The organism is Terrimonas sp., assembly GCF_003075435.1.
Taxonomy (GTDB): Bacteria; Bacteroidota; Bacteroidia; order Chitinophagales; family Chitinophagaceae; genus Agriterribacter.
Window position 1 is genome coordinate 1 of the sequence record NZ_QCZJ01000015.1, and the last position, 115343, is coordinate 115343.

Below are 115343 nucleotides of genomic sequence, written 5' to 3' on the forward strand. Positions count from 1 at the left end.
GAAAAAAATCTCTCAACTCTTAATACTCATCCGTATTTTTATCACCTCATTTAGCTCTTACTCATAGTATCGCAACCGGAGTGGGTCAACATGCAAGAACAATGGGTCAACATCTCAGGAATTTACATCAGAGTATCTGATCGTGACAGTTGTAAAAGAACTAAGCTACTTAATAATTTGAAAGCAATTCACAACTCGAATGCGGTAACTAATATACGACCAGATGTTGTAAAAGAACTAAGCTACTTAATAATTTGAAAGCAATTCACAACCCGCACATTAGATCTTACTGAACGGCAGGAGTTGTAAAAGAACTAAGCTACTTAATAATTTGAAAGCAATTCACAACAAAAAGGTGGATGAAAAACAATGCAGACAGGTTGTAAAAGAACTAAGCTACTTAATAATTTGAAAGCAATTCACAACAACCGTAAATGATGGGATACGTGCTTTTGGGTTGTAAAAGAACTAAGCTACTTAATAATTTGAAAGCAATTCACAACCGTTGCGGAAGGAGGTGAAACGTCTGTAAGTTGTAAAAGAACTAAGCTACTTAATAATTTGAAAGCAATTCACAACCACTTACCGCTACAGGAACATAAAAATACCGTTGTAAAAGAACTAAGCTACTTAATAATTTGAAAGCAATTCACAACTGTAACGGGGCTGGAAATAATCCCTATAATGTTGTAAAAGAACTAAGCTACTTAATAATTTGAAAGCAATTCACAACTCCGTAACTTAGATTATGAACCAGGAAGAAGTTGTAAAAGAACTAAGCTACTTAATAATTTGAAAGCAATTCACAACTACGCGCCTGATGCTATTTACCACCCTTCAGTTGTAAAAGAACTAAGCTACTTAATAATTTGAAAGCAATTCACAACCAGGCGGATATGAACAAGTTTTGACAATTCGTTGTAAAAGAACTAAGCTACTTAATAATTTGAAAGCAATTCACAACACGTTAGGATGTATGATGGCGCAGGAGGTCGTTGTAAAAGAACTAAGCTACTTAATAATTTGAAAGCAATTCACAACCTGACAAGTACGGATTTAAAGCTTTTAAAAGTTGTAAAAGAACTAAGCTACTTAATAATTTGAAAGCAATTCACAACTCCGGCGATGATATATTCTTTAAAGGCGTCGTTGTAAAAGAACTAAGCTACTTAATAATTTGAAAGCAATTCACAACGCATCGGCGCACGTTTTAAGGTCGAGTATCGTTGTAAAAGAACTAAGCTACTTAATAATTTGAAAGCAATTCACAACTTTCAGTTGGAGTGTAAACTATTCCGGGGCGTTGTAAAAGAACTAAGCTACTTAATAATTTGAAAGCAATTCACAACAGGAAGCAATCAGAAGATCCTTGACATGGGTTGTAAAAGAACTAAGCTACTTAATAATTTGAAAGCAATTCACAACTATTGGAGGTGTGACTACGTTAGCGGGAACGTTGTAAAAGAACTAAGCTACTTAATAATTTGAAAGCAATTCACAACATACGGAATAGTAACATCTAAAGTACTCAAGTTGTAAAAGAACTAAGCTACTTAATAATTTGAAAGCAATTCACAACTACGGCTAATCAGGTTAAAGCTATTGAGGGTTGTAAAAGAACTAAGCTACTTAATAATTTGAAAGCAATTCACAACGGTTGGATTGGGCGCCTTTAGTTGGAGCGTGTTGTAAAAGAACTAAGCTACTTAATAATTTGAAAGCAATTCACAACCACACACTTACTTATACCGCAGGATACACAGTTGTAAAAGAACTAAGCTACTTAATAATTTGAAAGCAATTCACAACGTTGTGAAGTTGTTCTGCTGAATTAGCACAGTTGTAAAAGAACTAAGCTACTTAATAATTTGAAAGCAATTCACAACATACCGCCACTGATTCAAGCAACACAAAATGTTGTAAAAGAACTAAGCTACTTAATAATTTGAAAGCAATTCACAACTTTCAATGCGTAAACCTTCCGACTTAGGTTGTTGTAAAAGAACTAAGCTACTTAATAATTTGAAAGCAATTCACAACCAGCACAAACGATAACAACTGTTACCGTGTGTTGTAAAAGAACTAAGCTACTTAATAATTTGAAAGCAATTCACAACTTAAAAGCCAAAACATAGTTATATGCTGTAGTTGTAAAAGAACTAAGCTACTTAATAATTTGAAAGCAATTCACAACCATAAACCTGCAATGCTTTTTCAGTCAGACGTTGTAAAAGAACTAAGCTACTTAATAATTTGAAAGCAATTCACAACATAGCTGCCGGCAGGCTTAGGGATTCACAAGTTGTAAAAGAACTAAGCTACTTAATAATTTGAAAGCAATTCACAACACCTCACCTTGTACAATTACTGATCCGCTGGTTGTAAAAGAACTAAGCTACTTAATAATTTGAAAGCAATTCACAACGGCATTTGAGAACACCCGCTAAATGGGGGAGTTGTAAAAGAACTAAGCTACTTAATAATTTGAAAGCAATTCACAACGCTGTTGTGAAGTCAATGGTTAACTGCATGTTGTAAAAGAACTAAGCTACTTAATAATTTGAAAGCAATTCACAACTGGTTGGCGTTGGGTTGTAGTAGCTAAGCAGTTGTAAAAGAACTAAGCTACTTAATAATTTGAAAGCAATTCACAACAGAAAACAAATTGCGAACTACGGGTAAAAGTTGTAAAAGAACTAAGCTACTTAATAATTTGAAAGCAATTCACAACTCTTCTGTGCCGTGCATGTAATAGCCTATCGTTGTAAAAGAACTAAGCTACTTAATAATTTGAAAGCAATTCACAACTAAATGTAGCGGCTTCATACAAATGACAACGTTGTAAAAGAACTAAGCTACTTAATAATTTGAAAGCAATTCACAACAGTGGTAGCTCGGAGGGCAACATTGACTAAGTTGTAAAAGAACTAAGCTACTTAATAATTTGAAAGCAATTCACAACTGTGGGATTTTGTGCAGTATTGTAGGGATGGTTGTAAAAGAACTAAGCTACTTAATAATTTGAAAGCAATTCACAAAACTACTTGAATTACTGTCGGCTATTTCCCAGTTGTAAGAAAAACATAAAGGCTGATCTTTCGGAATCAGCCTTTATTCAATTCAATTCAATATACTGCTTGGCATAATTATGCTTCCTGGGCGCTCATTTGTTTGGATTGTTTTTTGCGCTCTTCCTCATTCAGTATCAGTTTACGCATACGAATAAAATTAGGTGTTACCTCAATACATTCGTCAAACTGAATATATTCCATGCACTCTTCAAGCGTCATCAATGTTTTTGGTGCAATGCGTGTTGCATCATCGCTACCACTGGCGCGGTGGTTGGTTAATTTTTTCCCTTCCGTAGCATTTACTACCAGGTCGCCTGGTTTAATATGCTCTGCAATAATTTGACCGGCATATACTTCTTCTCCCGGATCTACAAAAAAGGTTCCGCGATCCTGCAATTTATCTATGGAGTAACCTGTAGTTTTTTCCTGGTTCTTTGAAAGCAATACCCCATTATTTCTGCCGGGAATCGGGCCTTTCCATGGCTTATACTCATTAAAGCGGTGAGCCATTACAGCTTCGCCGGTTGTTGCAGTAAGCATTTGTGTACGCAACCCGATCAACCCACGGGAAGGAATATCAAATTCCAGGTGCTGCATACTACCCTTGGTTTCCATCACCAGCATTTCACCTTTACGGCGCGATACCAGGTCGATAACCTTACTTGCAAATTCTTCAGGCACATCAACAACCAGTGTTTCGTAGGGTTCGCACTTTTTACCATCTATCGTTTTTACAATTACCTGCGGCTGGCCTACAGTTAACTCATATCCTTCCCTGCGCATGGTTTCAATCAATATACCCAGGTGTAAAATACCGCGGCCATACACCATAAAGCTATCCCCGTTATCAGTATCAAATACCCTCAATGCCAGGTTTTTTTCTGTTTCCTTCATCAACCTGTCGCGCAGGTGACGGCTGGTAACAAATTTTCCGTCTCTGCCATAAAAAGGAGAATTGTTGATGCTGAACAACATATTCATTGTAGGCTCATCCACGCTTATTACAGGCAATGCCTCCGGAACCTCTGCATCAGCAATAGTATCGCCGATATTAAAATCTTCCAATCCCACTACCGCGCAAATATCACCGGCTATAACCTCCGTAACTTTTTTCTTGCCCAGCGATTCAAAAATATATAATTCTTTTACCCTTGATTTTTTTATAGTACCGTCTGCCTGAACCAAAGCAATTGGTTGGTTTTCTTTGATGCTGCCACGGGTTACTTTACCCACGGCTATACGCCCAAGAAAGGAAGAGTAATCCAGTGAAGTGATCTGCATTTGCAGCGGGCCCTCATTTACTTTTGGCTCGGGTACATATTTAAGAATACCATCAAGTAATGGTGTAATATCTTCACTGGGCGTAAGCGAATCATTGAACCAGCCGTTTTTACCAGAACCGTAGAACGTTGGAAAATCGAGCTGCTCTTCTGTAGCATCCAGGTTAAAAAACAGTTCAAACACGGCGTCATGCACTTCATCCGGGCGGCAGTTAGGCTTATCAACCTTATTAATAATTACAATAGGTTTCAGGTTCAGTTGCAAAGCTTTCTGCAACACAAAACGGGTTTGCGGCATCGGACCTTCAAAAGCATCTACCAGCAATAGCACTCCATCGGCCATTTTCAATACCCTTTCTACCTCTCCGCCAAAATCGGCGTGCCCCGGTGTATCAATCACATTAATTTTCACATCCTTAAATACAACAGATGCGTTTTTACTGAAGATTGTTATCCCCCTTTCCCGCTCAAGGTCATTGCTGTCCATGATCAGTTCACCGCTTTCCTGATTGGCGCGGAATACATTGGTTTGATGTAAGATCTTGTCAACCAATGTGGTTTTACCGTGGTCAACGTGTGCAATAATGGCGATATTTCTAATCTGCATTGTTATTTCTTTAACTTCAATTTTAGTGCGGCAGCAATGCTTTTGGATGAATATGGGCAATTTGCCCAAATTTAAGCGTGCAAAGGTAATACAAATATGCCAGCGAAGCAACCGTTTGAGAAACTTAATTATTTTATGATATTGATGGAAGTTTCCGCATCATATAGCAGCATTTAAACCCTATGAGCCTTTACCCTGAAAACTTAGCCGCTCATAAGTTAAATGTGTTGTTATTTTTAACATTAGTAGCCAAACAATGCTTAATTTTAGCTTGTTATGTGTAACCTGAAACGAACTACTATAGTTATCGCAATATTATTCTCCGCTTTATACCTGGAAGCGCAAACGTATGTGCCTGCAGGTATCGGTTACCGCAGTCCGTACGCTGTTGCCAACAATGTGCTCAATGCTGAGGTGAATCCCTCCAAAAAATGGTTTGTGAGCAGGTATAGCATGGTATCGGCAGGATATAGTTTTTTCAGGGGCGGCAGCTTTAATTATATATCTGCTCCTATTGGTTTACAACTTAACAGGAAACTGAATAATAATGTATATGCTTTTGCAGGTATATCGGTTAATCCTACATACATAAATTTTAATCAACCCTTGCCACTTACCGGAACCAGCAATGGCCTTTACGGCAACAGTACGTATGGCTCAAATAGCTTTGGTATATACCCAAGGGCTGAATTGGGACTTATGTATGTGAATGATGAAAAAACATTTTCTATATCAGGCAGCATAAGCGTTCAAAGAGGAGGCTACACGGTTTTTCCTCATCAGCAGTTTAATACACAACAACACAATACTGTTATCAGACCTAATAATTAATCCCGGTCACCATTTATTTCAACCGGTTTTTCATGGCACTCCATATTTTTTATAAAGCCGGACCCATATCCCTGGTTGGGTATTCCCTGTTCACTCCGGGTTGTATTGTGCATCGCACTTTTCATCCGCACCGCCCATGCAGTATTTCAAACAAATACTGTATTTTGAAAATAAACCACAAACGTTATACTATGGATCTCTTTAAAAAAAACGACAGGAGTACAATGCTTACTTACCTGTAATACTATTCTCCATGCCCGGCATAAATACAAGCTAGTTTGGAGTGATGAATTCAATAAGGATAGCGTACAGGATGCTTCCAAATGGAATTATGAGAAAAGTTTTGTGCGTAATGAAGAGCACCAATGGTATCAACCAGAAAATGCTTTTGTAAAAAAGGGTTATTGCAAGAAGGGAACAAAATATATAATGTATCTTGTTTTCATTAAGAATTAATAATGAATTCCGGCAAAAAAATACTCATCGGCTTTTGTATAATTATTTTGCTTTTATGGATAGCCGGACGACTAACTAATGCCATCCAGTTCTTTGCTTTATCTGCTTCATCCAATGAACCAACTTTAAAAAGAGGGAGCTATATTTTTTCTTCAAATCTCGCGAAGCCAAAACTCCTGGATTTTATCTGTTTTCATTATAATACTCAGGAGTTGGGAAATCAAATATGGATATTCCGTTTATGTGGAACAGAAGGAGACAACATTGAAATTAAAAATGGTGTGTTATTTTTAAATGGAAAAAATGTAGATGCAGGTCTAACTTTGAATCACACTTTTATTATGAGTAATAAAGATTTTAATGTTTTACAAGATAAATTCAATCCTGACCCTGAGCAATATTATCAAATAGCTGCAGATAGCTTCTACTTTTTTACAAATGAAAAGTTTTTAAAGGAACTTAATATAACCGGAAGAAAACTCATTGATAAAAAAGGGACTGAAAATGCTGATGTAGAAAATATCTGGCAAAAAAAATGGAATAAAGACAATTTTGGTCCTGTTACTGTTCCTCCCGGCAAATATTTTGTACTTGGAGATAATAGAGATAATGCCCAGGATTCACGTTATATTGGATTCATTAACAAAGATGATTTTGCAGGCACGGTATTAGGGAAGAAATAACTGCTTGCTTTTTCTAATATTTTCATCTTCTTTACACTTCTGTCACTTATCTTTAAAGTTCCCTATTTTTATTTTCAATCTACAAATTATGATGAAAATTCTTTGCTCAACGATTTGCTTCAGCGTTATCATTTTTATATTCGGCTTTTCAGGTAAAAAACAAATGGCTGATATTGAAAGTACTCCTGCGATCGCTAAAGCAGATTCAGCAACATCTGTTAATGAAGATATTGATAAATATCGTGTTGTATACAAAGGAACATCCGGCGTTGGGCTGGGGAAAAATATTGTATTCATCGCCAGCGATCATGAATATCGCTCGGAAGAATCGCTGCCTGCCCTGGCAAGAATTCTTGCCAAACGTTATGGGTTTACCTGTACGGTAATATGGGCATTGGATGATAAGGGGTATATATTGCCGGGCAGTTCTAACCTGCGTGGGCTTGATGTGCTGGATAAAGCAGACCTGATGGTGATCTTTACCCGCTTTTCCGATTTCACAGATGAAGAAATGCAGCATATTGATAACTACCTGAAACGTGGCGGACCGGTAGTAGGATTCAGAACTGCTACACATGCTTTCCATATTAAAAATCATCCCAATTGGGCACACTATGATTTTGCATATAACGGACCTGTGAAAGAATGGAACAAAGGCTTTGGCAAAATTGTATTGGGAGAAACCTGGGTTGACCATTATGGAACCAATCACAAACAGGCAACCAAATTAGTGATTGATGATGCGCAGAAAGAACACCCTGTAATGCGTGGTGTAAAAAATCCCTGGGCTCAGAGCGGCGCCTATCTGGTTCATCCTGAAAAGATGAATGCAACAGTACTTGCCCGTTGTGAAGTATTAAATGGCATGACACCTGATTCTCCTGTTGATACTACTAAAAAGCCATTGGCTGCAGCGTGGGTGCGTACCTACCAGCTACCTGGAGGGAAAAGCGGGCGTGCATTTGCCACTGTACATGGCGCATCAGAAGATTTGTTGAGCAAGGATTTTCGCCGTATGACAATCAACGCTATTTTTTGGGCAGCAGGGATGGAAGACAAAATAAAAGCGAATAGTAATATTGATTTTGTTGGTCCATATAAACCAACCACTTTTAATTTTGACGGCTACAAAGCCAATGTAAAACCATCAGACCTTGCAGGCTGGAACTCGTTGATTATGCCTGGAGAAATGGTGAAAATAAAGAAAGATAAATAGTGAATGATTGAGTTGTATAACGGTCATATACAGATGTCCGCATCAGGAAAATTATTTTCATTTATACCTTTGCCACTCTATATCTTATCCGGGAATACTATTAGCTCTTATAATTAACCATTAAGACATTAAGAAAATTAAGTAAAAAGCCTTAATGACCCTTAACTTCTTAATGGTTTTCAAAACACATATTGGTTTCTGCTAATAAATACCTTTCATGTCTTTATTAAGATCTATCCATCACATCGCAATCATCTGCTCGGATTATGAGCGTTCCAAACATTTTTATACAAAAATACTTGAACTGAAAATTGTAAGAGAAGTATTTCGGGAAGAAAGACGATCCTATAAACTTGATCTTGCCTTGAATGATCAATATATTGTTGAACTTTTTTCTTTTCCAGAACCACCACCGCGTCCATCAAAACCGGAAAGCTGCGGATTGAGACACCTTGCATTCCAGGTAGGAAGTGTGGAAGACACAAAAAAGATACTGGAACAAAAGGGCATAACCGTAGAACCTATACGAATTGATGCATTCACCGGCAAAAAGTTCACTTTTTTCGCCGATCCTGATGGATTGCCATTGGAAATATATGAAGCGGAAGTTATCGGCTAACAGGTATCAGCAGCCAGCCAATACCTGACCGCTGATACCTGATGGCTAACGGCTGACCGTTCTACACCTTTTTAAACACAGATGTTGCCGTATGCCCGCCGAAACCGAATGTATTGTTTACAACATAGTTTACCGGCTTTTGCACAGATTCATCAATAACAATATTCATACCCTCAGGTATTTTTTCATCAAGCTCGGTTGTGTTAATTGTTGCAGGAATAATATTGTTTTTAATAGATAAAACGCTGATGATACTTTCAATGGCACCTGCGCCACCCAGTAAATGCCCTGTCATTGATTTGGTAGCACTAACGGCAACGGGTAGTTGTCCGAAAACTTTTTTTATGCCCTGGAGCTCACCGATATCTCCGAGGCCTGTTGAAGTAGCATGCGCATTGATATAATCAATTTTATCAGGAGTAATTTTTGCATCTGCCAGGGCTTTGCTTATGCCCAATGAAGCGCCAAGTCCATCCGGAGGGGTGCCGGTTAAATGATAGGCATCTGCCGCCATGCCGCCGCCAATCAATTCCGCGTAAATATTTGCACCTCTTTTTACGGCATGTTCCCATTCTTCCAGTATAAGCGCAGCGCCACCCTCACCAATAACAAAACCATCGCGGGTTTTATCAAAAGGACGTGAGGCCGTAAGATAATGTTCATTGTTTTTTGATAATGCCTGTGCTGCTCCGAAACCACCTACTGAAGCAGGCGTAATACCGGCCTCGGAACCACCTGCAACCATAATGGTTGCCTTACCCAAACGTATAGTATCAAATGCACTGATGATGCCGGTATTGGAAGATGCGCAGGCAGATACAGTACAATAATTCGGGCCGTGCAGCTTATGCCGTATTGATATCACTCCTGCCGCTATATCCACAATCATTTTTGGAATGAAAAAAGGATTGAATCTCGGCGTGCCATCACCCATATAATATTCTTTTACCTGCTCTTCAAAAGTAGCCATACCCCCATTGCCAGACGCCCAGATAACCCCAACCTCGTAACGTTCACTTTCAGGCATATTTACAAAATCCAATCCTGAATCTTTTATTGCCTGGTCGCTTGCAGCAATGGCGTATTGCGTAAACAAGTCATATTTCTTAAGCTCTTTTTTATCTATATATGCTTCTGCATTAAAATCTTTTACCTCGCAGGCAAAACGTGTTTTAAATTTTGAAGCATCAAACTTTGTGATGGGACCGGCGCCGCTTTTTCCTGAAATTATATTTTGCCAGAAACTATTTACTGAATTTCCCAGCGGGCTTATAACTCCAAGTCCTGTAATAGCTACTCTTTTCATTGATATGTTTTTATACGGCTGCAATAATATTCCTAAATAATGTATCCACCAATTTATGCTGGCCGCCGGTATCAAAAAAAATTCTATCTTGACCTCTTCATTGAAATATAATTGTTATGGAACAAACGGTATTAGGTATAGGAACAAGACTGCAGCACACGCAATTTGGCCCCGGCGTAATAGTGGGAGTTAAATATGCAACCTATATAATTTCGTTTATACACCACGGTATAAAAGAGATTGATAAAACAGACCAGCAGCTTGATGAAATAATTGCCGAAAATGTAAGCGCCGAGATAGAAACGGTTTCGGATACGGAAAAATCTTTGCTGAAAATTTTGCGTTTATGGGGAGGCATTACGGAAAATGTTCCTTTAGGCGACAGGTGGATAGGCGGCGCAATGGTATTGCAGCCTTCTGATCCCTCATTAAAACCCAAAGAAGTGCCGATTGATGTTTTCTTTCACAAAATAGTAATGCTGCGCGACAGGATAAGGGTGCTTGAACAACAAATTAATGCCCACAAAAAATTGACTGATGAAGACAAGGTGAACCTGCAGCAGTATATTACAAGGATATATGGTTCGCTTACTACATTTAATGTGTTGTTCAAAAATAAGGAGCAATGGTTTATTGGTGAGAAAGGAAGTAAAGAAGATTAATAATATAATCGTGAGAGGTAAAACGAGAAAGGTGAAATGAGCTTTCACATTTCACGACTGTCCTCTCTCTTCTCACATAACCCCTATTGATTAAAATAATGCTGTAATTATGAGACTGTATATCTGTATCGCTGTTTGTTGTATTACACTATTTGCAAAGGCACAAAACTATAAAACTGTGCATAAGCAGGCCATAGTGGTAGATACACATAACGATATCCTTTCTACTTCAGTTGAAAAAAAGCTGAAGATTGATGGAAACCTGCTTGGAAGAACGCATTCGGATATAGAGAGGTTTAAAAAAGGAGGGATTGATGTTCAGGTATTTTCCATTTTCTGTGATGAAACTTTTGGCAAAGGCACGGCTTTTAGGTTTGCCAACCGGGAAATAGATTCATTATATACTATTGCAGCAAGAAATCCCGGCAGAGTGATGATGGTTTCTACACCTGCAGAATTGGAGCAGGCTGTTGAACAAGAAAAACTGGCTTGCATGATTGGCGTGGAAGGCGGGCATATGATAGAAGACCGGCTGGATTATCTTGACAGCTTATTTAAAAGGGGAGCAAGATATCTTACACTCACCTGGAATAATTCTACTGACTGGGCAACTTCTGCAAAAGATGAAAGCGCAGCACAGAAAGCAGGCAAACCATTGCCGCATGCAGGACTGAATGATTTTGGCAAAACTGTTGTGAAAAAAATGAATGATTTAGGAATGATGGTTGATCTCTCCCATGTAGGCGTTCAAACATTTTGGGATGCTATACAAACCACCTCAAAGCCGGTTATTCTTTCTCACAGTAGTGTATACAAATTATGCCCCGTACCAAGAAATGTAACAGATGAACAAATAAAAGCTGTTGCTAAAAACGGCGGTGTAATACAGGTGAATTTTTATTCAGGATTTTTAGACAGTAATTATCTTAACAGGCGAAAAGCGCTTTTTGCGAGTCACCGTGCTGAAATGGATTCTTTAAAGAACCTGAATAAAGGAGAGTATGAAATAGGCGACTGGCTTGCGCAGAAGTACAGAAAAGATATGGAAAAGATCCGTCCTCCGTTTTCTTCCATTATTGATCATATAGATTATATAGTAAAGCTGGTTGGGGTTGATTATGTAGGCATTGGTGCAGATATGGATGGCGTTGAATCATTACCCAAAGACATAAATGGCATTCAGGATTTTCCGAAGATCACGAAGGCATTGCTTGCAAAAGGATATTCGGTAGATGACGTTAATAAGATTATGGGAGGAAATTTCATCCGGGTGTTTAAGGCGAACAGTAAATAGCTGATAGCTTTCAGTCGTCAGCAATGGGCAGCAAGGGCATACTTATCACTTGCTACTTTCATCTTCCCATTCTCCCAATCCTTTTCTGGTAAGTATTGGCTCATCCCCGGTACAATCAATGATGGTTGAAGGAGTCATTCCGCCTATACCGCCATCAATAACAATATCTACCAGCTTATTAAAATTCGCTTCCATCAATTCGGGGTCAGTATATTCCTCAACCATTTCACCTGGTAAAGTTGTACTTAATATCGGGTGTCCTAATTCTTTCACAATTGTTCTTGCAATAGTGTTATCAGGCACTCTTATACCAACTGTATTTTTTTTGCTTTTTAAAATTTTAGGAACTTCTTTGCTGGAAGGCAGGATAAAAGTATAAGGGCCTGGCAAATGATTTTTCAATAACCGATATAAAGAGGTTGATATACTTTTTGTGTATGTACTTAAATCACTGAGGTCGTAGCACACAAAAGAAAAGTTAGCCTTATCCGGATTGATATTTTTTATTCGTGCAATACGTTCAATGGCTTTGTGCTGGAAGATATCACAACCCAAACCATATAGGGTATCGGTAGGATAAATGATTATGCCACCCGATTGCAAACATTCAACAATCGTTTTTATTTGCCTGGGTTGCGGATCAACAGGATGTAGGTGTAAAAGCATGCATTGTTTTTGTGAATGAGTGAACAGGCAATAATCATTAGTGAATTGGTTTTCCGCCAAGCTTGATCTTTAGTCATTCCACACCTTTGTGCCTTCACTGCAATTGGCGCAGATATCGATGTTTTTTCTGCTTTCCATTAGCTCACGGCGGAATTGTTTATAATTATCGTTATGCCATATTTCTTTAAAAGATTGCATTTTCAGGTTACCGAGCCTGTGCATCGCATCTTTATCAAAGCAACAGGGCACTACCATCCCATCCCATGTAATTACATTTGCGTGCCAAAGTTTCCAGCAATGATTATTTAATTTATTTTTTACAGCATATTCACCCGTACTGTTTTTCCGGTAGCGGCTGTATTTATCAATAGTAGGAATAAGATTATTCGGGTCATTCTCATAATCATACACCTGCGCGGTTTTAAACCATACATCATCCACACCTATTTCCTTTGCCAGTTGCTTTACTTCTTCCACCTGGTGCTCATTAGGTTTTACCACTAAAAACTGAAATATGATAAACGGTGTTTTACTCCTAAGCGCTTTTTTCCATTTTACAATTTTCGTTGCCCCTTCCAGCACTTTGTCGAGCCTCCCACCTCTCCTGTATTGCTGGTACACCTCCTGTGTTGTGCCGTCAATAGAAATGATCAGCCTGTCGAGCCCGCTTTCCACTGTTTTTTTTGCATTAATATCATTCAGGTAATGTGCGTTGGTTGATGTAGCCGTATATATTTTTTTATCCGCGGCATAGCGTACCATATCTAAAAAATCCGGGTTCAGGTATGGCTCCCCCTGGAAATAGAAAATAAGATATAGCAACTCTTTATGTATATCATCAATAGTTTGCCGGAAAAAATCTTTCTTCAGCATACCGGTAGGCCGTGAAAAGCTCCTTAACCCACTCGGGCATTCGGGGCAGCGCAGGTTACAGGATGTTGTTGGCTCAAATGAAATAGAAACAGGATAACCCCATTGCACCGGTTTATTTCGCCAACGGCTGATATGGTAGCTGCCAAAAACTTTTGCCGCATTCCACGCACGACGCACAGTAAACTTGGATAATAAATTCAGACTATCAGTATAATTGAACCGGGGCATACTGTAAAGATAGCCCTAATCTGAAAAGATGATAAGGAAATATAAACACAGAGAGAAACAGCACTTTCAAAATTACAGTTTGGGAAAGCAAAGGCAATCAATAAATTTAGTATCCGGATATCTGCAAGAACAGGCAGTTAAAAGGAAGCATGCAGGTTAACTCCTACACCTGAGAAGGATATAGAGGGAATAATACTATACTCAATCCTGGGTTTCTTTTTGGAACTCAACCGTTGTATTTTTTCTGACCGCCTTTTTTCCAGGCGTCTTGTGCCCATTACCACACCATGCCCGATAACCGTACCCAGTAATCCACCGGCCACCATGTCGCTTACCCAATGCTGGTGAGCTCTGAGGCTCGAAAGAAAAACAATGGTTACAGCACTATAAGGTATCCAGTAATTATTAAACTCCATTGCTAACACCTTCGCAACAGCATAATAAGCAGTAGCATGAAAAGAAGGGAAAGATGTTGCATATCCTCCACCTTCGAAACGTATCGGTCGAAAATTAAAAAAATCATATGGATTTCTGCTGAATTCTTCTCCAAGGGGGTCATTGGGATTACTCAAAGTCAGATCAGGTCTTTGCCGGGCAAATATTGATTTTGCAACTATTTGGGTAATGATGTAAGAATAGGCCATCGCCTTAAAGGAATTAAGTGAAGCACGTTGACCTGTTTTATAATTAGCTGCCAGAGAACCGGCATATAATGCACCCAAAGGATATGCCAAATACAAGTCAATGCCATATAACAAATTAACTCCTTTGATAAGTTTTACACTCGGCAGACTTGGAAGTTTATAGTCAATATACTTCTCTACAACATCCTGATGAAAGCGGGTAACCGGCTTGTCTGCCAGAATTAAAAGCCCTACACCAGCAGTATAGGCGACAGATCTTTTCCAATGAACTGATACTTCTTTACCCATTTCCGAAAAATCGCCTGGCACACTTAACGCCAAATCTCTGAATACCTTTCCGGCTGTTTTAAAATGATTATCTTTTACAGTTACATTATCCGGCACCGGTTTAACAATGCCTGAATCGGATATAGCTGCAGAAACTGTATCCGTAATTTGAGCAAACCCAACCTGATATACACATAAAAAACAACCGGTCAACGCCATAGCTTTGAAAATTCTCAAAATCATAATAAACATTTTAATAAAAACCTTTTTTGAGCAAGGGAATGGGATATAGCTTTACAGCAACCGGATATTCATACAACAAATTAGAGGCAACAATCTGAATTTTAGTATGTTCTGTTTTACTAAGATACAATAAAAACCACTGAAAAAACTTTCTTCATAATCAAAGATTAAGCAATCCTTCAATTGTAACCAATGCGTATTTTTTTCTTTTAAGATAACTGATCAGTTCCGGCAGCCTGTAATACATCTTATCCGTTCTTTTACTATCTGTGCCTATATGAAGTAATAATATAAATCCATTCAACCCTGAGACATGTGTTTGTTCGTACCGGAGAATAGACTGAAAAATGGTGTCTGATGAGCGATAGTTTTTCATCTCAGGTGTTGTATAATCCGCGTTGCTTAATGTACCGGTCGTAAAGTTGATGAGCTGACTGCCAAAGTGATTTGTCCACACGGCTATACTGTCGTTATACCATTCATACGGGGGCATAAAATAATATGCATCTGTTGGTTTAATACCAAAAGAAGACATCGCTTCATAATTCTGCCCCAGGTCATTTGCAAAAATTTCTTGGGTCACCAGCAGGCTGTCTCTCTTTGTCCAGTCGCAATACAGTATATGTTTATCTGAATGAGGTCCTAAATAATGCCCGTTGGATTTTAATGTACGGATCATATTTTTAAATGCAGGGTTACGGTAAAAATTCCCTGTTAAGAAAAATGACGCGCTGACATTTTCCTGCTTCAATACATCTGCAATGTAAAAGCCGCCATCTGCAAACTCGTCGCCTGTAAAAACCAACGCTATTTTCTTTTGAGTGCTGTCGCCTTTTATCACCGCGCCATGATCATAAGTAAATGCATTGGCAACAACCGGGGGTTTGGCATTTACTGGTTTAGTGGCGACTTTTTTTTTACTTCCTTCTGCCTCCTTTGCCGCCAGCAGGTATATTAATGTTGCCGTGCCGTCCATGGTTGGTTCGTTGGTACTGAAATCGCCGGCATCATCATGATATACTGCAAGGTCGCTTTGAAATTCCGCGTATTCATCGGCATCATACAAAGTAATACCTATTAAATTATTGAAGATGCTTCCTTTTACAGGACCATCCACCAATCCACCATCTGTTGGGTACTTACCAATTTTCAACAAAGAAGCATGAGGGTCAACAGGCGTATCGCCCCGGGATGGTAACCCATATACCATGCTTGTGCCCCAGGGATTACAACCAAACAGCCAATCAAAGTTTGCCTGTTCAAGAGACGCATAGGTATCATCGCCACTCATTTGCCTGTACCAGTAACATTGTATAGCAAATGCTGTAGTAAAATTATTGCTGCACCATATAAAAGGGATTCCCCGGTAAAAAGCATTTTGTTCTGCTCTTTTCCAAATGATCTCAATACCTTGTTTGTAGAAGTTTATCAATGCCTGTTTCTCTTTGCCACTTATTTTTTTTGAAAGCTCATAATGCCCCGCATTAATAAAAGGATACCATTGGTAATGTGCCGCTGTATCATCAATAAACCATTGTGTAACAGGTTCCTTTTGTGCCAGTTCAAAGGCATAATTGAGTTTGCTGTTGTCTTTAAGCATTGCCCCTGCCAGCTCCATATCATCCATCCAGTTTTCTTCACCATATATATAAGGCGCTTTTACAGAAGCGGTTTGTGTGTAGCCCGGCTTTTTTAAACCATAGGCAAATGCCGTAATGGCTTTTTGTGAAAGTAAAGAGGCAAATGACGCATCCTGCCGCCCATAGATTTCAGCGCCGAGTGAAAATGCACTGCTGAATTTTCCGGCAGTAGAAGATGTGCCTTTGGTAGTATTCATATATTTTCCCCTGATCTGCGGTTCGCCGCTTACAAAATATACAGGCCGTTCATAACCGCGGCCATATAATCGTTCATTTTGCGGCAAACGGAACCCAACATGATCCCTGTCGTCGCCAACCTGGTTAAACATCCAGTCGTCTTTGGGATGCATTTTCAACAGCCAGTCCAGGCCCCAGCGTACTTCATCCAATATATCAGGAATTTTATTTGCACCTTCGAGTCCGTTAGCAGCATACCCATCATTAAAAACACCGGGAAAATCGCGGTAAGCTGCCAGCATTTGATAAGTAGCATTAGCGGATGTGGTAACATATTGCAGGTAATCAGTTGCATCGTGCCAGCCACCTGCAACATTAATAAAGCTGCTGTCGGGCATTGGCCCGTACAGCGTGTAGCCATCACTGGTATGACAACTGTCTTTAATCGTTGGATTATACTTGCTGCGCTGCTGTCGCATATAGCGCAAACAAAAATCCGCGGAGCCTTTATAAACATCTTCGCCAATTTCAAACACAGGAGATTTTGCCTTACCTGCTTTTAAATAATATTTGCCGGGCTTTATGAAAGAAGAAAAATTTAACCGCACAGTTTCTGAAAACGGACCGTAAGTGCCGGATGATTTGCCTGTGGTTGCACTATATACCGCTTTACCGGATTGATCATCAATAAGCTGCCATTTTTTATTATCCAGCTTTTCACTTTTGGTGCACCATACCGCCACTTTAATGCCATTGGGTTTATAGCCAAGTTGATTGATGCGTATCCAGCTATCCTGGGCAAAGGCTGTATTCAATAGCAAAAGAAATATAAAGAACAGGTAAGATTGTTTATGCATTAATTGATTTGTTTAACTGGATATCTGAATTATTTATACCTCATTACAAATGCATCGGGCTTTGGCTTGTATTTTCTCTCCCTTTTCAATTCATAATCGTATATAATATTTCCCACTTCTTTAAAAAAGGGATAACCGGTTTCTTCATACTCATATTTATCATCATTCAGCACTCCATCGCTGTTTACATAAATATTCCCGGTGAGCATAAATTCTATATTGTTTTTAAAATCTACTATATAAGCTATATCCGTCAAAAAGCCATAGCTCCAACCTGTTTTATTAAATACTCTTATATATTCCGGTATTTTTTGTTTGCCTGCCCTGAACCAGAAAAACTTTGTATAGCTGTCAAAAAATTCTGTGGTATCATACTTAGGATACGCACTCTCAAAAGGCAGTTCAGACATATACTGAAACAAAAAAGCATAATCATCTTCGGTTAGCCCAAACCGTTGTTTTGCCGGTGTGTATTGATGAAACAAAACGGATTGCATGATCTGCTGCAGATCTTCCAACGGCGCATTATTGTGCGTGGTAAAATCCATAGGTGCGGCAATAAAATTTTCATCCCTGTCGTAATGCGCATTGCCAACCAATACTTTTTTACTGAAGTCAAAGTTCACATCACTGTATGCACCAGGCTGCCGGTAAATCAAATTGCCTTTATCATCCAGGAAGCGTACAGGATTGGTATGCCTGTTTTCTTCAGGTGTGGCTCTCACAAAGCGGCGTGTAAGCCTGAAGTCCTTATAGCCCATTTGCCATAGTCTTTCATTAACAGTTTTTTGTCCCACAAATTCATACAGCCTGTTATAAGCATCATTATCACTTACCAAAAATATTTTCCGGATGTATTGCGCTACTGAAGGCATTCCATTTTCCGAGCTGCTGTCGGCAGTAACGGTAGTCTGCCCGTTATACGCACTGTCGGCAAGCATGGTAGTGAATTTATTTATACCGGCTTTGTTCATGGTATTCAGCTTTTCGAGCGCTAGAAAAGCAACCGGCATTTTAACCGTGGATGCCGGGTTGAAATATTGATCCCTGTTCACATTCAGGTAATAATGTTTAAAAGAGGGCTTATTGTTTTTATCCCGGTTTATTTGTGTATATATCAGCTGGTAATGAAAGGTATCCGGGTTATTTAAGATATCATCGAGCAGTGGAGACGCTTTTTCACGCAGAAGCCTTTCGAGCCATATATCATTTTTAACCTGTGCATTCATCATGGAACTGTATAATAATACCGAAATAAGAAATAACGATTTAACCATGATGAAAAGATACGAAGCATTTTATAATTTACTCAAAGCCGCTCCTCCCCCACTGCTGTTATGCCTGGTATGAAAAGATGACTATTTCACCGTTTTAAGAAAAGCTAAACTTTGTGGCACCTGTTCCATTGAACGGGATGATTCATCTTCAATAAAATAATGTTTTACTCCAAGCTTTTTTGCAACTCTCATTATTTCAGCAATACCAACATCACCCGCGCCGAGCACAACGTTTGTTTCTACATCCGCATGCCCTTTCTGATTGCCTTCTGTTCCCGGCAATCTGTCTTTTAAATGCATAAGTGGAAACCGGTTCGGATATTTTTTTAGCAAGGCCACAGGATCATACCCGGGATGTTTTACCCAAAACACATCCATTTCAAAATTGGCGTATGCAGGGTTCATATGCTTTGCCATATAATCAAAAATAGTCCCGTTTTCATAGGGAAGGAATTCATAACCATGTGCATGATAACAAAGACTGATGCCATTCTCTTTTAAAATTCTGCCTGCCTTGTTAAATACTTCCACCGCGTTTTTAGCATCCTCAATCGTAAAACTTTCACCATGAGGTATCCACGCAACCATTACATATTTTGCACCATATGTTTTAGCTGTTTCAACTGCTTTATCCGGATTTTCACTCAACTGCCTAAAATCCGCGCCAACGCTTACAACTTTAAGATCATGCTTTTTTAATAACGCTTTAAAATCAGCCACGGGCATACCATAGCTGTCTCCTCCTTCTACTTCTTTAATACCCATAGCCGCTATCTTTTCCAGTGTTCCGGGTACATCTGTTTTAAACTGGTTTCTGAAACTATATAGCTGAACGCCGATGGTTTGCGCAAGTGCAGGAATGGTCAATACAATTAATGAGAGGAATAATATGGCGCGTTTTTTAAAGATATTATATGACATATCGTGCGTATTGTGGTGGTGAGTTAATAATATTGAAGATAAAATATTTTGCGGAACAAATGGTTTAAAGGTGTTTGCAGGCAACCAAAGAACGTAACAACCACAGAAGAAAAATCAATTATTTACTACGTGCGCCAGGTATACGATTCCATAGCTGAAAATGCAAACAAAACTCCTTGCTGTATAAGGTTGTAAGATATTTTGCCTTATCTGTACATGCTTTACCCGGTATTTCGCAATTGACCAGAACAAAAAAGAAACGCCTATATCCCAAAAATCGAATCTTCCATTTGTAAAATGGAAAAGCTGCATAAATTCCAAACCAATACAATATATCAGTGGGATAAACACTAAATCTATCTCCCGTTTACCAAGCCTGATAAATAAAAATTTTGATGTAAGTGTAATACAGAAAACCCAAAGGCCTTCAGGCAAAGAATAAATAATGTATTTGTTTAATGGTATAGCGCCGGATATCTTTTCTTTTAATGCGTGGTATTTACCGGCAGATAACAGTGATATAAATATCTCGTTAACCACAGTTCTTTGGGTTCTGTAAAACAGGTATATAAACAGGCTGATCAACAGGGACAAAAGAATAAAAGCATAATTCCTTTTCATGCCTTCCGATAGATTAAAAGCTTAAAATATGATAAAGCGCTAACGCGAGTCTCACTCAGGAGTATAAACTTTTTCAACGTTTCCAGCCTGTGTAAATAAAACAATGACCTGAAGCGGAAAGCTTTTGATACCGGTTGAAAAGAGTAATCTAAATATTTTAACCAATTATCAGGCGTAAAATGGTTTAATATGAAAATCCTTCCCCCGGGTTTGAGAACCCTGTAAGCTTCTTCCAGTATACTTTCCGGGTTTCCGGCAACAGCTAATACATGGGATAGAACAACATAGTCGAAAGAATGATCTTGAAAACCAAGCAATTCACCGTTCATCAGCAAAAGAACTGCTTTTTCGCCTGCAATTTTTTTTGCGGCATCAAGCATCTTTTGAGAAGTATCTATTCCCGTAATATCATGTTTCTTATAATAACTCAAATTACTCCCGTTGCCCACACCTATCTCCAATACATTTCCGTAAGGAAGCTTGTTTATTTCATTAAATAATATCCGCTTTTGGGGCCTTAGAAATACGTCAATAAGCGGATAGAAGAATGAAAATTTGTTATAGAAGGATGTGGTATGCTTATTAGCTTTTGAATAATCAGACATTTTTAAGGACTTACATTAAATAAGCCGAACAATAAATATACATCAATCAATTCTCCTGCTATATAAATATATTTGCCCAACAATCAAATGCTATGTTGGAACTAACTCCTGAACAACGATTAAAAGAATTGGGGCTGGTACTCCCTCCAGCACCCAAGCCAATGGGCGTATATAAACCCTGCCTTATTGATGGAACACATTTATACCTTTCCGGTCATGGGCCGGTTCTGGAAGATAAATCTTTAATGAAAGGACGTATAGGAAAAGATATTGACCAGGAGCAGGGAAAACTTGCCGCCCGGCAGGTAGGTTTAACCATGCTGGCAACCATCCGTTCCAATATTGGCAGCCTCGATAATATTAAAAGAGTGATCAAAGTGCTGGGCATGGTAAACTCAACGCTGGAATTTGAAAATCATCCTTATGTAATTAATGGCTGCAGCGAATTATTTGCAGCTATATGGGGTGAAGAAAACGGCATTGGCGTGCGCAGCGCTGTGGGCTTTGGTTCCCTGCCCGGCAATATACCAGTGGAAATTGAAGCATTGTTTGAACTGGTGTAATTGATAATTGATGGAGATTTGCTGATTAACTGAAGTGTGAGATTTTCTTATTACACAAAGCGCTTTGGTACCTCAGTTCTCATGTTTCACTATAACACTGTTTATACTTTAAATATCAAGCATCATGTCTAACAATCAGCCGGTCAGCTGGTACATAGTAAGCAATATAAATAGCATCGACTCTCCTGCTTTGGTAGTATACGAAGAGCGGGTAAAACAAAATATCCGCTTCCTGCAAAATATAGTAACAGATAATGCAAGACTTCGCCCTCATGTAAAAACCAACAAAATGGCTGAAGTATGCCAACTCCTGATGGATGCCGGTATCAGCAAATTTAAATGTGCTACTATTGCCGAAGCAGAGATGCTGGCAATGCTGAATGCGAAAGATGTATTGCTGGCTTATCAGCCTGTTGGACCAAAGGTTTCAAGATTAATCAATCTTATAAAAGCTTATCCAGCCACACAGTTTGCCTGCCTTACAGATAATGAACAATCTGCCGGCTTTTTAAATGAAATGGCAGCCGCTCATCAAATTGTATTACCGGTTTTTATTGATCTGAATATTGGCATGAACAGAACAGGCATTAAGCCCGGCGATGCAAAAGCATTGGCAGATCATATACTTTCTCTCTCCAATCTTAAGCTGGCAGGGTTACATGCATACGATGGTCATATACGCGATGCGGATATTAATACAAGAAAACAAAATGTCGATAAATCATTTGCGGGAGTAGCTGAGCTGTATACCTATCTCACCGGCAAAACCGGTAAAGATTATACGATTGTTGCCGGGGGCACACCAACATTTCCTGTACATGCAGCAAGGAAAAATGTAGAATGCAGCCCGGGCACATTTGTTTTTACAGACTGGGGGTATAAACACGGGCTGCCTGATGAACCGTTTGAATACGCAGCGCTTGTTATTACAAGGGTTATCTCCATTGTAGACAATCAAACCATTTGCACCGATCTCGGGCATAAATCAGTTGCCGCGGAAAATCCATTACCAAGGGTACACTTTTTAAATGCACCCGAGGCACAACCGGTTGGTCAAAGCGAAGAACACCTGGTATTAAAAGTAGCGGATACGGCACAATACAAGGTTGGCGATATTTTATATGGTATTCCGGTGCATATATGCCCTACCGTTGCGCTATATGAAAAAGCGTTTATAGTGAACAAGGGTATTGTTGATAAAGAATGGAAAGTGGTCGCCAGAAACAGGTATGTAAATTTTTAAAAGCTTCTCCCAAATCTATACTCTTAACTCCGATAGCTGCAGCGCAGCGGTATCTTTAGTAATATACAGGTTTAGTATTTGCACCGCGATAGTAAATACAAAACAAATGAGGCAGATTAATCTTGCGTCGCGCTGCGGCTTGTTCGCTGTAATTTTTCAATACTATACTGCAGCGTTCTACACCACACTTATTACCGGCTTCTTCCATTGCAATTTTATATTGGACCGGTATGGTACTATCTCCGGGTGCAGGAAAATAATAGCAATGATCACAAACATGATCGTGCTATAAATCGTTGCATCAAGCCATAAGCTCATAAACCCGTTTATACTTGCATTGTGCGGATCGGATGGCTGATATAATACAGGAACAACTGCATTCTCTTCCCATATTTCACCATCTGCGCTATTAAAAAAAACAGTATCGTTGCCGGTACTGGAAAACATCACAACAGAATAAGAACGCGGTAGCTGTGCTGATATATCCTTTCCTATAAAAGCGATCTTACCTTTAGTTTCTTTCGCGGATAAAATCCAGCATAATCGCGTTGCGATGTAAGGAGCAATAACAAGCAGTAAAAGCAATATAAAAAACACATACCGTTTTACAATCATAAATACGAGGCTTAAAGATGGTAATAGAAAAGAAGACGAATACAAAATAATCAAGCTTTATATCTGTTGCAAGACATGCGGCTTTTGATATAGTTAATATTATTACAAAAAGCAAAAAAGCATATTACATTCGCTGTTATGGAAAAAGCAATTGCGATTATTGGCGCCGGCATTGGAGGATTAACAACAGCCATGTTGCTGAAACAAAAAGGATTTGAACCAACTGTTTATGAGAGTGCGCCTTCTATACAGCCGGTTGGAGCCGGAATTGTAATGGCAAATAACGCCATGCAGGTTTATAAAAAAGCTGGCATTCAACATACAATTGAACAGGCAGGCAATAAAATTACCGTAATGAAAATTACAGATGAACGATTGAAACCAATTTCTGTAATGGAATTATCTAAATATGAATCAGTATATGGTGTATATAATGTAGCCATTCACCGTGCCGCATTGCAGCGCATCCTGGCCGAAGAAACAGGCTTTGAAAATATTATATTATCAAAGCGGTTATTACGAATTGAGCAAAACGAAAACTATCAACTCAGTTTTGAAGACGGGACAGTTGCGCATACTGATGTAGTGATTGGAGCAGACGGCATTAAATCGGTTGTAAGAAAGCAATTGTTTAATACAGGTGAAATAAGAGATGCCCAACAGGTATGCTGGAGAGGTATTTGTGAAATGAATCTGTCAGAAAAATATCAACACGAAGCCAATGAACTATGGGGAAAGGGCAAAAGATTTGGTTTTGTAAAGATCAGCGACAGTAAAGTATACTGGTATGCTGTTGCCAGTAAATGGCTGGTAAAGGAGAACAGTCAATCCCTTACTGAATTGCTGAATGAATTTCATCCGGAAGTTTTAGCTATGATTAATGCAACACCACAGGAAAATATTTTTATCAGCGATATTACAGACCTGGAGCCTATTTCAACATGGGCGAAAGATAAAGCCTGCCTGCTAGGTGATGCGGCACATGCTACTACTCCTAATATGGGACAGGGCGCCTGCCAGGCTGTTGAAGATGCATATACAATCGCTCAGTTACTGGGCGCAGGAAAAGAGATTAAGGATGCATTCGCATCCTATGAAAAACGAAGAATAAAAAAAGCGCATGATATTGTAAAAAGAAGCTGGTCTGTCGGTAAAATTTCTCATATAGAAAATGGGGCGCTCATCTGGCTGAGAAATATCGCAATGAAATCATTACCAGGTTCTGCAAACAATAAATTGTTAGACAAAATTTTTGATATCAGCAATCTCGGCTGAAAAATCTTATTTAAAAATTACTGCTCCTTAAAAGAAACAGTTTTGTATAAATTATTACCCGGGTCTATTACCGGTATCGTTTTGCTGGTAATTTTAAATGGCTTTTCTATATCAGTTGTAAGCATACGGGTAATGCCAGCGTCTGTTTGTATATCTACCGGCAAGCCAAAAGGATTGTTGCTGAGGTAAACAGTATAGCTATCTTCTGAAGTTTTATTTATTTTAAAGTCAAGTTTATTGGTGGTATACAGGTAAAAGTGGAAGAGCGGCTTTAAATCTCTGCCGGATTCTTTACTAAAAAAACGTTCAATATCCTCTGTTGTAAAAAACCGCGAGTAGGGATGTTTTACGTCGGAAATAAATTTTTTCAATGCAGGAAAAAATACGGTATCTCCCAATGTATACCGCAATGTGTGCATAAAAAAAGCGCCCTTAAAATATACATTATTATCGAAATCATTAAAAGCCTGGCGCATGGTTAATCCTTCGCCCTGCACAACCGGCACATGGTCGGTAATTGACTCACGTATATACTGGATTATGGAATCGTATCCTTTCTCGCCTTCTACTTCCCTGAAAAACAGCGCTTCACCATAAGTGGCAATACCTTCCTGTATCCAGACATGCGCCCAGTCTTTATTGCTTATTTTATTAGCCCACCATTCATGTATGTACTCATGCAAAAAAACCTGGTTGTGATACACATCTTGAAGTGGCGTCATTTCTTCCAGGGGTTCGCCATGCGTAATCATGGTTTGATGCTCCATACCTGTGGCAGGTGTTTGCGCTATACCTATCTTTTCTTTTATCCACGGATATTCACCAAAATATTTTTCAAGTACACGAGTCTGAAATTTCCGGGTTTTAATCACGCGATCTGCATACATACTATCATAGGGTGATACATAAAATTCTATCGGCGCCTTATTGCCGTTCACCGTTATATATTCATCTCTTACAACAGTATATTTTCCAACATTAAAAACTATGCAGTAATTGCTTATGGTATAATTGGTTTTCCAGTGCCAGGTAGCCTTACCATTGTTATGCTTTTTTACCTGCTGTAATAATCCCGGTCCTGCCACGCTTAATGAATCCGGTATAGTAATAAACATATCTACGCCTTCATCAGCCTCGTCGCTCGGGTGATCTTTGCAGGGGAAATAAATTTTGCCGCCTTCTTCCTGGCAATTTATAATTGCCCAGTTATCCCATTTACCGCCTTTATACCAACTGAAGCCTCCTATCCACGGGGGCAATGCAGCTACCGGAGGATGACCACTGTATTCGATTTTCACTTCGTACATTCCTTTTATAGCCTTTCCGGCGATAAATATTTTATCATCTTTCTGCTCAAATGCAACCGGCTTATTGTTCAATGTAACCTTGCTGACTTTCATCAGCCGTACAAGATCAAGCATTACGGTATCTGCATTTTCAAGGAAATTTATCTTTACAATAGCATTTCCTGCAATGCGTTTACCAGGTATATCTACGTCAAGAGATAAAGTATAATGACGGATATCCATTTTTTCCTGGAGTGGGTTAAGCTTTCCGCCGGATGTTAAGCCTGGCAGTATATGATGCCTGCTTTCATATACTGATATAACAGGCTCAGTAAGCGCGTTGGTTGCCTTCCCTGTTTTTTCATTTATATAATACAACAGCAATTTCAGCGCTCCATCAACGGTGAGGCTGTCTGAATTTTCAACGGGCATTTTAGGCGATGTAATTTGCCTGATAACGCGTACAGCCATTTGAGCCTGCTCCGGGAGGTCTTCATATATCTTCTTTAACATCTTTGTATAGGAAACATCAAATGTTTCAACCGGCGCGTGAAGCAATTTTGTTTTGGCATAAGCCTCTAACTGAATATTATAAGCTTTGAATAAAATTTCATAATAAGGAGGAACAGCTTTACGATAAATATTAAGCGCCTGAATGGTGGTTTGATAATCGCCTTTTATAAAACCGTTTGCCATTTGAAAAGGAGTATACATCCAGGGATTGGCCGTATCAACCAGCGGTTTGACCTGTTCAAGTAATACCGGAATATTTTTTTCGAAGTCCGCACTGTCTTTATAAAAGGAAAGAGGAAAATAAATTTTTCTGTTTGTTTGACTGACGGCGTTAAAACAAATAAAGCAAAAGATCGCAGTTAATATTTTTCCTCTTATAATCATAATAAATAGTTTAATTTCTTTTGTACATATTGAGAGACAAGCGCTTTAATATATCTTTTACTCAACCCAGGCTTTGGAATCAGGCATACTGAAAGGCCTTAAAAAATCATTCATGATAGAAAGAAACCGTTCCTGTTGCTCCCATGCTCCGCCATGTCTTGCACCGGGCAAAATACATAATTGTGAATTTGGAAGATGCTGAAACAATTTTACCAGGTGCTCAAGCCTGATCATATCCGTGTCGCCTTCCATAATAAGACAGGGCGTTTGTATTTTTTCAAGATCTGCAATTGGTACGTCAGGATAATCCCGCATCATTTCATTCAGCTTTTTTTCCTGCAAACTTTTTGCTGCTTGTATATCACGGTTAATCCAGTTTACAACCCAGCCATGCAGGGCGGCCCTATCCTCAACAATATCAGCCTGGAGCTTAAATTTTTTGCCATGCAGATTTGTTGCATCTATTGATGTAAAAAAAGAGCCCCATTGTTCCTGGGCGTTTACACTTATACAACTGAAAAAAGCAAATACATAAAAAACCTGAACCAGAATTCTTGAAAAGATCATATCCCTGGTATTTAAATGAATAATTACAGGAGGTATTCAGGCAGGCAGGCACAATGCTAAATGGAAATTAAGCAAATTTGATTGAATAATCAGCTACTATGAGTTAATCCATGATTCCCGGGATAATCAAAAAACCAGAACTCTTTTTCAGCTTTTTCAAAGTCTTTCCAGCTAATGGCATTGCTTTTAATGCCGAATATACCGCAGGTAGGTATATTATCTACCCTTACCTGGCTGGTAAGTGAGTTTACAAAATGGGTAATACCCGGGTTGTGAGAGAATATAGCAAGATGGGCATACTTATCTGAAGCCGTCTCAATTGCATGAGAAAACGCTACTTCATCCGGCAGGTAGAGTTGAGATTTCAGCTGTATTGCATTTTCATCAATACCAAATGCTTTTGCAAATAATGCAGCGGTTTTTCTCGCACGTTTTGCAGGGCTGGAAATAAAGGAGTCTATTTGTATCTTTTTCTCCAAAAGATACTTCGCCATCTGTGGGGCATCTTTTTTGCCCCTGTCATTTAAAGGCCGGTCAAAGTCATTCATTAATGGGTCATCCCAACTACTTTTAGCATGACGAATGAACAAGACAGACCTCATTAGGATTTAGTTAGAGTATATAACTCCTACTTTTTAATATTGTGGTGCCGGAAGCATCGTAAATGAGATTCTATAGGATAGTGATTATCATTTACTTAATAATAACACATAGGAAACGCAGGATCTAAAAACGGGTGCAATACGAATTGTCAACAAAAATCAAGCCAATAAGCTTAGTAGCCCCGGATATTTTTGCCTTCCATGTAATTTATAAAAGCCTTATTCACAACCTTATTACCTCCCGGTGTAGGATAATTACCCGTAAAATACCAATCTCCCGTGTTGGTAGGACATGAAGCATGCAGGTTTTCTATAGTCTGGTATATCACATCAATAGGAATAGTAATATCAGGAGGAGTGATCAGCTCAGCTATTTTTTTTGAAACTTCCTCTGCTGTAAAGGGTTTATATAAGTTTCTAACTACGTTTTCTGTATGAAGCTGACCATTTCTTTCCAATTCCCTGCATGTATCATATATATCCTGCAGGACATTTTCCATTTTCCGCTCCTTGATCAATGCTATTGCAGCCTGAAAAGCAATAAAATCCCCCATTTTACTCATGTCTATACCATAGCAATCCGGGTAGCGGATCTGCGGAGCAGAGGAAACAATAATAATTCTCCTGGGTTGCAGCCTTGAGATCATCCGCACGATACTTTCCCGCAGGGTTGTTCCCCTTACTATAGAATCATCTATTACTACCACCGTATCCTCATGCCGCTTTATGGAGCCATATGTAATATCATATACGTGCTGCACCAGTTCATTCCTGCTTACATCCTCAGTAATAAAGGTGCGCATCTTCACGTCTTTGTTCGCAATCTTCTCTACCCTTATGGTACGCCCTATCATTTCGGAGAGTTTTTCCTCATCAAAATCTTTTCCCCAGGATAAAATACGCTGCACTTTTATTTTATTCAGGTAATCCTCCATTCCCTTTAATAACCCGTAAAATGCTACTTCAGCAGTGTTGGGAATAAACGAAAAAACCGTATTCTTCAGATCATAATTGATAGCCTTCAGTACAGGATCACTTAAATGAAATCCAAGCGCATTTCTTTCCTTATATATCTTTTCATCATTTCCTCTCGAGAAATAGATACGCTCAAAACTGCATGCTTTCCTTTCTTTAGGCTCCAGTATCTGTTCAATCTGGTACGATCCGTCTGCCCGAACGATTAATGCCTGGCCAGGCAACAGCTCATGCACTTCTTTTTCGCTCACGTTAAATGTAGTTCTTATAGCTGCCCTTTCAGAAGCCGCCACAATAATCTCATCATTAATATAATAGTAAGATGGGCGTATGCCATGTGCGTCACGCATTACAAAACTGTCGCCATTGCCGATAAGCCCGCCTACATGATAGCCCCCGTCAAATAACCGGGAAGATTTCTTCAGTACATTCACAATATCCAGGCAATCAGGGTGCAGTTCATCTTCTTTAACCAAAAAATGATGGACTACTTCCATCATTGCTGCCAGGTCACTCTGCTTTTGGAAAACGCCAGGCTCAATATTTACCAGAGAAAATAATTCTTCAGTATTTACAAGATTAAAGTTACCTGCCAAAGCAAGGTTCAGGGCAGGAATGGTATGACATTTAATAAACGGATGGCAAAACTCCACATTATTCCTTCCCTGTGTGCCATACCTTAAATGTCCCAGCAAAAGCTCTCCCAAAAAGCGCACATTACCCTTCATCAAACCGGGATGTTTTTTTATATCCGGCTGATACTTTTCCAGTTCAGCTATTTCATCACCAATCTGCTTAAACAGGTCGGCTATCGCCATGGTTTGAATGCTGCGGATACGATGAAGGAAAGGATACCCGGGCTCGGTATTTAATTTTACAGCAGCGATGCCTGCGCCATCCTGTCCGCGGTTATGCTGCTTTTCCATTAAAAGGTACAGCTTGTTAAGCCCATACATTACCGTACCATATTCCTTCAAATAGTGTGTAAATGGTTTTCTCAACCGTATAAATGCGAGTCCGCATTCATGTTTTATGGGGTCGCTCATGTAGAGTTTTAAAAAGAAGCGGCAAAGTTACGATGTTTAATGGTAGAAATTGCAAGTAAATAAAAGCGATACTGTTAAAGCTTAAAAACAAACGATTACTTCCAGGCAAATAAGCATAAGAAAGGCTGCCCGGAGACAGCCTTCTTCAAGAATTTTTCATAGATCAGTGCGCAAATGAATTAGCTGTTGCGCTTTGCTTTCAATTCTGTTAAAACTTTTCGTTGATTCTCAACATCCTGGGTTTGCGTTTGTTGCTTTTGCTTATTTTGCTCAAGCTCATCCTGCAGATTTTTTATCTTCTTTTCAAGAGAAGCCTGATCTTTTATAAGGTCATCGTATTTTTTTTCAGATTTTTTTACCGCTTCTTCCTGCGCTTTTATATCCCTTTCCAGTTTTTCAGCGTTGGCCTGAGATGTAATATGCCCATGGAACCCTTCCGCAACAAGCATTCCGCCCGCTAAGGCAGTAGGTGTAGCATGATCGTTGGGTTTACTTGCAAAAAAATAAACAATGCTGCTTTCCTTTTCTTTCCTGCTTTTTCTTTCAACTTTTACGTGAAGGTCACATACCTCATCGCTAAACTCAGGATCATTTACGTTTTTAAATATCAGCCAGCCCTTGCTTTCCGTAGGCTTGTATCCATGCTTCAGCATTTTGGCTTTCACTGCCTGTTCAACTATGTCTGGCTCCTGGCCTACTTCTATAGTCTTAACGGTGCGCTTTATTTTATTGAATTCTATTTCTCCTTCTGATACCTGGGCGGTAACATATATTGTAAAAAATGATTGAAGAAGAACGAGTAAAAATAACCTTCTCATAGCGATATATATTTTATACAGATTGTAATTTATTAAAGAATGGTTGCATGTGCTATAAAAAAAATTGATTTATACTGTTAACAGACATTCTTTTATGAACCCTTACATTTGTTGTTTAAACTCCCGTTTTTGGCAGGTATTAAACAATTAGCAGGACAAACCATCTGGTATGGAGGAAGTACAATAGTATCCAGGCTTCTCAACTATTTATTAACGCCATACCTTACCCTCAAACTCACCGGTGACGACTATGGGGATAACACACTGGTATATTCACTCATTCCTTTCCTGAATATTATTTTTACCTACGGCCTGGAAACAGGCTTTTTCAGGTTTAGCCAGAAAAAGGAACAGGCTGATGACTTAAATAATGTGGCCAGCATAAGTATCATTGCAAGCACACTTACATTTACTGTTGTATTATTTTTGCTGGCCGGGCCAATAGCGTCACTTATCAGTATCGGCAAACATCCGGAATATATAAAGCTCGCCGCAATTATTATTGCTTTTGACAGCCTGTCAACCATCCCTTTTGCCAAGCTCCGGCAGGAAGGCCGACCAATAAAATTCGCCATTATCAGGGTGAGTGCTGTGTTGGTGAACCTGTTTGTTCTGTACTTTCTGTTATCCTTATCGCCCCAATTGGCCAAACAGAACCCCAATAGTGTATTTACTATTTTAAGTAACAAAAGCATGAGTGTTACTTATGTGCTGATCGCCAATGTGATAATGTCGGGTTTTACATTTATGATGCTATGGAAGGAATTTAAAAGTTTTGAATGGAAGTTTAACGTTGCACTTTGGAAAGAGGTTATGGCTTATTCCATGCCAATGCTGATAGTAGGCTTGGGTGGCATGGTAAATGAAACACTCGACCGGCTGATGCTGGGCTGGTTCAGGATTCCCAAATTTGATATAGGTACCTATGGAGCATGTTATAAGTTATCCATACTTATTACCATTTTCATTCAGGCATTCCGGTTAGGAGCTGAGCCTTTCTTTTTTAAGCAGGCAGCTGGCGAAAACCCGCAACGCACATACGCAAGGGTAATGAAATTCTTTGTGATTGTACTCTGCACAATGTTTTTGTTTGTGGCATTATATATAGATATATGGAAGCATTTTATTCAAAATCCGGCTATGTGGGCAGGACTGAAAATAGTACCTGTATTGCTTTTAGCAAATATGTTCCTGGGTATTTATTATAACCTTGCCGTTTGGTACAAGGTAACCAACAACACAAAAAGCGGGGCTATTATAACTATCGGCGGAGCCATTATAACTATTGCCGTAAACTTTATTTTTATACCGAAATACAGCTATACAGCCAGCGCGTGGGCAACATTTATATGCTATGGCAGCATGATGGTAGCCTGTTATATCTGGGGACAGAAAGTGTACCCCGTGCCCTATGCATGGAAAAAGCTGGTTGCTTATATTATTATTGCAGTATTACTATTCTTTATTCATACATGGCTAACCTATATTTGGAATAATAATATTTTTGGTCTTATAGTGGCTACAATTATCTTAATTGGCTATTTGCTGTTTATTATAAAAATTGAGAAAAGAGAATTTCAGAAGCTTCCGGTAATCGGTAAATATATCAGGTAATGTTATATCTGTATTTAAAGGCATTGCATATCATTTTTGTTGTAACCTGGTTTGCCGGGTTATTTTATATGCCCCGTTTGTTTATTTATAACACAGAAGCAAACAAAAAGCCTGAAATTGTAAGAAATGCACTGCAGGAGCAATTTACAATAATGATGAAGCGGTTATGGTTTGGCATTACCTGGCCTTCCGCTTTACTTACCCTGGTACTTGGATTAACAGTGATGGTGCTGAGCGGGTATCATAAATTATTACTGCAGCCTGAAGGCAGCTGGCTTTTAATAAAACTTATTTTTGTCTTATTTTTGTACATCTACTTTTTAATTGAACACAGGATTTTTCTTCAGCAGTCAAAAGGTATTTTCCGCTATACTTCCCAGCAATTACGTATATGGAATGAAATTGCCACTATATTTCTTGTAGCCATAGTAATGCTTGTGGTGGTTAAACAAAACATGAGCGCAGTATGGGGATTGGTTGGACTAATACTTTTTATAATTGTATTAATGAGCGCTATTAAAATTTATAAACTGCTCAGGAAATCCTGAGAATTTTTTTGATCATTAAGAAGTTAAGGGTAGTTAAGTTTTTCTTAAGATTCAGTATTCATACCATTTAAATTAAAAACATGCAGCAGGACACCACATATATAAACGATCTTATCCGCAACAGGCGCTCTGTTTTTCCTGATCAGTTTGAGCAGGGAAAACATATACCTGACGAAATAATAAAAGAGATAATAATAAACGCAACATGGGCGCCGAACCATGGACATAATGAACCCTGGCTTTTTACGGTTTTTACCGGGGAAGGTCTTAAAACACTGGCCGATTTCCAAAGCAGCCTTTACAGGTCTGAAGCCGGAGACAGCTTTAGCGAAGCAACCTACAAGAAACTACAGCAGCAACCACTCAAGGCATCTCATATCATTGCAATTGGCATGAAGCGTGGCGCAAATAAACGTATACCGGAACTTGAAGATATTGAAGCGGTGGCATGCGCCGTACAAAATATTTATCTCACTGTTTCAGCATATGGATTGGGCGGCTACTGGACAACAGGCGGCATAACTTATAAAGAATCCGCAAAAGCATTTTTTGGCTTGGAGGAAGAAGATAAACTGCTTGGCTTTTTTTTCATTGGATATGTGGCTGTTCCCTCAGCAAAAAGCACAAGGGCAGGCGTTGAAGAAAAAGTAAAATGGGTAACACAGTAATTGATCTCTTTAAAATATATACCATGAAAAAAATATTTGTATTAGCGATGCTGGTTATAGCATCAAAATTTTCGTTAGCACAACCACCGGAAGGAAAAGCTTTACCCGGCGATAGCTACGGCGCCGGTGCTGATGCAACAAAAGCAACAGATATTGCAACAGTACCTGCTGAACTAAAAAAAGAAAAACCCATACCCGTAATTATAAAAGCTAAAGTATTGGATGTTTGTCCTAAAAAAGGTTGCTGGTTAAAATTACAGGTAAACGACAGCACTACTGCTTTTGTAAAAATGAAGGATTATGGTTTTTTTCTTCCGTCTGCAATTAAAGGAAAAACAATAGCGCTGGATGGCGAAGCTGAGTTGAAAATTACATCTGTAGATGAATTGCGCCACTACGCAAAAGATGCAAAAAAATCTAAAGAAGAAATTGAAGCAATAACACAACCCACAGAAGAAATCAGGTTTACCGCAAAAGGAATTGCGGTAATAAAGTAATGATACTATTACTTTATTATTGCCGCGAATGCAGGGATTGAATTCATTGCTTTCGTGGCAATGTTTTTTAAAAAGAAGAAGGAGGTATGAATACCTCCCTCGATCCCTAATCCCTAAACCCTGGAAAATTTTTATAGTAAGTGCTTACTGTTTAATTAAGTGTTTTTGTATATCCGTAAAAAGTAAAAATCACTTTGCTACTTTTTACAAAGCACTTATTTTCAGAAACTGTGCCAAAAATCAATTTGTGGATAACTGATATTTTTTTACTGCAATCTTCATCAGCAATTAATTAGATAGCACAGCTTGTTTAATTTCTATTAACATTGTTAAGTAAGCAATCGAATCACAATGCATTACCGTTGCAACACTGTTTATTGTGCTATTGTTGTTTTCTTTTTTCAGTTTTGTTTAAACACCACCGTAAATTTACGGTGAACCGTTTTTATATTTCAATGCACTATAAACGCCATTATACAGTTTAATTTTTTTGTTGGACATAATACGTTAAGGTAAAACCAGCAACTAATATACCCTAAAACGGGTACATAATTATCGCAGCTCTGATGAGCAGCAGTAAAGACTGGCTTAACACTGATACAAAAGATATGATTTGCAAATTTACTGCCGAAGCAAAATACACCTTGTGTAGCCGGATCAACCCACATTTCGCTTTTGCACAGTTCATCTCTCCTCCCTAAACACAACAGTACATAACGACGCGATATTGCGTGAAAATATTTTCATAACTATTTTGTCTGCATAGGCATACCATGTTACCTTTTTCTGCATATTACAGGCTTGAGTCAATGCAAAATCCGGAATATGCTCATGTGGTATTAGTTGCGCCTAATTCCCCTATATTTCTGTAACTTCGCCAACATTTTTTTCGACAATATGGCATTGAAGTATAAAGAATATACCGGGTTGAACTTACCTGCGGTTGAACAGGAAATATTAAAAAAGTGGGCTGACGAAAACGCATTTGAAAAAAGCGTGGATATAAGAGAAGGCTCTACGCCTTTTGTATTTTATGAAGGCCCCCCGAGCGCTAATGGCATGCCGGGTATTCACCACGTTATTTCGCGTACACTTAAGGACCTGGTGTGCAGGTATAAAACCATGCAGGGCTTCCAGGTTAAACGGAAGGCCGGTTGGGATACTCACGGTTTACCGGTGGAACTGGGTGTGGAAAAAATGCTGGGGATCACCAAAGAAGATATCGGGAAAAAAATATCTATTGAAGAATATAACGCCACCTGCCGCAAAGAGGTATTGAAATATAAAGACAAGTGGGATGAGCTTACCAATAAAATGGGTTATTGGGTTGATCTTTCAGATCCTTATATCACTTTCGAAAACAATTATATAGAAACGCTTTGGTGGTGTTTGAGTGAATTATACAAGAAAGGTTTATTGTATGAAAGCGTTAGCATTCAGCCATATTCTCCTGCAGCCGGTACAGGTTTAAGTTCTCACGAACTGAACCAGCCGGGTACATATAAAATGGTAAAGGATACGAGTGCCGTGGCTATGTTTAAAGCGGTAAAAAATGAAAAAAGCGCTTTTTTATTTGATGCCGCCAAAAGCGATGAGGTATTTTTTCTTGCTTGGACCACCACACCGTGGACACTTCCTTCAAATCTTGGATTAACGGTTGGCGCCAACATAGACTATGTGCTGGTACAAACATTTAACCCTTATACCCACCTGCCGGTAAATGTTGTGCTGGCAAAAGCATTACTTGGCAAGTACTTTAAAGCAGAAGAAGAAAATGGTGATTTTGAAGGATACTCAGCCGCAACCAAAACGCTTCCCTGGAAAATATTAGCCTCATTTAAAGGAAAAGAACTGGAAGGTTTACAATACGAGCAGTTATTGGCGTTTGAAGCCAACTCACCTGCAGTTGTGGAATCTTTAACCCCTGGCGCAAAGCCATTCCGTATAATATTGGGTGATTTTGTAACCACAGAAGATGGTACAGGTATAGTGCATACTGCCCCTGCTTTTGGCGCTGATGACTTCAGGGTAGGTAAAAAATACAATATCGGTATACTTACTATGGTTGATAAAACCGGTAAGTTCCTTGATGGGCTGGGTGAATTCAGCAACCGCTATGTAAAAAACTATAAGGACGAAAAAGATTATGTGGATGTGAATGTTGACATCTGCGTAAAGCTGAAAAAAGAAAACCGAGCCTTTAAGATTGAAAAATACGAGCATAATTATCCGCACTGCTGGCGCACAGATAAGCCGGTACTGTATTATCCGCTGGATGCCTGGTTTATTAAAACCACCGCATTAAAAGACAGGATGATCGAGCTTAACAAGACCATCAACTGGAAACCAAAATCAACCGGCGAAGGCCGCTTTGGTAACTGGCTGGAAAATATGGTTGACTGGAACCTGAGCCGCAGCCGCTATTGGGGAACACCTTTGCCCGTTTGGAGAACAGAAGATGGCGATGAGGAAACCTGCATTGGTTCAATAGCTGAGCTTAATGCTGAAATCAAAAAAGCCGGCGAGGTATTGGGAGGAGATGTAAATAAAAACTACCTGCATGAAGGTATTCTTGATCTTCATAAACCTTATGTAGATGAAGTGATATTGGTGAGCAAAACCGGCAAACCCATGAAACGCGTCCCGGATTTGGTGGATGTTTGGTTTGATAGTGGCGCCATGCCTTACGCGCAATGGCATTTCCCTTTTGAAAACAAGGAAATATTTGCCCAAAACTACCCGGCAGATTTTATAGCCGAGGGCGTTGACCAAACCCGTGGCTGGTTTTATACTTTACACGCTTTAGGCAGCCTGCTCAAAGAATCGGTGCAGGAAGAGCTGAAAAAGTCAGGTTTTGATGTGAACGACGAAAAATATCCCGGCTTAGCCTATAAAACCTGCGTTTCAAATGGGTTGGTGCTGGATAAGAATGGCAACAAAATGAGTAAACGCCTCGGTAACGTGGTTGACCCGTTTGCCACCATTGAAAAATTTGGCGCTGATGCCACCCGCTGGTATTTAATCACCAATGCGTCTCCCTGGGATAGCTTAAAGTTTGATATTGAGGGCATTAAAGAAGTTCAGCGCAAGTTCTTCGGTACATTGTATAACACCTACCAGTTTTTTGCACTATATGCTAATGTGGATGGCTTTGCTTTTAAAGAAGCCTATATTCCATTGACGGAAAGACCTGAAATTGACCGCTGGATACTTTCTTCATTAAACAGTTTAAAGAAAAGGGTTGCCGGGTATATGGACGATTATGAACCTACTCACGCCGGCAGGGCCATAGAAGATTTTGTGGATGAGCACCTCAGTAACTGGTATGTGCGTTTATGCCGCCGCCGTTTCTGGAAAGGTGAGTATGAACATGACAAAATTTGTGCATACCAAACTTTATTTGAGTGTCTTGAAACGGTTTTACAGCTCATGTCGCCTATTTCACCTTTTTTTGCAGATGCTGTATTTTCTAACCTAAATGCGGTTTCCGGGCGTCAAAAAGTAGCATCCGTTCATCATACACGCTTTCCCAAAGCAGATCTTGCTGCTATTGATGAATCACTGGAAGAAAGAATGCAACTGGCGCAGGATATCTCTTCCCTGATCCTTTCCTTAAGAAAAAAAGTTAATATAAAGGTTCGCCAGCCGCTCCAAAAAGTACTCATCCCGGTTACAAATACTAATATTATAGCACAAATTGATAAAGTAAGCGACCTGATAAAAAGCGAAGTAAATATTAAAGAGATTGAATATTTAACCGAAGGAAATGGCTTTATCAACAAAAAGATCAAGCCCAACTTTGTAGCGCTTGGTAAAAAGCTTGGCGCCAAAATGAAACCGGTAAGTGCTGCTTTAGCTGCTTTTACACAGGATGATATAGCCACTATTGAAAAGGAAGGCGTTTATATATTTACTATTGATGGAGAACAGATACCTGTACAACTGTCTGAAGTTGAGATACAAAGCGAAGATGTGCCGGGATGGATTGTTGCCAACAAGGGACAGCTAACCGTAGCCCTTGATGTAACGCTTACCCCTGCACTTGAAAACGAGGGAAATGCCCGTGAGATCGTAAACCGCATACAAAAGATAAGGAAAGACAGCGGCTATGAACTTACCGACCGCATTTTAGTGAAACTATCTGAAAATAGTACGCTTAAACCATCTATCACTGAATTTAATACATATATTTGCGCCGAAATTTTGGCAGATAAATTAGAATGGCTACCAGATATTACGGATGGAGTTGAAATTGAAGTAAATGACATACCTTTAAAAATCTTAGTTACCAAAAAAGCATAAATGCATGCCAACCAACAAAAAGCCAGCAAAAAAAGCGGCTCCACAAAAAGCTAAGGCTGTAAAAGCTGCCCCTAAAAAAGCGGCTAAGCCTGCAAAGGTAGCTCCGAAAAAGGCGGCTAAGCCTGCTGCAAAACAGGTAAAACCTGCTAAGCCGCAAGCTAAAAAAGCGATTGCAAAGCCTGTTAAGAAAGCTGCTCCGGCAAAAAAAGCCCCGGTAAAACCTGTTGTTTCTGCAAAAAAGGCAGAACCAAAAGTTAAACCTGAAGCAGTTAAAAAAGCTGTAAATACAGCTCAGCCACAGGCTCAGGTAAAAACAACCCAGGTTGCAGAAATCAAGAAGCCTGCTGTTAAGGAGAAAGCGAAAGCGGAAGATGTAAAACCTTCAAAACCAGTTGTAATACCTAAGTTAAGCACCAATAACGCAAGGAAATACGAACCAGAATTTACACAATCCGTGCTTGATAGACCGGCAGCACAACAAAATGGACCAGTAATGAGATACAGTGATGCAGAGTTGACAGAATTTAAAGAATTGATACAGCGTAAATTAGATGCAGCTAAGAAAGAGCTTTCCTACCTGCAGGGTTTAATTACCCGCAAAGACGATATGGGTGGCGATGAAAGCGAAAACCGCTACATGACGATGGAAGATGGCAGCATAAGCATGGAAAGAGAGCAATTGAGCCAGATGGCAAGCAGGCAGATACAATATATTGATCACCTGGAAAAAGCCATGATGCGCATAGAAAATAAAACTTATGGCATCTGCCGCGTAACAGGCAAGCTTATAGACAAAGCCCGCCTCCGCGCTGTTCCTCATGCTACATTAAGCATTGAAGCTAAAATGGGATACGCAAAGAATCCCAATATTCAGTAAGAATACGTTATACTGAGCTGTTATCCCCCGGGAAAAACAGCGAATAAATATTTATTATGCGAAGCATCTGCTTCGCATTTTTTACTGTATTACCCCCTTAAGCAAAGCATGGAATCTATAGATTCCATGCTTTGCCATTATATGAAACATAAGTACGTATTACCAGCCTTGTTTTGCAGTGCCTGCCTGTATAGCAGCCAGTGCTTTTGCTTCACCCAAAAGAGTAGTTAATTTGTTTCCTTTACCGTCATGCCCCTGTGCCATATAAGCACCTTTAGCGGTTTTGGTTATTACGGCATCCTGAATAGGAACATTCTTTTCTTTTGTTTTTACGTTGTATGCTGTTAATGTTGTGTCTGACATTTTAATGAGTTTTTATTGTGAATAATCGTTTTATTAAATCTTTTGCGAATATGTATTCAGGTTCGAAGATAATAAAATATCATTTCCGTAAATGCTAAAATTATTTATACGTCAAGGTTGGCGTATTTGGCGTGCGATTCAATGAACTCTCTTCTTGGTGCAACTTCATCCCCCATCAGCATACTGAAAACACGATCTGCTTCTGCTGCGCTTTCAATCGTTACTCTTTTTAAAGTTCTTGTTTCAGCATTCATGGTGGTTTGCCAAAGTTGTTCGGCGTTCATTTCACCCAAACCTTTATAACGCTGCACGTTTACGCTGTCTTCTTTACCGCCGGCCAGCTTCTCCACCAATGCTTTTCGTTGTTCTTCGCTCCATGCATAGCCTGATTCCTTTCCCTTTTTTACAAGATATAATGGTGGTTGAGCGAGATAAACATACCCCTGTTCAACCAGTTCTTTCATATAACGGAATATAAAAGTAAGGATCAACGTGGCAATATGGCTTCCATCCACATCGGCATCGGTCATAATGATCAACTTATGGTAACGCAGCCTGGAAAGATCCAATGCTTTAGGATCGTCAGCTGTTCCTCTTTTTACACCAAGCGCTGTGAACATATTTCTGATTTCCTCATTATCATAAATCTTATGTTCCATTGCCTTCTCAACGTTCAGTATCTTACCACGCAATGGCAATATCGCCTGGAAGTTCCTGTCGCGTCCCTGCTTTGCCGTACCGCCTGCCGAATCACCCTCTACAAGAAATAGCTCACATTTGTCGGGATTGCGGTCTGAGCAGTCAGCAAGTTTACCGGGAAGACCGCCGCCGGTTAAAACGCTTTTGCGTTGAACAAGATCTCTTGCTTTTCTTGCAGCGGCTCTTGCCTGCGCAGCTAATATCACTTTATTGATGATCTGCTTAGCTTCTTTGGGATTTTCTTCCAGGTAATCCTGTAACACCCTGCTTAACGCAGAATCAACCACACCTATCACTTCATTATTGCCCAGTTTGGTTTTTGTTTGCCCTTCAAACTGCGGTTCAGGAACTTTTACAGAAATAATAGCGCTTAGTCCTTCCCGGAAGTCATCACCTTCAATTTCCACTTTAGCTTTTTCAAACATGCCCTCTTTTTCACCATAAGCCTTAAAAACCCTGGTAATGGAACGCCTGAAACCGGCAACATGCGTACCGCCTTCAATGGTATTGATATTATTTACATAACTGAAGATATGCTCCTGGAAGCTGGTATTGTACACCATTGCTACTTCAACCGCCACATTGGTTGCAGGATCATGTGCTTCGCCATAAATTACTTTTGGCAATAAAGGCTGGCGGTTACCATTCTGGTCAAGCATTTCAACAAATTCAGAAATACCGCCTTCACTGTAAAAAGTTTTGGAATATGTATTGCCGTTTTCATCCTTTTCACGAAGATCATTCAACGTTATACTGATGCCTTTATTAAGATAGGCCAGCTCACGCAGGCGGCCTTCCAGCACTTCTTTATTGTAAACGGTAACCGTAAAAATTGAACTATCAGGCCAAAAATGAGTTCGGGTACCTGTTTTATCAGTGGTGCCAATTTCACGGACAGGATATTGCGGAATACCGGTACGATACTCTTGCTCAAAAATCTTCCCCTCGCGTTGCACGGTTACATGCAATACGGTACTCAATGCGTTAACGCAGCTTACACCCACACCATGTAAACCACCGGATACTTTATAGGTGTTTTTATCAAACTTACCGCCGGCATGCAATACCGTCATCACCACTTCCAGGGCGCTGCGTTTTTCCTTGCTCATTATGCCTGTGGGAATACCACGACCATCATCCTGAACGCTTATGGAGTTATCTTCATGAATAGTAACGGTTATGTTTTTACAATATCCGGCCAATGCCTCATCAATGGAGTTATCTACCACTTCGTATACCAGGTGATGCAATCCTTTTGCACTGATATCACCAATATACATGGCAGGACGCTTACGCACCGCTTCTAAACCTTCAAGAATTTGTATACTATCTGCACCATAACCGGAAGCAACCGGGGGAGTGTCTAAAGCCTGTGTTTCGTTACTCATAAATCTTCTGAAAAATCAACTGTTTTCTTACTAAAAAAATATCATGCAAAGGTACAAAAATTAAGCCGGGGAGAGGTGATTTGGAAGGCTTTTTTTAGGGTATTTACACGCATTGTTTCCACATGTATTTGCGTAGAAATTACAGTAAAATCACAGCTCGCTTACTTTACCATGTATTTTAGCAACATATTCTTTATTGTGTCTCCTGGTTGTATTTGCAATCTGCCCTGTTAAATGAAAAAGTTGTCAAATTTGCCAGCTTTTCCTGCCGTGGCCAGGTGGCGTCTTTTGTGATTCATAAGACACACACTACGGCGACAATCGCCTAAGTTTTTGCGGTATAAACAATCTTATTCTTTATCCCCTATAGCCCTGTTCAAAAATTCAATCAGCGGTTGTAATGCTACAAATGCTTCCACACTCTTTTTCACCAGGTCTTTTGATGCGAGCTCCGCATCTGTAAAAGGCTGCATGGCAATCCAGCTCTTGTATTTCAGGTAATCTGCCGCAGGATTATCTTTTGTATATCCTTTAGGGACATTGGCTAAGCGAAGCGCTGCATCCTGGTCGAGCGTTTTATATACAGCCGTAAACTTTTTCGCCGTGATGATCTTTTTAAACTCATCAAAGCAATAATCAATCTCCTGCCGTATTTTTTGTGTTTCTGCGGGCATTGGCATCCAGATACCGCCGCCGATAAAACTATTACCAGGTTCAAGGTGAAAATAATAACCCGCGAAGATGGATTTTTTGCCACCCCTGTTAATGCTCGCTGCAAAATTCTTTTTATAGGGTGTTTTATCTTTACTGAAGCGTATATCGCGATTGATGCGGAACATACATTCCTTTGCCGCAAGAGATGCAACAGAAGCATCTTTTTTTCCATAGGCATCAATCAGCTCCTGTATAAAGTTTTCAAAATCTTTTTTTGCTGTTTCGTATTTCGGACGATTTGTATCAAACCAGGGCTTGTTATTATTTTTTGTGAGTGATTTTAAAAATTGAATAGTGGATTGCTGCAGCATAACAAATATAATTTTGCTTAGGCAGGCAATTTACAGGTTGTTGTGAAAAAGCAGGTTGTTTTTTTGAGAAGTAAAAGGATATGAGGAGTTAGCGGTTAGCTATCAGCGTTCAGCTGTGGGCTGTGGGCAGTCAGTACGCATCAGCCATCAACCATTAACCCTAAACTATAAACCACAAACCTCCAGCTTTCAGGAATTTCAATCATTCTCCTTCCTACGCCTTTCTCCTCTCTATTTCACCCTGGCCCAGTTCTCTCCACTTTTAATTCTGTATAAAGTCATTTCACTTACCTTGTATTTTTCAGCAAGCTGTTTATAGGTAAGTTTACGCTTTGGATCAGTGATCGCTTTTTTGATGATGCTTACCTGCGAGGCTTTGAGTTTTAAGCCAGAAGAACGGTTAGCCTGTACTTTTTTATACGCAATCTTAGCCGGGCTTTTCTGCTGGTGGCTGCTTACTTCGCCCAGTGTTGCCCATTTAAGATTGGAGGCCTTATTATCCGTTTTATTGTAGTTGATATGAATAACGTACTGATGTTTGGGAGAAGGTTTTTTACAAAAAATACGGGCTATCTCTCTGTGAATATATATAGTGCCTTTATTGTTGGGGCGATGAAGATTAAGACTGCGATATCCTGTGGTTAAGGAACCGCTAAGGAGTTGACCGTCTTCGTAAATATCATTGGTAAAACTTGCAACTCTTCCCTGGTTAGAAACGGTGTATTTCTTTCTTAATGCTGCCCAGCCAGGGAACTGTAGAGGTTTCCAGGTTTCGCCTGCAACTTTCTTAATCATATATGATGTTTTTAGGTTGTATAAATGTAATACAATCTCATGGTATAGCTTATTTTTTGTTTATCCTTCTTTTCGTAAATAGCTTGAGGTTGCATTAATGACCGGATGAAGATATTAGTATGTATACAACCTGCTAAAAGCACAAAAGCCCCGATGTAGAAACATCGGGACTTTTGGTTAAGGCTCTGATTAGTAGCTATTTTAAAAATTTGCTTATGCCGGCATTTCGGTATCAACAAATTCCATTAATTCTTTTATGTATGCTGGTGAAAAATTAAACTGCAAACCTGCTGTCTTATATAATTCCGGCAATGTTCTCGTTCCCCCCAAACTTAAAGCATTCATATAATTATCCAAAGCTTTTTCTTTATTTTCTTTGAATTGTTTCCACATGCCGATAGCACCAAGCTGCGCTATACCATACTCAATGTAGTAAAAAGGAACCTCATACAGGTGTAACTGGCGCTGCCAAGCGTTTTCACGATAATCGTCTAACCCTGTGAAATCTATTTCGTTAGATGAAAATTCATTTAAAATCTCCATCCATCTTGTTTTTCTTTCTTCAACAGTATGAAACGGGTGTTCGTATATCCAATGCTGGAGTTTATCGATAGTAGCTATCCATGGCATTACGGTAATTACTCTTTCCAGCTGATGTTCTTTCGCTCTTGCAAGATCATCAGCAGCGTTAAAGAACGTATCCCAGTAATCCATCGTAAATAATTCCATCGACATACTGGCTACTTCTGCCATTTCAATGGGGTATTCTTTAAATGCGCTCAGCTCCAGCGGATGCGATAAAAAAGAATGAATAGCATGGCCGCCTTCATGTACCATTGTAGTTACATCGTGCATTTGCCCGGCAGCGTTCATAAAAATAAAGGGCGCACCGCTTTCAGCCAACGGCATATTATATCCGCCGGGAGCCTTGCCTTTCCTGCTGTCAAGATCAAGATGTTTTAGTTCATCCATTTTACGAAGACAGTCGGCAAAAAATGGACGCAACCTGTTAAAGCATTGAATAGATTTCTCCAAAAGCTCTTTCCCGTTTTTAAACGGACGTAAAGGCGCTGTGCCCTCAGCTTCTGCTTCAGTATCCCAGGGGCGGAGTATACCAAGCCCTAATTTCTTTTTTTTCTTCTTGTTGATCTTATCTACCAATGGCATTACATATTGCTTCACGCCTTTGTGAAAATCAAAGCAGTCTTGTTTGGTATAATCAAACCTTCCTTTTTCAACAAAAATATAATCGCGGTAATTGCTGAATCCTGCATTTAATGCCACCTGGTGGCGCTTATGAATAAGCACAGTGAAAAGATCATTCAACACATCTTTATCCTGCAGTCTTCGCTCATTGATTTTTCGATAAACCAATTCACGACGTGCCCTGTCGTGACTTTCTAAAAATTTGGAAGCCTGTTGCAGTGTGTATTCTTTTCCTTCCACTTCAACAGTCATTTTTCCAACAACTGCACCGTACTGTTGTTGCTCTACACTCAATTCAGAAAGTAGCGGAATATTCTCTTCACGAAAAAGATCAATATTCTTTTTAACTGAACGCAGGTAAGTAAAATACTTATCGTGGTCAAGCGCTTCGGTATAAGGATTATCCATCAGCTTTTTATTGATGGCATCACTATACGGCTGAATATGAGGAGAAATATTTGTATAAAAGAAATTGAATGCATCTCTTAATGCGGCATTCTCCGTATCGCAGGTCATGCGAACCTGCCGCCAGCAGGCATCTTCAGATACCACTGCCTCCAGTTCACTTACATCTTCAAGCCATTGCTCCAGTTCTTTTTTGGAATTTATTTTACGATCAACCAACGCTTTGAAATAAGGCTCCAGCGCTTCCCAGGTTGTAACCTCAAAATCTCCGGGTAAAAAGTGTCTTTCTTTCTTGTGTATATCAGCGGTTGCCTTAATCATAATCGTAATCAGGAAAAGAGATAAGCAAAAAGAGCCGTTATATTATTTCTTTTTAGGAGCAGCTTTCTTCTTTGGCTTTTCTTCTGTGTCAGTCTTCTCCTCATTTTTAGCTGCAGCCTTCTTTTTGGGCGCTGCTTCCTTTTTCTTTGCTGTTTCTTTTGCAGCTTCTTCTTCGGCTGGTGATTCTTTTTTCTTTGCTGCTTTTTTAGGTTTCTCCTCAGGTTCTACTGCTGCTTCCTCTTTCTTCTTAGCCGTTTTCTTTTCTTCTTTCACTTCGGGTTCAGCTGCTACTTCTTCTTCCTCTTCAACCACTTCCGGCACTTTTATATCAATATTATTTGCAGTGAGAATTTCAAGCCATTTTACAATCTTCTTCATATCGCTTGTATACACCCGCTCAAAATCCATATCAGGGTATACTGCTTCAAAATATTTTTTTACTGCTGCGTTGTCTTTAGCATCCGGCAGATCTGCATTGTTTTCCTTCATTACAAGAAAAACTTCCGCGAGATTTACATTTTCACGAACAGTAAATATTTCAATGCTCTCCAGGTGAGAGAAATTGTGACTGCGGGAAGAAACGAAACGGCTGCTTTTATCATCCAGCGAACGAACAATAGCTCCATCACCTTTAGAGCTTAACAGCTCATACAAACCTGGTAAACCTGTAACAGATATAATTTTACTGTATTCCATAATCGGTCAAATCATTTTAAGGAGGTGCAATATAATGGGAAATTAGATAAGTTAGTCAGGGAAAAGTGTTTTATCAATATCAGGGATAATACGTAAAGCGTTTTTATAGTATATTTTCTTCAAAATAGTGTCTGGCAGGGCCATGCCATACATGCGCCAGAATGCATGATATTTTTTGTGATACGGGAAATATTCATCAGCTGTTTCCAGTACCCTGAAATAAGTATTGTATTCTTCCGGCACCCAGCTATCTTTCCCGAATAATATCCTGTCCTGGTATTTTTCAAAGAATTGTCTTGCTGCCCGTGGCTGCCTGCCTAATTCAGCAATCACCGCGCCAAATTCTACTACCACATTAGGCATTTCATCCAAAAGCGAACCCAGTTTACCCAGATCGTTGGGATACCAGCCAAAATGCGCAGCTATAAAAGTTGTTTTAGGATGCTTTTTGAACATACGGTGTTGTTCATCTATTAATTGCTCCCAGGGTTCAGGATCATCAGGTCCTCTTTTTCTATTGGGATGTGTTTTTAACTCGAGCCAGCGCTCATTATGTTCATCCATTTCATCCCAAAAAGGTTTGGGATCAGCCGTGTGAATAAGCACCGGAATCTTAAGCTCACCGCATTTATCCCAAACGGCATCCAGGCGCGGATCATCTATCGCAACTCTTTTACCGTCCTTATCTTTTACGGAGAAGCCCAGGTTTTTGAATATCTTCAAACCATTCGCACCATGCTGCACATCTGCCTGTAATTGTTTAACCGCGTTTGCAGTCCAGTCTTTTTCGCCCACACCATTAAAATCAATATTAGCGAAAACGATAAATCTTTTTGCCGCAACCTTCTTAATGCTTTCCACCATACCCTGCAACTTACTACCATTACCGCCGCTCAGGTTTACCATTACCGTCATATTCATTTTGTCCATATCTCTAAGTAAACCGGGTATTGCCTGCTCTGATAAATTCCACTGATGATTGTGCACATCAATAAAAGGAAATTTAGCTTTGGTAACAATATGTTCAGGCACAACAAGTGTGGATACAGGATCATATTTTTCAAAATCCATTGACCTTTGTGCTTGTGTACCTGCAAATACCATGCAGGCAAAAACAACTAATGATTTCTTCATAGTCAATACTTTCATATTTATTAAAGGCATTTGGAAAGATAAGATTATTTGAATAAGTGAGGGATAGAACATGGATTCAATCCAGTTATTAACGCAAAGTTTATAGTAGCTTTTGTAGTTGTTGATGATAATGAATTACCCGTATAATTCCTGGTGAATAGCCTTCTTATCATATCCCATTGCTACAATTCTATGTTTGGCTTCGTCAATCATATTTTTCCAGCCGCAAAGAAAGAAATAAGCAGGAGGTTTGTGCTTTGTAAGCTCCTCGTATACCGCATGTACATAACCTTTTTTGCCTTCCCATTCCTCCCGCGATAATGTGGGGATATAATGAAACATGGGCACATTTTCTGTAAGATGCCGCAATTCATCATAATACAGGATATTGCATTTTTCGCGACAGCCAAAAATGAGATAAATATTCTGATGCACGATATTGTGCATGTCAATATAATGCATCATGCTGCGGAAAGGTGCTACGCCTGTGCCCGTGCAGATAAGGAACAGATCTTTATCAAGCTGATCCGGCAATGTAAATACGCCCAACGCTCCCCGGAACGTAAATACTGAACCTTCTTTTATTTCATTAAAAATATAGGTGGTGCCTGCACCGCCTTCCAGCAATACAATTACCAGCTCAAATATATTTGTGCCATCCGGCCAGGAAGCGATGGAATAACTGCGCCAGCGTCTTGCCGGCTTTTCATCAATCGGTAAATCGAGTGTAACAAATTGTCCTGGCTTGAAATCGAAGTTATCTGTATCCGTTACCTTTATCCAATACCTGCGCGTAAGCGGAGCTTCTTCTTTAATGCGAATGACTATACCTTCACGCCATGGTAATGAAGACATATAAAAAGTTTCAATCGTTAGTGGATGTATATAAAGTTAAGGAATTTGAGATTTGAAATCTGAGATTTGAGATTTGGCGTGTGGGAGGCGAAGTGGTTGAGTAGTTGGTGGTTTGTGGTTTATAATGGATTGTATTACTTTAATGCAGGAGGGAAGGCTTAAAAAAAGAGGCTGCCAGTTAAAGCAGCCTCTTATCGCCAAAAAATGGCAGGCAATCGAGAGGTCATAATTAGAAATCAATAAATTGCTCTATTGATTTAGGCGGTAATATTACAGCATTTATTACAATAATGCTATTTATTGACGATCTTTTTATTTAAAACCTCCCATAATTTATCTTTTAAAGCCGGCAAACCCTTTTGTGTAACGGACGAAATAAAGAGATGAGGTATATCGGGAGGTAATTCTTTTGATATAGCAGCTTTCAGTTCCTCATCCAGCATATCACTCTTGGTGATTGCAATCAAAAAGGATTTATGTAATAGCTCAGGGTTATATTGCTCTAATTCATTTACCAGCACATCAAACTCTTTGCGGTGATCGGCGCTATCCGCCGGAATCATAAAAAGCAGCACAGGATTGCGTTCTATATGCCTTAAAAAGCGATGACCAAGCCCTTTTCCTTCTGCAGCGCCTTCAATTATACCGGGCAGATCTGCTATACAAAAACTCTTCCCATCGCGGTAGGGAACTATACCCAGGTTTGGATTGATGGTAGTAAAGGCATAATCAGCAATTTTGGGTTTAGCCGCAGTAATTACAGATAATAAAGTTGATTTTCCTGCATTTGGAAATCCTACCAGCCCCACATCTGCCAACACTTTTAACTCAAGCACTTTCCATGCTTCCTGGCCCGGCTCACCGGGTTGTGCATATTCAGGAACCTGGTTGGTTGCTGTGGCAAAATTGGCATTGCCTAATCCGCCTCTTCCACCTTTAATCCATATTATTTCCTGTCCATCTTCCAATATCTCTGCTTCCTCTTTGCCGGTTTCTTCATCAATAGCAATAGTGCCGAGCGGCACATCAATAATAATATCTTTACCGCTCCTGCCGGTGCAATTATTTCCACTTCCGCTTTCTCCATTTTCTGCCAGTACATTTTTAAAATACCGGAGGTGCAGCAATGTCCATAAATTTTTATTGCCCTTCAGTATAATATGACCGCCACGACCGCCATCGCCCCCATCGGGACCCGCCGTTGCATTGTATTTGGTACGCATAAAATGCCTGCTGCCTGCGCCACCATGTCCGCTTCTGCAGAATATCCTTATCTGGTCAACAAAATTTGATTTTTCCATTATACCCTTTGGGCAAAGATATAACCCTGAATGTAAATACCGGAAAGCTGATTTGGATAATAGTGCTATGAATAAATACGGGCAATCGCATCCTTATGCTTTTCCATAATCACTTTACGCTTCAAGCTCATTTTAGGAGTTATCTCTCCGGAGTCAATCGTCCATTCGCGGGGCAATAATTCAAAGCGTTTCACCTGTTCCACATGGTTAAAGAACTGGTTCATACCCTCTACAATTTCTTTGTAATGGGCAAGTACTTTTGGATCTTTTACTGCCGCTTCATTGGAACTGTAAGGAATATTATTTTTCCCGCACCAGTCTTTAAGATTGGCAAATGACGGAACAATCAGTGCGCCAACAAACTTTTCACCTGCGCCTACTACAAGCACCTGTTCAATAAACCGGGATTCTTTCAGTTTATTTTCTATAGCAGACGGAGCAACGTATTTACCACCACTGGTTTTAAACAATTCTTTTTTACGGTCTGTTATGCGTAAAAAAGTATTGTCTTCAAAAACACCTATATCGCCGGTATGCAACCAGCCGTCAATGATGGCTTCGGCAGTAAGATCAGGACGCTTATAATAGCCAACCATCACAGATGGGCCTTTCACGCATATTTCTCCGTCTTCCATCAACTTTACTTCAACGCCTTTTATTGGGGGACCAACCGTTCCGAATTTCATTCTGCCTTTGCCGCGGCTGTTTACTGAAATTACCGGGGAGTTTTCTGTAGGCCCATATCCTTCATACAATGGTATTTTGGCCGCGTTAAAAATGCGTATTAATCTTTCCTGGCAAGCAGCACCACCGGTAATAATGTATTTAATATTTCCGCCCAGTGCTTCACGCCATTTGCTGAATATAAGTTTATTGGCAATGGATAGTTTCAGGTTATATAAAAAGCCACCATCAACAAGATTGTCATACTTTTTACCAAGCTCTACTGCCCAGAAAAAAAGGCTTTTTTTTATACCGGTAAGCTCAGCCCCTTTACCCATTATGCGCTCATATACTTTTTCAAGCAGGCGCGGCACGGTTGTAAATACATCTGGTTTTACTTCCTGCAGATTAGCGCCAATGGTTTCAAGGCTTTCGGCATAATAAATACCTATGCCGCTGAACATGTAGATATAGCTTACGGTTTTTTCGAAAATGTGATTAAGCGGCAAAAAACTTAATGCTTTATATGCCGGCTGATCATCAAAAGGAAAACTTTCTTTAGAGAAAAAAGTATTTTGTACAATATTGTTGTGGCTGAGCATTACGCCTTTTGGTGTGCCCGTTGTACCTGATGTGTATATGATAGTAGCTAAATCTTTAGCCTCAATTTTATTTTTTATTTCATTCACAGCAGCCAAACCTTCGTTTGTTGAAAGTTTCAGTACTTCGCTCCAATGATCTGCACCTTCTATATTATTAAATGTATAAATGCCTTTCAGGCTGGGTATCTTAGGTTGAATGGCTTTTATCTTTTCCAGCAATTCTGCGCTGCTTACAAAAACATATTTTACTTCCGCATCATTAAAAATAAATTCTATTTCGAGGGGATTGGTAGTTGGATAAATGGGTACAAGAATCGCCCCTGCCTGTTGTACAGCCAGATCAGTAATCAGCCATTCAGGTCGGTTGTTTGAAATAATAGCAACCTTATCTCTTCCTTCGGTGGTCATATCATTACCTGATATACCAAGCGCGGAAAGCCCGGCAGCCAGTTGCAGTGAAGTATCTTTTACTTTTTGTGTACTGTATTTGCGCCACTCGCCATTTTCTTTGGCAACGAGCATGTCTTCCTTAGGAAATTTTTCCAGTTGATAATCCAGGCAATCAAATAATCTTTTGGGTTGAGTCATGGCGTAATCGTTTTCTTCAAAATTCAAGATAATGAATTATGAAGGAATAACCTATTTGCGTCTATAATATTGGTCTTTTGGTAATTTAAAAACCCGCCCTCTCTGAAAGTTGCTGAAAGCATCATATTCAGCTTTATGCTGCTGCATCCAGTTTTGGTATTGATCGGCGCTGATAGCTGCCCCGAATATCCATTGGTTATATGCTTCAAACATATTCAGTTTTATCAACTGCTGCTGGTACTCAAACAAACGGTATGGAAATTTTTGAGCATTTGCTTCAATCCAGCTTTGTATAAATCCCTTTCTTATTTCAATCAGTTTTTCCGGGTTTATTCCTGTAGCCGCTTTGGGAGATTGTGTATTCATTGAAGTAAGAAAAGCCACTTCAAAATCATTTTTATTTTTAACTTTATAATTTTTGAGCAGGTCAGCATCTGCAAAAAGTTTTTTATATCCGTCATACAGAAGCGTTTTAATTTCCGCGGTGCGGATGGTATAACTTTCCATATTCACAAAAATTTCACCGTACAGCAAACTCCATATTTTATCTGTGGTGAAATAATAATACCGTGCGGCATTATAATAATTACCTGCGTGATTGGGATCAACTTTAATGCCTGTTTCCCATTGGTTTATTGCGTTATAATCTTTTTTCTGCCACAGCAGCTCCCCATATTCGCTGTGTAAAACACCGCTTAATGGGAATTTCTTCAATCCCTTTTCGTATACTTTTGTGCCTTCTTTCAGTTCTTCGATGGCGCGGTATATTGTGCCTGCGATCTGGAAACTACGCACATCCGCATTGTCATTTTCTATTACAGGTTTTATGATTTCAAGCGCTTTTGTAAAATCTCTTTGCAAAAAATAAGTGTAGGCAATATCGTTCTGGATATCTGCATCGCCGGGTTTTAACTGCAGGGCGCGGTTAAAAACCATGATAGCGTTTCCCCAGTCGCCCTTGCGCATATAATTGCGGCCGGTTTGCTGCAGGGTATCTGCATTTTGCTGAGCAAAGCCAGTTATTGTAAGTATTGTGAATAATAGTAAAAAGCTTAGCTGTTTCATGAGGGTAAAGATAGGATGTGTAAGATAAATTAATTGTGAAAGGTTGGTTCGAAACAATACTTTTTTGCTGCTTTAAAAAAGCACATTTAGCAGGAAGTAATTAAATGCCTCACCTTTAGCTTTCCTTCTTTTTCTCTTTATAATCAAGATACATATTAGCCAGACTGTCAAAATTAAGGATAAGGAAGAGCGTTAAAAGTACAAAAGGCAATAATTGAAAAAAAGGAGTTGACATTTTGAGATTACCTAATTTGAGCCAGTATGATTTTGTTATTAAGAATGGTGTTAATGTTAATAAATTACCCGTGCATAATGAAAAGAAAATTATTATACCTGCAATACCTCATTTTATATTTTTTATAAAAAGAAAAACAAGAATAATGAAAGCTGTCAATGATAAGTAATGACGCCAGCCAACGGTAACATTTTCAATAAAAATAATCGCCCAGGTATAACTTATAAAACAAGCAATTATTAGCAAAAAAACAAATAGTATGAGCTTTTGTTTGTGCAAAATATTAATAATTGCCTGAGCAAAGAAAATTGTCGGAAATATACGGATTAATGCTTCTAATAAATCATTTGTGCATTCCCGGCTTCCTTAATTCATCTTACGGACACGCTCACTTAATCAAGTGCGTCAGCAAACCATCCCTCAGCTTTGGTTCAAACCAGGTACTTTTGGGGGGCATTACATTCCCGCTATCCGCAATATCAAATAATTGCTGAATACTCACGGGATATAAGCTGAATGCCACTTTCATTTCTCCGCTGTTCACCCTTTTTTCAAGTTCCTGCAAACCTCTTATGCCGCCAACAAAATCAATGCGCTTATCGGTGCGTTGATCCTTGATGCCTAATATTTTATCGAGAAGGTTGTTTTGCAAAATGGTTACATCAAGCACACCAATCGGGTCTGTTGTGTATGTGCCTGGTTTTGCGGTAAGGGTATACCATTCGCCACCGGTATACATTCCAAAATCATGTAATTGTTTAGGAGAAACCGCTTCTGTGCCATTAGGCTTTACCTCAAAGTTTTCCTTTATTTTTTCTATAAAATCGTTTTGCAATAAGCCATTCAAATCCTTTATCACACGATTGTAATCCATAATATACAATTGTGAAGCAGGAAATAAAGTAGTAAGAAACCAGGAAGCGCCGTCTGAATCGCCGGCAGCAGATAACCTCACCTTGGCAGCGCTTGCAGCACGGTGATGCCCGTCCGCTATATAGGTTGCTTCAACCTTTTCATTGAATATTTTAGTGATGTTATCTATTACCTTATCATCAGTAACAATCCATATGGTATGACTGACATTATCATCTGCAACAAAATCGTATACAGGTGATTTTTCATTTTCCCATTTGGCTATCAACACGTCTAATGCTTCAACATTCTTGTACGCAAGAAAAACATTGCCGGTTTGTGCACCTGTAGTTGAAATATGATTAATTCGATCCTGTTCTTTTTCAGGACGCGTAAATTCATGTTTTTTGATAACATCATTTTCATAATCATCAACAGATGACACGCAAACCAACCCGGTTTGACTTTTCCCGTTCATTGTCAGCCGGTAAATATAATAGCATGGCTTATTTTCTGTAAACAATACTTCGCGTTGCACAAAAGCCTGCAGATTGTCTTTGGCTTTTTCATATACTTCGCCGGTGTGTACGTCTGTTCCTTCCGGAAGGTCAATCTCAGATTTTGTAATATGCAAAAAAGAATAAGGATTGCCTATTGCTTCTTTTTTTGCTTCGCTACTGTTCAACACATCATATGGGGGAGATGCAACCTGCCTGGCAAACTGAGCCTGCGGGCGAAGTGCTTTAAATGGAGCTATAGTGGCCATAAAATTTTTAGATAATTGCTTTGTTATGCATGTTTCAATGCAAAATGATTCATCAGTTCTGTAAGGGCCTGTACGCTGCTTAACGGCAATGCATTGTATAATGATACTCTGAATCCGCCAACGCTACGATGTCCCTTTACGCCAACCATTCCTTCTTTTTTACACAATTCAAGGAAAGCTTTTTCCTGCCCGGGATCATCCATTACAAATACCACATTCATTTTACTGCGGTCTTCCTTATTAACGGTAGGCTTAAACACAGGCAAGCTGTCAAGCGTTTTATATAGAAGTTCTGCTTTCTGATCATTGATCTTTTCAATAGCAGGTACCCCTCCCTGCTCTTTCAGCCATCTTAATGTAAGCATACACACATAAATAGCAAATACAGGTGGTGTATTCAGCATTGAGCCGTTTTCAATATGCTTGCGGTAATCCATCATTGAAGGCATCTGGCGTTTAACCTTTCCAAGCCTATTTTTATTTACCACAACCATATTCACTCCCGCAGCACCAATGTTTTTTTGAGCACCGGCATAAATAAGCGCAAAGCGATTAAAATCCATTACATGACTTAGCACATCGCTGCTCATATCAGCTACCAGCGGCACATTTGTTTCAGGCACAAAATGCATTTGTGTGCCTTCTATGGTATTATTAGTGGTATAATGAAAATACGAAGCGTTTGATGGAATAGTAAATTCCTTAGGGATATACGTATAATTCTTGTCTTTGGAAGAAGCCACTACCTCTACGTTACCAAAAAGCTTTGCTTCTTTAATAGGTTTGCTTCCCCACACACCACAATCCAGGTAAGCTGCTGTTGCTCCATCATCCAGCAGGTTCATCGGCACCTGGAAAAACTGGGTAGTGGCACCACCATGCAAAAACAACACTTCGTGATCACTATCCAACTGCATTAATTCCTTAACCAGCGAAATAGCTTCATCAAGCACCGGTTGAAATAATGTGGTGCGGTGTCCTATTTCCAGTATAGATAATCCGGTATTATTAAAATTCAGGATTGCCTGGCTCGCCTGTTCAAAAACTTCTTTAGGCAAAATGCTTGGTCCTGCATTAAAATTGTGAGTCATTATTATTGATTAATAGATTGATCAATCCAAATTCATCCGGATCAGTCAAATCGTTGAGGGTGGCAAATATACATTAATTTTCACAAGTCCTTCCCCCTGATTTACCGCTTTGCCAGCCGGCATCGAGAAGCTTAAATGCAGTTGAATCTGAAGCGGTAAACTGAATATTGGCATTTGCTTCCAGTTGAGGCTGCCCTGCATTTACCCAGGCGGTGTACCATAACGACGCCACCGCAAATATGGATTGGCGCATGCGACGCTGAACCATATCATTAAGTAAATCATTATAAGTAATGGCAAAAGAAGATGAATATTGTTTTACGATCATGCCGTTTCTTTCTTCGAAAGCATATTTTTGATCAGGCAGATATTGATCGCTCAATCTCTTTTCAAACAACAAAACAGAATCCGCAGCTGAAGCGCTTTGTAATACAATTTTCCATGCAAAATCCAAAGGGTCTTTTATATATGTTGCTTTGCCAATAAAATAATCAAAACTTTTTTCAGCAAGCAGTTCAGGTATACGGCTTTCCCAAAAACCATGAATGCCCTGCTGACCTGTGAGCTGACCGTTATAATTATTATGTGTATGCAAGGGCACATGAGCATCACCGATATAATGTGCCAGCTCCGCGGATAATTTCAATATGGCAGGATAATTTTTTTGCTGAAACGCGTTGGTTAGTCTTTGTTGCATACTGTTTATCCACCATGGCACAATCCCATGACTGTAAAGTGAATCTTCTCCAAATTTATCAACTGCATCTTTCCACCTGCGCGGCACATTTGTAAATGGATAAACACCGTAAGTATTGAGATCAATAAAATGCCTTGGTCCTTCCTGTGTTACGATGTACCTTCTTTTATCAGGGTCAACCGCATGCTCCGTTATAAAATCAATCTTGGGTTTATAAAAACCCATCATGGAAGGCGGCAGTAAAAAAACAGCCTGGTGGTTGATTACTTTATGCGCATAAAACCCCCAGCAGAATATTTGCTGGTGTATAAAAGTGAAGGTGATTAAAAACAAAAGCTTGCGGTGCATAGGTTAGTTAGTGATTATTAGCTCAAAAAAACATTACTCTTTCAAATAACTGCCAGATCATTCATATGTTAATACTGGCCGATCACGATTATATATTGCTTAAATTTAGGAATATTTTCATGCGTTTTAAAGACATCGTATTTAACCAATAAATAATTTTTTATGGATAAGAAAAATAAAACCCAAAAAGATTTACCCGGGTATCCAAAGTATCCGGCATCTGAAGATATTTATGAAAACGGCTCCAAGCTGCGTAATGATTTTGATGATGAAAACGAATCTATGGAAATGGGATTAGATGTTCCGGGTGCAGACCTGGATGATGAAGATGAAAAAATTGGCTCCGAAGATGAAGAAAATAATTATTATAGTCTTGGAGGTGATAATCATGAGGACCTGGAAGAAAGCAATCCTGATGATGTTTAAGTTTTTTAAAGCGGGGACATAAGTTTATATGTCCCTGCTTTTAATATTTTCAGTTTCAAAATTTTTATCACTTACTCTTAAACGCTATATACCTCGCCTCAGCTTTCACTATCTTGTTTAAAAAGTCTTTCATTGCCGCATAGCCTTCCACAGGAATGGTAGTTTTTTTAATTGATGCCTTTCTCGTTACCACCAGCTTGTTTTCGCCTTTAAGCTGATACTGCAAACTATATATTCCGTTCACAAAACTTAATTTTTCGTCTTTCGGTATCTCATAAAACTTTGTTCCTGCGGGAGCAGTTATTTCAACAACCGTTTCATATTCATCCACATCTTCATACCTCCAGTATTCCACCGGGAATTTTCTTTCGCTGAGGGAAAAATTATCTACTGTAGCCACCGCATCTCCAAAAGGAATTTTTACCATTTTAATATCGCCCAACTCAGCAACCTCATTTTGAACATTATACTCGCAGGCATATCTTATCGAATCAGATTGTTCATTCAATCCCTTGAAAGAAATAGCAGTTACTTTTACCGGGTTTTTGAAACTGCCACTTATATTACCTTCCATTTCTTCCATCTGCTTCTGGTTAGAAAGCGTGGCAAACTGATTCCTTAGCGAAGAGGTTAAAGCGCCGGTTTTAACAATGTCTGTTTTTACTTTTAAATCGTTGTCATCTATAACAGAGAGGTAAATCTTACGGCTTGTCTTTTCCTTTGTTCTGTTAACTGCGTTAATAAATTCAATTTTTGATGATACAGTGTCTTTTGCATTTGCCGGTATTACAAGAGATGCCGCCTCATATAAGCTTGTTGGCAGGCTTCCAAAAGGAAGGTTATTGTCTGTAAGCTCAATATAATAGGGTTTACCATCAAGCAAGGCTTTTACAATGCAGTGATTAAATTCCACAGATGGTAATACCATACTGTTCTGGCCATAATCTCTTGTATTTACCAATACCAGGTTGGCTTTAATATTTGCCAGCTTTGCCAGCGAAACGAACAGCGCAGACAGGTCTTTACAATCACCCAGACTTGTATTTATTGTTACTGAAGGCTTTTGGGGCACATAAGCACTTTGCCTGAAAGCAACAGAGCTGTATCGGATATTTTTTTCTATATAATTATAAATGGCTATCGCTATATTTTTTTGAGATAATGAAGCAGTTCCTTTAGGAAAGAGCTCATTGAATACTCTTCTTACTTCAAAATCATCGTCTGTTTTAACGGCAGAAAGATCGCTGTACCATGTAGCAATATCATTCCAGGAATTGATGGTTGATACACTTATTGAAGCGCCAACATCCTGCAACGATGGCATATAGGGTTCGCCCTTGAACGCATCAAGGTTTTCTTTTTGCCAGGTATACAGCTTAAAATCATCGTAGCTGCTTACTTTAGGTTCAAGCTTCATATTCAAAGCAGCATGATTGAATTTTACGTTATTGGCTACAAGCAGGTTAAATCTTGCCAGTTTTTCAGGAACAAAAGCATTGAATATAAATTTGTTCCAGTATTCTTTTCCAAGCCTTCCCTGCGCATAATTCTGTATTTTATATTTGATCACTATTGCGTCGCCTGCATCAAGTCCGGTAAACACTAATTGATTCCCATTCTTCTCAGCAGGTGTTTTAACACCGTTCTTTTTTACTGTTTCCGCTTTTTCTATAAAAAGGTCAGATGAATTTGAGTTATACGATATACTAGTTTCCTTCCAGTTGTCAATACCTTTTTGCGTAACCACCTGGATGGCCAGAGTGTAATATTCTTCGGATGCACCTTCAGGATAAATAACCGCAGACTTTTCATCGAGCAGGTAATAATAATCATAATCTACTATGCTGTTATCGGCCTTTTTTACCAGCTCATATACATCTGTTTCAGGAAATGCTTTCCACACCGAGGACTTCTTTTGTAATTCTCTTAGCCTTTCTCTTGCTGAGTATTTGTTAGCTTCATAATAGATTGCTTTCTTGTATGCATCTATCGCTTCCTGCTGAATATCCTGGTGTTGCAGTTCGGTTCCCAGATTTTCCCAATAAGTGGCAACATAGGGTGCCAGGGTTAAAGCCTGCCGTCCGAATTCAGTTGCTTTTTTATAATTCTGCTGGTCAAAATAAAAGCTTGAAACATCTGTGATCAAATCCGGATCGTACGGAAAATTATCTGAGAGAGATTTAAGTATCTGCAATTCCTTATCTGCCTTGCCCTGCTTATTATATGCCTTTGCCAATGCTTTAAGCACCTGGAAATTGAAGTTTGATTTCAGGTATTTTTCATAAATGCCCAACGCGCCGGGAACATCTTTATACGCCTGCATCTTTACATTAAACATCATCTCCAGCACACCTGTATTCTCAGGATTTGCTTTATACGCGTCTTCAATTGTCTTTATCAGCACATCCATTTTATTCTGGGCACCATATAGCTTGATCTTTGTATCAAACATATCGTCATCATTGCCAAACAGGGTGGCATACTTTGTTAAGGCCTCCTCAGTTTCATCATACTTTTCAGTTTCCAGTAATTTTTGAATATTAAGCTTGTATACTATCGGGCATTCGGGATCTTTTTCCTTCATCCGTTCGGTTTCCTGCAGTAATAATGTTCTGTTATTATCTTTAATATGGCAAAGCATAAGCTCTACCCGTAAAAGAGAATTATCAGGGAATTTTTCAAGAATATCTTCAATCAAAGCTCTTGCTTCCGCTGTTTTCTTATCCCGTAAATAAGTTTCCGCTAATAATATATAGTTGACAATATTATCCGGTTGCTGCTTTATTTTTTGTTCAAAATAAATTTCTGCAAAATGCCTTAACGAAGGCTCAGCCTGTTTTTGAGTATTGCCCTTAGTATATTGCTGTAAAGCGGGAGTATATGTTAACCCGGGTATAGAATTATAGTTATCATCAGTAAATCTTACAATAAAATTTGGAGAAGTGGTATTGCTGTAAGCAAGCTGAACCAAAATGCGGTTATATCCTTTTTTCAGCTGTACATGGTTTTTATAATAATCCAGCTCAGTAACAAGGTCTAGTTTTTCCGCAATGATCTGCTCATCATTTACCCATACCTTCATCGCACCTGCGCCGCCTGCATTCAATAGCACTTTCATATCAGCCGGTGCATTCACAAAATTTTGTGCATATACCACAGCGGTGTTATAACGAATATGCGCATGGGGGAAAGTCCAGCCATCCATATTCATTGCAGCAGGAGTAAACCAGGATATATCAGCTCCGCCAGCTGATTTAAAAACAGCATTGGCTTCCGGATGCTGTAATGGTCCAAAATCTTTATAATAACCACTTCCTGATAAATTGTCGAAGGGACCAGCTAATTGCCAAAGCGGCCCGACAGAGCCCATTTTTTCAGTTTCTTTTCTTGCTTTTGCAATATTGTTTGAGGCCTGCAGATGCCATGAGTTTACATAGTATGCTGCCGACTTTAATGAACCGTTGCAATTCCTGTCGCTTAAAATCTTCTCCAGGAGGTCAAGCTGTATGGCATTTTTCTTTCCATAACCTCCCAATACAGGATCATTAAACCAAAGTGCAAACAAATATGGATTAGGGTCTTTGAGCTTTTTGTAAACTTTTTCAATAAACTCATTTGGCGCGCTGCCCCTGCCCTCAAAGTTGGAAAGATAGATATAAGTGATATAAGCATCTACAGCGGTAGCCGGATCTTTAAATGCCTTCTCTAATAACGCAAGCGCAGTTTTCCTGTCATTTTTATGCAATGCTTTCCACGCTTCTTCATAATCGTTAGCGGTTGTGGCAATAGTAATGGTTATGCAAAAAAACAGTAAGAGTATCCTGGTTAACATGGGTGTAAGGGTTTATTGTAAAATAGCTTTAATCGCCTTTTGTATGCGTATCTTCCTCTAAGTTGGTCACTCCACCTGATATGGCAAATTTCATAGCATCACCGGAACTTATATCAGTTATCAACCTCACCCTTTCTTTCTTTACAAAATATAAATGCCCTGCAAAAGCATAGGATTGAGGTACGTATACAGATACATATTCATTCAATCCGAATTCAGCAACTTCTTCCTGTGTTACAAATCCAATTCGCCATATATCTGTTGATTCAATAGCAACAAGCACTGCCTTGTCAAACTTTCTTTTATTGCCCGCAAAAGCTTCAAAAAAATCTTTTACGGTGGTGTAAATTATTTTTATGCCCGGCGTTTTCTGCAAAATGCTGTCAAACAACTCCACTAATTTGCCTACCACAAACGATGAAGACAAATAACCTACCAGCAAAATAATAAGGATCGCCACCACAAACCCCATTCCCCGCAGGTAATAAGCCGAGGTTTCGGGAAATATTTTCTCCACTATATCAGGCAATATCCTGTCAACAAAATTAAATAACGATGTTAATGCCCATATTGTTATAACAATCGGAGCCAGAATGATCAATCCCTGTAAAAAATACTGTAACAGGCTTTTAAGCCAGTTTTTTTGTGCCATATTATAGCTTTGATACACAAATGTATAGACTGACAGGTAAATATCTTTAATATATACAAACAGATCATTTAAAGTAATTTGTGTTGTTATCCGTCTACCTGCATATACATACGGGTTTACACGTAATGAGCAATACAAAGCAGCATACAATAGTATCGGTAGTAAGAGATTATGGCGCAAGGCTGTTTAATTTTATCCGCGGCAGGGTGAATACAGATGAAGATGCTGAAGATATACTCCAGGATGTTTGGTATCAAATGAGCAATATGGTAAATATTGATGAGGTGGAAAGTATAAGCGGCTGGCTGTACCGGGTTGCACGGAACAGGCTTACAGATAAATACAGGAAAAAGAAAGATCTTTTGCTGGAAGATGCTTTGCCGGACAACAGCGAAGACGACCTGCGGGTGATAGATATACTCACAACAGAAGATGACAGCCCGGAATTAAAACAATTCAAATCTTTTTTTTGGGAAGAGTTGATGGCGGCACTGGATGAGCTGCCTGAAAACCAGCGGCAGGTATTTGTATGGAACGAACTGGAAGATATGACCCTGCAGGAAATTGCCGATAAAACCGGTGAAAAGTTAAAAACCATTATCAGCAGAAAAGGGTATGCGGTAAAACATTTGCGCAACCGGCTGGCTGATTTATATAATGAATTAAATATACTGTAATATGAGCAGCAATAACAGCGCATTCAGGAGAAGGCGCCCACCTTTTTTTCCTGTTATGATAATCGGGCTTTTTGCAATGTCGGGAGTGGTGATGTGGTTATGGAATGCCATATTACCCGACCTGGTACATGTAAATAATATTACTTACTGGAAGGCAATGGGCTTACTGGTATTATGCCGCATACTTTTTGGCGGATTTAAATTTGGACCACCCCGCAATAATGTTCCATTTGGAGGGCCAGGCCGCTGGCGGGAAAAATGGATGAATATGAGCGAAGAAGAAAAAGCAAAATTTAAAGAACAGTGGCGGGAGCGGTGCGGAAGAAGAGGATAGTGTTTGTGGTTTGTAGTTTGTGGTTTAGCGTTATATGTTCCAGGTTTATAGAGACAAGGCATGCCTTGTCTTTTATATTCTGCATCCTTTGTCTTTCTCCCTTTATCTTTCTTCCTCCTGCTTTCTTCTCTTTAAAGTAAAAATGAAAGTCATCCGTCTGCATAGTAAAGCATTTGCAAACAATAAAAATTTATACAATGAACAGAAGTATTGTAAAACCAATAGTGGTTGGTGTATTAATTGGCACGGCGCTGTTTTTTATTCCATTTTTTGTACTTAGGGTGATAGCATTCTTTCTTATTGCAGGCCTGGTTTTCCGCCTGTTTGCAGGAAGGCGAAGAAGGTTCGGCAGGAATTTCAGCGAAGAGCGTTTTGTGTTTGTTGACCACATCCGCAATATGAGCGATGAAGAATACCAGGCATTCAAATCAAATCCCCGTGGTGCATTTGGATGTGGCGGATTTAACAGGAATCAACATTCATCAACCAATCAAAATCCTCAATAATGAGCTACAGGAACAGATTTTTAACAGGCCTGGCTGCTGCAGCCATTACGTTCGCAAGCCTGATGGCATTTGTGGGGCCAAAACGTTTTGCAGATTACAAAAAACATCGTCCTGGCTATGAAAGACATTGTGGCGAAAAAGAACAAATACGGGAAGAAATGAAAAGAAGTGAATAAACAAATATTTTATTATTAACAAAAACAGGAAAGTAAAATGTATACAAACCAATTTACAGGTTTCGGTCCGCAATTGCGCAGACTGAAAAAGGAGTTCCATGGACATCACCCGTTTTTCAAAGAATTCCGCAGGCCAAAATATAATGTACCGATCAATATTATCGAAAACGAAAATGAGTTTGAAGTACATGTTTTTGCCAGTGGTTTTACCAGGGATGATATTAAGATCACGGTTGCCAATGACGTACTTCTCATCAGTGGGGCAAAAACGTTACCAGAGGATTATAAACCTAATTTCAGCAGGCAGGAATTTCCCATCAAAAGCTTTGAACGTTCACTAGCATTGAATAATAAAGTAGATGCAGCATCAATAGCGGCCAGGCATGAAAACGGCGTATTGATCATTACACTGCCTAAAAATGAAGAAGCAAAAACGCAGGAGAAAGTGATTGAGGTGATGTGATGCCTTAGTAATAATAAACACCAGTGTAAAGCTGGTGTTTATTTCATCAACAGCGTATATTAGTATTCACAAAGCAATACTATGCCGGCCGGTTATTCAAAAACTCCCCTTGCAAAAAAGCTGGGTATAAAAGAGGGAAATACCATACGTATCATCAATGCACCGGATTACTATGCTGCCTTATTTTCTGATTTTCCTGAAAAAGTAACCATCACAACAGATAAAAAAGGGAAAAAGGATTGTATTCATTTCTTCGCAAAGCGTGCAAAAGATTTACAGGAAAATATACTTCGGCTCCGCGGTGAAATTTTTCCTGATGGTATGATATGGGTTTCATGGCCTAAAAAAGCGTCAAAAGTTGAAACAGATATTACAGAAGATGTTATAAGAGCTTTAGCTCTGGATAATGGATTGGTTGATATTAAAGTATGTGCAGTTGATGAAATTTGGTCTGGATTAAAGCTGGTAATACCTCTGAAAGGCAGATGAACCTTACCTTCGCGTCGCAACAAACCAACAATTGATGAACCTGTCTGGAGTTAAGCTTATTGCCACGGATATGGATGGCACATTACTCAATTCAAAAAAACAGCTCAGCGAATCCTTCTATAGCATATTTGATAAATTAAAAGCGAAAGGCATTTTGTTTGCTGCAGCCAGCGGCAGGCAATTATATAATTTGCAAAATGAATTTTTGCCTGTAAAAAACGATATGATATTTATAGGCGAGAATGGAAGCTTTGTAACATACAAAGATAAAGAACTGCTGGTGCAACCGCTCGATAAAGCCATTGTTCCGGAGCTTATCCGTATTGCCAGAACCATACCTGACGCCTACACAATATTATGCGGTAAAAAGCAGGCATATATTGAGGATACGAATGAAGATTTTATGAGGAACGTGGAAATGTATTATGACAGGCGTACTTCCGTTGATGATTTATTAAAGGTAACAGATGACGAAATTCTGAAAATCGCTATCTGCGATTTTGGCGGCTCTGAGCAGAACAGCTATATTTTTTATAAACAGTTTGAAGGTGAGTTACAGGTAAAGGTTTCCGGTAATATATGGCTTGACATTTCAGATAAGATGGCAGATAAAGGGCGGGCGATCAAAGCCTTGCAAAAACGATTTAATATTGGCTTTGATGAAACAATGGTATTTGGTGATTACATGAATGATCTTGAAATGATGAAAGAAGCTTATTTCAGCTATGCGGTAGAAAATGCACACCCGGAAATAAAAGAAGCCGCACGGTTTATTACAACATCTAATGATGAGGATGGAGTGGTAAAAGTATTGGAAGAGCTATTAAATGCTTTGCTTCACCAAACAAAAAAATAGATACACTCTTTTTAAAGCGAATAAATTATCAGAATTAAAACCGGTTTCAAAAACTTCCCTTAATTTTCATGCTGGTTTTGAAATTCCCGCAATGAGCAGACAAAACAGCATACGAACAGTAAATGTTACCCGCTATGTAACTCCTTTACGCGAAGGCGGTTCTTTGCCCGCTATTGCGGAAGCTGATGATGGCTTTTTATATGTGCTCAAATTCAGGGGAGCGGGTCAGGGACCAAAATCACTGATTGCAGATTTAATTGGTGGAGAAATTGCCAGGGCGCTCGGGTTGAAAGTGCCTGAAATTGTTTTTGCAAACCTTGATGAAGCCTTTGGACGCACAGAGCCCGATGAAGAAATACAGGATCTGCTGAAAGCAAGCACAGGACTAAATTTAGCGCTGCATTATTTATCCGGCGCCATTACATTTGATCCGGCGGCAAATAAAGCAGCACCGGCACTTGCATCACAGATTGTTTGGCTTGATGCGCTTTTAACCAATGTAGACAGAACAGCAAGGAATACCAATATGCTGATATGGCATAAAGAATTGTGGCTGATTGATCACGGTGCATCATTATACTTTCATCACTCCTGGCAAAATTGGGAAGAGCAGGCAAAAAAACCATTTGTACAAATTAAAGATCATGTATTGCTGCGTTGGGCAAATGATATTGATAAAGCAGATGAAGCATCCAGGAAAATACTTACACCGGAGCGCATTAAAGATATTGTATCGTTGGTGCCGGATGCCTGGCTTGTACACGACAATGAAACAGCCGAAGCGCAACGAAAAGTATATATTGAATTTTTGAATACACGCATTAACTCATCTCATATTTTCGTAAAAGAAGCACAGCATGCAAGACAACAGGTTATTTGAATACGCAGTGATCCGTGTTGTGCCGCGGGTAGACAGGGAGGAGTTCCTGAACGTGGGGGTCATCCTCTATTCGAGAGATCATAAATTTCTTCAGGCAATATATACGATTGATGAAAAAAGACTACAAGCTTTTTCCCATGAGCTTGATATTGAGCTTGTAAAAAATCATATATGTGCTTTTGAAAAAATCTGTGCTGCTGATGTTGATGGCGGGCCTATTGCATTACTTGATATGGCATCAAGATTTCGTTGGCTCACTGCAACAAGAAGCACTATAGTGCAAACCTCTAAAGTGCACCCGGGATTAACCAAAGACCCGCAGAAAACTTTGATCAAACTGCATAATGAATTAGTACTCTGAATTAGTTAAATAATAATCAGCCATGCTTAACAGACGCGATTTACTGAAGTATACAGGCATTACAGCCATCGGCGCCGTTTTACCGGGATTTTCCATACATGCTCAAACGAATAAAACCGGAGCAGGCCCATTCAGGTATTGCCTTAATACCAGCACTATTATGGGACAAAAACCCGGCTTGCTTAAAATGCTTGATATTGCTGCTGCCGCAGGCTATGATGGCGTGGAACTCTGGATAAATGATATCAGGGAATGTCTTAAAACTAATTCAGTAGATTCACTGGCAAAGTATATCAAAAATAAAAATCTCTCTTTTGAAAATGCCATCAGCTTTACCACATGGATGGTTAATGATGATATTAAGCGCAACGCAGGGCTGAAGGAACTGGAAGACGAAATGAAATTATTAGCTGCATTGGGTTGCAGGCGTGTTGCCGCTCCTCCTTCCGGAGTAAATAAAGGAGATGTGATTGATTTTCAAAAAGCGGGTAGCTATTACCGTGAGATACTGGAACTGGGAAGAAAATATGGCGTGATGCCACAGCTTGAGTTTTGGGGAGCTTCTGGCACGCTGTACAATTTAGGGCAGGCATTAGCTATAGCCGCGGCTGCCAATGATCCAGACGCCAGGGTACTGCCGGATGTGTATCATCTTTTCAGAGGAGGATCAGGTTTTAACGGATTGAAGCTTGTAAATGGAAGCGTTATAGAAATTATTCATATCAATGATTACCCGGCCTCCAAACCAGTGAATGAGCAAACAGATGCTGACCGTGTATACCCGGGAGATGGCGCAGCTCCGATGAAACAGATTCTTACCATTCTTAAAGAAATAGGTGGAACAAAAGTGCTCTCATTAGAGCTGTTCAATAAAACATACTGGCAGCAGGACGCATTACTGGTTGCCAAAACAGGTTTGGATAAGGTGAAGAAAGTGGTGAGGGAGGTGGTAAGTGAATAGCAGCAAAGCAGTTCGTTATCCCTATTTTAGAAGAATCTGGTTTAATGCCTGCAAGAAGTAGTAAAATTGGAATAGTACCATCCCATCAATCACTCATCCATAAACTCCCATGCGCTCTGGTATGCATTGTGCTTCTCCGTGTACGCAATAAAATTTACATAAAATGGGAACTGGCTGAGTGTAGCGCTGTCTCCAATCACTACCAGCTTTTTTCTTGCTCTTGTCATAGCAACATTCATGCGGCGGATATCAGAAAGAAACCCGATTTTACTGTCCGCATTACTGCGCGTCATGCTGATGTAAATAATATCCCGCTCCTGCCCTTGAAAACTATCAATGGTGTTGACCGTAATTTTATTTGCATAATCTTTAAGATGAGCTGCATGCTGCATTTGTTCCTGCAATAATACAATCTGCTGGCGATAAGGCGATATTACGCCGATCGTTGGAAAATTTTCTAAAGTATAGTACTGTGCAAGCGCATTCACCAGTTGCGAAAGATGCCTGAATAAAAACGCGGCTTCTTCGGGGTTGGATATACTTGTACCTTCTGTTTTTTCTTCAAAGCCGCAACCGGCAGTATCAATAAAGTGCAGAGGCTCTTCGGCATCGGAGAGCAAATGCCTTGCAACAGAATGATGCGCTTTCAGCCTGCTTTCATAAAATACATCGGAAGAATAACCCATAATGATCTCATGCATACGGTATTGCTCTCCCAGCAGGCTAATGGCTTCCGGGTGCAGCGCAACAACTTTTTCCAGTAATGTAGTTGCCAGTCCTGCTCTTGCGGCGGCTTCTGATTTTATTGTTGGCGGTAACTGGCAATGATCGCCGGCAAGTATTACTTTTTTTGTTTTTAAAATGGGTATCCAGCAGGCGGGCTCCAGCGCCTGCCCGGCTTCATCAATCACTGCAATATCATAGGTAAGATTACGAACCGTATAATGATTTGCGCCAACCAGTGTAGCGGTAATTACCTGCGCCCTGGCCAACAGATCATTCATGATATACTGCTCTGTTTTGTCAACCTCCTTCATTATTTTATGCGCTTCATCAAACAATGCTTTCCGCTGTTCTCTTTCTGCTTTGCCAAAGTTCCGCTTGTACTTGTGCGCCATGTTCATGAATTCACTTGCCTGCTTCTTCATTTTCTTAATATCTTTCATGCCGCTGTGCTGCATCATCTTACTGTCGAGCGTAAGCAACATCAACGATTCTGAAACTCTCGCCGGGTTTCCTATGCGCAATACATTCAAATTTTCAGCCGATAATTTTTCACTTAATAAATCAACAGCGGCATTGCTTGGCGCAACCACCAGTATTTTTTTGTATCCCTTTTGTGTCAGCGCTTTAATAGCCTGTACCAATGTAGTGGTTTTGCCCGTGCCCGGAGGGCCATGTACTATTGTCAGTTCATTAGCTTCGAGTATTTTATTAACTGCATCTTGTTGCGACGTATTTAGTTTATCACTTTTATATGAAATATCCGGAGTATTGAAAGATGGTTTCTTTTCACCGGTTAATATTTTAATAAGCGTATTCTCTTTTTCATTTGCTGAAATGGAAATAGCATTTTTAAGCGCATACTGCATTTCATCATAGCTGTTATCATCAAACAACAGGTCAATACCAAGCTTACCATCGCGGCTCCAGTCTGGCAGTTCATCGGTGCGTAAAGTAATTTTTAAGCGATTTCCGGATTGATGGCTTATAACGCCTTCCACCCTGTATTCTTTAGGAGAATGATTAGAGAATAAAGCCGCTGCTGATCCAAACCGCAGCTGGTGCGGAATATCATGATTGGTTGTCCGTTCAACTTCAACCACCAGATAGTCGCCTCTGCTCATTTCAGTATCCCTTATAGCAATTGGATACCAGCTTATACCATTCGCTCTTCTATCCTGTATGGATGAACGTTCAATTAACTCCCTGTAAGCATTTTCGTCTTCCTGCCGTTCCGTTTTTAATAGTTCCAACAGCTTCTTAAAATAATCCATCAGGCAAAGGTAAACAGGAATTAAGGATTGGAGAAAGATGGACTATAAACGAACATAATATAAAATAGTTGCCGCAGCCCGTTCTAATCTGGCAGTGCTTCGGCATAATAACCATATTCATTTAACAGGCCGACTATATTTTCATTAACGATTTGCAAGCGACTGCTTTCTATTCTCAGAATATTGTCGCAATCGTGCAAATCAAAATTAGCAATATATGCCGGAAAGCGCAGACGAATGGCCTGCAGCAGCAATATGCTCTGCCTGCTATCAGCAACATTAGTTTTAAATACTTCAATTATTTTCATACTGATGTTTTTTACAAAAAAAATACAGCAGCATGACAACCCTATGGCAGTTCGAAACAGCCTGTAAATATTTTTTCGGCATAAAAGCTAAGAGCCACGATAAATCGTGGCTCTGCCTGCATTATTCTTAAAAAGCAAAGATTTAGCTATTGTATAATTATTTTACCTGTAGATATCTGGGCGTCGTTTGTAGTTACAGAAACGAAATATATTCCTTTTGCCTGTATGTTTTCAGTTGTGATTTTTACAGGGGTGCCGGCAGTTATATTACCTGCAGACTGCCTTTTAACAATCCTTCCGCTCAAATCAGCAATAATTATTTCCGCTTTGCCGGTTGTTTTATTTACCGCTATTGAAAAGTAATTATTGGTTACTACTGTTGGGTAAATATTAACCGCCTGCTGCGATAAAACTTTTAAACGTACTGACACAATTTTTGAATAAGTAACCACACCGGTAAGGTCGGTTATTTTAAGCCGGTAGTAATTTATGCCGCTAACAGGATGCTTATCAGTATAACTATATGTTGTGGTATTAACTGATCCTGTTATTTGCTGTACTGGCGAGAAAGTATTGCCGTCTGCACTTCTTTCTACTTCAAAAACATCAGGATTGCTTCCATTCGCTATAACCCAGCTTAATTCAACTGTATTATTTTTTTCAATCGCGGTAAAAGCTTCAAGCGAAACCGGCAGAAGCGATAATGTTTGAAGTGTAAAGCTCACCCGGTTATCTCCTGAATTTTCATAATACTCTAATACCATATTATAAGAGCCATTGAGTGAAATTGATGCTGTAGTAGTAGCATAAGACTGTAAAACCCATCTATCAATAAACCAAGTAGCGCCACCATCAAGGCTTAGCCTGTACCCGTCATCGCCACCTACTGTAAACATATAGGTACCTGCCGCAAAAGTTTTTGTTAATCTATAACGGGCACTGTAAGTTTCAGTTTGAACACCACAACCGCTTGTTGCATAAGTAGTGTTGCTACCGCCAAAGCTCTCATCAAAATTTGGGTTTGAAGCAGAGCCTTCTGTTACACGACCCATATAGGTATCAAAATTTGTTCCGTCATATATATATCCATACCATACATTACTGCTGCCATACACCGTAGTATTCTCTGTGCCGTTACAAACCGCTGCCACTGAAAAAGAAACCCTGTTGGCTCCGCCATTTTCATAAAATTCCAACACCATATTATAGGTTCCGTTCAAGCTGACTGTGTAGGTTGTTGTAGCATAGCTCTGGTCAACCCACCTGTTAATAACCCAGGTAGTACCACCATCCAGACTTAACCTGTATCCATCATCTCCACCTGCCACAAAAGTGTATATACCACTTGCAAAAGTTTTGGAAAGCCTGTAGCGAACACTGAAAGTTTCTGTTTGCACGCTACATGACGTAGTATTATAAGTTACATTATCACCACCAAAACTTTGATCAAAATTGGGGCTTGAGGCGCTGCCCTGGTTTACATAACCCCTGTAATTAGTAAGATTTGAGTTGTCATATACATACCCGATCCACACATTGCCGGTACCGTAGGTGTTCTGGTTTCCTGTGGGCGTACACTGGCTATATACAACCAGTGCTGATACAATAACATTAAAAGAAAGAAGTAAAATTTTTTTCATAATATTTTGCTTTAAGAACTTCATGCTGATAAATAAACGAGACTTAATAAGTGTTATTGCTTATTATATTATCAGTGAAATATTTATTTTTATTGAGTGTTTTTATGAAAATTCATAAGCATATATTAAATAACAACATATATTATATTGATTATCAGAATAAATATTGTTTATATTGAATGGGGGATTATATTTCTTATAACCCAGGCAGGAAATTCATGATTCAACCCTTTTCGATCTTCCACCAGATATGTTCGATAAAAATTTATGACACTCAGTTGATATTCATCAACGGCATAAAGTATTCTGTACCGACCTACCTGATAAGGGTTACTGGTTTCATTTTATATATTGCTGTTTTTAAGCTTCAACTTTGATATATATCAATCCGGAAGTAAGTGATAAGTTTGTTTAAATCGAAAACATGGTAGTATATAACATCACTACAAAAGTTACCTGGCAAATTGCGGATGAATGGTTGAAGTGGCAGCAGGAAGAACATATTCCGGAAATGCTGGCAACATTATTATTTGCTGATTATAAAATTTTCAAATTACTTGAACAGGATGACGATGAAGGACCAACATTCACCATCCAGTTTTTTTTCAGCGACGCGGAAAAATACGAAGCGTATATACGATTACATTCAGCAAGGCTGCGTGAGAAAGCTATCACAAGATGGGGAAATCAAAGTATTTCATTCCGCACACTAATGCAGCTTGTTAACTAATTGTGGAAAATAGCTAAGCCGGGTAAACATTCAGCCAAAATATATTCTCCATTCTTTAAATGAAGTATGGCATTCATCATTCATCTGCTGAAACTCAATACAGCAGCGGATTTCATCGATTCGGTATTCTATTACCGAAAATCATCTTTTTTCATTAGCCGCATACAACCCTTGTCCACAGCGGGTTCGGCGGCATTGAGTCAAATATATGACGACAGAAAAATTTTGCCAGATATAAAAAGCATCTATATTTGCCCACCTAAATACATTTATAAAACGCTATATCATGAACAAAGCAGAATTAATCGCAAAGATCGCTGATGATGCCGGCATCACAAAAACCCAGGCTAATGATGCATTGGATTCTTTTACAGAAGCCGTTACCAAAACTTTGAAAGGTGGTGGTAAAGTAACATTGGTTGGTTTCGGAACTTTCTCAGTTTCTAAACGTGCTGCACGTAATGGCCGTAACCCTCAGACTGGCGCGGTTATTAAAATCAAAGCTAAAAAAGTTGCCCGCTTTAAAGCCGGCAAAGAATTATCTGCTAAATTATAACAGCATATTCAACTATTTAAAAGCAGGATGCACATCTTGTATCTTGCTTTTTTTATTTTTGCCATACTGTTTTAAATAATATTCAATTTACTATTATGGGTAGAGGAGATAAAAAAACTAAGAAAGGAAAAATCGCACAGGGTTCTTTTGGCAAAAGCAGACCAGCTAAGCCAAAGAAAGCCGCTGCAAAAAAATCCGCATAACAATTACAAAGATTGGTAAGGTTATGAATGACTGCGAAGTATATGCTTCGCAGTTTTTATTTTATGAATAGTATTTACACGGAGATCACTAATGCATTTCCTTTATCTCTTTACAGTGCTTTGCGTGAAAATGCTTTAAGGCGCCAGTCTTTCCATTTTCCATTCGTTATTTTCCTGCAGTGTATACTGTAACCTGTCGTGCAGGCGGCCTGGTCTTCCCTGCCAGAACTCTATAACAACCGGCCGCACAATATATCCTCCCCAATAATCAGGGCGTTCAATTTTTTTTCCTGCAAAGAGTGAAGCATTTTTTTGATACAGATCATCAAGCCATTTCCTGCTTTCAATTACATGGCTTTGCGGTGAAGTAACAGCACCAATCCTTGAACCTTCCGGCCGCGACTGAAAGTAGCTATCACTTTCAGGTGCAGGTACCTGCTGCACCAGTCCTGTTATGCGTATCTGGCGCTCTAATTCTTTCCAAAAAAACACAAGGCATGCCCTGGGATTATCAGCCAGTTGATGCCCTTTAAAGCTTTCATAATTGGTAAAAAAAGTAAAACCCTTTTCAGAAAAATCTTTTAGTAAAACAATCCTGGCGGATGGTATACCGTCAGCGGAAGCGGTGGCAAGTGTCATCGCGTTTACTTCCAGTATCTCAGATTCAATGGCTTCCTTCCACCATTTGCTGAACTGTTGTATAGGGTCGTACTCCGCATCTTCTTCAAGTAATTGCTTTTTCGCGTAATTGATGCGTATATCTGCAATAGATTTGTTTGCCATAGTTGATTGTTGAAAATAGTACACGGAATACGCGGCTGATACTGATTAATACGTATGTCTTCAGTAAATATTTGTTATACCCTTTTTACCTGTGTTCCATCCTTCTCATGATAATATATCCTGCACTTCATTCGCGTATTCGTAACAATATTTACCTGTAAAGGTAACCCCAAAAAACTTTCATTTAATTTTTTATCATGTGCGTTATATATCTTCAATCCTTTTATTTTTGTCGCCCTGTGTTATAATTTTTTGCGTGATGGATAAAAAGGAGCTTATTATTTTACAGATTTCTCCCGGAGATTTTTTGAGCGCTTCGCCTGTTATAAACAAATTAAATATTGTTAAGAAGGGAACAAATATCAATCTTACTACAGAGGTATTGGATTGGTCGCTTGTGCGTAAAATTTTCAGAGATGCCCCCAAGCCATTCAGGGATGTGTTGATGGATTGCTGTGAGGAGGCAATTGTGGAGCAGAAGCAGCATATTAAACATCTGCACAGTGTGCAAAGAACGGATATCGGGTGGGACGCATTTTTCTCAAAAAACATTGCGGCATACTGGCATAAAGCATTCGAATCGCTTAAGCCATATTTTTCATTGGTAAAATGGTATCAAAAGAAACCACAGCCCGGTAAAAAAAGTTTTCTTTCAGGTCCTTGCTCATTCAGCACATTCAGACCTTCGTTGCAATTTGACGTACATAAAAAAAATGATTTACTCTCACTGCATTGTAATGTTGTACTCAATGGCATATCGTATGCACTAAGTACATTTAACCGGTTTGAATTTTTACTGGAAAGCAAAAGCGAATATTTTATTCTTGCTTACCGAGATTATGTAATGCTTGAAAAAATAAAAGCGCTTCCTGTTGACAGGTATGCCTCTGAGCCGCAGGAGTTTGCCAAACATATTCTTGCCGACATAGAGAAAAATTACACAGTAAACAGGAATGATCATTTTCCTGTAAATGAACTTGTAATAAAGCCCATAAACCGGCTTTTGCTGAGCGAACTGAATAATGCTTTTTTAATGCTCACGCCACAATGGGTATATGATGGCACTTTAATAGACGGCGCCTATAAAGAAACGTTTGAAATAGTAAAAGATGGGGAATCGGTAATTATAAAACGCGATAAAACAGCAGAAGATGATTTCGTAAAAACGCTGATAGCCCTTCATCCCAATTTTGCCAACCAGAGAAATGGCTACTATTATCTTTCTTTTGCTGACGCCCAAAAAAAGCAGTGGTTTATGAAAGTGTATCATCAACTGCTGCAGATGGATATTGAGATTGTCGGTATGGATATGCTGAAGCATTTCCGTTACTCTCCGCATGAAGCCTTAACAGAAATGGAACCTGTAAGAGAAAGTGAGCGGTGGATAGTGTATGAAATGGATATTTCATTTGGAAAAGAAAAAGTGCCGCTGGCAGAGTTGCAGAAAATGTTACTGGCGGGTCAAAAGGCATTGCTGCTGAAAGACGGGTCTCTTGGAGTGCTGGGCGATGTATGGATGCAACAATATGCTTCTATTGTAAAGCATGGAAAGATTACTAATAATGAAATAGAAGTCTTGCGCTGGATGGCGGTTGCAACACAGGAAAGTAATGCGCCGCTGAAAGAAGCTGTACAAAAAAGCTGGTGGCAAAAATGGCAGCAATGGCAACGGGAAGACGGATTACAATACGCTTTACCAGGCTCATTGAATGTGAGTTTGCGCCCGTATCAGCAAAAAGGCTATGAGTGGCTATTACTGCTGAATGAAATAGGTGCAGGGGCCTGCCTTGCAGATGATATGGGCCTGGGTAAAACCTTGCAGAGTATAGCCGCAATAGTATCTTATATTACCCAACAACCATCCTCGAAAAATATCATTATCTGCCCGTCATCACTTATTTATAACTGGCAAAAAGAGTTTGAGCGATTTGCGCCTGCTATACAAACAATAGTATATCACGGCGTTAACCGAAAAAAAGAAATACTTACTGAACCAGAACACCAGGTGATCATCACCACGTACAGTACGATGCGCAATGATGTGGATGATATAGCGCAACAAGGGTATGGTATGGCAGTTATTGATGAAAGCCATAATATAAAAAACCCTTCAACACAAATAGCGCAGGCGGTAATGAAAATACGCGCTGATTTTCGTTTAGCCCTCAGCGGTACTCCTGTGGTGAACAATACATTCGATCTTTATTCGCAACTCAATTTCGTGGTGCCGGGTTTATTTGGCAGCAGGGAATTTTTTAAAAGAGAATATGCCGACCCGATAGACAGCTGGCAGGATGAAGAAAAAGTAATCGCTTTAAAAAAGTTAACCGCGCCATTTATTCTACGCCGTACAAAAGAGCAGGTAGCGAAAGACCTGCCTGATAAAACAGAATCAATATTGTGGTGTGATATGAACGGGCTGCAGCGCAGTGTATACGAAGATATCTTACAACAAACACGCAAAAGTATCTTTCTTGAAGTGGAGAAAAACGGTTTATCGAAAAGTAAGTTCTCTATTCTGCAGGGCATGACGAAATTGAGGCAGGTTTGCAGCTCTCCGTTATTATTACCTGAAGATGATAAGCAGGTGCCTTGCTCAGAATCTGTAAAAATGCAGGTATTGATGGATGAGCTGACGAATATATTATCGTCGCATAAAGCGCTGGTATTTTCTCAATTCAGTTCTATGTTGCATTTGCTGGCGGAGGAATGCGGGAAAAGAGGTTTTGATTATTATCATTTTGACGGGCAGACGCCTCCTGTAAAAAGAGCTGAAATGGTAGAAGCTTTTCAACAGCCCGGCAATACAGTTCCGCTATTCCTGATCAGTCTTAAGGCAGGTAATACCGGGCTTACTTTAACCGCAGCGGATTATGTTTTTCTCTTTGACCCCTGGTGGAATACTGCCGTGGAAGACCAGGCAGTCGACAGAACACACCGCATAGGACAAACCAAAAATGTTTTTGCTTATAAGATGATCTGCAAGGATACTATCGAAGAAAAAATTATCAACCTGCAGCAGAAGAAGAAAAAATTATCCGAAGACCTGGTATCAGCCGATGAAGGATTTATTCAATCACTTACGGAAGAGGATGTGGCGTATTTATTTGGTTAAGGACAAAAGTCAAACAGCCCCTTCATTTGGTTGCCTTCCACGTTTTCGCTTGTTTAGGATGGTGTGCAAAGTTATTGTATGCATTAACCTTTGCTTATGGGTAAGCAGGCAAACACCTCCGGGGCTATATCTTATGCCAGGGCTTGTTTTGTCATACGAAAATTATATATACACTCTGCTGCACGCTATGGTTACCATGCTATTGTGCAGCAAATTCGTTTTATATGTACAATCCTCAGCATATTTCAAATCATACAATATTCCTTTACAAAAATCGAACCTTATGACCTTAGTAACGAAACGTGAAACTTAGCTCAACCTTATTACATTATTGCATCTCGTTTCAATAACTGTCAGATTTAACTTTAACCGGCTGCGGTTATAAGCTAATAAGGTTGTACAATTATTAGCAATGTGTTACTAAGGTTTTAAGAAAACGCTATTACAGGCTGCCTTCTCTGATATCGGGATATTTGGTTAGGTGCGTTGGTGTATATCCCTTGTTTTGCAGGCGCACCTGCGGGACCGATTTGAAATACCCCTATCAGGTTCCGATATAATTTTTGTGATATAAAACATCTATCTTCGTGTTTTGCGGCAAAGGAAATGGTGTCTTCCTATTTGAACCGTCCCGCTAAAGGCAGGACTGATGGCGCCTACAGATTATAAGCATTTTTATTGCTGTATATATTATAATTTGTAGGAATGAAAAAAATCAAGGCTCCTTTTGAACATCTTTTTATTGTTTCTTATCTTTTTAAATGGACTTTATTAGTGCTACCTGTTTCATTGGTGACAGGTTCGCTGGTAGCATTGTTTTTATGGCTACTTGAAAAAGCAATTAACCTGAGATTCGCCTATCCGTGGCTGTTATTCCTGTTGCCTGTTGCCGGTATTTTTATTTACATGTTATACAAATACCTGGGCAAAAATTCTGAAGGCGGTAATAATCTTATTATGGATGAGATTCACGAACCCGGAGGTGGTATCCCCTTCAGGATGGCTCCGCTTGTGCTCATTACTACGGTTATTACACATTTGTTTGGCGGATCGGCAGGCAGGGAAGGCACTGCTGTGCAGATAGGAGGGAGTATTGCGCAATTCTTTGCAAAAAAATTAAAGCTGTCGCAGGAGAATGTAAAAACACTTTTGATGACAGGTATTGCAGCGGGATTTGGCGCCGTGTTCGGTACACCTGTTACAGGAGCAATATTCGCGCTTGAAGTACTTGCACTGGGCAGAATAAAACATGATGCACTGATGCCCTGCTTTATTGCAAGTGTGCTTGCTGATATAGTATGCACGGCATGGGGTATTCATCACACACATTACCATATTGATTTTACCAGCGAAGCGGTTGTATTCTTCAATTATTTTCATTTTAATTTTCCACTGCTTATTAAAACAATTATAGCCGGTGTGGCATTTGGGCTTGCCGGTTATATGTTTGCTGAATTATCACACACTATAAAAAATTACAGTAACCGGTTTGTCAAAATTAAGTGGCTGATCCCGGCTATAGGGGGTGTTATCATTATCCTCTTCACTTTTATATCAGGCACACAGGATTACCTGAGCCTTGGCGTAAGCAGTCCTGATCCGAAAGCCGTATCAATCGTTTCAAGCTTTAATGAAGGAGGCGCAACCTGGTTCAGCTGGTTGTGGAAATTATTGTTCACAGCAATTACGCTCGGCACCGGGTTTAAAGGCGGAGAGGTAACGCCACTGTTTTTTATTGGCGCGGCTCTGGGCAATACGATTGCCGTATTAACGGGCGCGCCTGTTGACCTGATGGCGGGGCTGGGTTTTATTGCCGTGTTTGCCGGGGCAACCAATACTCCCATCGCGTGTACAATTATGGGAGTGGAATTATTTGGAGCAGACAACGTATTATATTATGCAGTAGCCTGCTTCACCGCGTATTATTTCAGCGGGCATTCTGGTATTTATCATGCGCAGCGTATTGGTGTTTCCAAAGTAGATAAGTTAAATCATCATACCAATGAAACCTTACATACCGTGCGGCAGAAGCGCATTAAAAACAGAAAATTATGGTAAAGAAACTTAAACATCGTTCTTTAGGGAAACTGGAAATTTATATAGCTCCCGCGCATAAGGTTCAGCATGGCAGAAGAAGCCTGTTCAGAAAATTGTTTCCCAAGTCAACGTATATACACCTGATAGAGGAAGCAAAAAAAGATGGCATTATCAACGCGGCTGCTCATAGCACACATACCAGCTTTACTACTGATGGAAAAATCATTGCATTCAGCGCAGAAGGCGATAATGCTAAACTGGCCATGTGCGTGGAGCTTGTGGACAAAAGAGAAAAACTGGAAATCTTTTTTTTAAAACACCAGGAATTACTGAGAGAAAAAGTGGTTATTTACAAAGAAGTGGAATTCTGGGATGCAGAATAAATAAACATGAGAGCAATACTTTTTATATGGCTTGGTGGTGGTTTCGGCAGCGTGTTACGGTACCTTGTGCAACTGGGTACGAGTAAATTATTCACCGTTACTTTTCCTGCGGGTACTTTCGTTGTCAATATTTCCGGCTGCTTTGTTATTGGTTTGTTATACGGGCTCGCCACCAAATACGCTGCGCTTACCATGGAATGGAGGTTGTTTTTAATAACCGGTATATGTGGCGGTTATACTACATTCTCCAGTTTTTCGTATGAAGGGATCAGCTTATTCAGGCAAGGGAATTACACCTACTTTATTTTGTATACCGTGCTCAGTGTTGTGGTTGGGCTGCTTTCTACTTTTTTTGGAATGACTGTTGTTAAATAATATTTTATGGAACGCGAATACAAACGGATACTTATAGCGATTGATAACAGTTCGTATTCTATGAAGGCAGCGGATGTTGGCTTTTCGCTTGCCCATGGCTTAAAAGCCACCGTTGGCCTGATATATGTGGTTGACAGGTCAAAAGAAGTTGTGAATGCTGATTTGGGCATTACGCCAGGGGAAAGCCAGACAGTTTTATTAAGTGAAGCAGAAAAAACAATTGAACAGTATATTCATTTATATGACGGTGTTGAACATGTTGAACAATTTACACCGGAAGGATTGCCTGAACATGAGATCATTAATATCGCGAAGGAATGGAAGGCAGATATGATTGTAATGGGTACTCACGGGCGGTCAGGTATTGAAAAAATATTAACGGGTTCAACAACTGAATATGTTATAAGGCATGCAACTATACCGGTATTGGTATCACCTTCGCTGATGGAATAAATCTATATTTTTATTACCCTGTAACCAGCGTTCCCACTTTCTCCCCGTTTACCACTTTAAGCAGGTTGCCGGGCTTGTTCATATCAAAAACAATGATCGGCAATTTGTTTTCCATACAAAGTGTAAAAGCGGTCATATCCATCACTTTCAGGTTTTTGTCAATACACTCTCTAAAAGTAATGGTCTCATATTTTTTTGCGTCAGGATTTTTTTCAGGATCGGCAGTATATATACCATCAACTCTTGTACCTTTTAGTATTACATCTGCTTTTATTTCTATTGCTCTCAGTGAGCCTGCGGTATCTGTGGTGAAATAAGGATTACCTGTGCCTGCGCCAAAAATCACTATTCGCTTTTTTTCCAGGTGGCGCATTGCTCTTCTGCGGATATAAGGTTCCGCTATCTGTTCCATTTTTATGGCGCTCAGTAACCTGGTAAATAATCCCTCCTTTTCCATAGATGCCTGCAATGCCATGCCGTTTATTACGGTGGCAAGCATGCCCATATAATCACCATGCGCTCTCTCAATACCGGTTTCGGATTCATTCATCCCCCTGTAAATATTTCCGCCGCCAATCACTATTGCTACTTCTACTCCTTCATCATGAATGGATTTAATTTCAGTTGCATATTGCTTTAAAACAACAGGGTCTAGTCCAAAACCGCTGTTCCCAATCAGTGATTCACCGGAGAGCTTTAAAAGAATGCGCTTGTATTTTTGTGCCATAGAGAGGAAAAATTTGCGCAGCGAAGATAGGGGAAGAAATTTTTACCGGCAATAGTTAAACTTCAAATGGAAGCATTTCAATTTTCCGCATTAATGGTTTAATCGAGGACAAGAGTTCTTTTGATTGATGTTTTATCCAGTTTTATTTTAGTTACCCGGCGGGATTTACCTAATTCCGGTAAGATATCCGTCTTCACACCCAATTATTCTTATGCGCCAGACTAATAACCTGTGCTTTGGAATTAACGTGCAGCTTTTCATATATATTGGCGATATGCTTGCGCACCGTCAGCACACTCAGGTTTAACGCGGAAGCAATGCGCTTGGCATCCCAGCCGTTTACCATTTGCTGTAATATTTCTTTTTCTCTTTCGGTGATGGCAGCAGGCAAGTTAGTTTCTGCTTTTGTTTCTGCACTACCACCCGAGCGACTTAACAATTGAAGCGCTTTCCTGGCAATGGCCGGGCTCATGGGCGCGCCCTGGTATTTCAGCACATTTATTATGGCATCTTCCAGGGCGGCAGCGCTTTCATGTTTCAGCAAATATCCTGATGCACCGGCTTTAATGGCATCGAATATTTTTTCATCATCGTCAAATACGGTCAGCACAATAAAATGGATCTGAGGGTATAAGCTCTTTGCAAGCGCTATGGTTTGTATGCCGTCTAATTCCGGCATTTCAATATCCATAAAAATGATCTGCGGCAGCGCGTTAAAAGGCAGGCCTTTCAGTTCCTCTAAGCATTCATGGCCATTTTTGGCGATGAATGAAAGCTTGTAATCATGCAGTACATTTATTTTCTGCAGAAAAGTATTCCTGTTGATCGCATTATCTTCTGCAAGCGCTATTATTACCGGCTTATTTTCCATATTATACACAATTTCGTTTTGGCGTAAATATTTTCCAATAATCAATTTGTAGTAGGTGAAATGATTACGCTTGTTCCCCTTCCCGGCTCAGATAGCCATTCTATATCCCAGCCTGTTTCCTTAGCTCTTCCTTTCATATTGCTCAGTCCGTTACCATCTTTTGATCGCTGCATTATTCCTGCCCCGTTATCGGCAATGCTGATTTTCCAGCCTGCAGTTGTGCTTTCAATAATTATATCAACTTTTGTTCCCTTGCTATGCTTCAGCGCATTGTTGATGGCTTCCTGCACTATACGGAAAAGATGAAACGCATGAGAGGGGCTCAGCATCCTGTCGTCATCAATGTTTTCCGCAACATTTATTGAAATAGCCGGGTAACTGTTTTGTATACGTTGTATAAATATCTTAATACGGTCGCTGATGGCGGTTAATGAAAGTGCGTCTTTCTTTAATGCCCATATTGTATCGTTCAACTGGGCTACGATTGCCTGCGAATTATTACGCAGTTCCTGAACAGCTATATTTCCGGATACATTGCCTGCTATAGGTTCAATAAAGTCGAGGTTCGAAACAATAGACGCGGCATAAGCGCCAAGATTATCATGCAGATCGGCAGCTATGCGCTTCCGTTCATTTTCTTCCGCTTGTGCTATAGATTGTGCGGCAAGGCTTTTTTCTTTTTCCAGCATCGCGTTCAGCCTGATCTTTTCCCTCTTGCGATACCCTGTAAACATGACCCACGCGATCACCAAAGCAAAAAAAGCAATGCCGAGCAAAGCATAAAACCGGTTGTTTTTATTGGTGATGTCAAGTTTTTGCTGAATAATGGTATTTTCCTTTTTCTGCACTTCGTATTGGGTTTGCAATTCGGCTATGGCCTGTGCTGAATTGTATTTGTAGAGCGAGTCTTTGGCTATAATGATCTGTTCAAGCATTTGCTGGTATTCATTATTATCTTCAAGCATTTTATAACACCTGGCAAGCACCTGGTAATAGCCTAACCTTATAGTAATAGCGTTAGCATAACTTTGTTCATCGCCCGGTAGAGGAGCACGGACATCGCCAACCAGCAGGGCATCTTTACAGAACTGAATAGCCTTTTTAACCTGGTTGGTTTGCAAATAAAACTCGGCAAGGCTGGTATTGTCATCCGCATACAAATTGCCATCTCCTGCTTCTTTTCGTAAAGCGATCATTTCCTTTAATGATTGTTCCGCCTCATCCAATCTTCCGGCGGCAATAAAAACAGACGACTGTTTTTGCAGCGCAAGCGCAAGGCTGGAAAGGTTTTCAACTTTTTTAAAAAGCGCTACTCCTTTTCCACTATATTGTACCGCCGAATCCGTTTTGCCCAATTGGAGATAAGCCTCAGACATATTTATAAAAATGCCTGCCCTTATTTCGTCAAAGCGTTTATCATTGCCGCATGCTGTTAAAGCTCTCGACAGCCACGTAAGAGCGTCTCTCGTATTGCTGCGGGCAAGCGCAACAGACCCTATTGAATTGAGGTTTTCGCCCAACGTAATTGAATCTTTATACGCTTCAGCTTCGCTTACAATCCTGTAAAGTATAGTGAGCGCATCCTGGAAACGCGACCGCCCGGCATAGGTCATGGCTTTAAGCCGGGATGCTTTAAAATAAATATCTCTTTGTTCGGGAATAGTAACTTTATTGGCGGCAATCAGGGGGTCAACAGTAAAGATGGCGCTGTCTGCCCATCCCCAACGGGCATAATCGCAGGCTACGGCAAATTCAGCCATCTGCTTTAACCTTGCATTATCGGTATTGGCGGCAAGCTCTCTCGCTAAAAAAGTATAATGATCAAGCGTATCTCTTGTAATGCTTTTGTATTCGTTGCAAAGCATATAAATAGCTTCAATTTTCTGTTGATCATTTTTTGCCTGAAATACATATTGCTTAAGACTATCAATGAGGCGGGTTTGCGTTTTCCCGGTTAAAGAAAAAAGCAGCAGCAAAGGGATCGGCGTATAACGATAAATGATAGTCATGTATGACGGGATAAAAGTAAATAAAGCTTTTAATTAGTAAAGGAGCGTACTGCAAATTGAGTATATTTCTTCGTGAGACGTGAAAAGTGAGAGGTGAGTACCTCACATCTATCGCTTGCCTCTTGGCAGCTACCCTGCATACACAAGTATATAATCACTATTGTCCGACAAATATGAATAGGCGATTAAATATTCATCACACTTTTAGATTTTAAACCACCCCCTAATGCAATTCGTCAACCTGATTTGAATTTGGCTCCCCTCTCCGCTGTGCGGAGAGGGGTTGGGGGTGAGGGGGTATTATTGCCCTACTATAAATTAAGTATTTCCCCCTACTTTGATTAGAGCCATTTTTGTTCTGCTAAAAAAATCTATTCAACTCAAAGCTAAGGCAGAATGAAAAAGATAATCTTTTACTCCATGATGGTGCTGTTGATAATGGTCAACAGTTGCCAGAAAAATGATCTCCCTAACCCTCCCGGCGGCGGAGGAGACACGACCCGTTTACCAGAACTGCCCAAAGAAGGCGTTCCGGTTAAAACCAGTGTATTCGGAAGAATAGTGGATGAACAGGATAAGCCGCTCCAGGGTGTAACGGTGACCGGCGGTGGATCTGCGGCCTCTACTGATGTGAACGGCATTTTTATCCTGAAAGATATAATGCTCGACCAGGCGCGTGCCTATATTACTGCTACCAAAACGGGTTATTTCAGCGGCTCCCGTATTTTTCAGCCGATAAAGGATGACATGTCAAGACCGCCACTGATAAAGCTGCTGGCGCAGAAAAATATCGGCTCTATTAATGCGGCTTCGGGTGGTGCGGCAGAATCCAAAGGAGGCATTAAAGTAGAGCTGCCGGCCAATGCTATTGAAGGATACAGCGGGCAGGTAAATGTAGTTTCATCTTATATCAACCCTACCAGCCCTGATTTCTTTGCAAGGATGCCGGGCGATCTTGCCGCAGACAATGCGGAGAACAAGCGCGGCTCCCTGGTATCGTATGGAATGGCTGCCATTGACCTGCTGGATGGCGCCGGTAAGAAATTAAAATTAAAGCCGGGCATGCAGGCTACCATCACTTTGCCTGTGCCGCAGTCCCTGCAATCGTCGGCCGCACCTACCATAGCCATGTGGCATTTTGATGAAACAAAAGGTATATGGAAAGAAGAAGGCAGTGGTACCCTGCAAAATGGTAAATATGTAGGTAAGGTATCACATTTTTCTATGTGGAACTACGACCACTGGAATCCGATGATGGCGCTCCCGATGATCCTGCGCTGGATGCTTTCCAAACTGTCGAGCGTGCCGCCTGAGGGCGAGGACGAAATATTGAACCATCCGCCTGATTTTATTTTGACCGTAAAAGATAAAAAAACAAAAACAACCCTGTATAGTAATACGTTCCCCACACCCAGGCCCGTACCCAACAGCAGCCCGAAGGAATCGAAAAGCGAGGTTAATTTTCCACTGCCCAATATCGCGGAAGTGATGGAGGTAACGGTTACTCCGGTACAGCCTGGCGGCCCGGATTATCCTACCAACACAGACCATTCACCTGTGGGAGATGAAGTGCCGCCTGCATTGCCAACCATTGCTACCGAGGGCGAAAGCGTAACGGTTGAAGTAAGACCCACCAACCCGCCTACCACCATTACCATTACCATTCCCCCGCAAAGCGGCGGTGGTGGTGGAAATGGGGAAACAGTGGTAAATGTAAATGGCAAGGCCGTGAACTGCGACAACAAACCGGTAACCACGGGCTATGCCTTTATGAGCATGAGAAGCGGCAACACCATCGTAAAAAGCACCACTTCACCTATTTATGGAAATGAGGGGCGCTTTACCGTGCAGTATGTTTTTTATACTGCGTTGCAAAACCGGATAGACAATGTGGTACTGACGATATACGATGTAACCACCGGCAAAAAAAGCCCGGATATGAAGATCAATGTCACCCCTTCTGTTGCTTATATGCTGCAGGAACCGGTAAAGATATGCGATAACAATAATAGCGGTGGCAACAACGACAATGCAAAAGTATTTAAAGGAAATTACGTCATTGAAAATGCCGCAACGTTGAAGGCGTTCATTGACTCTGCTTATACAGAGGTAACCGGTATACTCTATGTTTCTAACATGAGCGATCTCGGCGGCATCATCAAGCTTAAAAAAGTGGGGGGCATTGAGCTGAGAAGAAATACAATAACCTCTCTTGGCGGACTAGCGGAACTGGAAGATATGTCTTCTTTAACATTGGTGGAAAACGGGCAACTGGTAAATGCCGCCTTTCCCAAACTGGCCAATAAAAACATGCAGAGTATAAATATATCCTATAGCCTGAGTCTTGTCGGGCTTACCTTACCATCTATCGAGAATATAGGCGCGTCGGGAGGTAGCATCACCATTACAGGAAATCCTGTTCTCAAAACATTGTCTATTCCTAACCTGAAGTCGGTAAATAAGTGTGGTTATATTGTGATCTCTAATTCATTGCTTGAGAACCTGAATACCTTTGCCAATGCCAGCGGTACATTAGGCACCTGGGGACTAACATTAACGGATAATTCCGCACTTACTTCTGTAAGCGGCCTGAGTAAAATTGTATGTACGGCAAGGCTCACCATTGACCAGTGTGTTAAACTTCCCACATTACAGGGTATTAATATTCCGGCTGATATGGCAGACTGGGTAAGCATTACCAGAAATGATGTATTAACAGATATTACGGCAGTATCCGATAAGCTGAAATCATCAGGAACACAGGGAGGGCTCACCATTACGTCCAATGCGGCGTTGAAAACAGCCGGCTTCCCTTTATATGAAAAAGGAAATGTGGTTTGTAAAGAAAACGGGTTGCTTGCCACGCTAAGCATGCCTAAACTTAAAGAAGCTGAATCTGTTGACATTACACACAATATAAAGCTGGCAGGTATTGATATGAGTGCATTGGAATCGTTGCCGGATGGATTGTACCTGAATGGCGGCTATGAAACAGTGCAGGCATTGGCTTCATTTGATCTACCCTCGCTAAAAACATGCGGGCGGTTCACTATTTTAAATTGCCCCGGTATTACCAACTTAGATGGTTTTGGCAACCTTGAAACCGTAACCGGCGACCTGACTATTTCCAATGCCCAAATCCCGGGGACCAGTATAAAACTGAAAACGATCAACGGGTTCAATAAGCTCAGCAGCCTTCCCTATTCCCTGCTTCTTGAACAGGCTGCAAGCGCGGGTGACGGGCTAGTAGGTTATGATGGCCCGCTTACAAGTATCAGGGGGTTCAAAAACCTGAAATCAATAGGCGCCATGTTTGCAATTGGCGGTAAAAATCTTACCGATATCTCCGGTTTTTCCAACCTGGAATCAATAGGGCAGGATACGAGGATAATAACGACAAGCCTGACCGGGCTGGAAGGGCTGGCAAAATTAAAATCAGCAGGCTTAAAAGAGAACAGGCTCATTTATATCCATACCAATACCAAACTTACCTCTCTCAAAGGGCTGGCTGCGCTTACAGATATTTCAGGTATTTATTTTACGCGTAACCCGGAGTTAAAAAGCCTGGAGGGGCTCGAAAAAATAAAATCAATGAAATATGGTATTGTCCTGTCCACCAATGATAAGCTCGCCAATGTTGACGGACTGGCAAATGTAGAAGGCGCGGTTAACGGTATCACTATATCGGAGAATAAAATATTAAGCAGTTTGTGCGGCATAACCAAACTCGTAAAAGGCGGCGGTAATACCAGTGTTTACCGTGTTTCAGGCAACGCTTATAATCCCACAGAAGATGATATAAAGAGCGGCAAGTGTAATAAGTAGGTTTTTTTAGTTAACACAATCACGGAGAGAGATTATCAGGTTAGCCAACGACCTGATGATTCAGCTCTTCGTGATTTTATTTTCCATGGCCGTGTTCCGGCAAAAAAATCAGCGTTGTATTTTTGCGTATTCTTTTATTCTTCCTCTTTCCGTTTCTTTTAAATATTTTTCTCTTTTTACAATTAACTTTAAAATATCTACGCATCTATTCATGAGAAATACAGGTTAGCTTCCCTTATCCTTCTTTTCAACAGTATAGGTTTGCCTCCGGCATTTTTCCACATTTTAAATGCGTCGGTAATTTTAGGATCAGATGGATTTTTGTTTACGAGTTTTAAAACCGTGCTATTCTTAAAACCGTTTACCCCAATATTATAAGTGAGGCTCACAAGCGCATCAAACTGATTTTGATTAATATCGTTTCGGGTGTTACTCCATACCGCTTTTTCATAAAAGCCCAGTATATTTAAAAAAAGAGAAAGCGCCCGGTCTTTAGATATAGGCGGGTCACTCATTTTAACTCTCACACCATTTTCGTAATAAGTATTACCATACCCGATCGTAGGTACTCCAACGGAATCTAAATACGGCTTTAACATACACCCCTCTTCCTGCCCGATAAATTCAAGTCCCTTTTTGCTGAGATGCTGAATTTCAGATATTACAGTCATTGCTCTTACTGCGCCCATTAATGTTACGTCTGCGGGCTGTTTGTTCCTGCTTTTTGCAGCAGCATGCTTTTTATTGCTACGTACTGCTTTTTTTGATTTTGCCATGTTTACAATTTGTATTGATAAATGCATGCAGCCTGCACAACAGGCAACATCTGTTTAAAAATAAATAAGCCGGTACTAAAGAGTGCGGAATATTAAGGTTTTTATTATTGGAGCATTGCCTGCCAAACAGCACTTATAAAAAACTGCCGCGTTAATCGTACGAAGTCATATCTGTCTGCAGGTTTACCTGTAAAAGGACGGGCAGGCGGGCGATTAAAGTCAGCATCTTACATTTCCTTAACCTATTAATTTAATGGTTGTACAGGATAGACACAACACATTAGAATATTACACAACTAATGTACTAACAAAAAAATTCAGGTACAATGTATTTATATAGGAAGTTGAAAATAAATATTACCTGGTGGAAGAAATTTAACATCGACAGTTTCCCGGGCAACAGTCAAGAATGTTACATTAATCGTGAAAGGCAGTCTGGACACATGAGCCTTCCCTGTCTTTCATTTCAGCTCTTACACATGTAATATTAATTAACCCTGCATAACATCAATATTAGAATTTCTGCAGCACCTTCTGCATCTCCGCAACAATGCCATCATTACTCAAATTACCAATACTCCCCTCATGTATATGATGTAGCTGCTTCTTGTAATCAAAATTAAATTTACCCTGCTCAATATCATTACCTACCTGGCGGTAAGCATCACGGAATGAAACGCCTTTATTTACAAGCTCATTTACTGCCTCCACGCTAAAAAGATACCTGTACTTTTCATCATCCAGGATATTCTCTTTTATGCTGATATTCGAGAGCATTAGTTTTGTCATTTGTATACAGGCTTTCAGCTCTTCAATAGCAGGAAATAAAATTTCTTTTGTCAATTGCATTTCGCGGTGATAGCCTGAAGGCAGATTGTTGATGAGCAGCGTAAGCTCATTGGGTGTTGACTGTATACGGTTGCATTTACCTCTTATCAACTCAAATACATCCGGATTTTTTTTATGCGGCATGATGCTGCTGCCTGTAGTCAGTTCATTAGGAAAAGAAATAAAACCGAAATTCTGGTTAATATACAGGCAGGCATCCATCGCCAGCTTGCTTAATGTTGCGGCTACGCTGCTGATGCCAATCGCGACAATCTTTTCTGTTTTACCGCGGCTCATTTGTGCATATACCGAATTGTAATTCAGCGACCCGAATTGCAATAGTTCAGTTGTTAAATTTCTGTTCAGCGGAAAAGAAGATCCATAACCGGCTCCGCTGCCCAAAGGATTTTTGTTGGCCACATGATATGCGGCTGCCAGCAGTTCCATATCATCGGTTAAGCTTTCGGCATAAGCGCCAAACCACAATCCGAATGATGAAGGCATGGCTATCTGGAGATGTGTATAGCCAGGCAGTAATTTGTCTTTGAACTTCTCGCTCTGGCTGAGGAGCAAATCGAACAATGCTTTCACTTCATCCTTTATGGCCAATACTTCTGCACGGAGGTATAGCTTCAGATCAACGGCAACCTGGTCGTTCCGGCTTCTGCCGCTATGAATTTTTTTACCTGCTTCGCCTATACGTTGCGTTAACAGGTATTCCACCTGAGAGTGCACATCTTCAATTCCTTCTTCTATGGTAAATTTTGAATTAAGTATATCCTCCAAAATGCCTTCGAGCCCTTTTACCGCCTCAGCTGCGTCTTTTTCATTCATCAGGCCCACTTCTTTCAGCATTTTTACATGCGCTATTGAACCCTGCACATCGTATTGCGCCAGCAGCAGGTCAAATTCTTTATCCCTGCCTACGGTAAATTTTTCAATCAGTTGGTTTACGGAAGAATTGTCTTTTTGCCAGAGCTTCATCTGCATTATATTTGAGGCTGCAAGATACAAGTTTAGCGGTAACACACATTGCAGGCAATTTCACCTGTTACCGCTGTCATCAATTATCATAATATTTAATCAACATGGATTTTTCATCATACAAAAAAGGAACAAAAGCTATCTGGGCAGGCGAAGACCTGTTTTCAGTGAATGGATCAGCTACCACACCTGTTGTAGGCAGTGTGGCATTTTCTTATAATGATCTTGACAAATGGTATGATGTAGCTACGGGCAATACAGAGGGCTTTATTTATAGCCGTAATACCAATCCTACCGTGAGCGTATTGGAAGAAAAAATACGCCAACTGGAATCCGGAGAAGCAGCTACTGCTTTTGCCACGGGGATGGCTGCTATCAGTAATACTTTGTTTACATTTCTTACTCCCGGGAAACGGGTTGTATCCCTGAAAGATACTTACGGCGGCACCAGTAAAATCTTCCTTGACTTTTTGCCTGAATATAATGTTGACGTGAAGCTTTGCGACACAACTGATCATGAGCAGATAGAGGCTGAAATAGCAAAAGGCTGCGACCTGCTTTATCTTGAAACGCCCACCAATCCAACATTAAAAATAGTTGATATCAGAAGGCTGGTTGAAGCCGCTAAAAAATCAGGCGCTATAGTGGTGGTTGATAATACTTTCGCCACGCCCATTAATCAAAATCCCTTAGTGCTTGGCGCTGACCTGGTTTTGCATAGCGCCACAAAATTTTTATGCGGGCATTCAGACGCAATGGGTGGCGTGCTTACAGGAAAAAAGGAACTGGTGCAAAAAGTATTTCAGTTCAGGGAAATCAATGGCGCCAGCCTGCAGGCCGATCCTGCATATATGATTGCAAGAGGAATGAAAACGCTTGAACTGCGGATCGAAAGGCAAAACGCATCTGCGCTTACTATTGCCCGTTATCTTAAAGCACACCCTAAGGTTACTGATGTGTTTTACCCGGGGCTGGAAACACATCCGGGGCATGAGATAGCCAAAACACAAATGAAAGGGTTCGGTGGCATTTTAAGCTTTTCTGTTGATGGCGGCTATGATAATGTAAAGAAAGTATTGCCCCAACTTAAGCTCGTGCATCTTGCTGCAAGCCTTGGTTCTGTAAGCACCCTTGCAGGTCCGCCGCGCACAACAAGTCATGTGGAATTAACACAGGAACAAAGAAAGCTATTGGGTATTCCTGAAGGATTGATACGATATTCAGTAGGTATTGAAAATGTGGATGATTTATTGGGGGACCTGGAACAGGCGTTGGGGAAGATGTGAAAAAAGCCGAAAGCCTCTCCTCCCATCATCCTCTCCGAAAGATAGGAGGTGGTGCTGCATCTTTAATCAACTTTATATCTTCCAATTCAACTACATTACCTTTACTGTTCAACAATCAGCCTCTTCGCATTTTTATCAGTTTAGTTGAAAAGCGGGCCTTTATGCTCAGGTCTCCTTCTCTTTGGGAAGGCCGGGATGGGCTTCACCTCTCCTTTGGAGAGGCCGGGAGAGGCTTTTTTGTCACCTCCTCATACACCAGCCTGCTCACTTCCGCCAATGCCGCCGCGGATTTTTCATCATCTTCTATTCCCCTTGATAATAATACAATCACATATTTTCTTCCATCGGGCAAAAACACAATTCCTGAATCATGCCTCACACCTTTGAAAGCGCCTGTTTTGTTGGCAACTTTTACATCTGCCGGAAGTTTACCCCCAATTACCCGTTTAAACCGCTGGTGCAGTAATATATCCAGCATATCGTCGGTAGATCTTTTATCAGCAACAGTTCCTTTTGCTATACTTTCCATTACAAGCACTAAATCATAAGCAGTAGTAATATTATTCAGGCCCTTTTCAAATGCTTTCTTGTCTTCCACACCACGGAGCACCTGCATATTTTTTGTACCCAGCTTGCGCATGGTAGCGGTTACGTTTTTTGCACCAACCAGCTCAATAATATTATTGGTGGCTAGATTGCTGCTTACGGTTATCATTCTGAAAACAATATCTCTTATTGGTAGTTTTTTCCCTATATGGAGATAGAGATCGTGTTCGCTGTCGTCTGTTGAATCAAGAGAGTATGTGCTGCCATCAACAATACTTGAAAAAGTATTTTTCACCAGCATGGAATCTGTTACGGAAAATTTTCCCTGTGCGGCTTGTTTATATACTTCTATCATTACCGGTGTTTTCATGGTGCTGGCCGAATGAAAGATGTCTTCAGCATTCCAGAAAAAAGTTGCTGACGTGTTCAGGTTTTTAAAAGCTACTCCAAATGTTGCTTCAGGGAACTGTGAAAATATATTCGATATTTTTTCTCGCAGGGCGCTGGTGTCATTTACTGGTTTTGCCGGAGATGAATGACATATAAATGCAGTTGTTAGTATTGTAAATAAATATTTCATCGTATTCATTATCTTTTCTTTACAGGAATTAAACGGAGTGCGGAAAAATTTAAATCAGAATCAGGATCAATAAGTTGCAGCTTTATCTGGTCTATACTTAAATCAGGGTTTAATGCATAACTCAGGTATGCATCAGCTTTAAGATCTTTATTGCGGAAACGTGCGATAAAAACATCCCGGTGAAAATGCTCTACATCAGCAATCAGCTGTGGATTGAAATCAAATTGAAAAATCATTTTATCGCCGTTTTGGGTAATCGTGAAATCACCGCATAACTCATCCCTGAAAGTACCGGTATATTTTTCCAGTGATAATGATGCCCCGGCTGCTGAATCCCGTTTTATCATTTCCTTTTGCTGAGTGGTTGCAAGCCTGGCAAGCGCAGAATCAAGCGTTTGTTTATAACCGGCTATCCAGTTAAAGGGTTTGTTGTTCATATAATAATCCAGCACATGGTAGATCACCGACCAGTAAGAGCCTGTAGTTTCCTGGTTGGTCAGTACGCAGATGCCAAGGTTCAGTTCAGGCACCATGGTTACCTGCGACACAAAACCATCAAGCTTACCACCGTGAATGACCAGTTTGTATTTTCCATAGTTCAGCGCACGAAATCCTAACGCATAACCGTAGAAATTTGCCTGTGATGGCTTAATACTTTCCGCTGCTTTGTAAACAGGCATCGGGCGGACAATCTTCCAGAGCTCATTTGCAGTAGAAGGTTTGAACAAAACCTGTTTGTCTATAGTACGTCCTGAGTCAAGCTGGGTGATCAGCCATTTGGCCATATCATTGGCATTAGAAAGCACGCCACCGGCAGGATTGCCCGCATCTCCCATCATCTGATCATATACGCCGGGAATGTCTTTTACTTTCCCGTTCAGCCTGAAATGCGCAGCCGAAATATTAGGCTGGGCTTTGAAAGATGAGATTTTTGACATACTACCGGTCATGCCTACCCTGCTAAAAATTTTTGTCCTGATAAACTCTTCCCATTCCAGGCCCGAAACAGCATGAATCACTTCTCCGGCTACGAGATAAAAAACATTGTCGTATGCGTATGTGCTTCTGAAGCCATTAACGAAAGGTATATACCTGATGCGGCGGATAATTTCCTGCCGGGAATAATTGGAAGGAGGGAATAACATGAGGTCACCTGCATAAGCGGGAATACCGCTATGATGCACCAGCAGATCACGAACAGTAAGATTGGCAGTGATATAGGTATCAGCTGTTTTAAACCATGGCAAATAATTCACTACCGGCTCATCCCATTTCAGCTTTCCTTCTTCAACCAGTATTGCCAGCGCGGTAGCGGTAAAAGCTTTTGAGTTGGAAGCGATAGCAAATAGTGTATTAGCATCCACCTGTGCCGTTTCTCCTGCCTTTTTAACTCCATAGCCTTTGGCAAGCAACACTTGTCCGTCTTTTACTATGGCAACACTCATGCCCGGTACTTCAAATGTTTGCAGCACTTTGGTTATATAGGCATCTAAACCTGGCGGTAATGCATTTCGTTTATCCTGCGCTGTTATGAGTTTTATAGAAAGCAGCAGCAATAGTATTATTTTGTATTGTTTCATTTTTTTAAAATAATTATAATAGGATTAAGAAGGTAAGGTTACATGCATTCATACTTTTTTGCCTCCGCAGCCGGCGGGCTGCGTAACCGGAACGCCGCTGCTTTTTGCCTTTTGAAAAAATATGCCTCGCATTTTTTCAATTCCGCCTTCGGTGGAACCAGACAAAAAAAGGCGGCTAACCCGGTTACTGGTAACATTCATTTAAAATACATTGATACTACATTCTGACTAATCATTTCTTCCCTCCCACCTTCCGTATCAAAAATTCCGCAACCGCTTCATCTACTTTCAGCTGGTTGGAAAACTTCATCCAGTGATGGGTTTCATCAGGGATGACCAGTGTTTCAAAATCAGTAAACCCTTTTTCCTCAAATCTCCTCACCAGGTCTACACTTTGCTTAAACGGAACATTGCCATCATCATCGCCATGCATAATTAATACAGGAGAAGTCCATAAATCAATATACGCCACAGGAGAGGATTGCCAGCTAAGTTTTCGTGACAGCTCAGCATCAGGTGCCTGTTCCAGCTTTGTAACTTCAGGAGCAAATACCATCAGGTTATGCTCACCATGAATATCCACTCCGGCAGCAAATAGTTTTGAATCTTTAGCCAGTGCCATAGCGGTAAGGAAACCGCCATACGATCCTCCGTATACACCAATACGTTTTGCATCAACAAAAGATTGTGATGTCAGCCATTCTCCTGCCGCTTTAATATCCAGGTATTCTGACGCGCCATTATTCCATACACTACCGGGATTTTGAAATTCATAGCCATACCCTATACCTAACCGGTAATTTACAGATAACACCACAAACCCTTTGCTCACCAGGTATTGATTAAGCGCATAGGTATTAGCGTAATAATCGCCATAATGCCAACCCAGCAGCATTTGCCGCTGCGGGCCGCCATGTATAAATACTATCGCCGGTTTTTTACCGAGCTTATTTGCCGGCTCAAATAACTGAGCATATACTGTTTTGCCATCACCGGCTTTAAAAATTACCGGCCGGGGCATTACAAACTGAGCTGAAGGAAATTGCTTTGGTATCAGTGATTCACCAACGAGTTTGGGGCTTTTCCCATTAAATGACATTACTGCCAGTGCAGTCGGGCGTTGCGCAGTTGCACTGAAAAAAGCAATGGTTGCTCCGTCACCTGTAATTACGGGAAAGGTTTCAATACCTATGCCCGGCGTTATTATTTCCATGGCAGCTTTATCAACAGGCACACAGGCAATATGCCTGCGTTCATAATCATTCTTATCAGGCCCGGTATTGGTGCTGAATATAATCCATTTCTTATCAGGGCTAAGCCGCACATGCTCCACCATAAAACTGCCCGGTGTAAGCAGGGTTGGTTTTCCGCCTGTGGCAGGAATGGAATACAAATGTGGCCAACCATCTTCATACGAAACATATATGATGCGGTTATCCGCAGCCCAGTGCAGGTTATACCTGCCATTGGTTGCCGGCACAGAACCGCGTAGTGTTTCAGGCGCTTTCCATATTCGTGTAGCCTTTCCTGTTATAACATCTGTAGTATACAACGACCATGGCTCATGTTTGGGAGCAGTTAACGAATCAGGCTTGCCACCGGCGGCAGGTCGTCTTACAAAAACAATATGCTTACCATCAGGCGACCACCTCGGTGACTGATCGCGGGCAAATGCCGGAGCTATCCATTGTATGGGAGAAGCGGAATCTCTGAATATGCCGGTAAAAGAATGATCACCGCGAAAAACGGTGAACAATAATTTTTTTCCATCAGGCGACCATTGTAATCCTCCTACGTTGCCTTTTGTATAAAATAAATTACGCGGTGCAGCAGAAGCATCGGTGGCGGCTACGCGAACCTGGTTGTTTTTTATGTACACCACTGTTTTACTATCCGGTGAAACAGCGGCATCATCACCTTCATCCAGCAGCATGGATTCACTTCCTGCAAAGCTTATACTATACAATTGAATTTTAGGAGCTGTAGTATAAGCATACGGGTTACGGGGAATAGTTTCATCAAATGCGCCGTGGTCGCCTCCGAGTGTGTAGATAATACGGTTCCCATCCGGCGTAAATGTGATGCCGGTAATTTCCCGTCCATCATCAACAGTGTAATGTGTAAGTTGCCGCAATGCAAAATCCGGGGCTTCTGCCACATAAATATTCCTAAGTCCTTTTTGATTGATCGCTACAGCAATTTTTGAACCGTTCGATGCCGCAGTAAGCTCTGAAGGAAAAGGATAGGAGAGCGCGGACTCCAAAGAAAATGACTGGGCAAAACTGTTGTTTTGAATAATACAGGAAATAAATACAAATAGGGGTATGATAATACGAAGCATAAGAATATTTATTTTTTTTCGTGAGAAGTGAAATGACAAATGTGAGATTCTCATTTCTGTTGTTTCACGCTTTCCTTAACACTACCAATGCGGTAAAAAAAGCAGCCCTTTGCAGGGCTGGCTTTTTGCATAATAAGCTTTGCTATTATTAAATTGAGGTGTATTTATTTTAATGATTTTAGAACTTTAACGAACAAGTAAAAAAACCATTACTAAATAACATTATCTTTTGCAAATTAGTTTCATTCTTAAAAAAGAAAGAAGATCAATATATGACTTTGATCTGATAATCAAGATAGCAATTAGCATCAAAGGATACAACAGATAAATGAGGAATCTCAAATGGTTCATTGGCTATGTGTGTTGAAAAATTGGTAACATCAATAGAACCTTCTGAACCAGAAGAACCTTGAAAAATAAATCGAACATTGCAAGGTCCTGCGCAATTATTCAAATAAGAAAATGGGAAAACAGGATTATTAAAAGTTTTACTAGTAGTGCAATCCACGTATGATATTATAATTTTAGACACAGTGTATGAAGTTTGATTATAAAAGAAAAATGTTGGAGCACAAAACTTCTCGCTATGAGATTTTGATATTACATGGGATACTTTAATAGGTTCATTAGAAGAATGCCCATTGAATGTTAGTAAAGCAGGTATTAAAATGGTTATTAAATAAAATGTTTTCATAAATAAAATTTAAACTAAAATAAATATAATCTTTTATCATTATTTTTTATACATAATAGTTTACCATACTTTCAACTTTATCACTTTCTCAGTCCAAAAGTATCTCCTTGCATTCGCTACAACGGGCAAGTCGAAAGTTTAGAAATATCCCTATTAATTTCCTAAAAAATGCTTCATGAAAAGAAAGATTACATATCCCACCAAAGTCTTTCGTCCAGTCCTGAAATTTCCGGAACATTTGGTCCATTGCGGCTGATCTCAACAGAAGGATATGCAAGACGACGGATAAAATCAGGCAGTGCTGCATTTAACGGCATTTCAAACCCATCATAATCATAATCAAACCTGCGCATATCAACCCATGATTCAGTGTTAAGCATCATGACAATATACTTCTCTTTAAAAATCAACTTAAGTGTAATATTATCTTTGCCGACACTTACAACCGGATCGTTGATATAAGTTTGCTTATCTGCTGAGCTAACGCCTATTTTATCCATATTAGCGGCTATGCCAGCCAGGTAGGCATTATAAGCAGTTTCCTTATCGCCGGCTCTGAAGGCTGCTTCTGCCTCAATAAATTTCATTTCTGCATAAGTAACCAATTGTAATGGCGCTCCTCCTTTGGAATAAAATCCATCTAAAGAAAGATAGGATTCTTCATCATCGGTACCTGTACCAATTCTTCCCGCGCCATTGCGGGTACCTCTATAATCTCCAAATTTTGTTATGGTAGCAATAAGCGGCAATCTTGGGTCAAATACCCCATACGTTGTGCCATTCATCGCGTTTACAATATTAGTACTCAGCCACCCGTCAAGATTAAGGTTAGCATTATCCACTGCCACACTATTCCAGGGGCTTAATCCGTCAAATGCAGTTGCTGTTGCATCATCATTATTTGATTCATAAGCACTTTCCAAGGCAGATAATATGTCGGTGCTGTTATAGCTGCCTGTTTTTGATAGTTGATTTAAGAAGCGGGCCTTCATTGCATAAGCCGTTTTAAGCCATGCTGCAACATTACCTCCATGTATTACATCACTTGGTTTATCTATCTCCGCTAATGCATCGGTTCTTTCCAGGTTGGTAATGCCCTCTTCTACCAATTGCAAAGTAGTAGCGTGCAGCGTTTGCTGGTTGTCAAATGCAGGTGTAAGTTCATCTAACCCTTTTAAAGATTCGCTATAGGGCACATCGCCAAATGCGGTAATCAGCATGTTAAGATTATATGCCATCAAAAGTTTCCCAACACCTAAATGATAATACGCAGATGTTTTTTCAGCGAGCTTATTCATTTCTGAAATGTTCATCATGGTTGAATAAAAATTTCTCCACGTAGTAGAATAATCTACTTCATTATAAATATCTGCATCACTTCCTTGTGAACTTGATGACTGGTACTGCGTTAAATAAGAAACATTATATCCGAGACGATATTCATTCATTGCCGTTCCATAAGTTGCAGTCGCAAATAATGGATTAATAGGTGCTTCACTAACAAGATTGGGATTTTCAAATTTATCGTCAAGGTATTTTTCGCATGCGGAAAAACTTAATGCTAAAACCGCCAGTAATGCTATATTAAGTATCTTTTTCATTGTTTGTGGTTTTAGAAGTTAAGATTTAATGAAATAATAAAACTGCGTGTAGCAGGATAGGTGAATCCTGCAAAACCATCTACTACACTTCCCGAACTGAATGAGCTTGACTCAGGATCGAAAGTGCTGTATTTAGTATTGAGCCAAAGATTTGTTCCGGTAGCGGTGAGCGTAGCGCCTTCAATAAACCCGCTTTGCTTCATCAATGAGGATGGTAAAGTATACCCCAATGATAGCGTGCGTAACCTGATCCATGAAGCGTCTTCTATAAATGTTTCTGATGCACCACGATAATAGTTTCTATAATAGCCATTGCCATAGTCTACTCCATCGGGGCCTACACCCTGACCCAACCAAACAGCCTTTGTGTTTTTTGAACCATCAGCCAGCACCCCGTCAAAAACAATGACGTCGTTGCGGTTTTCTGATCCTTTCTGTAATGCAAAGGAAGCAAGGAAATTAGCAAATTGGTTATACCTGTAAACACCTTGTTGTGCGTCAAATAAAAAATATAAACTTAATCCTTTGTAACGAAGTGTGCTGCTAAGACTGCCTATCCATTTAGGTTGGGAGTTGGCAATGTATTGCTGTTTTGATGCAGGGTTTAATACAGGAAATCCATTTGAACCAATCACTATCGGACGGCTTCTGTCTAAAACGGTGGGGTCTTCTGTATCATTACCAAAATAGCGCTTATAGGTTCTGCCATACAGATCTCCTACAGGATGACCGGGAATATTTTTCTGCGTAACAGTTGCACTCAGATAGCCATAATGACTTGCCATGATCATTTCTGTAAGATCAGGATAGATTGACAATACTTTATTTCTGTTGGCTGTATAGTTTATTCTCAGATCCCAGCTAAAGTCTTTTGTTTGCACCGGTGTTCCTGATAAACTTATTTCAACCCCTTTATTTCTTATACTCCCTGAATTGAGGTAAATGCTTTCATACCCACTGGTTACCGGCACATTTACAGGAATAATCAGGTCTTTACTGGTATTGTTATAATAAGTGAAGTCAAGGCCAAATCTGTTTCTTAAAAATTTTAATTCAATGCCACCTTCATATGATGTGGTAAATTCGGGACGAAGATTTGCATCTCCTTTTGTATTATACAATGAAAAAGGTATAGCGCCATTTGTAAGTGGCAATTCAGGACTATACCCTTCCGATGTGGCATACGGTGGTGCATCTTTACCAATTTTTGCTACAGAGAAGCGAAACTTTCCATACGACCACCATTCAGGTAATTTAAAGTTTTCAGAAAAAACCCAACTTGCACTTACAGATGGATAAAAAAATGACCTGTTGGCTTTTGAAAGTGTAGATGTCCAGTCGTTTCTTGCGGTTATAGTCAGATACAGAAAATTATCCCAGCTTAAAGTCCAATCTCCAAACAAACCAATGATGCGATAGTCTTTCTGATAAAAGTTTGAAGTAACCCTTTTGGCGTTATTCAAATTATAAAATGTTGGTTCAACCAGCGTATCACCTTGTACATAAACGGAGCTTCTTCTTGACTCAAAAAGGTCGTGGCCGATTTTAAAAGAAGACTGCAAATGCTCTCCGATATCGTTTTTAAAATTGAGCATTAATGTAGAATTAATAATTCTGTTATTAATCCCATAAGTCATAATAGTTCCAAAACCAAAATCAGAAGTGGGATAAATTTCATCAACAAAACCAAACTTTCCAGGTGTAGTTTGTTTTCTGTTATCATTATAAATATCTATCCCCAGTCTATAGTTAATATCCAACCATTTAACCGGTGAGTAAGTAAAGTTTGCATTGGAAATAACCCGATCTACATCATCTACATATTTTTTACCATACAAAAGATAAATGGGATTATCGATGTCTGCACCAACAATGGTTTTTTGAGTACCGTCTGGTTTAATATAATCCCAAATATCCCAACGGGGGGCATAGTAGGTGAGTACTTCATTATAGCGATCTGAGTTGCCGCGTCGTCCACCAGATTTTATATAATTTACTGACATTCCCATTCTGAATTTTTCGGAAAATTTTAATTCTCCTCCTACTTTGGCAGAGTAATTTTTATAATCAGTAAAAGGCATAATACCTTCCTGGTTAAAATGAGAGAAAGCTGCGTTAAGTATTACTTTTTCTGTTCCCCCGGTTAAGGTTAAAGTATTACGGAAAGAGTTTCCTGTTTTATAACCATGTTTAAAATTATTAAACAATTCATCAGGATGTGTTGGGTCAATAGCTTTTGCTTCTTCAACTGTTGGCCCGTAAGCAGACCAAAAACTATTAGGGTCATATTCACCAAACCATCCTTGAGTATATTTTTTTTGTGTGTCGGGATATTTGTTAATCTCATCTACACTGTAGGTAGAAGTATAACCAGCTCTTAACTTACCTGCCTTTCCGGATTTAGTAGTTATAATGATGGCTCCCGTTGAAGCACGCAAGCCATATAAGGCTGTTGCCGCCCCGCCTTTTAATATATTGATGCTTTCAATATCATCAGGATTTATATCGGCAGCCCTGTTGCTCATTCCCAAGAGGCTGCTGCCATCGGCAACATCCGTTGAGTTATCAATAGGTACGCCATCAATAACAAATAATGGTTGAAAATCCCTGTTTGCATCAAGTGAGTTAATACCACGCAATATAATTTTCGCGCCCTGTCCCGGAGCGCCACCACCGGAATTGATCTGTAAGCCTGCCGCCTGACCCTGTAAAGCATTAACCACATTAACCTGCTTGCTTGCAGAAAGCGCTTCGCTGCTCACCTCCTGGGCAGCATAACCTAAGGAGCGTTTTTCCTTTTTAATACCGAGCGCGGTAACTGTTACTTCTGTAAGGTTGCTTTTATCTTCCAGCATCAGCACATCTGCTGTTGCTATGGCATTATCTGCTACGGTAACATTCTGGGTGATCGTTCCAAAACCAACCGCAGATATCTGCAGCTTATAACTGCCGGCTTTAACACCGCTAATAATAAATTCGCCATTGTCGTTGGCTACAGAAACTTTTTGCGTTCCAAGCAACATTACAGTTGCGTTAGGAACAGGCTCACCGGCGGTCGTAGTTACACGTCCTTTTATTCCTCCGTCGGCCTGTATTATATTTAAATCCTGCATGCCGGAATATGTTGCGGTAATTTTGTTTTTTTTAATAATGATATTGGAGTTTACTACTTCATATTGTAAATCTGTATTTTCAAGAATACCGGATAATACTTTATCGAGCCCTGTATGAGCAGCGCTATAGCTGATGCCGTTGTATGTGCTTACATCGCTGGTTTTGTAAGAAAAGGATAAATGGCTTAACGCTTCAATCTTTCTGATGGCTGTTTTCAGCGATACATTTTTAAGCTCTACTGAAATTTTGATATTACTCAAATCCTGCCCGGAAGTATTTCCGGCAACCAGGACCCCATTGATAGTCAACATCAAAATCATTAAACATGCTCTCATAAGAATCACTTTCATTTTTACTTCCCCGGCAGACGGAAAAAGGAAGCGAAATTTTTGAATACATAGAGAAAGTACACTATGCTTCTTCCAATTAAAACCCATAGTTTTGGATGGTTTAAAAATTCTGAAATAAGATTTACTTTAAACTCCGGGCCGTAACAGGTGCGAACTGTTGCGGTCCTTATTTTTTATGGTGGTGACATTATGTTTTACTATTTTATATAATAAATATTATTCTCCTTAATAAGTTTGGTATCAGTAAGCCTGCACAATATTTCCAATGCTTTTTCAAGCCCTGTTTCTTTATCAAATGAAGTAGAAACCCTAAGGTCTCTTATCGTATCGTTCTTAACCTGTATTTTGCTGTTAAATACTCTTTCCAGGTCCTTAGTAATATCTTCTACCGTATAATCATCATATACCAGCTTACCCTGCTGCCATGCTGAAACTTCTATTTCATCCAGTTTTTTTTCTTTTACAGTACTGTCGTTTACAGCAATACTAACCTGCTCCCCAATGCCCAGCATAGCTACGGGCTTATCAACATATTTAACCTGAACCTTTCCCCGTTTAACCGATACCGTTATCTTATCCATATCGGGATAGGCTTTAATATTGAAGGCCGTTCCCAATACCACCGTGCTCACTTTGCCTGTGTATATGATAAATGGTATTTTATCCGCATGCTTCACATCAAAAAAAGCTTCACCGGTCAGCAGCACCTCCCTTTTATCATTGCCGAACTTTTCCGGGAATTCCAGTTCGCTGGCTGCATTCAACCACACTTCTGTACTATCCGGTAGCAAAAGATGCCTGTATTGTGATTTTTCTGTTGCCTGTTTAATGCTCGCTCTTACTATTTCCCCGGTACGATTTTTAGCATTACCGCCATTATTTACCCACAACATAAACGCCATAATACATGTGCAGGCTGCCGCGCTGTACCATATCAATTTCCGGCTACCGCGTTTCCGTTGCCGGGGTAATTGCAACGGGTCATTCAAAAGCGCTTCTATCTCACCACTGCGGTTAACAAATACATTTGCTTTTTCCGGATCTGTATTCGCTGTTTCATGCACTGCGAGTGTTGCATCTAACAGGGCACGGATTTCATTATCTGACTCCGCCATCTTAATAAATGCGAATATTTCTTCAAATTCCTCTTTTGAGCAGGTATTATTCAAAAATTTTTTAAATAAATATTGTATCCGTTCCTGCATTGTAACTGACTTAAATATGAGCGGGCAATCTTATATAATAAAATATGACGAAGCAACGAGGCGATGTTCCTAATCAGGCTGGAATTTTTTTTAATAATAATTTTACCTGAAAAGGTAAAGCAATATCAATCCCATGCTGCCTGATACAAATTGCTGTATAGAACGTAACGCAAGGGATAAATGATTTTTTACAGTATGCTTTGATATAGCTAATTTATCGGCAATTTGCTGGTAATTCAACCCTTTGTCCCGGTTAAGCGTGTATATTAATTTTCGCTGGGGAGGAAGCAGATTTACAGCCTGGTCAATAATGAGCCTGCAATACTTTCCATCTACCTGCTCTTCTGTATCGGAAGTTGCAGCATGCATAGCTTCCCATAGTTTATGCTTCAGCTTATTATCTGCAGCGGTTTTACGCAAAAAATCTATTAATTCATTTTTGGTAACACGATACAACCATGCTTCTATATTATGAATAGCGGAAAGCTGTGTTCTGTATTCCCATAATTTCAGAAATACGTTTTGTACAATATCGCCTGCTGTTTGTGGAGACTTCACTACTTTGAGCGCCATCCGGTACAATTTTACCCGATATTGATTGCAGATGCACCCAATAGCTACATTGTATTGTTCATCATTTCCCGAAATTGGTATGTCAGGGAAATTTTCTGTCATGTGGAATAAAGCAGTTGTTTATGCTTTAAAATTAGGGAAAATCAAGAATAAAAGAAGAGGTGTTGAAATTTTTTTAAGCAAGTGCAGCGAATCAATAGATATTTTATACCCTGATATGTTTGAGGTTTGAAAATTTCCGAACCGGTTAAGCTATAAAATTTTCTCCAGCAATGCTATATATAATTGTATGCCCTGTTCTATTTCTTCAACAAAAAGAAATTCATCCGCGGTATGACTTCTCGCGGAGTCACCCGGGCCAATTTTAAGAGCGCTAAACGGGATGAGCGCTTTATCGGAAGTAGTGGGTGAGCCGTAATATGTTCTTCCCAAATCAAGCCCGGCTTTTACTACAGGGTGATCAAGCGATATGGAAGAAGACCGCATTCTTACACTTCTCGGTTGTGCATCACAGTTAGTATTGGCGTTAATGATATCAAGTATTTCTTCAAATGTATATAATTCATTTACCCTGATGTCAATCACAAATGAACAGTGGGAGGGAACTACATTGTGCGCTTTGTTTTCCGTATTGATAACAGTAACACTCATCTTAACCGGGCCCAAAAGGTCAGACACTTTCGGAAACCGGTATGTACTGAACCACTCAATATCTTTTATAGCTTTATAAATAGCGTTCTCGCCCTCATTCCTTGCCGCATGACCTGCTTTGCCCGTGGCTACACAATCAAGCACCAGCAATCCTTTTTCCGCAACAGCCATCTGCATCTGGGTTGGTTCACCCACGATAGCAAAAGCCCAGTTTCTTCCCTCAGGATTAAAAGCCGGTGTTTGAAATAATAGTTCAACACCATTCCTGCCTGATATTTCTTCTTCTGCACTGGCTGCAAATACGAGATTATACTTCAGGCCTGACTGGTCATAATAATATAGAAAGGTTGCAGCCAGCGATACCAGGCATCCGCCGGCATCATTGCTTCCCAATCCGTATAGCTTGCCGTCTTTTTCAATCGGGGCGAAAGGATCAATCGTATATCCCTGGTTTGGCTTTACCGTATCGTGGTGAGAGTTGAGTAAAATGGTGGGTTTGCTTTCATCAAAAAACCTATTGGAGGCATATATATTATTGCCGATGCGGAAATGCGGAATACCTTTCTCCGCAAAAAAGTGGCAGAGTATATCCGCAGTTTTATCTTCTTCTTTGCTGAAAGAGGGTGTTGCAATCAACGCTTTTAATAAGCTGACAGCACCTTCATATAATATGGCTGTTGTATTACTCATTTATTATAGTTGTTCCTGAAGAACCATTAATTAAACCGGGCAGTGCCTCTGCTTTTCCGATGATGACTTTTTTTACACCGCTGTTAAGCGCGGCAAATGCATTGTCAAGCTTGGGTATCATGCCGGCAAAAATTTTTTGCTCAGCTTTTAATTGCGCATAATACGCAGGATTTATTTTACAGATAACAGTATCATCATCATCCGCATCAAGCAGCACGCCACTCTTTTCAAATGAATAGATCAATGAAACATCATAATGTTTGGATAATGCTTTAGCGGTTTCCTGGGCAATGGTATCGGCGTTCGTATTGAGCAGTTGCCCCTTTTTATCGTGCGTGATCGGCGCTAACACAATATTTATATTTTGTTGCAGCAGCCCGTGAAGGAAATCTGCATTCACAGCATCCACATCTCCTGCAAAACCATAATTTATATTATTCTTGCTAATTCTTTTATGAGCAAGTATTGCGTTGCCATCGGCGCCGCTTAATCCGATAGCATTGCAACCATTTGCCTGCAATTGCGCTACAATATTTTTATTAATATACCCGGCATACACCATTGTTACGATCTTCAGTGTCTCTGCGTCTGTAATTCTCCGGCCATCTACCATTTGCTGCTCAACGCCCATTTTTTCGGCAAGGCGGGTGGCAAGTTTGCCGCCACCATGTATCAACACAAGCTGGTTTGATAAAGTAATATGGGCAAATAATTGAAGAAAAGCTTTCAGCTTTTCTTCATCGTCAATGATATTTCCACCAATCTTTACAACAAAAACTTTATCCATTATTTTGTTTTCAGAATTTCAGAGAGTATAGTTTGTGCAGCCCAAACCCTGTTTGATGCTTGTTGTGTAATGATGCTGTTGCTTCCATCTAATATTTCATCGCTCAACTCCACATTTCTTCTCACCGGTAAGCAATGCATAACCTTTGCATTATTCGTTAATTTTAATTTTTCGTTAGTGAGCATCCACTCCGGATCGTTACAATATATTTTACCGTAATCATTATAAGTGCTCCAGTTTTTCACGTACACGAAATCCGCATCTTTCAGCGCTTCTTCCTGGTTGTGGGTAATGGTAGCGCCTTTTGTAAATTGTTCATCCAGTTCATAATCTTCAGGATGGGTTATTACAAATTCTGCTTCACCCCATGCATTTACCCACTGTGAAAAGCTATTGGAAACACATTGCGGCAATGCCTTTACGTGCGGCGCCCAGGTGAGAACGATTTTGGGTTTATGGTTTGTAGTTTGCGGTTTGCGGTTTTGCAGCACTTCTGTTATGGTAATGATATCTGTAAAACTCTGCAATGGATGTAATGTGGAGCTTTCAAGACTTACCACCGGTATGTCTGAATATTTAATAAACTGCTTTATATACAGTTCACTGTAATCGTCTTCACGGTTTTGCAACGACGGAAATGTACGGATGCAAAGTATATCAAAATACTTTCCCATAATCGGAGCTGCATCTTTTACATGTTCCACCTTATTACCGCTCATGATGGCCTCATCCTCAAACTCCAGTGCCCAGCCCTCACTGCCTACATTAAATACTATCGGCTCCATGCCCAGGTTTTGTGCCGCTATCTGTGTGCTCAGGCGTGTGCGCATACTTGGGTTAAGAAATAATAATCCAATGCGTTTGTTTGTGCCAAGTGATTTATCCTTAAATGGATTTGCTTTATACTCCAACGCTTTTTTTACAAAAGCATTAATGTCGCTAACATCACGGGCGGAAATAAACTGTTTCAATGTAGTTGATTTTAAAGTGATAAGTGGTAGATGGTAAGTGATAAGCTTTATTCACTATTCACTATTGCTCATTCACTTCCTCATACCGTTTCCAACACTCCAATCTCTTCTTTCAATGCCTCAATAAAATCTTCAGCATCCCTTCTCTTCAATGCAAGTGAAGGTAATAACCGGATAACATTTGGTTTAGCTTCACCGGTAAATATTTTCTGATTGATCAATAAATTCTTTTTAAGATCTTTTAGTTCTTCCGGCACATCAAATCCAATCATCAACCCCCGGCCTCTTACATTCTGTATCTGTGGTATTTCGCTTAATGCTTCTTTCAAATATTTGCCAACCATCACCGCATTGCCTAATAATTTTTCTGACTCCAATACTTCCAGAACTGCAATAGCCGCGGCACATGCAAGATGGTTACCGCCGAAGGTAGTGCCTAACTGGAAATGCTTTGGCTTGATATGCGGCGCGATAATAAGTCCTGCAACCGGAAAACCATTGCCCATACCTTTCGCCATCGTATATATATCTGCTTTAACGCCTGCAAAATCATGACTGAAAAATTTACCTGTTCTGCCATAACCACATTGCACGCTGTCTGCTATATATACTGCGCCGTATTTATCACACAAGCTCCTGATCTTTTTCAGAAAATCTTCGCTGGCTACATTAATGCCGCCAACGCCCTGTATACCTTCGATAATAACAGAAGAAATTTTGTCACCATGCTTTGCAAAATAATCTTCTAATGCCTGTTCATCATTAAAGGGAAGAAAGACCACATTATCCGTTTCATTAACCGGCGCTATATAGTTTTTGTTGTCTGTTGCAGATACGGCTAAAGATGTTCTGCCATGAAATGCTTTGCTGAAGGCAACTACTTTTTTTCTTCCGTTATGAAAAGAAGCCAGTTTCAACGCGTTTTCATTTGCTTCAGCGCCGCTATTGCATAAAAACAACTGGTAATCTTCTTTGCCCGATAGTTTGCCAAGCCTTGTTGCCAGCTCTTCCTGCAAAGGAATTTTTATGGAATTGCTGTAGAAGGCTATTTTCTTTAACTGATCTTCGATCCGCTGCACCCAGTGCGGGTGTGTATGGCCGATAGATATTACCGCGTGACCACCATAGAGGTCAAGGTATTGTTCTCCTTTATCATCCCACACATAAGAGCCTTTTGCTTTTACAATGGAGATATTGTTGATGGGATATACGTCGAATAAGTTCATGGTATGTTTGAGTTATTTAGTTTGTGATAAAGGTTCATTCTTAATTTTCTTAATGCCTTAATGGTTCATATTTTTAAAACATTAAGGAGTTAAGAGTAGTTAAGGTATAAGGTCGGGGGTGTAATAAAAAACGTATTCATCGTCGTATGAATTTTATAAAGGAAATCAGCATTGCTCTTGTTTCATTTAATGATCCTGAAGCATTATCAGGAAAGTGTGCAAAACCTTCTGCCTTTCTCAGAATCCCGCCGCTTTCAGCCTCAGTCCAGCCGTTTCAGCAAGCCCAAACATCAGGTTCATATTCTGTACCGCCTGGCCGCTTGCGCCTTTTAATAAATTGTCAGCTATGGAATGTACTACCAGCTTGCTGCCTACTTTCTCTAACTGAATAATGGCTTTATTGGTGTTTACTACCTGTTTTAAAAATATAGGCTGATCACTTACAAAGGTGAAAGCCGCGTTTTTATAAAAATCTTTGTACAGTATTTTGAGCTCTTCAGCGCTCAGATTGCAATGCACGGTAGAGCTGATAAAAATCCCTCTTGTAAAATCACCACGCCAGGGCACAAAATTCAAATCAATCGTTCCTTTGGATTGTAATTGCATTAATGACTCGCCTATTTCGCCAAGATGCTGATGCGTTAATGTTTTATATGCCTGTATATTATTGGCACGCCAGCTAAAATGCGAAGTAGCAGAAAGACTTTGGCCTGCGCCGGTACTGCCGGTTATACCTGTGGTATATATTTCTTCCAGCAACCCTGCTTTTGCCAGCGGCAGTAAGCCCAATTGTATGGTTGTGGCAAAGCAGCCGGGGTTGGCAATATGCTGCGCGGTTTTTATTTCCGCTTTATTCAGTTCGGGCAAACCATATACAAACTTACGGTTACCAATAACCGATTGTTTGCTGAGGCGGAAATCATTGGCAAGATCAATGATCTTTATATTATCCGCTATGGTATTTCCCTCCAGGAATTTTTTTGATTCACCGTGCCCGAGGCAAAGAAACACTACATCAACGCCGCCGCCTAATGCGGAAAGATCATCAGAAAAAAACAGCTCGGTATCTCCCAGTAAATCCTGGTGAATAGCCGAAACCGGTTTGCCTGCATTGCTGCGGCTGTTTATAAAAACAATATCCGCGGCAGGGTGGTTAATGAGCAACCTTATCAGTTCGCCGCCCGTATATCCTGCTCCGCCTATTATTCCAACTTTAATTTTTTGCATGTCAAATGATATTATACCTGTCGTTGTTAGTAGAAGGCTGGGAGCTTAGTAAAAATTCAAGAGGCTCCGCAGCATAATTGCAAACCCGGTGTATAATGCCGGGTAAAATATGAAATCCTTCTCCTCGTCGGACAGTATATATTTTATTATCCGCCTCAAAAGTGGCTGTGCCGCTGAGTATGTAAAAAAACTGCTGCGCTTTTTTATGATAATGAAGCGCTTCTGAGGCCAAAGGTGGCATTTTTTCCTGTTTTACAGAAAGTGTTTCTGCATCAACAAGTATCCATCCATCACATGAATTTCCCCATTGGTAATGAGCAAGCGGCTGATATTTACTTACCGTCTGCATCCTGCTTTACCAGTTGATAGATGGATGTCTGATTACCGAATATTTTGCTGAATCCTCTCACATCATCCCCGGTAAAACCGGTATTCATCTCACCATATTTACCAAACCTGCTGTTCATTAAATCGTATGGAGACTCAATGCCAATAACCTGGAAACGGTAAGGTTGCAGTTGCACAAACACATCCCCTGTTACGTTTTGCTGTGAGTTGCTGAGGTATGCTTCTATATCGCGCATTACAGGATCGAGTATCTGCCCTTCATGCAACCAGTTGCCGTAAAACTGTGCAAGCTGATCTTTCCAGTTCAGCTGCCATTTGGAAAGCACATGTTTTTCCAATGCATGATGCGCTTTAAGAATTACCATCGGCGCGGCAGCTTCAAAACCAACACGTCCTTTAATGCCAATAATGGTATCGCCTACATGTATATCGCGGCCAATCCCGTAGGGCCCGGCTATAGATTGTAAATATTGTATGGCTTCCGTTGGATGAGCAAAAGTTTTACCGTCAATACCTTTTAATTCACCTTTCACAAAACTCAGCTTCACTTCGCGGCTATCCGTAGCTGTTACCTGTGTGGGCCAGGCTTCTTCAGGCAACAGGCCTTTTGAAGATAATGTTTCTTTACCACCCACGCTGGTTCCCCATAAGCCTTTGTTGATGGAGTATACCGCTTTCCCAAAATTCATCTGCACACCTTTGTTCTTCAGGTATTCAATTTCCTGTTCACGGCTCAGTTTCAAATCACGTATCGGCGTAATGATCTCAACACCGGGTATTATAATATGAAATATCATATCAAACCTCACCTGGTCGTTACCCGCTCCGGTACTGCCATGCGCAACGGCATCAGCATTGAGTTTTTTAACATGCTCTGCAATATGCAAGGCCTGGCTTAATCTTTCAGCACTTACGCTTAATGGATAAGTATTATTTTTTAATACATTTCCGTAAACCAGGTATTTAATAATGCTGTCGTAGTAAGATTTTACAGCATTTACGGTAGTATGGGTCTTTACACCTAAGGTATAAGCGTGTTCTTCAATTTTCTTTAATTCATCGTCGCTGAAACCTCCGGTGTTTACAATAACGGAATGCACTTCATATCCTTTGTCTTCGCTCAGGTATTTTACGCAATAGGAAGTGTCAAGTCCGCCACTAAAGCCAAGAACTATTTTTTTCATTGTTGTGTAGTTGGTTTATAACGTGTAATGGAAAAATCCAATTCACTACAGGTTAAAAAAGTAATGCAGCACTGCTTTCATGTTTTTCCTGGGAGCTTTTTCCTCTTTATCCTTTTTCAGGAAAGGTTGAAGCAACTTCCATTTTTTTATACGCATAAAGCGTTCGTATAATTTGGAGTGCTGCTGAAAGTTTTCTTTGGTTTCTTCAGGCTCGTAATGATCTTTGGGATCATACAACATCGCTGTGCAAAAGCAATTCTTTCTTTCCTTGCTCATCAGTATATCATAATTCACACAGCTTTTACATCCGGCCCAAAAGGCTTCATCCTGTGTAAGCTCTGAATAGGTTACGGGTTCGTATCCTAACTCTGAGTTGATCTTCATTACCGCAAGCCCTGTAGTAAGCCCGAATATTTTTGATTCAGGATACAATTTCCTGCTCAGCTCAAATATTTTTCTTTTAATACCGCGTGCCAGTCCGCCTTTCCGGAAGGCAGGCGCTACGATCAATCCTGAATTTGCCACATATTCACCATGGCTCCATGTTTCTATGTAGCAAAATCCGGCCCAAATGCCATCGTGGCTAAAAGCGATTACAGACTTGCCTTCCCTCATTTTCTGCTGTATATATTCGGGGCTTCTTTTAGCTATACCCGTTCCGCGGGCTTTGGCTGAAGAAGCCATTTCATCACAAATTATTTGTGCAAAGTCGAGGTGACTTTCATTGGCAACGAGTATCTTAAATTGTTCCTGGGTTTTCATTCTTTTAATACTGATAAACTGAATAGATAGTACGTAAACTGGTTACTTTCCCGGTAAGGCTGAAACAGTGCCAGCTTCCGGCGTTATCTGTGATAACGATAAAGTTCTGGATTGGGTATCAACGTCGTACCCTGAAGGGGATTGGTGGACAGAAAAAAACTGCTCCAGGCAGAACAGGAAAAACCCCACGCAATGTAGCGGCGTTTTGTGCCGCATCAGCGATTACTGTGGTGAGATTTTTTTGCATTTCAGTATGTCTATACTTTGATTAAAAATTTTGACGATGCAAAGAAAATACTTTTTTCAGTTGCAGGGGACTTTTTTATGTGAAATTTTAATAATCAAATGTAAAATTATACCCTTAAAGGCACGCTGTGTACGGCAGCGCTCATTTCCATGATAAGGGAGGCGTCTTTTTCGATGGCATTGCCTACTACGATCAGGTCGGCACCGGCTTTGCAGTTGCGGTACGCTTTTTCAGGATCAGCTATGCCGCCGCCTATCACCAGCGGAACATCTATAACGCCCGCTACTTTGGAGATCATGCTTTCTGTAATGCTTTTTTGCGCTCCGCTGCCGGCATCCATATAAATCAGTTTCATGCCCAGCATTTCGCCGGCCATAGCCGTGCACATGGCTATTTCATTTTTGTTGGAAGGTATGGGCGTGGCATTGCTTATATAGGATACGGTTGTTGGCGCGCCACCGTCAATTACCATATAACCGGTGGAAATAATTTCAAGACCACTCTTTCGTACCGCCGGCGCGGAAATAACATGCTGGCCTATCAATAATTCGGGATTTCGCCCGGAGATAAGCGAAAGATATAAAAGCGCATCTGCATGCGGTGTTATTTGAGAGGAGGTACCCGGGAAAAGGATCACAGGAATATTGCTCTGCTGTTTGATCTGCATTACCACTTCATCCAGGTGATTGCTGATAACAAGGCTGCCGCCTACCAGTAAATAATCAACTTCCGCCAGGGCGGTAAGCTCCGCCAATTCACTGATTTTCGCGTCATCTACCTTATCGGGGTCAATGAGTACCGCAAAGGACTTTTTCCCGGCTTTCTTTTTTTCTGTTATGGATTGATAAATGCGGTTGCTCATCATGCATACTGGTATTGTTCCGTATTTGCAAAAATGCAAAAAAATTCATTACCCGCCCTGAAGGACAGGGCAATTCAAGTAGGTTCTGTCAAAATATTTTAATTATCCGGGGAGCAATTCAGGGTATTATATATGTTCAGCTTCAATTGCCCCGCCCTTCAGGGCGGAATTAGTAAATGCAACAATACCCTTCGGAAAACTACTCAAGGGCTTCTACTATTTATAAAAAAACTCCTTAAAATCCAAGTTTTTTTATCATCATAATGTGTAAAAAACAGCTAATACAATGCCGTATTGCATATGCGGCACTTATCCACAGACTGTTAATATTTACAGGTTTGATAACACAATTAAGCCTGATATTTTCGCTTTCTTATCATTTGATAATACAAGTTTAACCCGATTAATTCCGGCTACATTATGAACAGCGAAAAACAAAGCAAAGGACTGAGGTATAAACGTTTCTTTACCCGTGAAGGAGCAGATGTATTTGACCAGTTTGAATATGACTACCGTACTTCGGTTATTCGCAATCCAAATGGTGAGATAGTGTTTGAGATGAAGAACGTGGAAGTGCCTAAGCAATGGAGCCAGATAGCTACCGATATTCTCGCACAAAAATACTTCCGTAAAGCAGGTGTTCCTCAGCCGGATGGTTCATCAGGACGTGAAACTTCCGCAAAACAGGTAGCACACCGCATGGCCAATTGCTGGAAGGTTTGGGGCGAAAAGAACAGCTACTTTGCGTCTGCGGAAGATGCCAAAATATTTTACGAGGAGTTAGTATACTGTATTCTTAACCAGGCTTGCGTGCCCAACAGCCCGCAGTGGTTCAATACAGGTTTATATGAAAGCTATGGTATCAAAGGTAAGCCGCAGGGACATTATTATGTTGATGCGGTTGACGGACAATTAAAAAAATCTACTTCAGCTTATGAACGCCCCCAGCCTCATGCATGTTTTATATTGAGTGTGGAAGATGACCTGGTGAATGATGGCGGTATAATGGATCTGTGGGTTCGCGAAGCACGCATTTTCAAATATGGGAGCGGTGTAGGTACCAACTATTCCAATATCCGTGGTGAAAATGAAAAATTAAGCGGTGGTGGAACTTCCTCCGGATTAATGAGCTTTTTGAAGATTGGCGACAGGGCTGCAGGCGCTATAAAAAGCGGCGGCACTACCAGGCGGGCGGCTAAAATGGTTTGTCTCGACCTTGACCACCCGGAAGTAATGGAGTTTATTAACTGGAAGGTAGAAGAGGAAAATAAGGTAGCTGCGCTGATAGCTGCCGGCTATGCATCTGATTATGAGGGAGAAGCATATAAAACAGTAAGCGGGCAAAACTCAAATAATTCAATACGTATTCCAAACGATTTTTTTGAAAAACTACAGCATAATGAAGACTGGGAATTAAAAGCCCGTACTGATGGCAGGATAATGAAAAAAATACCTGCCACCGCAGTATGGAATCAGATTGCATATGCAGCCTGGCGTTGTGCAGACCCGGGTACCCAATACGATACCACAATAAATGAATGGCATACCAGCCCCAAAGGTGGTCGTATCCGGGCCTCCAACCCTTGCAGCGAATACATGTTTTTGGATAATACTGCATGTAACCTCGCTTCTGTAAATCTTCGTAAGTTCTTTAATGAAGCAACCAACCAGTTTGATGTAGAAGGTTTTGAATACACCGTTCGTTTATGGACCACGGTATTGGAGATATCTGTGCTGATGGCGCAATTTCCTTCAAAAGAAGTAGCACAGCTATCATACGATTATCGTACGTTGGGGCTTGGTTATGCAAACCTCGGCTCAATGCTGATGGTAAGCGGGATTCCTTATGATAGTGAAGAAGCCCGCGGTATTGCTGGTGCTATTACCGCTATCATGACAGGTATAGCTTATAAAACTTCTGCTGAAATAGCGGCACATCTCGGCGCTTTTGCAAAATATGAAGAGAACAAAGAAGATATGCTGAGGGTGATGCGCAATCACCGCCTGGCAGCTTATGATGCCGACGAATATGAGCAACTCAGCATTAAACCGCAGGGAATACATGCAAAATACTGTCCTGACTATTTATTGAAAGCAGCCTGCAAGGCCTGGGACGACGCGGTTGAGCTTGGTGAAAAACATGGTTACCGCAATGCGCAAACAACTGTTATCGCGCCAACAGGTACTATTGGTTTGGTAATGGATTGCGATACAACCGGTGTAGAACCTGATTTCGCGCTGGTAAAGTTCAAAAAACTCAGTGGTGGCGGTTATTTTAAGATCATCAACCAATCTGTGCCGCAGGCGCTTAAAAATCTTGGGTATAGTGAAAAGGAAAGAGACGCCATTATCAAATACGCGGTGGGTTCAGCAGCTTTTGCCGGAGCGCCATTTATTAATCCGCAAACATTGAGCGAAAAAGGATTTATAGCAGAAGAAATTAAAAAGCTGGATGCGGCGCTTGCTTCAGCATTTGAGATCGGTTTTGTATTCAACAAGTTTACTTTAGGTGAACCCTGTCTCGAAAGGCTCGGCTTTACACCCGAACAGTACAACGACTGGAATTTTAACCTGCTTGAAGCGCTTGGTTTTACTCCTGAAGAAATTGAAGCGGCAAATGATTATATATGCGGCACCATGACCATTGAGGGCGCACCATATTTAAAGAAAGAACATTACGCTGTTTTTGATTGCGCCAATAAATGTGGTAAGAAGGGTGAAAGATATATTCATGCACACGGACATATCCGCATGATGGGCGCGGCACAGCCAT

General features: G+C 40.1%; 96 protein-coding genes, 1 CRISPR repeat array and 1 riboswitch (1 of these 98 running past the window's edge). Of the genes, 38 read left to right on the forward strand and 58 right to left on the reverse strand.

The window, feature by feature from the left end; genetic code table 11:
- Positions 1–148 precede the first annotated feature (148 nt).
- Positions 149–3039: direct repeats of the CRISPR family, unit length 47 nt; unit sequence GTTGTAAAAGAACTAAGCTACTTAATAATTTGAAAGCAATTCACAAC.
- Between the two features lie 107 nt (positions 3040–3146).
- Positions 3147–4958 carry a translational GTPase TypA gene (gene typA, locus DC498_RS15905; RefSeq protein ID WP_116875174.1) on the reverse strand — a complete coding sequence of 604 codons (1812 nt, stop codon included), beginning with the start codon at positions 4956–4958 and terminating at the stop codon, positions 3147–3149.
- A gap of 276 nt (positions 4959–5234) precedes the next feature.
- Here typA and DC498_RS15910 point away from each other — a divergent pair, with 276 nt between their 5' ends.
- The 5 genes from DC498_RS15910 (at position 5235) to gloA2 (ending at position 8763) form a co-directional block, all read left to right on the forward strand.
- Positions 5235–5789: a hypothetical protein gene (locus DC498_RS15910; RefSeq protein ID WP_116875175.1), complete on the forward strand. Its 555-nt coding sequence runs from the start codon at positions 5235–5237 to the stop codon at positions 5787–5789.
- Positions 5790–5821: 32 nt separating this feature from the next.
- On the forward strand, positions 5822–6031 hold the full coding sequence (locus DC498_RS26005; RefSeq protein ID WP_133176871.1) for a hypothetical protein: 210 nt from the start codon (positions 5822–5824) through the stop codon (positions 6029–6031).
- A 216-nt stretch (positions 6032–6247) separates the two neighbouring features.
- On the forward strand, positions 6248–6928 hold the full coding sequence (gene lepB, locus DC498_RS15920; protein ID WP_116875176.1) for a signal peptidase I: 681 nt from the start codon (positions 6248–6250) through the stop codon (positions 6926–6928).
- Positions 6929–7016: 88 nt separating this feature from the next.
- A complete protein-coding gene (locus DC498_RS15925; protein WP_206197644.1) occupies positions 7017–8144 on the forward strand; it encodes a ThuA domain-containing protein in 1128 nt (375 codons plus the stop codon).
- 217 nt (positions 8145–8361) lie between these two features.
- Positions 8362–8763: an SMU1112c/YaeR family gloxylase I-like metalloprotein gene (gene gloA2 / locus DC498_RS15930; protein ID WP_116875178.1), complete on the forward strand. Its 402-nt coding sequence runs from the start codon at positions 8362–8364 to the stop codon at positions 8761–8763.
- A gap of 61 nt (positions 8764–8824) precedes the next feature.
- Here the strand turns inward: gloA2 and fabF are convergent, their stop codons facing one another.
- A complete protein-coding gene (gene fabF, locus DC498_RS15935) occupies positions 8825–10069 on the reverse strand; it encodes a beta-ketoacyl-ACP synthase II (protein WP_116875179.1) in 1245 nt (414 codons plus the stop codon).
- Positions 10070–10185: 116 nt separating this feature from the next.
- On the opposite strand from fabF, the gene DC498_RS15940 reads away from it, so the two are divergent.
- Together DC498_RS15940 and DC498_RS15945 are read left to right on the forward strand one after the other, a co-directional pair.
- The gene (locus DC498_RS15940; RefSeq protein WP_116875180.1) at positions 10186–10731 is read left to right on the forward strand and encodes a hypothetical protein; all 546 of its coding nucleotides are present in this window, start codon (positions 10186–10188) and stop codon (positions 10729–10731) included.
- A 109-nt stretch (positions 10732–10840) separates the two neighbouring features.
- A complete protein-coding gene (locus DC498_RS15945; protein ID WP_116875181.1) occupies positions 10841–12025 on the forward strand; it encodes a dipeptidase in 1185 nt (394 codons plus the stop codon).
- A 45-nt stretch (positions 12026–12070) separates the two neighbouring features.
- On the opposite strand, the gene DC498_RS15950 is transcribed toward DC498_RS15945, so the two are convergent.
- The 8 genes from DC498_RS15950 to DC498_RS15985 form a co-directional block, all read right to left on the reverse strand.
- Positions 12071–12691 (reverse strand): L-threonylcarbamoyladenylate synthase, encoded by a 621-nt coding sequence (locus DC498_RS15950; RefSeq protein ID WP_116875182.1) that lies wholly within the window; start codon positions 12689–12691, stop codon positions 12071–12073.
- Positions 12692–12760: 69 nt separating this feature from the next.
- Positions 12761–13792, reverse strand: coding sequence for a radical SAM/SPASM domain-containing protein (locus DC498_RS15955; protein ID WP_116875183.1), 1032 nt, complete (start codon positions 13790–13792; stop codon positions 12761–12763).
- Between the two features lie 137 nt (positions 13793–13929).
- The gene (locus tag DC498_RS15960) at positions 13930–14946 is read right to left on the reverse strand and encodes a phosphatase PAP2 family protein (protein ID WP_165813863.1); all 1017 of its coding nucleotides are present in this window, start codon (positions 14944–14946) and stop codon (positions 13930–13932) included.
- A 160-nt stretch (positions 14947–15106) separates the two neighbouring features.
- Positions 15107–17620 carry a glycoside hydrolase family 9 protein gene (locus tag DC498_RS15965; protein WP_116875185.1) on the reverse strand — a complete coding sequence of 838 codons (2514 nt, stop codon included), beginning with the start codon at positions 17618–17620 and terminating at the stop codon, positions 15107–15109.
- 29 nt (positions 17621–17649) lie between these two features.
- Entirely contained in the window at positions 17650–18897 is a 1248-nt protein-coding gene (locus DC498_RS15970) for a serine hydrolase (protein ID WP_116875186.1), read from the reverse strand.
- An 81-nt stretch (positions 18898–18978) separates the two neighbouring features.
- Positions 18979–19818 (reverse strand): sugar phosphate isomerase/epimerase family protein, encoded by an 840-nt coding sequence (locus DC498_RS15975; RefSeq protein WP_116875187.1) that lies wholly within the window; start codon positions 19816–19818, stop codon positions 18979–18981.
- A 114-nt stretch (positions 19819–19932) separates the two neighbouring features.
- Entirely contained in the window at positions 19933–20439 is a 507-nt protein-coding gene (locus DC498_RS15980; RefSeq protein WP_116875188.1) for a hypothetical protein, read from the reverse strand.
- Positions 20436–21044, reverse strand: a complete 609-nt coding sequence (locus DC498_RS15985; RefSeq protein ID WP_116875189.1) for a class I SAM-dependent methyltransferase — start codon at positions 21042–21044, stop codon at positions 20436–20438. Before DC498_RS15985 ends, DC498_RS15980 begins: the two co-directional genes overlap by 4 nt.
- 92 nt (positions 21045–21136) lie before the next feature.
- On the opposite strand from DC498_RS15985, the gene DC498_RS15990 reads away from it, so the two are divergent.
- Entirely contained in the window at positions 21137–21607 is a 471-nt protein-coding gene (locus DC498_RS15990; RefSeq protein ID WP_116875190.1) for a RidA family protein, read from the forward strand.
- Positions 21608–21731: 124 nt separating this feature from the next.
- The gene (locus DC498_RS15995) at positions 21732–22850 is read left to right on the forward strand and encodes a D-TA family PLP-dependent enzyme (protein ID WP_116875191.1); all 1119 of its coding nucleotides are present in this window, start codon (positions 21732–21734) and stop codon (positions 22848–22850) included.
- Positions 22851–23027: 177 nt separating this feature from the next.
- Here the strand turns inward: DC498_RS15995 and DC498_RS16000 are convergent, their stop codons facing one another.
- The gene (locus tag DC498_RS16000; RefSeq protein ID WP_116875192.1) at positions 23028–23465 is read right to left on the reverse strand and encodes a DUF3592 domain-containing protein; all 438 of its coding nucleotides are present in this window, start codon (positions 23463–23465) and stop codon (positions 23028–23030) included.
- Between the two features lie 138 nt (positions 23466–23603).
- Between DC498_RS16000 and DC498_RS16005 the strand changes: the two genes are divergently transcribed.
- Positions 23604–24740 (forward strand): FAD-dependent monooxygenase, encoded by a 1137-nt coding sequence (locus tag DC498_RS16005; protein WP_116875193.1) that lies wholly within the window; start codon positions 23604–23606, stop codon positions 24738–24740.
- 17 nt (positions 24741–24757) lie between these two features.
- Here the strand turns inward: DC498_RS16005 and DC498_RS16010 are convergent, their stop codons facing one another.
- The 5 genes from DC498_RS16010 to DC498_RS16030 all read right to left on the reverse strand — a co-directional run bounded on the left by DC498_RS16010 (position 24758) and on the right by DC498_RS16030 (position 30931).
- Positions 24758–26923: a M1 family metallopeptidase gene (locus tag DC498_RS16010; RefSeq protein WP_116875194.1), complete on the reverse strand. Its 2166-nt coding sequence runs from the start codon at positions 26921–26923 to the stop codon at positions 24758–24760.
- Positions 26924–26980: 57 nt separating this feature from the next.
- Positions 26981–27490 (reverse strand): alpha/beta fold hydrolase, encoded by a 510-nt coding sequence (locus DC498_RS16015; RefSeq protein ID WP_116875195.1) that lies wholly within the window; start codon positions 27488–27490, stop codon positions 26981–26983.
- Between the two features lie 89 nt (positions 27491–27579).
- Positions 27580–28092, reverse strand: coding sequence for a SixA phosphatase family protein (locus tag DC498_RS16020; protein WP_116875196.1), 513 nt, complete (start codon positions 28090–28092; stop codon positions 27580–27582).
- Positions 28093–28265: 173 nt separating this feature from the next.
- Positions 28266–30113 carry an amidophosphoribosyltransferase gene (locus tag DC498_RS16025; RefSeq protein WP_116875197.1) on the reverse strand — a complete coding sequence of 616 codons (1848 nt, stop codon included), beginning with the start codon at positions 30111–30113 and terminating at the stop codon, positions 28266–28268.
- A 179-nt stretch (positions 30114–30292) separates the two neighbouring features.
- Entirely contained in the window at positions 30293–30931 is a 639-nt protein-coding gene (locus DC498_RS16030; RefSeq protein WP_116875198.1) for a hypothetical protein, read from the reverse strand.
- Between the two features lie 129 nt (positions 30932–31060).
- On the opposite strand from DC498_RS16030, the gene DC498_RS16035 reads away from it, so the two are divergent.
- The 6 genes from DC498_RS16035 (at position 31061) to DC498_RS16060 (ending at position 39437) form a co-directional block, all read left to right on the forward strand.
- A complete protein-coding gene (locus tag DC498_RS16035) occupies positions 31061–32545 on the forward strand; it encodes an oligosaccharide flippase family protein (protein WP_116875275.1) in 1485 nt (494 codons plus the stop codon).
- Complete coding sequence (locus DC498_RS16040) at positions 32545–33093, forward strand: CopD family protein (RefSeq protein WP_116875199.1); 549 nt, start codon at positions 32545–32547, stop codon at positions 33091–33093. The genes DC498_RS16035 and DC498_RS16040 overlap by 1 nt, the downstream gene beginning before the upstream one ends.
- Positions 33094–33173: 80 nt before the next feature.
- Positions 33174–33761: a nitroreductase family protein gene (locus tag DC498_RS16045; RefSeq protein WP_116875200.1), complete on the forward strand. Its 588-nt coding sequence runs from the start codon at positions 33174–33176 to the stop codon at positions 33759–33761.
- Positions 33762–33784: 23 nt separating this feature from the next.
- Entirely contained in the window at positions 33785–34258 is a 474-nt protein-coding gene (locus tag DC498_RS16050; protein WP_116875276.1) for a DUF4920 domain-containing protein, read from the forward strand.
- An 897-nt stretch (positions 34259–35155) separates the two neighbouring features.
- Positions 35156–38560 carry an isoleucine--tRNA ligase gene (gene ileS, locus DC498_RS16055; RefSeq protein ID WP_116875201.1) on the forward strand — a complete coding sequence of 1135 codons (3405 nt, stop codon included), beginning with the start codon at positions 35156–35158 and terminating at the stop codon, positions 38558–38560.
- A 4-nt stretch (positions 38561–38564) separates the two neighbouring features.
- Positions 38565–39437, forward strand: a complete 873-nt coding sequence (locus DC498_RS16060) for a TraR/DksA family transcriptional regulator (protein ID WP_116875202.1) — start codon at positions 38565–38567, stop codon at positions 39435–39437.
- A 159-nt stretch (positions 39438–39596) separates the two neighbouring features.
- On the opposite strand, the gene DC498_RS16065 is transcribed toward DC498_RS16060, so the two are convergent.
- The 14 genes from DC498_RS16065 to DC498_RS16130 all read right to left on the reverse strand — a co-directional run bounded on the left by DC498_RS16065 (position 39597) and on the right by DC498_RS16130 (position 56532).
- On the reverse strand, positions 39597–39800 hold the full coding sequence (locus tag DC498_RS16065; RefSeq protein ID WP_116875203.1) for a hypothetical protein: 204 nt from the start codon (positions 39798–39800) through the stop codon (positions 39597–39599).
- Between the two features lie 104 nt (positions 39801–39904).
- Positions 39905–41887, reverse strand: coding sequence for a DNA topoisomerase (ATP-hydrolyzing) subunit B (gyrB, locus tag DC498_RS16070; RefSeq protein WP_116875204.1), 1983 nt, complete (start codon positions 41885–41887; stop codon positions 39905–39907).
- 350 nt (positions 41888–42237) lie between these two features.
- The gene (locus tag DC498_RS16075; RefSeq protein WP_116875205.1) at positions 42238–42912 is read right to left on the reverse strand and encodes a DUF2461 domain-containing protein; all 675 of its coding nucleotides are present in this window, start codon (positions 42910–42912) and stop codon (positions 42238–42240) included.
- Between the two features lie 231 nt (positions 42913–43143).
- Entirely contained in the window at positions 43144–43707 is a 564-nt protein-coding gene (locus tag DC498_RS16080; protein WP_116875206.1) for an NUMOD4 domain-containing protein, read from the reverse strand.
- A gap of 213 nt (positions 43708–43920) precedes the next feature.
- Positions 43921–45639 carry a M3 family oligoendopeptidase gene (locus tag DC498_RS16085; RefSeq protein WP_240628032.1) on the reverse strand — a complete coding sequence of 573 codons (1719 nt, stop codon included), beginning with the start codon at positions 45637–45639 and terminating at the stop codon, positions 43921–43923.
- A 42-nt stretch (positions 45640–45681) separates the two neighbouring features.
- Entirely contained in the window at positions 45682–46335 is a 654-nt protein-coding gene (locus tag DC498_RS16090) for a DUF5606 family protein (RefSeq protein ID WP_116875207.1), read from the reverse strand.
- Positions 46336–46386: 51 nt separating this feature from the next.
- A complete protein-coding gene (locus DC498_RS16095) occupies positions 46387–47469 on the reverse strand; it encodes an amidohydrolase family protein (protein ID WP_206197645.1) in 1083 nt (360 codons plus the stop codon).
- Positions 47470–47604: 135 nt separating this feature from the next.
- Entirely contained in the window at positions 47605–48324 is a 720-nt protein-coding gene (locus tag DC498_RS16100) for a ferredoxin--NADP reductase (RefSeq protein WP_116875209.1), read from the reverse strand.
- Between the two features lie 293 nt (positions 48325–48617).
- Positions 48618–49625: a GTPase ObgE gene (gene obgE, locus DC498_RS16105; RefSeq protein WP_116875210.1), complete on the reverse strand. Its 1008-nt coding sequence runs from the start codon at positions 49623–49625 to the stop codon at positions 48618–48620.
- Positions 49626–49690: 65 nt separating this feature from the next.
- A complete protein-coding gene (locus DC498_RS16110) occupies positions 49691–51505 on the reverse strand; it encodes an AMP-dependent synthetase/ligase (RefSeq protein WP_240628033.1) in 1815 nt (604 codons plus the stop codon).
- Between the two features lie 24 nt (positions 51506–51529).
- Positions 51530–52543, reverse strand: coding sequence for a tetratricopeptide repeat protein (locus DC498_RS16115; protein WP_116875212.1), 1014 nt, complete (start codon positions 52541–52543; stop codon positions 51530–51532).
- A gap of 623 nt (positions 52544–53166) precedes the next feature.
- A complete protein-coding gene (locus tag DC498_RS16120) occupies positions 53167–54396 on the reverse strand; it encodes a DUF1015 domain-containing protein (protein WP_116875213.1) in 1230 nt (409 codons plus the stop codon).
- Between the two features lie 23 nt (positions 54397–54419).
- Positions 54420–55487, reverse strand: coding sequence for a 3-phosphoserine/phosphohydroxythreonine transaminase (serC, locus tag DC498_RS16125; protein WP_116875214.1), 1068 nt, complete (start codon positions 55485–55487; stop codon positions 54420–54422).
- A 73-nt stretch (positions 55488–55560) separates the two neighbouring features.
- Positions 55561–56532, reverse strand: a complete 972-nt coding sequence (locus DC498_RS16130; protein ID WP_116875215.1) for a zinc dependent phospholipase C family protein — start codon at positions 56530–56532, stop codon at positions 55561–55563.
- A 162-nt stretch (positions 56533–56694) separates the two neighbouring features.
- Here DC498_RS16130 and DC498_RS16135 point away from each other — a divergent pair, with 162 nt between their 5' ends.
- Positions 56695–56958, forward strand: a complete 264-nt coding sequence (locus DC498_RS16135; RefSeq protein WP_116875216.1) for a hypothetical protein — start codon at positions 56695–56697, stop codon at positions 56956–56958.
- A 67-nt stretch (positions 56959–57025) separates the two neighbouring features.
- Here DC498_RS16135 and DC498_RS16140 read toward each other — a convergent pair whose 3' ends face one another.
- Both DC498_RS16140 and DC498_RS16145 read right to left on the reverse strand, forming a co-directional pair.
- Positions 57026–60790 (reverse strand): DUF3857 domain-containing protein, encoded by a 3765-nt coding sequence (locus DC498_RS16140; protein WP_116875217.1) that lies wholly within the window; start codon positions 60788–60790, stop codon positions 57026–57028.
- Between the two features lie 28 nt (positions 60791–60818).
- The gene (locus tag DC498_RS16145; protein ID WP_116875278.1) at positions 60819–61442 is read right to left on the reverse strand and encodes a DUF502 domain-containing protein; all 624 of its coding nucleotides are present in this window, start codon (positions 61440–61442) and stop codon (positions 60819–60821) included.
- 125 nt (positions 61443–61567) lie between these two features.
- Between DC498_RS16145 and DC498_RS16150 the strand changes: the two genes are divergently transcribed.
- The 10 genes from DC498_RS16150 (at position 61568) to DC498_RS16190 (ending at position 67145) form a co-directional block, all read left to right on the forward strand.
- On the forward strand, positions 61568–62119 hold the full coding sequence (locus tag DC498_RS16150; RefSeq protein ID WP_116875218.1) for an RNA polymerase sigma factor: 552 nt from the start codon (positions 61568–61570) through the stop codon (positions 62117–62119).
- 1 nt (position 62120) lies between these two features.
- Entirely contained in the window at positions 62121–62453 is a 333-nt protein-coding gene (locus DC498_RS16155) for a hypothetical protein (protein WP_116875219.1), read from the forward strand.
- Positions 62454–62650: 197 nt separating this feature from the next.
- Positions 62651–62959 (forward strand): hypothetical protein, encoded by a 309-nt coding sequence (locus DC498_RS16160; protein WP_116875220.1) that lies wholly within the window; start codon positions 62651–62653, stop codon positions 62957–62959.
- Entirely contained in the window at positions 62959–63135 is a 177-nt protein-coding gene (locus tag DC498_RS26205; RefSeq protein ID WP_165813864.1) for a hypothetical protein, read from the forward strand. Before DC498_RS16160 ends, DC498_RS26205 begins: the two co-directional genes overlap by 1 nt.
- A 37-nt stretch (positions 63136–63172) precedes the next feature.
- Positions 63173–63598, forward strand: coding sequence for an Hsp20/alpha crystallin family protein (locus DC498_RS16165; RefSeq protein ID WP_116875221.1), 426 nt, complete (start codon positions 63173–63175; stop codon positions 63596–63598).
- Positions 63599–63679: 81 nt separating this feature from the next.
- Positions 63680–64087, forward strand: a complete 408-nt coding sequence (locus DC498_RS16170; protein ID WP_116875222.1) for a DUF3052 family protein — start codon at positions 63680–63682, stop codon at positions 64085–64087.
- Between the two features lie 34 nt (positions 64088–64121).
- Positions 64122–64943: an HAD family hydrolase gene (locus DC498_RS16175; protein ID WP_116875223.1), complete on the forward strand. Its 822-nt coding sequence runs from the start codon at positions 64122–64124 to the stop codon at positions 64941–64943.
- Positions 64944–65034: 91 nt separating this feature from the next.
- Complete coding sequence (locus tag DC498_RS16180) at positions 65035–65823, forward strand: HipA family kinase (protein WP_116875279.1); 789 nt, start codon at positions 65035–65037, stop codon at positions 65821–65823.
- Positions 65801–66184 (forward strand): DUF3037 domain-containing protein, encoded by a 384-nt coding sequence (locus tag DC498_RS16185; protein WP_116875224.1) that lies wholly within the window; start codon positions 65801–65803, stop codon positions 66182–66184. The genes DC498_RS16180 and DC498_RS16185 overlap by 23 nt, the downstream gene beginning before the upstream one ends.
- Before the next feature lie 22 nt (positions 66185–66206).
- Positions 66207–67145, forward strand: coding sequence for a sugar phosphate isomerase/epimerase family protein (locus tag DC498_RS16190; protein WP_116875225.1), 939 nt, complete (start codon positions 66207–66209; stop codon positions 67143–67145).
- A gap of 89 nt (positions 67146–67234) precedes the next feature.
- Here DC498_RS16190 and DC498_RS16195 read toward each other — a convergent pair whose 3' ends face one another.
- The 3 genes from DC498_RS16195 to DC498_RS16205 form a co-directional block, all read right to left on the reverse strand.
- Complete coding sequence (locus tag DC498_RS16195) at positions 67235–69142, reverse strand: AAA domain-containing protein (protein ID WP_116875226.1); 1908 nt, start codon at positions 69140–69142, stop codon at positions 67235–67237.
- An 83-nt stretch (positions 69143–69225) separates the two neighbouring features.
- Positions 69226–69450, reverse strand: coding sequence for a hypothetical protein (locus DC498_RS16200; protein ID WP_206197646.1), 225 nt, complete (start codon positions 69448–69450; stop codon positions 69226–69228).
- Between the two features lie 146 nt (positions 69451–69596).
- The gene (locus DC498_RS16205) at positions 69597–71090 is read right to left on the reverse strand and encodes a T9SS type A sorting domain-containing protein (protein ID WP_165813865.1); all 1494 of its coding nucleotides are present in this window, start codon (positions 71088–71090) and stop codon (positions 69597–69599) included.
- A gap of 424 nt (positions 71091–71514) precedes the next feature.
- Between DC498_RS16205 and DC498_RS16210 the strand changes: the two genes are divergently transcribed.
- The 3 genes from DC498_RS16210 to DC498_RS16220 all read left to right on the forward strand — a co-directional run bounded on the left by DC498_RS16210 (position 71515) and on the right by DC498_RS16220 (position 72579).
- A complete protein-coding gene (locus DC498_RS16210; RefSeq protein ID WP_116875228.1) occupies positions 71515–71820 on the forward strand; it encodes a DUF4286 family protein in 306 nt (101 codons plus the stop codon).
- Between the two features lie 286 nt (positions 71821–72106).
- Positions 72107–72376: an HU family DNA-binding protein gene (locus tag DC498_RS16215; RefSeq protein ID WP_116875229.1), complete on the forward strand. Its 270-nt coding sequence runs from the start codon at positions 72107–72109 to the stop codon at positions 72374–72376.
- Between the two features lie 95 nt (positions 72377–72471).
- The gene (locus DC498_RS16220; protein WP_116875230.1) at positions 72472–72579 is read left to right on the forward strand and encodes a 30S ribosomal protein THX; all 108 of its coding nucleotides are present in this window, start codon (positions 72472–72474) and stop codon (positions 72577–72579) included.
- A gap of 135 nt (positions 72580–72714) precedes the next feature.
- On the opposite strand, the gene pdxH is transcribed toward DC498_RS16220, so the two are convergent.
- A complete protein-coding gene (gene pdxH / locus DC498_RS16225; protein WP_116875231.1) occupies positions 72715–73362 on the reverse strand; it encodes a pyridoxamine 5'-phosphate oxidase in 648 nt (215 codons plus the stop codon).
- A 259-nt stretch (positions 73363–73621) separates the two neighbouring features.
- Here pdxH and DC498_RS16230 point away from each other — a divergent pair, with 259 nt between their 5' ends.
- From DC498_RS16230 to DC498_RS16250, 5 genes are all read left to right on the forward strand, one after another.
- A complete protein-coding gene (locus tag DC498_RS16230) occupies positions 73622–76477 on the forward strand; it encodes a DEAD/DEAH box helicase (RefSeq protein ID WP_116875232.1) in 2856 nt (951 codons plus the stop codon).
- A 593-nt stretch (positions 76478–77070) separates the two neighbouring features.
- A riboswitch (Fluoride riboswitch) is annotated at positions 77071–77143 on the forward strand.
- A 39-nt stretch (positions 77144–77182) separates the two neighbouring features.
- Positions 77183–78535 carry a voltage-gated chloride channel family protein gene (locus tag DC498_RS16235; RefSeq protein ID WP_116875233.1) on the forward strand — a complete coding sequence of 451 codons (1353 nt, stop codon included), beginning with the start codon at positions 77183–77185 and terminating at the stop codon, positions 78533–78535.
- Positions 78529–78897 (forward strand): DUF190 domain-containing protein, encoded by a 369-nt coding sequence (locus DC498_RS16240; protein WP_116875234.1) that lies wholly within the window; start codon positions 78529–78531, stop codon positions 78895–78897. The genes DC498_RS16235 and DC498_RS16240 overlap by 7 nt, the downstream gene beginning before the upstream one ends.
- A gap of 6 nt (positions 78898–78903) precedes the next feature.
- A complete protein-coding gene (gene crcB / locus DC498_RS16245) occupies positions 78904–79272 on the forward strand; it encodes a fluoride efflux transporter CrcB (RefSeq protein ID WP_116875235.1) in 369 nt (122 codons plus the stop codon).
- Positions 79273–79278: 6 nt separating this feature from the next.
- Positions 79279–79725: a universal stress protein gene (locus tag DC498_RS16250; RefSeq protein ID WP_116875236.1), complete on the forward strand. Its 447-nt coding sequence runs from the start codon at positions 79279–79281 to the stop codon at positions 79723–79725.
- A 13-nt stretch (positions 79726–79738) separates the two neighbouring features.
- Here the strand turns inward: DC498_RS16250 and pyrH are convergent, their stop codons facing one another.
- The 3 genes from pyrH to DC498_RS16265 form a co-directional block, all read right to left on the reverse strand.
- The gene (gene pyrH / locus DC498_RS16255; protein ID WP_116875237.1) at positions 79739–80452 is read right to left on the reverse strand and encodes a UMP kinase; all 714 of its coding nucleotides are present in this window, start codon (positions 80450–80452) and stop codon (positions 79739–79741) included.
- Between the two features lie 193 nt (positions 80453–80645).
- Positions 80646–81323 (reverse strand): response regulator transcription factor, encoded by a 678-nt coding sequence (locus DC498_RS16260; protein WP_133176872.1) that lies wholly within the window; start codon positions 81321–81323, stop codon positions 80646–80648.
- A gap of 41 nt (positions 81324–81364) precedes the next feature.
- Positions 81365–83332, reverse strand: coding sequence for a tetratricopeptide repeat-containing sensor histidine kinase (locus tag DC498_RS16265; protein ID WP_116875239.1), 1968 nt, complete (start codon positions 83330–83332; stop codon positions 81365–81367).
- A 396-nt stretch (positions 83333–83728) separates the two neighbouring features.
- Here DC498_RS16265 and DC498_RS16270 point away from each other — a divergent pair, with 396 nt between their 5' ends.
- Positions 83729–87157 (forward strand): carboxypeptidase-like regulatory domain-containing protein, encoded by a 3429-nt coding sequence (locus DC498_RS16270; RefSeq protein WP_116875240.1) that lies wholly within the window; start codon positions 83729–83731, stop codon positions 87155–87157.
- Between the two features lie 209 nt (positions 87158–87366).
- On the opposite strand, the gene DC498_RS16275 is transcribed toward DC498_RS16270, so the two are convergent.
- Entirely contained in the window at positions 87367–87933 is a 567-nt protein-coding gene (locus tag DC498_RS16275) for a lysozyme (protein WP_165813866.1), read from the reverse strand.
- 513 nt (positions 87934–88446) lie between these two features.
- Entirely contained in the window at positions 88447–89745 is a 1299-nt protein-coding gene (gene argH / locus DC498_RS16280) for an argininosuccinate lyase (RefSeq protein WP_116875281.1), read from the reverse strand.
- A gap of 104 nt (positions 89746–89849) precedes the next feature.
- On the opposite strand from argH, the gene DC498_RS16285 reads away from it, so the two are divergent.
- A complete protein-coding gene (locus DC498_RS16285; RefSeq protein WP_116875242.1) occupies positions 89850–91031 on the forward strand; it encodes a cystathionine gamma-synthase family protein in 1182 nt (393 codons plus the stop codon).
- A gap of 202 nt (positions 91032–91233) precedes the next feature.
- Here DC498_RS16285 and DC498_RS16290 read toward each other — a convergent pair whose 3' ends face one another.
- From DC498_RS16290 to DC498_RS16365, 17 genes are all read right to left on the reverse strand, one after another.
- Positions 91234–92157 (reverse strand): serine hydrolase, encoded by a 924-nt coding sequence (locus tag DC498_RS16290; protein ID WP_165813867.1) that lies wholly within the window; start codon positions 92155–92157, stop codon positions 91234–91236.
- Positions 92158–92165: 8 nt separating this feature from the next.
- Positions 92166–93737, reverse strand: coding sequence for a serine hydrolase (locus DC498_RS16295; protein WP_116875244.1), 1572 nt, complete (start codon positions 93735–93737; stop codon positions 92166–92168).
- Between the two features lie 232 nt (positions 93738–93969).
- The gene (locus DC498_RS16300) at positions 93970–96078 is read right to left on the reverse strand and encodes a S9 family peptidase (RefSeq protein WP_116875245.1); all 2109 of its coding nucleotides are present in this window, start codon (positions 96076–96078) and stop codon (positions 93970–93972) included.
- Positions 96079–96343: 265 nt separating this feature from the next.
- Positions 96344–96772, reverse strand: a complete 429-nt coding sequence (locus DC498_RS26010) for a hypothetical protein (RefSeq protein WP_133176873.1) — start codon at positions 96770–96772, stop codon at positions 96344–96346.
- Positions 96773–96960: 188 nt separating this feature from the next.
- Positions 96961–98373 (reverse strand): SusD/RagB family nutrient-binding outer membrane lipoprotein, encoded by a 1413-nt coding sequence (locus DC498_RS16305; protein WP_116875246.1) that lies wholly within the window; start codon positions 98371–98373, stop codon positions 96961–96963.
- A gap of 11 nt (positions 98374–98384) precedes the next feature.
- On the reverse strand, positions 98385–101822 hold the full coding sequence (locus tag DC498_RS16310) for a SusC/RagA family TonB-linked outer membrane protein (RefSeq protein ID WP_206197648.1): 3438 nt from the start codon (positions 101820–101822) through the stop codon (positions 98385–98387).
- A 212-nt stretch (positions 101823–102034) separates the two neighbouring features.
- Positions 102035–103042, reverse strand: coding sequence for a FecR family protein (locus DC498_RS16315; protein WP_116875247.1), 1008 nt, complete (start codon positions 103040–103042; stop codon positions 102035–102037).
- Positions 103043–103144: 102 nt separating this feature from the next.
- Entirely contained in the window at positions 103145–103717 is a 573-nt protein-coding gene (locus DC498_RS16320) for an RNA polymerase sigma-70 factor (RefSeq protein WP_116875248.1), read from the reverse strand.
- 150 nt (positions 103718–103867) lie between these two features.
- Positions 103868–104956: a M20 family metallo-hydrolase gene (locus DC498_RS16325; protein ID WP_116875249.1), complete on the reverse strand. Its 1089-nt coding sequence runs from the start codon at positions 104954–104956 to the stop codon at positions 103868–103870.
- Positions 104949–105743: an acetylglutamate kinase gene (argB, locus tag DC498_RS16330; protein ID WP_116875250.1), complete on the reverse strand. Its 795-nt coding sequence runs from the start codon at positions 105741–105743 to the stop codon at positions 104949–104951. Before argB ends, DC498_RS16325 begins: the two co-directional genes overlap by 8 nt.
- Positions 105743–106714: an acetylornithine carbamoyltransferase gene (locus tag DC498_RS16335; RefSeq protein WP_116875251.1), complete on the reverse strand. Its 972-nt coding sequence runs from the start codon at positions 106712–106714 to the stop codon at positions 105743–105745. The genes argB and DC498_RS16335 overlap by 1 nt, the downstream gene beginning before the upstream one ends.
- A gap of 80 nt (positions 106715–106794) precedes the next feature.
- Positions 106795–107940 (reverse strand): aspartate aminotransferase family protein, encoded by a 1146-nt coding sequence (locus DC498_RS16340; RefSeq protein WP_116875252.1) that lies wholly within the window; start codon positions 107938–107940, stop codon positions 106795–106797.
- A 237-nt stretch (positions 107941–108177) separates the two neighbouring features.
- A complete protein-coding gene (gene argC, locus DC498_RS16345) occupies positions 108178–109167 on the reverse strand; it encodes an N-acetyl-gamma-glutamyl-phosphate reductase (protein WP_116875253.1) in 990 nt (329 codons plus the stop codon).
- Position 109168: 1 nt separating this feature from the next.
- The gene (locus DC498_RS16350) at positions 109169–109516 is read right to left on the reverse strand and encodes a cupin domain-containing protein (RefSeq protein WP_116875254.1); all 348 of its coding nucleotides are present in this window, start codon (positions 109514–109516) and stop codon (positions 109169–109171) included.
- Complete coding sequence (locus DC498_RS16355) at positions 109500–110699, reverse strand: argininosuccinate synthase (RefSeq protein WP_116875255.1); 1200 nt, start codon at positions 110697–110699, stop codon at positions 109500–109502. The genes DC498_RS16350 and DC498_RS16355 overlap by 17 nt, the downstream gene beginning before the upstream one ends.
- A gap of 45 nt (positions 110700–110744) precedes the next feature.
- Positions 110745–111461 carry a GNAT family N-acetyltransferase gene (locus DC498_RS16360; protein WP_116875256.1) on the reverse strand — a complete coding sequence of 239 codons (717 nt, stop codon included), beginning with the start codon at positions 111459–111461 and terminating at the stop codon, positions 110745–110747.
- Between the two features lie 353 nt (positions 111462–111814).
- Positions 111815–112573: a geranylgeranylglyceryl/heptaprenylglyceryl phosphate synthase gene (locus tag DC498_RS16365; RefSeq protein ID WP_240628034.1), complete on the reverse strand. Its 759-nt coding sequence runs from the start codon at positions 112571–112573 to the stop codon at positions 111815–111817.
- A 417-nt stretch (positions 112574–112990) separates the two neighbouring features.
- Here DC498_RS16365 and DC498_RS16370 point away from each other — a divergent pair, with 417 nt between their 5' ends.
- Positions 112991–115343, forward strand: partial view of a vitamin B12-dependent ribonucleotide reductase gene (locus DC498_RS16370; RefSeq protein WP_116875258.1) — the 5' portion only. It continues 965 nt past the right edge of the window; 2353 of the gene's 3318 nt are visible here — the first part of the coding sequence; its start codon is at positions 112991–112993; its stop codon lies beyond the right edge, outside the window.

What these genes read in the sequence shown, in the direction of transcription:
- typA (WP_116875174.1), bottom strand. Translation starts at nt 4,958, where the DNA reads ATGCAGATTAGAAATATCGCCATTATTGCACACGTTGACCACGGTAAA.
- DC498_RS15910 (WP_116875175.1), top strand. Translation starts at nt 5,235, where the DNA reads ATGTGTAACCTGAAACGAACTACTATAGTTATCGCAATATTATTCTCC.
- DC498_RS26005 (WP_133176871.1), top strand. Translation starts at nt 5,822, where the DNA reads ATGGCACTCCATATTTTTTATAAAGCCGGACCCATATCCCTGGTTGGG.
- lepB (WP_116875176.1), top strand. Translation starts at nt 6,248, where the DNA reads ATGAATTCCGGCAAAAAAATACTCATCGGCTTTTGTATAATTATTTTG.
- DC498_RS15925 (WP_206197644.1), top strand. Translation starts at nt 7,017, where the DNA reads ATGATGAAAATTCTTTGCTCAACGATTTGCTTCAGCGTTATCATTTTT.
- gloA2 (WP_116875178.1), top strand. Translation starts at nt 8,362, where the DNA reads ATGTCTTTATTAAGATCTATCCATCACATCGCAATCATCTGCTCGGAT.
- fabF (WP_116875179.1), bottom strand. Translation starts at nt 10,069, where the DNA reads ATGAAAAGAGTAGCTATTACAGGACTTGGAGTTATAAGCCCGCTGGGA.
- DC498_RS15940 (WP_116875180.1), top strand. Translation starts at nt 10,186, where the DNA reads ATGGAACAAACGGTATTAGGTATAGGAACAAGACTGCAGCACACGCAA.
- DC498_RS15945 (WP_116875181.1), top strand. Translation starts at nt 10,841, where the DNA reads ATGAGACTGTATATCTGTATCGCTGTTTGTTGTATTACACTATTTGCA.
- DC498_RS15950 (WP_116875182.1), bottom strand. Translation starts at nt 12,691, where the DNA reads ATGCTTTTACACCTACATCCTGTTGATCCGCAACCCAGGCAAATAAAA.
- DC498_RS15955 (WP_116875183.1), bottom strand. Translation starts at nt 13,792, where the DNA reads ATGCCCCGGTTCAATTATACTGATAGTCTGAATTTATTATCCAAGTTT.
- DC498_RS15960 (WP_165813863.1), bottom strand. Translation starts at nt 14,946, where the DNA reads ATGATTTTGAGAATTTTCAAAGCTATGGCGTTGACCGGTTGTTTTTTA.
- DC498_RS15965 (WP_116875185.1), bottom strand. Translation starts at nt 17,620, where the DNA reads ATGCATAAACAATCTTACCTGTTCTTTATATTTCTTTTGCTATTGAAT.
- DC498_RS15970 (WP_116875186.1), bottom strand. Translation starts at nt 18,897, where the DNA reads ATGGTTAAATCGTTATTTCTTATTTCGGTATTATTATACAGTTCCATG.
- DC498_RS15975 (WP_116875187.1), bottom strand. Translation starts at nt 19,818, where the DNA reads ATGTCATATAATATCTTTAAAAAACGCGCCATATTATTCCTCTCATTA.
- DC498_RS15980 (WP_116875188.1), bottom strand. Translation starts at nt 20,439, where the DNA reads ATGAAAAGGAATTATGCTTTTATTCTTTTGTCCCTGTTGATCAGCCTG.
- DC498_RS15985 (WP_116875189.1), bottom strand. Translation starts at nt 21,044, where the DNA reads ATGTCTGATTATTCAAAAGCTAATAAGCATACCACATCCTTCTATAAC.
- DC498_RS15990 (WP_116875190.1), top strand. Translation starts at nt 21,137, where the DNA reads ATGTTGGAACTAACTCCTGAACAACGATTAAAAGAATTGGGGCTGGTA.
- DC498_RS15995 (WP_116875191.1), top strand. Translation starts at nt 21,732, where the DNA reads ATGTCTAACAATCAGCCGGTCAGCTGGTACATAGTAAGCAATATAAAT.
- DC498_RS16000 (WP_116875192.1), bottom strand. Translation starts at nt 23,465, where the DNA reads ATGATTGTAAAACGGTATGTGTTTTTTATATTGCTTTTACTGCTTGTT.
- DC498_RS16005 (WP_116875193.1), top strand. Translation starts at nt 23,604, where the DNA reads ATGGAAAAAGCAATTGCGATTATTGGCGCCGGCATTGGAGGATTAACA.
- DC498_RS16010 (WP_116875194.1), bottom strand. Translation starts at nt 26,923, where the DNA reads ATGATTATAAGAGGAAAAATATTAACTGCGATCTTTTGCTTTATTTGT.
- DC498_RS16015 (WP_116875195.1), bottom strand. Translation starts at nt 27,490, where the DNA reads ATGATCTTTTCAAGAATTCTGGTTCAGGTTTTTTATGTATTTGCTTTT.
- DC498_RS16020 (WP_116875196.1), bottom strand. Translation starts at nt 28,092, where the DNA reads ATGAGGTCTGTCTTGTTCATTCGTCATGCTAAAAGTAGTTGGGATGAC.
- DC498_RS16025 (WP_116875197.1), bottom strand. Translation starts at nt 30,113, where the DNA reads ATGAGCGACCCCATAAAACATGAATGCGGACTCGCATTTATACGGTTG.
- DC498_RS16030 (WP_116875198.1), bottom strand. Translation starts at nt 30,931, where the DNA reads ATGAGAAGGTTATTTTTACTCGTTCTTCTTCAATCATTTTTTACAATA.
- DC498_RS16040 (WP_116875199.1), top strand. Translation starts at nt 32,545, where the DNA reads ATGTTATATCTGTATTTAAAGGCATTGCATATCATTTTTGTTGTAACC.
- DC498_RS16045 (WP_116875200.1), top strand. Translation starts at nt 33,174, where the DNA reads ATGCAGCAGGACACCACATATATAAACGATCTTATCCGCAACAGGCGC.
- DC498_RS16050 (WP_116875276.1), top strand. Translation starts at nt 33,785, where the DNA reads ATGAAAAAAATATTTGTATTAGCGATGCTGGTTATAGCATCAAAATTT.
- ileS (WP_116875201.1), top strand. Translation starts at nt 35,156, where the DNA reads ATGGCATTGAAGTATAAAGAATATACCGGGTTGAACTTACCTGCGGTT.
- DC498_RS16060 (WP_116875202.1), top strand. Translation starts at nt 38,565, where the DNA reads ATGCCAACCAACAAAAAGCCAGCAAAAAAAGCGGCTCCACAAAAAGCT.
- DC498_RS16065 (WP_116875203.1), bottom strand. Translation starts at nt 39,800, where the DNA reads ATGTCAGACACAACATTAACAGCATACAACGTAAAAACAAAAGAAAAG.
- gyrB (WP_116875204.1), bottom strand. Translation starts at nt 41,887, where the DNA reads ATGAGTAACGAAACACAGGCTTTAGACACTCCCCCGGTTGCTTCCGGT.
- DC498_RS16075 (WP_116875205.1), bottom strand. Translation starts at nt 42,912, where the DNA reads ATGCTGCAGCAATCCACTATTCAATTTTTAAAATCACTCACAAAAAAT.
- DC498_RS16080 (WP_116875206.1), bottom strand. Translation starts at nt 43,707, where the DNA reads ATGATTAAGAAAGTTGCAGGCGAAACCTGGAAACCTCTACAGTTCCCT.
- DC498_RS16085 (WP_240628032.1), bottom strand. Translation starts at nt 45,639, where the DNA reads ATGATTAAGGCAACCGCTGATATACACAAGAAAGAAAGACACTTTTTA.
- DC498_RS16090 (WP_116875207.1), bottom strand. Translation starts at nt 46,335, where the DNA reads ATGGAATACAGTAAAATTATATCTGTTACAGGTTTACCAGGTTTGTAT.
- DC498_RS16095 (WP_206197645.1), bottom strand. Translation starts at nt 47,469, where the DNA reads ATGAAGAAATCATTAGTTGTTTTTGCCTGCATGGTATTTGCAGGTACA.
- DC498_RS16100 (WP_116875209.1), bottom strand. Translation starts at nt 48,324, where the DNA reads ATGTCTTCATTACCATGGCGTGAAGGTATAGTCATTCGCATTAAAGAA.
- obgE (WP_116875210.1), bottom strand. Translation starts at nt 49,625, where the DNA reads ATGGAAAAATCAAATTTTGTTGACCAGATAAGGATATTCTGCAGAAGC.
- DC498_RS16115 (WP_116875212.1), bottom strand. Translation starts at nt 52,543, where the DNA reads ATGAAACAGCTAAGCTTTTTACTATTATTCACAATACTTACAATAACT.
- DC498_RS16120 (WP_116875213.1), bottom strand. Translation starts at nt 54,396, where the DNA reads ATGGCCACTATAGCTCCATTTAAAGCACTTCGCCCGCAGGCTCAGTTT.
- serC (WP_116875214.1), bottom strand. Translation starts at nt 55,487, where the DNA reads ATGACTCACAATTTTAATGCAGGACCAAGCATTTTGCCTAAAGAAGTT.
- DC498_RS16130 (WP_116875215.1), bottom strand. Translation starts at nt 56,532, where the DNA reads ATGCACCGCAAGCTTTTGTTTTTAATCACCTTCACTTTTATACACCAG.
- DC498_RS16135 (WP_116875216.1), top strand. Translation starts at nt 56,695, where the DNA reads ATGGATAAGAAAAATAAAACCCAAAAAGATTTACCCGGGTATCCAAAG.
- DC498_RS16140 (WP_116875217.1), bottom strand. Translation starts at nt 60,790, where the DNA reads ATGTTAACCAGGATACTCTTACTGTTTTTTTGCATAACCATTACTATT.
- DC498_RS16145 (WP_116875278.1), bottom strand. Translation starts at nt 61,442, where the DNA reads ATGGCACAAAAAAACTGGCTTAAAAGCCTGTTACAGTATTTTTTACAG.
- DC498_RS16150 (WP_116875218.1), top strand. Translation starts at nt 61,568, where the DNA reads ATGAGCAATACAAAGCAGCATACAATAGTATCGGTAGTAAGAGATTAT.
- DC498_RS16155 (WP_116875219.1), top strand. Translation starts at nt 62,121, where the DNA reads ATGAGCAGCAATAACAGCGCATTCAGGAGAAGGCGCCCACCTTTTTTT.
- DC498_RS16160 (WP_116875220.1), top strand. Translation starts at nt 62,651, where the DNA reads ATGAACAGAAGTATTGTAAAACCAATAGTGGTTGGTGTATTAATTGGC.
- DC498_RS26205 (WP_165813864.1), top strand. Translation starts at nt 62,959, where the DNA reads ATGAGCTACAGGAACAGATTTTTAACAGGCCTGGCTGCTGCAGCCATT.
- DC498_RS16165 (WP_116875221.1), top strand. Translation starts at nt 63,173, where the DNA reads ATGTATACAAACCAATTTACAGGTTTCGGTCCGCAATTGCGCAGACTG.
- DC498_RS16170 (WP_116875222.1), top strand. Translation starts at nt 63,680, where the DNA reads ATGCCGGCCGGTTATTCAAAAACTCCCCTTGCAAAAAAGCTGGGTATA.
- DC498_RS16175 (WP_116875223.1), top strand. Translation starts at nt 64,122, where the DNA reads ATGAACCTGTCTGGAGTTAAGCTTATTGCCACGGATATGGATGGCACA.
- DC498_RS16180 (WP_116875279.1), top strand. Translation starts at nt 65,035, where the DNA reads ATGAGCAGACAAAACAGCATACGAACAGTAAATGTTACCCGCTATGTA.
- DC498_RS16185 (WP_116875224.1), top strand. Translation starts at nt 65,801, where the DNA reads ATGCAAGACAACAGGTTATTTGAATACGCAGTGATCCGTGTTGTGCCG.
- DC498_RS16190 (WP_116875225.1), top strand. Translation starts at nt 66,207, where the DNA reads ATGCTTAACAGACGCGATTTACTGAAGTATACAGGCATTACAGCCATC.
- DC498_RS16195 (WP_116875226.1), bottom strand. Translation starts at nt 69,142, where the DNA reads ATGGATTATTTTAAGAAGCTGTTGGAACTATTAAAAACGGAACGGCAG.
- DC498_RS16200 (WP_206197646.1), bottom strand. Translation starts at nt 69,450, where the DNA reads ATGAAAATAATTGAAGTATTTAAAACTAATGTTGCTGATAGCAGGCAG.
- DC498_RS16205 (WP_165813865.1), bottom strand. Translation starts at nt 71,090, where the DNA reads ATGAAAAAAATTTTACTTCTTTCTTTTAATGTTATTGTATCAGCACTG.
- DC498_RS16210 (WP_116875228.1), top strand. Translation starts at nt 71,515, where the DNA reads ATGGTAGTATATAACATCACTACAAAAGTTACCTGGCAAATTGCGGAT.
- DC498_RS16215 (WP_116875229.1), top strand. Translation starts at nt 72,107, where the DNA reads ATGAACAAAGCAGAATTAATCGCAAAGATCGCTGATGATGCCGGCATC.
- DC498_RS16220 (WP_116875230.1), top strand. Translation starts at nt 72,472, where the DNA reads ATGGGTAGAGGAGATAAAAAAACTAAGAAAGGAAAAATCGCACAGGGT.
- pdxH (WP_116875231.1), bottom strand. Translation starts at nt 73,362, where the DNA reads ATGGCAAACAAATCTATTGCAGATATACGCATCAATTACGCGAAAAAG.
- DC498_RS16230 (WP_116875232.1), top strand. Translation starts at nt 73,622, where the DNA reads ATGGATAAAAAGGAGCTTATTATTTTACAGATTTCTCCCGGAGATTTT.
- DC498_RS16235 (WP_116875233.1), top strand. Translation starts at nt 77,183, where the DNA reads ATGAAAAAAATCAAGGCTCCTTTTGAACATCTTTTTATTGTTTCTTAT.
- DC498_RS16240 (WP_116875234.1), top strand. Translation starts at nt 78,529, where the DNA reads ATGGTAAAGAAACTTAAACATCGTTCTTTAGGGAAACTGGAAATTTAT.
- crcB (WP_116875235.1), top strand. Translation starts at nt 78,904, where the DNA reads ATGAGAGCAATACTTTTTATATGGCTTGGTGGTGGTTTCGGCAGCGTG.
- DC498_RS16250 (WP_116875236.1), top strand. Translation starts at nt 79,279, where the DNA reads ATGGAACGCGAATACAAACGGATACTTATAGCGATTGATAACAGTTCG.
- pyrH (WP_116875237.1), bottom strand. Translation starts at nt 80,452, where the DNA reads ATGGCACAAAAATACAAGCGCATTCTTTTAAAGCTCTCCGGTGAATCA.
- DC498_RS16260 (WP_133176872.1), bottom strand. Translation starts at nt 81,323, where the DNA reads ATGGAAAATAAGCCGGTAATAATAGCGCTTGCAGAAGATAATGCGATC.
- DC498_RS16265 (WP_116875239.1), bottom strand. Translation starts at nt 83,332, where the DNA reads ATGACTATCATTTATCGTTATACGCCGATCCCTTTGCTGCTGCTTTTT.
- DC498_RS16270 (WP_116875240.1), top strand. Translation starts at nt 83,729, where the DNA reads ATGAAAAAGATAATCTTTTACTCCATGATGGTGCTGTTGATAATGGTC.
- DC498_RS16275 (WP_165813866.1), bottom strand. Translation starts at nt 87,933, where the DNA reads ATGGCAAAATCAAAAAAAGCAGTACGTAGCAATAAAAAGCATGCTGCT.
- argH (WP_116875281.1), bottom strand. Translation starts at nt 89,745, where the DNA reads ATGAAGCTCTGGCAAAAAGACAATTCTTCCGTAAACCAACTGATTGAA.
- DC498_RS16285 (WP_116875242.1), top strand. Translation starts at nt 89,850, where the DNA reads ATGGATTTTTCATCATACAAAAAAGGAACAAAAGCTATCTGGGCAGGC.
- DC498_RS16290 (WP_165813867.1), bottom strand. Translation starts at nt 92,157, where the DNA reads ATGAAATATTTATTTACAATACTAACAACTGCATTTATATGTCATTCA.
- DC498_RS16295 (WP_116875244.1), bottom strand. Translation starts at nt 93,737, where the DNA reads ATGAAACAATACAAAATAATACTATTGCTGCTGCTTTCTATAAAACTC.
- DC498_RS16300 (WP_116875245.1), bottom strand. Translation starts at nt 96,078, where the DNA reads ATGCTTCGTATTATCATACCCCTATTTGTATTTATTTCCTGTATTATT.
- DC498_RS26010 (WP_133176873.1), bottom strand. Translation starts at nt 96,772, where the DNA reads ATGAAAACATTTTATTTAATAACCATTTTAATACCTGCTTTACTAACA.
- DC498_RS16305 (WP_116875246.1), bottom strand. Translation starts at nt 98,373, where the DNA reads ATGAAAAAGATACTTAATATAGCATTACTGGCGGTTTTAGCATTAAGT.
- DC498_RS16310 (WP_206197648.1), bottom strand. Translation starts at nt 101,822, where the DNA reads ATGAGAGCATGTTTAATGATTTTGATGTTGACTATCAATGGGGTCCTG.
- DC498_RS16315 (WP_116875247.1), bottom strand. Translation starts at nt 103,042, where the DNA reads ATGCAGGAACGGATACAATATTTATTTAAAAAATTTTTGAATAATACC.
- DC498_RS16320 (WP_116875248.1), bottom strand. Translation starts at nt 103,717, where the DNA reads ATGACAGAAAATTTCCCTGACATACCAATTTCGGGAAATGATGAACAA.
- DC498_RS16325 (WP_116875249.1), bottom strand. Translation starts at nt 104,956, where the DNA reads ATGAGTAATACAACAGCCATATTATATGAAGGTGCTGTCAGCTTATTA.
- argB (WP_116875250.1), bottom strand. Translation starts at nt 105,743, where the DNA reads ATGGATAAAGTTTTTGTTGTAAAGATTGGTGGAAATATCATTGACGAT.
- DC498_RS16340 (WP_116875252.1), bottom strand. Translation starts at nt 107,940, where the DNA reads ATGAACTTATTCGACGTATATCCCATCAACAATATCTCCATTGTAAAA.
- argC (WP_116875253.1), bottom strand. Translation starts at nt 109,167, where the DNA reads ATGCAAAAAATTAAAGTTGGAATAATAGGCGGAGCAGGATATACGGGC.
- DC498_RS16350 (WP_116875254.1), bottom strand. Translation starts at nt 109,516, where the DNA reads ATGCAGACGGTAAGTAAATATCAGCCGCTTGCTCATTACCAATGGGGA.
- DC498_RS16355 (WP_116875255.1), bottom strand. Translation starts at nt 110,699, where the DNA reads ATGAAAAAAATAGTTCTTGGCTTTAGTGGCGGACTTGACACTTCCTAT.
- DC498_RS16360 (WP_116875256.1), bottom strand. Translation starts at nt 111,461, where the DNA reads ATGAAAACCCAGGAACAATTTAAGATACTCGTTGCCAATGAAAGTCAC.
- DC498_RS16365 (WP_240628034.1), bottom strand. Translation starts at nt 112,573, where the DNA reads ATGATGAGCAACCGCATTTATCAATCCATAACAGAAAAAAAGAAAGCC.